General features: G+C 34.7%; 111 protein-coding genes and 1 tRNA gene (1 of these 112 running past the window's edge). 60 read left to right on the forward strand and 52 right to left on the reverse strand.

Annotated elements, in window-relative coordinates:
- Positions 1-199 (forward strand): integrase core domain-containing protein (locus GTR01_RS08720; protein ID WP_160137461.1); only part of this gene is annotated, 199 nt, incomplete at its 5' end.
- Between the two features lie 149 nt (positions 200-348).
- Here GTR01_RS08720 and GTR01_RS08725 read toward each other — a convergent pair.
- From GTR01_RS08725 to GTR01_RS08775, 11 genes are all read right to left on the reverse strand, one after another.
- Complete coding sequence (locus GTR01_RS08725) at positions 349-834, reverse strand: hypothetical protein (RefSeq protein ID WP_160137462.1); 486 nt, start codon at positions 832-834, stop codon at positions 349-351.
- 428 nt (positions 835-1262) lie between these two features.
- The gene (locus tag GTR01_RS08730) at positions 1263-2237 is read right to left on the reverse strand and encodes a hypothetical protein (protein ID WP_160137463.1); all 975 of its coding nucleotides are present in this window, start codon (positions 2235-2237) and stop codon (positions 1263-1265) included.
- Positions 2230-3822, reverse strand: a complete 1593-nt coding sequence (locus GTR01_RS08735; protein ID WP_160137464.1) for a hypothetical protein — start codon at positions 3820-3822, stop codon at positions 2230-2232. The genes GTR01_RS08730 and GTR01_RS08735 overlap by 8 nt, the downstream gene beginning before the upstream one ends.
- 1 nt (position 3823) lies before the next feature.
- Positions 3824-3961 carry a hypothetical protein gene (locus tag GTR01_RS08740; protein WP_160137465.1) on the reverse strand — a complete coding sequence of 46 codons (138 nt, stop codon included), beginning with the start codon at positions 3959-3961 and terminating at the stop codon, positions 3824-3826.
- Complete coding sequence (locus GTR01_RS08745; protein WP_160137466.1) at positions 3948-4817, reverse strand: hypothetical protein; 870 nt, start codon at positions 4815-4817, stop codon at positions 3948-3950. Before GTR01_RS08745 ends, GTR01_RS08740 begins: the two co-directional genes overlap by 14 nt.
- Positions 4818-4832: 15 nt before the next feature.
- Positions 4833-5447, reverse strand: coding sequence for a hypothetical protein (locus GTR01_RS08750; protein ID WP_160137467.1), 615 nt, complete (start codon positions 5445-5447; stop codon positions 4833-4835).
- Positions 5432-6934 (reverse strand): hypothetical protein, encoded by a 1503-nt coding sequence (locus tag GTR01_RS08755; protein WP_160137468.1) that lies wholly within the window; start codon positions 6932-6934, stop codon positions 5432-5434. The genes GTR01_RS08750 and GTR01_RS08755 overlap by 16 nt, the downstream gene beginning before the upstream one ends.
- A gap of 21 nt (positions 6935-6955) precedes the next feature.
- On the reverse strand, positions 6956-7531 hold the full coding sequence (locus GTR01_RS08760) for a hypothetical protein (RefSeq protein WP_160137469.1): 576 nt from the start codon (positions 7529-7531) through the stop codon (positions 6956-6958).
- Complete coding sequence (locus tag GTR01_RS08765; RefSeq protein ID WP_160137470.1) at positions 7512-9191, reverse strand: PAAR-like protein; 1680 nt, start codon at positions 9189-9191, stop codon at positions 7512-7514. The genes GTR01_RS08760 and GTR01_RS08765 overlap by 20 nt, the downstream gene beginning before the upstream one ends.
- A 92-nt stretch (positions 9192-9283) precedes the next feature.
- Positions 9284-11167, reverse strand: a complete 1884-nt coding sequence (locus tag GTR01_RS08770) for a type VI secretion system Vgr family protein (RefSeq protein ID WP_160137471.1) — start codon at positions 11165-11167, stop codon at positions 9284-9286.
- A 289-nt stretch (positions 11168-11456) separates the two neighbouring features.
- Positions 11457-12269: an FRG domain-containing protein gene (locus GTR01_RS08775; RefSeq protein ID WP_160137472.1), complete on the reverse strand. Its 813-nt coding sequence runs from the start codon at positions 12267-12269 to the stop codon at positions 11457-11459.
- 467 nt (positions 12270-12736) lie between these two features.
- Between GTR01_RS08775 and GTR01_RS08780 the strand changes: the two genes are divergently transcribed.
- Complete coding sequence (locus GTR01_RS08780) at positions 12737-13984, forward strand: hypothetical protein (protein WP_160137473.1); 1248 nt, start codon at positions 12737-12739, stop codon at positions 13982-13984.
- Positions 13985-14204: 220 nt separating this feature from the next.
- On the opposite strand, the gene GTR01_RS08785 is transcribed toward GTR01_RS08780, so the two are convergent.
- Together GTR01_RS08785 and GTR01_RS08790 are read right to left on the reverse strand one after the other, a co-directional pair.
- Positions 14205-14660: a hypothetical protein gene (locus GTR01_RS08785; protein ID WP_160137474.1), complete on the reverse strand. Its 456-nt coding sequence runs from the start codon at positions 14658-14660 to the stop codon at positions 14205-14207.
- Between the two features lie 108 nt (positions 14661-14768).
- Positions 14769-15833 carry a serine hydrolase domain-containing protein gene (locus tag GTR01_RS08790; protein WP_160137475.1) on the reverse strand — a complete coding sequence of 355 codons (1065 nt, stop codon included), beginning with the start codon at positions 15831-15833 and terminating at the stop codon, positions 14769-14771.
- 377 nt (positions 15834-16210) lie between these two features.
- On the opposite strand from GTR01_RS08790, the gene GTR01_RS08795 reads away from it, so the two are divergent.
- Positions 16211-17458: a phospholipase D-like domain-containing protein gene (locus tag GTR01_RS08795; RefSeq protein WP_160137476.1), complete on the forward strand. Its 1248-nt coding sequence runs from the start codon at positions 16211-16213 to the stop codon at positions 17456-17458.
- Between the two features lie 150 nt (positions 17459-17608).
- On the opposite strand, the gene GTR01_RS08800 is transcribed toward GTR01_RS08795, so the two are convergent.
- On the reverse strand, positions 17609-20005 hold the full coding sequence (locus GTR01_RS08800) for a hypothetical protein (RefSeq protein ID WP_160137477.1): 2397 nt from the start codon (positions 20003-20005) through the stop codon (positions 17609-17611).
- A 217-nt stretch (positions 20006-20222) separates the two neighbouring features.
- Between GTR01_RS08800 and GTR01_RS08805 the strand changes: the two genes are divergently transcribed.
- Entirely contained in the window at positions 20223-20639 is a 417-nt protein-coding gene (locus GTR01_RS08805) for a bleomycin resistance protein (protein ID WP_160137478.1), read from the forward strand.
- 95 nt (positions 20640-20734) lie between these two features.
- On the opposite strand, the gene GTR01_RS08810 is transcribed toward GTR01_RS08805, so the two are convergent.
- The 6 genes from GTR01_RS08810 to GTR01_RS08835 all read right to left on the reverse strand — a co-directional run bounded on the left by GTR01_RS08810 (position 20735) and on the right by GTR01_RS08835 (position 27758).
- Positions 20735-21523 carry a PhzF family phenazine biosynthesis protein gene (locus GTR01_RS08810; protein WP_160137479.1) on the reverse strand — a complete coding sequence of 263 codons (789 nt, stop codon included), beginning with the start codon at positions 21521-21523 and terminating at the stop codon, positions 20735-20737.
- Between the two features lie 65 nt (positions 21524-21588).
- Positions 21589-22098 carry a hypothetical protein gene (locus GTR01_RS08815; RefSeq protein ID WP_160137480.1) on the reverse strand — a complete coding sequence of 170 codons (510 nt, stop codon included), beginning with the start codon at positions 22096-22098 and terminating at the stop codon, positions 21589-21591.
- 279 nt (positions 22099-22377) lie between these two features.
- The gene (pgl, locus tag GTR01_RS08820; protein ID WP_160137481.1) at positions 22378-23088 is read right to left on the reverse strand and encodes a 6-phosphogluconolactonase; all 711 of its coding nucleotides are present in this window, start codon (positions 23086-23088) and stop codon (positions 22378-22380) included.
- 20 nt (positions 23089-23108) lie between these two features.
- On the reverse strand, positions 23109-24590 hold the full coding sequence (gene zwf, locus GTR01_RS08825; protein ID WP_160137482.1) for a glucose-6-phosphate dehydrogenase: 1482 nt from the start codon (positions 24588-24590) through the stop codon (positions 23109-23111).
- A 9-nt stretch (positions 24591-24599) separates the two neighbouring features.
- Complete coding sequence (gndA, locus tag GTR01_RS08830; RefSeq protein WP_160137483.1) at positions 24600-26018, reverse strand: NADP-dependent phosphogluconate dehydrogenase; 1419 nt, start codon at positions 26016-26018, stop codon at positions 24600-24602.
- 342 nt (positions 26019-26360) lie between these two features.
- The gene (locus GTR01_RS08835) at positions 26361-27758 is read right to left on the reverse strand and encodes a hypothetical protein (protein WP_160137484.1); all 1398 of its coding nucleotides are present in this window, start codon (positions 27756-27758) and stop codon (positions 26361-26363) included.
- A gap of 439 nt (positions 27759-28197) precedes the next feature.
- Here GTR01_RS08835 and GTR01_RS08840 point away from each other — a divergent pair, with 439 nt between their 5' ends.
- The 6 genes from GTR01_RS08840 to GTR01_RS08865 all read left to right on the forward strand — a co-directional run bounded on the left by GTR01_RS08840 (position 28198) and on the right by GTR01_RS08865 (position 34769).
- Positions 28198-29022, forward strand: coding sequence for a helix-turn-helix domain-containing protein (locus GTR01_RS08840; RefSeq protein ID WP_160137485.1), 825 nt, complete (start codon positions 28198-28200; stop codon positions 29020-29022).
- 74 nt (positions 29023-29096) lie between these two features.
- The gene (locus tag GTR01_RS08845) at positions 29097-30392 is read left to right on the forward strand and encodes a serine hydrolase domain-containing protein (RefSeq protein WP_160137486.1); all 1296 of its coding nucleotides are present in this window, start codon (positions 29097-29099) and stop codon (positions 30390-30392) included.
- A 145-nt stretch (positions 30393-30537) separates the two neighbouring features.
- Positions 30538-30756, forward strand: coding sequence for a DUF4287 domain-containing protein (locus tag GTR01_RS08850; protein ID WP_160137487.1), 219 nt, complete (start codon positions 30538-30540; stop codon positions 30754-30756).
- A 132-nt stretch (positions 30757-30888) separates the two neighbouring features.
- Positions 30889-31983 carry an alpha/beta fold hydrolase gene (locus GTR01_RS08855; protein WP_160137488.1) on the forward strand — a complete coding sequence of 365 codons (1095 nt, stop codon included), beginning with the start codon at positions 30889-30891 and terminating at the stop codon, positions 31981-31983.
- Positions 31980-33476 carry a S41 family peptidase gene (locus GTR01_RS08860; protein ID WP_228452191.1) on the forward strand — a complete coding sequence of 499 codons (1497 nt, stop codon included), beginning with the start codon at positions 31980-31982 and terminating at the stop codon, positions 33474-33476. Before GTR01_RS08855 ends, GTR01_RS08860 begins: the two co-directional genes overlap by 4 nt.
- 285 nt (positions 33477-33761) lie before the next feature.
- Complete coding sequence (locus GTR01_RS08865) at positions 33762-34769, forward strand: OmpA family protein (RefSeq protein WP_160137489.1); 1008 nt, start codon at positions 33762-33764, stop codon at positions 34767-34769.
- Positions 34770-34870: 101 nt separating this feature from the next.
- Here the strand turns inward: GTR01_RS08865 and GTR01_RS08870 are convergent, their stop codons facing one another.
- Positions 34871-35047: a DUF3606 domain-containing protein gene (locus GTR01_RS08870; RefSeq protein WP_160137490.1), complete on the reverse strand. Its 177-nt coding sequence runs from the start codon at positions 35045-35047 to the stop codon at positions 34871-34873.
- Between the two features lie 93 nt (positions 35048-35140).
- Positions 35141-35407: a helix-turn-helix domain-containing protein gene (locus tag GTR01_RS08875; RefSeq protein WP_160137491.1), complete on the reverse strand. Its 267-nt coding sequence runs from the start codon at positions 35405-35407 to the stop codon at positions 35141-35143.
- 177 nt (positions 35408-35584) lie between these two features.
- On the opposite strand from GTR01_RS08875, the gene GTR01_RS08880 reads away from it, so the two are divergent.
- Positions 35585-35965 carry a hypothetical protein gene (locus GTR01_RS08880; protein ID WP_160137492.1) on the forward strand — a complete coding sequence of 127 codons (381 nt, stop codon included), beginning with the start codon at positions 35585-35587 and terminating at the stop codon, positions 35963-35965.
- A 316-nt stretch (positions 35966-36281) separates the two neighbouring features.
- On the opposite strand, the gene GTR01_RS08885 is transcribed toward GTR01_RS08880, so the two are convergent.
- A complete protein-coding gene (locus GTR01_RS08885) occupies positions 36282-37499 on the reverse strand; it encodes a hypothetical protein (protein WP_160137493.1) in 1218 nt (405 codons plus the stop codon).
- Between the two features lie 806 nt (positions 37500-38305).
- On the opposite strand from GTR01_RS08885, the gene GTR01_RS24840 reads away from it, so the two are divergent.
- Positions 38306-39271 (forward strand): GNAT family N-acetyltransferase, encoded by a 966-nt coding sequence (locus tag GTR01_RS24840; protein WP_317167591.1) that lies wholly within the window; start codon positions 38306-38308, stop codon positions 39269-39271.
- Here GTR01_RS24840 and GTR01_RS08895 read toward each other — a convergent pair.
- On the reverse strand, positions 39263-40120 hold the full coding sequence (locus GTR01_RS08895; protein WP_160137495.1) for a LysR family transcriptional regulator: 858 nt from the start codon (positions 40118-40120) through the stop codon (positions 39263-39265). The genes GTR01_RS24840 and GTR01_RS08895 overlap by 9 nt on opposite strands.
- A gap of 499 nt (positions 40121-40619) precedes the next feature.
- On the opposite strand from GTR01_RS08895, the gene GTR01_RS08900 reads away from it, so the two are divergent.
- The 4 genes from GTR01_RS08900 to GTR01_RS08915 all read left to right on the forward strand — a co-directional run bounded on the left by GTR01_RS08900 (position 40620) and on the right by GTR01_RS08915 (position 46311).
- Positions 40620-41294, forward strand: a complete 675-nt coding sequence (locus GTR01_RS08900; protein WP_160137496.1) for a hypothetical protein — start codon at positions 40620-40622, stop codon at positions 41292-41294.
- Positions 41295-41460: 166 nt separating this feature from the next.
- Complete coding sequence (locus tag GTR01_RS08905; RefSeq protein WP_160137497.1) at positions 41461-43965, forward strand: PIG-L family deacetylase; 2505 nt, start codon at positions 41461-41463, stop codon at positions 43963-43965.
- A 100-nt stretch (positions 43966-44065) separates the two neighbouring features.
- Complete coding sequence (locus GTR01_RS08910; RefSeq protein WP_160137498.1) at positions 44066-45757, forward strand: sodium:solute symporter; 1692 nt, start codon at positions 44066-44068, stop codon at positions 45755-45757.
- Positions 45758-45792: 35 nt separating this feature from the next.
- Positions 45793-46311 carry a DUF2911 domain-containing protein gene (locus tag GTR01_RS08915; protein WP_160137499.1) on the forward strand — a complete coding sequence of 173 codons (519 nt, stop codon included), beginning with the start codon at positions 45793-45795 and terminating at the stop codon, positions 46309-46311.
- Between the two features lie 453 nt (positions 46312-46764).
- Here the strand turns inward: GTR01_RS08915 and GTR01_RS08920 are convergent, their stop codons facing one another.
- Positions 46765-47037 carry a helix-turn-helix transcriptional regulator gene (locus GTR01_RS08920; protein WP_160137500.1) on the reverse strand — a complete coding sequence of 91 codons (273 nt, stop codon included), beginning with the start codon at positions 47035-47037 and terminating at the stop codon, positions 46765-46767.
- A 240-nt stretch (positions 47038-47277) separates the two neighbouring features.
- On the opposite strand from GTR01_RS08920, the gene GTR01_RS08925 reads away from it, so the two are divergent.
- The 4 genes from GTR01_RS08925 to gwsS all read left to right on the forward strand — a co-directional run bounded on the left by GTR01_RS08925 (position 47278) and on the right by gwsS (position 49927).
- Positions 47278-47448, forward strand: a complete 171-nt coding sequence (locus tag GTR01_RS08925; protein ID WP_160137501.1) for a hypothetical protein — start codon at positions 47278-47280, stop codon at positions 47446-47448.
- A gap of 58 nt (positions 47449-47506) precedes the next feature.
- On the forward strand, positions 47507-48499 hold the full coding sequence (gwsG, locus tag GTR01_RS08930) for a grasp-with-spasm system ATP-grasp peptide maturase (protein WP_160137502.1): 993 nt from the start codon (positions 47507-47509) through the stop codon (positions 48497-48499).
- Positions 48468-48656, forward strand: a complete 189-nt coding sequence (locus GTR01_RS08935) for a hypothetical protein (RefSeq protein WP_160137503.1) — start codon at positions 48468-48470, stop codon at positions 48654-48656. The genes gwsG and GTR01_RS08935 overlap by 32 nt, the downstream gene beginning before the upstream one ends.
- A gap of 170 nt (positions 48657-48826) precedes the next feature.
- Positions 48827-49927, forward strand: coding sequence for a grasp-with-spasm system SPASM domain peptide maturase (gene gwsS / locus GTR01_RS08940; RefSeq protein ID WP_160137504.1), 1101 nt, complete (start codon positions 48827-48829; stop codon positions 49925-49927).
- Between the two features lie 73 nt (positions 49928-50000).
- Here gwsS and GTR01_RS08945 read toward each other — a convergent pair whose 3' ends face one another.
- On the reverse strand, positions 50001-51386 hold the full coding sequence (locus GTR01_RS08945) for an FAD/NAD(P)-binding protein (RefSeq protein WP_160137505.1): 1386 nt from the start codon (positions 51384-51386) through the stop codon (positions 50001-50003).
- Between the two features lie 85 nt (positions 51387-51471).
- On the opposite strand from GTR01_RS08945, the gene GTR01_RS08950 reads away from it, so the two are divergent.
- Entirely contained in the window at positions 51472-51762 is a 291-nt protein-coding gene (locus GTR01_RS08950; RefSeq protein ID WP_160137506.1) for a hypothetical protein, read from the forward strand.
- A 404-nt stretch (positions 51763-52166) separates the two neighbouring features.
- On the opposite strand, the gene GTR01_RS08955 is transcribed toward GTR01_RS08950, so the two are convergent.
- The 4 genes from GTR01_RS08955 to GTR01_RS08970 all read right to left on the reverse strand — a co-directional run bounded on the left by GTR01_RS08955 (position 52167) and on the right by GTR01_RS08970 (position 55325).
- Positions 52167-52982, reverse strand: a complete 816-nt coding sequence (locus GTR01_RS08955; RefSeq protein WP_160137507.1) for an SDR family NAD(P)-dependent oxidoreductase — start codon at positions 52980-52982, stop codon at positions 52167-52169.
- A gap of 67 nt (positions 52983-53049) precedes the next feature.
- On the reverse strand, positions 53050-53637 hold the full coding sequence (locus GTR01_RS08960) for a TetR/AcrR family transcriptional regulator (RefSeq protein ID WP_160137508.1): 588 nt from the start codon (positions 53635-53637) through the stop codon (positions 53050-53052).
- A gap of 151 nt (positions 53638-53788) precedes the next feature.
- On the reverse strand, positions 53789-54370 hold the full coding sequence (locus GTR01_RS08965; protein WP_160137509.1) for a YdeI/OmpD-associated family protein: 582 nt from the start codon (positions 54368-54370) through the stop codon (positions 53789-53791).
- On the reverse strand, positions 54360-55325 hold the full coding sequence (locus GTR01_RS08970) for an alpha/beta fold hydrolase (protein ID WP_160137510.1): 966 nt from the start codon (positions 55323-55325) through the stop codon (positions 54360-54362). Before GTR01_RS08970 ends, GTR01_RS08965 begins: the two co-directional genes overlap by 11 nt.
- A gap of 158 nt (positions 55326-55483) precedes the next feature.
- Between GTR01_RS08970 and GTR01_RS08975 the strand changes: the two genes are divergently transcribed.
- Both GTR01_RS08975 and GTR01_RS24885 read left to right on the forward strand, forming a co-directional pair.
- Complete coding sequence (locus tag GTR01_RS08975) at positions 55484-55642, forward strand: hypothetical protein (RefSeq protein ID WP_160137511.1); 159 nt, start codon at positions 55484-55486, stop codon at positions 55640-55642.
- Positions 55638-55997 carry a flavodoxin family protein gene (locus tag GTR01_RS24885; RefSeq protein ID WP_410492574.1) on the forward strand — a complete coding sequence of 120 codons (360 nt, stop codon included), beginning with the start codon at positions 55638-55640 and terminating at the stop codon, positions 55995-55997. Before GTR01_RS08975 ends, GTR01_RS24885 begins: the two co-directional genes overlap by 5 nt.
- 15 nt (positions 55998-56012) lie before the next feature.
- Here GTR01_RS24885 and GTR01_RS08985 read toward each other — a convergent pair whose 3' ends face one another.
- The gene (locus GTR01_RS08985; protein WP_160137513.1) at positions 56013-56603 is read right to left on the reverse strand and encodes a DUF6624 domain-containing protein; all 591 of its coding nucleotides are present in this window, start codon (positions 56601-56603) and stop codon (positions 56013-56015) included.
- 143 nt (positions 56604-56746) lie between these two features.
- On the opposite strand from GTR01_RS08985, the gene GTR01_RS08990 reads away from it, so the two are divergent.
- Positions 56747-56977, forward strand: coding sequence for a hypothetical protein (locus tag GTR01_RS08990; protein WP_160137514.1), 231 nt, complete (start codon positions 56747-56749; stop codon positions 56975-56977).
- A 393-nt stretch (positions 56978-57370) separates the two neighbouring features.
- Here GTR01_RS08990 and GTR01_RS08995 read toward each other — a convergent pair whose 3' ends face one another.
- From GTR01_RS08995 to GTR01_RS09010, 5 genes are all read right to left on the reverse strand, one after another.
- Positions 57371-58906: a hypothetical protein gene (locus GTR01_RS08995; RefSeq protein ID WP_160137515.1), complete on the reverse strand. Its 1536-nt coding sequence runs from the start codon at positions 58904-58906 to the stop codon at positions 57371-57373.
- A gap of 100 nt (positions 58907-59006) precedes the next feature.
- Positions 59007-59891 carry a hypothetical protein gene (locus GTR01_RS09000; protein WP_160137516.1) on the reverse strand — a complete coding sequence of 295 codons (885 nt, stop codon included), beginning with the start codon at positions 59889-59891 and terminating at the stop codon, positions 59007-59009.
- A 160-nt stretch (positions 59892-60051) separates the two neighbouring features.
- On the reverse strand, positions 60052-60183 hold the full coding sequence (locus tag GTR01_RS24765; protein WP_262885748.1) for a hypothetical protein: 132 nt from the start codon (positions 60181-60183) through the stop codon (positions 60052-60054).
- A gap of 207 nt (positions 60184-60390) precedes the next feature.
- Positions 60391-60792: a hypothetical protein gene (locus tag GTR01_RS09005; RefSeq protein ID WP_160137517.1), complete on the reverse strand. Its 402-nt coding sequence runs from the start codon at positions 60790-60792 to the stop codon at positions 60391-60393.
- Positions 60793-60942: 150 nt separating this feature from the next.
- Positions 60943-61233, reverse strand: coding sequence for a transcriptional regulator (locus GTR01_RS09010; protein ID WP_228452193.1), 291 nt, complete (start codon positions 61231-61233; stop codon positions 60943-60945).
- A gap of 23 nt (positions 61234-61256) precedes the next feature.
- Here GTR01_RS09010 and GTR01_RS09015 point away from each other — a divergent pair, with 23 nt between their 5' ends.
- The gene (locus tag GTR01_RS09015) at positions 61257-61802 is read left to right on the forward strand and encodes a hypothetical protein (RefSeq protein ID WP_160137518.1); all 546 of its coding nucleotides are present in this window, start codon (positions 61257-61259) and stop codon (positions 61800-61802) included.
- A 92-nt stretch (positions 61803-61894) separates the two neighbouring features.
- Here the strand turns inward: GTR01_RS09015 and dapB are convergent, their stop codons facing one another.
- The gene (dapB, locus tag GTR01_RS09020) at positions 61895-62698 is read right to left on the reverse strand and encodes a 4-hydroxy-tetrahydrodipicolinate reductase (protein WP_160137519.1); all 804 of its coding nucleotides are present in this window, start codon (positions 62696-62698) and stop codon (positions 61895-61897) included.
- Positions 62699-62961: 263 nt separating this feature from the next.
- On the opposite strand from dapB, the gene GTR01_RS09025 reads away from it, so the two are divergent.
- The 5 genes from GTR01_RS09025 (at position 62962) to GTR01_RS09045 (ending at position 67117) form a co-directional block, all read left to right on the forward strand.
- Entirely contained in the window at positions 62962-63753 is a 792-nt protein-coding gene (locus GTR01_RS09025) for a helix-turn-helix domain-containing protein (protein ID WP_160137520.1), read from the forward strand.
- A gap of 194 nt (positions 63754-63947) precedes the next feature.
- The gene (locus GTR01_RS09030; RefSeq protein WP_160137521.1) at positions 63948-64826 is read left to right on the forward strand and encodes a helix-turn-helix domain-containing protein; all 879 of its coding nucleotides are present in this window, start codon (positions 63948-63950) and stop codon (positions 64824-64826) included.
- An 89-nt stretch (positions 64827-64915) separates the two neighbouring features.
- The gene (locus GTR01_RS09035; protein WP_160137522.1) at positions 64916-65971 is read left to right on the forward strand and encodes an alpha/beta hydrolase; all 1056 of its coding nucleotides are present in this window, start codon (positions 64916-64918) and stop codon (positions 65969-65971) included.
- 73 nt (positions 65972-66044) lie between these two features.
- Positions 66045-66608: a sugar O-acetyltransferase gene (locus GTR01_RS09040; protein ID WP_228452195.1), complete on the forward strand. Its 564-nt coding sequence runs from the start codon at positions 66045-66047 to the stop codon at positions 66606-66608.
- On the forward strand, positions 66605-67117 hold the full coding sequence (locus GTR01_RS09045; protein WP_160137524.1) for a cupin domain-containing protein: 513 nt from the start codon (positions 66605-66607) through the stop codon (positions 67115-67117). Before GTR01_RS09040 ends, GTR01_RS09045 begins: the two co-directional genes overlap by 4 nt.
- A gap of 221 nt (positions 67118-67338) precedes the next feature.
- Here GTR01_RS09045 and GTR01_RS09050 read toward each other — a convergent pair.
- A tRNA-Arg gene (locus tag GTR01_RS09050) sits at positions 67339-67412 on the reverse strand.
- 58 nt (positions 67413-67470) lie between these two features.
- Between GTR01_RS09050 and GTR01_RS09055 the strand changes: the two genes are divergently transcribed.
- From GTR01_RS09055 to GTR01_RS09065, 3 genes are read left to right on the forward strand one after another with little or no spacing between them, the layout of a single operon-like run.
- On the forward strand, positions 67471-68517 hold the full coding sequence (locus GTR01_RS09055) for an ABC transporter substrate-binding protein (protein WP_185155110.1): 1047 nt from the start codon (positions 67471-67473) through the stop codon (positions 68515-68517).
- Between the two features lie 43 nt (positions 68518-68560).
- Positions 68561-69205 (forward strand): monofunctional biosynthetic peptidoglycan transglycosylase, encoded by a 645-nt coding sequence (gene mtgA, locus GTR01_RS09060; RefSeq protein ID WP_160137525.1) that lies wholly within the window; start codon positions 68561-68563, stop codon positions 69203-69205.
- A gap of 13 nt (positions 69206-69218) precedes the next feature.
- Complete coding sequence (locus tag GTR01_RS09065) at positions 69219-71249, forward strand: recombinase (protein WP_160137526.1); 2031 nt, start codon at positions 69219-69221, stop codon at positions 71247-71249.
- 359 nt (positions 71250-71608) lie between these two features.
- On the opposite strand, the gene GTR01_RS09070 is transcribed toward GTR01_RS09065, so the two are convergent.
- The 10 genes from GTR01_RS09070 to GTR01_RS09115 form a co-directional block, all read right to left on the reverse strand.
- Positions 71609-72226 (reverse strand): DsbA family protein, encoded by a 618-nt coding sequence (locus tag GTR01_RS09070; protein WP_228452196.1) that lies wholly within the window; start codon positions 72224-72226, stop codon positions 71609-71611.
- A 90-nt stretch (positions 72227-72316) separates the two neighbouring features.
- The gene (locus GTR01_RS09075) at positions 72317-72706 is read right to left on the reverse strand and encodes a nuclear transport factor 2 family protein (RefSeq protein WP_160137527.1); all 390 of its coding nucleotides are present in this window, start codon (positions 72704-72706) and stop codon (positions 72317-72319) included.
- Between the two features lie 82 nt (positions 72707-72788).
- Positions 72789-73676, reverse strand: a complete 888-nt coding sequence (locus GTR01_RS09080; protein ID WP_160137528.1) for an MBL fold metallo-hydrolase — start codon at positions 73674-73676, stop codon at positions 72789-72791.
- Between the two features lie 245 nt (positions 73677-73921).
- The gene (locus GTR01_RS09085; protein ID WP_160137529.1) at positions 73922-74503 is read right to left on the reverse strand and encodes a Crp/Fnr family transcriptional regulator; all 582 of its coding nucleotides are present in this window, start codon (positions 74501-74503) and stop codon (positions 73922-73924) included.
- A 75-nt stretch (positions 74504-74578) separates the two neighbouring features.
- Positions 74579-75055, reverse strand: a complete 477-nt coding sequence (locus GTR01_RS09090) for a hypothetical protein (RefSeq protein ID WP_160137530.1) — start codon at positions 75053-75055, stop codon at positions 74579-74581.
- A gap of 11 nt (positions 75056-75066) precedes the next feature.
- Positions 75067-75498 (reverse strand): type VI secretion system amidase effector protein Tae4, encoded by a 432-nt coding sequence (locus tag GTR01_RS09095; protein ID WP_160137531.1) that lies wholly within the window; start codon positions 75496-75498, stop codon positions 75067-75069.
- 116 nt (positions 75499-75614) lie between these two features.
- The gene (locus tag GTR01_RS09100; protein WP_160137532.1) at positions 75615-75908 is read right to left on the reverse strand and encodes a hypothetical protein; all 294 of its coding nucleotides are present in this window, start codon (positions 75906-75908) and stop codon (positions 75615-75617) included.
- A gap of 88 nt (positions 75909-75996) precedes the next feature.
- Complete coding sequence (locus tag GTR01_RS09105; protein WP_160137533.1) at positions 75997-76371, reverse strand: four helix bundle protein; 375 nt, start codon at positions 76369-76371, stop codon at positions 75997-75999.
- A 163-nt stretch (positions 76372-76534) separates the two neighbouring features.
- Positions 76535-77614 carry a DNA replication/repair protein RecF gene (recF, locus tag GTR01_RS09110; RefSeq protein ID WP_160137534.1) on the reverse strand — a complete coding sequence of 360 codons (1080 nt, stop codon included), beginning with the start codon at positions 77612-77614 and terminating at the stop codon, positions 76535-76537.
- A 3-nt stretch (positions 77615-77617) separates the two neighbouring features.
- A complete protein-coding gene (locus GTR01_RS09115) occupies positions 77618-78373 on the reverse strand; it encodes a hypothetical protein (RefSeq protein ID WP_160137535.1) in 756 nt (251 codons plus the stop codon).
- 18 nt (positions 78374-78391) lie between these two features.
- Here GTR01_RS09115 and GTR01_RS09120 point away from each other — a divergent pair, with 18 nt between their 5' ends.
- Together GTR01_RS09120 and eco are read left to right on the forward strand one after the other, a co-directional pair.
- Positions 78392-84307, forward strand: a complete 5916-nt coding sequence (locus GTR01_RS09120; RefSeq protein ID WP_160137536.1) for an alpha-2-macroglobulin family protein — start codon at positions 78392-78394, stop codon at positions 84305-84307.
- Between the two features lie 43 nt (positions 84308-84350).
- The gene (gene eco, locus GTR01_RS09125; protein ID WP_160137537.1) at positions 84351-84839 is read left to right on the forward strand and encodes a serine protease inhibitor ecotin; all 489 of its coding nucleotides are present in this window, start codon (positions 84351-84353) and stop codon (positions 84837-84839) included.
- 77 nt (positions 84840-84916) lie between these two features.
- On the opposite strand, the gene GTR01_RS09130 is transcribed toward eco, so the two are convergent.
- Entirely contained in the window at positions 84917-86146 is a 1230-nt protein-coding gene (locus GTR01_RS09130) for a hypothetical protein (RefSeq protein WP_160137538.1), read from the reverse strand.
- A 164-nt stretch (positions 86147-86310) separates the two neighbouring features.
- Between GTR01_RS09130 and GTR01_RS09135 the strand changes: the two genes are divergently transcribed.
- From GTR01_RS09135 to GTR01_RS09225, 19 genes are all read left to right on the forward strand, one after another.
- Entirely contained in the window at positions 86311-87729 is a 1419-nt protein-coding gene (locus tag GTR01_RS09135) for a TolC family protein (RefSeq protein ID WP_160137539.1), read from the forward strand.
- 11 nt (positions 87730-87740) lie between these two features.
- Positions 87741-88697 carry an HlyD family secretion protein gene (locus GTR01_RS09140; RefSeq protein ID WP_160137540.1) on the forward strand — a complete coding sequence of 319 codons (957 nt, stop codon included), beginning with the start codon at positions 87741-87743 and terminating at the stop codon, positions 88695-88697.
- 65 nt (positions 88698-88762) lie between these two features.
- Entirely contained in the window at positions 88763-89968 is a 1206-nt protein-coding gene (locus GTR01_RS09145; protein ID WP_160137541.1) for an ABC transporter permease, read from the forward strand.
- A 296-nt stretch (positions 89969-90264) separates the two neighbouring features.
- Positions 90265-90720: a DUF1569 domain-containing protein gene (locus GTR01_RS09150; protein ID WP_160137542.1), complete on the forward strand. Its 456-nt coding sequence runs from the start codon at positions 90265-90267 to the stop codon at positions 90718-90720.
- 12 nt (positions 90721-90732) lie between these two features.
- Positions 90733-91203, forward strand: a complete 471-nt coding sequence (locus tag GTR01_RS09155; protein ID WP_160137543.1) for a hypothetical protein — start codon at positions 90733-90735, stop codon at positions 91201-91203.
- 87 nt (positions 91204-91290) lie between these two features.
- Positions 91291-91662, forward strand: coding sequence for a VOC family protein (locus GTR01_RS09160; RefSeq protein WP_160137544.1), 372 nt, complete (start codon positions 91291-91293; stop codon positions 91660-91662).
- 44 nt (positions 91663-91706) lie between these two features.
- Complete coding sequence (locus GTR01_RS09165) at positions 91707-92156, forward strand: VOC family protein (protein WP_160137545.1); 450 nt, start codon at positions 91707-91709, stop codon at positions 92154-92156.
- Between the two features lie 133 nt (positions 92157-92289).
- Complete coding sequence (locus GTR01_RS09170; RefSeq protein ID WP_228452197.1) at positions 92290-92685, forward strand: DUF1398 domain-containing protein; 396 nt, start codon at positions 92290-92292, stop codon at positions 92683-92685.
- A 146-nt stretch (positions 92686-92831) separates the two neighbouring features.
- Complete coding sequence (locus tag GTR01_RS09175; protein ID WP_185155111.1) at positions 92832-93509, forward strand: DUF2490 domain-containing protein; 678 nt, start codon at positions 92832-92834, stop codon at positions 93507-93509.
- 80 nt (positions 93510-93589) lie between these two features.
- On the forward strand, positions 93590-94594 hold the full coding sequence (locus tag GTR01_RS09180) for a bestrophin family protein (protein WP_160137546.1): 1005 nt from the start codon (positions 93590-93592) through the stop codon (positions 94592-94594).
- Positions 94595-94695: 101 nt separating this feature from the next.
- A complete protein-coding gene (locus tag GTR01_RS09185; protein WP_160137547.1) occupies positions 94696-96309 on the forward strand; it encodes a Na+/H+ antiporter in 1614 nt (537 codons plus the stop codon).
- 229 nt (positions 96310-96538) lie between these two features.
- Positions 96539-96964: an SRPBCC family protein gene (locus tag GTR01_RS09190; RefSeq protein WP_160137548.1), complete on the forward strand. Its 426-nt coding sequence runs from the start codon at positions 96539-96541 to the stop codon at positions 96962-96964.
- Positions 96965-96967: 3 nt separating this feature from the next.
- Complete coding sequence (locus GTR01_RS09195) at positions 96968-97468, forward strand: GNAT family N-acetyltransferase (RefSeq protein WP_160137549.1); 501 nt, start codon at positions 96968-96970, stop codon at positions 97466-97468.
- 5 nt (positions 97469-97473) lie between these two features.
- The gene (locus tag GTR01_RS09200; protein WP_160137550.1) at positions 97474-97857 is read left to right on the forward strand and encodes a VOC family protein; all 384 of its coding nucleotides are present in this window, start codon (positions 97474-97476) and stop codon (positions 97855-97857) included.
- A gap of 35 nt (positions 97858-97892) precedes the next feature.
- Positions 97893-98915, forward strand: a complete 1023-nt coding sequence (locus GTR01_RS09205) for a glutaminyl-peptide cyclotransferase (RefSeq protein ID WP_160137551.1) — start codon at positions 97893-97895, stop codon at positions 98913-98915.
- A gap of 97 nt (positions 98916-99012) precedes the next feature.
- Positions 99013-100038 (forward strand): glutaminyl-peptide cyclotransferase, encoded by a 1026-nt coding sequence (locus GTR01_RS09210; RefSeq protein WP_160137673.1) that lies wholly within the window; start codon positions 99013-99015, stop codon positions 100036-100038.
- Positions 100039-100098: 60 nt separating this feature from the next.
- Complete coding sequence (locus GTR01_RS09215; RefSeq protein WP_160137552.1) at positions 100099-101064, forward strand: hypothetical protein; 966 nt, start codon at positions 100099-100101, stop codon at positions 101062-101064.
- A 25-nt stretch (positions 101065-101089) separates the two neighbouring features.
- Positions 101090-101704 carry a deoxynucleoside kinase gene (locus GTR01_RS09220; protein WP_068943809.1) on the forward strand — a complete coding sequence of 205 codons (615 nt, stop codon included), beginning with the start codon at positions 101090-101092 and terminating at the stop codon, positions 101702-101704.
- Positions 101705-101793: 89 nt separating this feature from the next.
- Complete coding sequence (locus GTR01_RS09225; RefSeq protein ID WP_160137553.1) at positions 101794-102144, forward strand: ArsC/Spx/MgsR family protein; 351 nt, start codon at positions 101794-101796, stop codon at positions 102142-102144.
- Positions 102145-102239: 95 nt separating this feature from the next.
- Here the strand turns inward: GTR01_RS09225 and GTR01_RS09230 are convergent, their stop codons facing one another.
- Positions 102240-102725: a hypothetical protein gene (locus GTR01_RS09230; RefSeq protein WP_160137554.1), complete on the reverse strand. Its 486-nt coding sequence runs from the start codon at positions 102723-102725 to the stop codon at positions 102240-102242.
- Between the two features lie 95 nt (positions 102726-102820).
- Between GTR01_RS09230 and GTR01_RS09235 the strand changes: the two genes are divergently transcribed.
- On the forward strand, positions 102821-104881 hold the full coding sequence (locus GTR01_RS09235) for a M43 family zinc metalloprotease (protein ID WP_160137555.1): 2061 nt from the start codon (positions 102821-102823) through the stop codon (positions 104879-104881).
- Positions 104882-105032: 151 nt separating this feature from the next.
- Here the strand turns inward: GTR01_RS09235 and GTR01_RS09240 are convergent, their stop codons facing one another.
- Entirely contained in the window at positions 105033-105338 is a 306-nt protein-coding gene (locus GTR01_RS09240; RefSeq protein WP_160137556.1) for a DUF493 family protein, read from the reverse strand.
- A gap of 40 nt (positions 105339-105378) precedes the next feature.
- Positions 105379-106050, reverse strand: a complete 672-nt coding sequence (locus GTR01_RS09245; protein ID WP_160137557.1) for a DUF4197 family protein — start codon at positions 106048-106050, stop codon at positions 105379-105381.
- A gap of 348 nt (positions 106051-106398) precedes the next feature.
- On the opposite strand from GTR01_RS09245, the gene GTR01_RS09250 reads away from it, so the two are divergent.
- From GTR01_RS09250 to bglX, 5 genes are all read left to right on the forward strand, one after another.
- A complete protein-coding gene (locus tag GTR01_RS09250) occupies positions 106399-109212 on the forward strand; it encodes a SusC/RagA family TonB-linked outer membrane protein (RefSeq protein WP_160137558.1) in 2814 nt (937 codons plus the stop codon).
- Positions 109213-109224: 12 nt separating this feature from the next.
- On the forward strand, positions 109225-110640 hold the full coding sequence (locus tag GTR01_RS09255) for a RagB/SusD family nutrient uptake outer membrane protein (protein ID WP_160137559.1): 1416 nt from the start codon (positions 109225-109227) through the stop codon (positions 110638-110640).
- Positions 110641-110707: 67 nt separating this feature from the next.
- The gene (locus GTR01_RS09260) at positions 110708-112099 is read left to right on the forward strand and encodes a glucoamylase family protein (protein ID WP_160137560.1); all 1392 of its coding nucleotides are present in this window, start codon (positions 110708-110710) and stop codon (positions 112097-112099) included.
- A 188-nt stretch (positions 112100-112287) separates the two neighbouring features.
- The gene (locus GTR01_RS09265) at positions 112288-112989 is read left to right on the forward strand and encodes a prolyl oligopeptidase family serine peptidase (RefSeq protein WP_160137561.1); all 702 of its coding nucleotides are present in this window, start codon (positions 112288-112290) and stop codon (positions 112987-112989) included.
- Between the two features lie 69 nt (positions 112990-113058).
- Positions 113059-115343, forward strand: the 5' portion of a protein-coding gene (gene bglX / locus GTR01_RS09270; protein ID WP_160137562.1) for a beta-glucosidase BglX. Its footprint extends 43 nt past the window's final position; the window shows 2285 of its 2328 coding nt (coding positions 1-2285); the start codon lies at positions 113059-113061; the stop codon falls past the right edge of the window.

Here is a 115343-nt window from a genome sequence, read left to right on the forward strand (position 1 = left end):
ACCTGCCCAAAATGCATATATTGAACGCTTAAACCGTACATTCAGAGAAGACGTTTTGGATGCATACCTATTCGGGTCTATAATGGAGGTAAATGCAATGGCTTATGAGTGGCAAATCGATTACAACAGTAATCATCCGCACACATCTTTAAATGGACTTAGTCCTTGGCTATATGCTAAAGAATCTTTAGTCAATTAGAAGGGATTTTATATTTATTAACTGTTTGAAAAAAGGTAAGTCTTCAAATAAAATCTCCAAAGTCGTTTGACTTCGGAGAATGGACAAAATTGATATGAATATCTTTTAAAAGATGTGTGTACAGGTTTACCGGATCTGTAAATGATCTATTATTTTTGTTTCAATGAAAAATTATCCATATAAACTGCCTGATGAACGCCATTTAGCAAAACCTTCAGTCCTAAATGAGTATCTTTTTTTATGGCAATATTGAATGTTTTTTTATCACCTGTTATCTTGGAAGGTTTAGCGATTGAAATATATGATTTTGAATCAGAAGCATTGCCTACTGAGAAAATTTCCAATGTGGTTTCTCCTCCGTTGTCTGAGATGTCAAGGGTAAGAGTATAGTTTCCTGCTTTAATTTCTGGAGTCACCAAATACATATTTTCTCCCGGGTTGTTCATAGAATAAAATATAATTTTTTTATCACTCGCATACAGCATTGTCTTTCCGCCCGGCTGAGCAGTCCAGCATTTATCAATATCTTTCCAGGTATCAAAATTTTCTACAAGGGTAGATACGGTTTTACATTGCGCTTTTACAGTTAAGAGCCCGCCCATAGTTATTAGCCCTGCTAAAACGATTCTTCTCATGTCTTATTTTTATTTATTTTATGTAAAAATAAGCAAAAAAAGATTACGTCAGAAACATTCGGATCAATGAGAGATAGGAGAATTTTAAAAAATAAAGAAGAAGGGTAGGGATGATTTTTTGCTATAGAATTACAGGGAGCTCATTTTCAGGTTTTTGAATTCAGGGTGAAGTCTGAAAATAAACTTCTCCATTCAATCTAATAGAAAGTTATCCAATATTGTTTTGACTTTACGTAAAGGTATTTTGCCAGGCATCCTTGTCAAGGTTTTAAATCCTGACAAGGGTATAATTGCAGCATTGCAAAAAAAGTAGAAATGTATTCAAAAAGAGGGTAGTAAAGCACAAAGATTTACTCGCAATTGAATGGTATTATATTGGTTTGAATGCACTAAAAAAAAGCGATTTTTTAATAGTACCATTGAAATGCCTATTTTTTCAACTCTCCATTTTGATAGACTTCAGTATAGATCAATTTTCCTTTTTTCCTTGTGTTGATGATCGGTAAACCTGTTTCCTCATTATACTTTTGCAATAATTTATAAAATTTCCATGTTCCGACAGGAATTCCATCTTTATATTGTGCTTCCAGATAGGTATAGGGGTCTGTAAATTCAGGATATTTTTGTAACTCTAGAGAGCTATTCGATTTGAATTCAATCCATTTTCCTTCTCGTTTGTGATTCTTTACCATGCCTTGTTCTTCGTTATTTTTATAAAGGCCATCATGTTCATAGTATCTCGCCAATTTTCCGGAAGGTAGAATCTGGTATTGCTGTAGAGGTTTTAACGTAAAAGGACTTTCAGAAAATTCATAATCTTGTAGAGAAATGATATAATTCTTATCTATATTAAATAAAGTATAGTTGGCAAGCCCCATTTCTCCCTCGTGACGAAGATAGATTCTCTTCATGTCGAGAGGTTTGTTGTCCTTTGTTGAAATTAAATATATCTTTTCAATAAATGGATCTGCATAACGAGTCGTATTATAGACTGCCATAAAATACAATGAATATTTTCCATCACATAGAATGCGGGAGGCTATCTTAATCTGATCATATTTTTCATTGAGATTGTTGCTAAACGGCAGAAAAGTATCATATTCTTCAGGAAGTGAGACAAAATCTTTTTTAATTACTTTTTCAAATTGTAATGTGTTGATTTCTTTTAATTTATTTTCATCCTGTATGACAGGCAGAAGGGCATCAGCTGTTGTTCTTTTTGAAAGATCAGAATAGCCAAATGGCAGCTTTATACAATCGGCTTTATTGGGACTGAATAAAACAGCTCCTTTCTCTGTTGAATGTGCTTCTGTGTTGAGTGTTGTATTTCCTGTTTGAGCCTTAGCATAACCGAAATTAAGAAACAACAAAACCGTAAAACAAGTGATATTAACTTTAGGCATAGATATCTAATATTTGTGCGAAACCATGAATATGTAAGTGATTATTATGTCTAGGGGTAGCAGTATGAGTGGTATGAGGTAACCGTGTCGTAGCATTGTCTGCAGTACTGGCATTGGAGGTGTTGGAAAAATTCTCTGATCGGCCCAAAATAAAACCAAAGTCAAAAAGAATATTTCGAAGAATAACCTCATTATCATAATCAAAATTCCCGGCACTAAGGATGGTATTCACACCATCTTGCTGAGTCGTTAATAAATTCAGATCTCCTGCCTCTCCATTCACGTGCTCTGCACTGGGATAACATGATGCATCAGCAAAAGAAAAACCTTGGGATACAATATAATGATTGTGACCCTCTTGTCTGAATTGTGCTAATGAACCCAAGAAACCGGCAAATAAATCTGGCTGAATACTTCTCCTTCTGGTATGCTGGAATCCGTATCGAATAATAACTCCATTTTGATTATAATTGAATGCTTCAAAAATCTGTGGCCCTACTCCTGCATTCCCAATAATATCCATATTAATTAAATCTACACTTCCTGTCTGATTGGCATACCATTTATCGGTAGCACCATCACCAAGAGTTCCGTTGGTATACACCAATAACTGATGAGCATCTATTTGCTCTCCGGCAGCTCTGTTGGCCGTGTAGTCTATTGTTTGCAAAAGAGTTCCCCTTTGGGCTACCGGTGGAATGGTATTCACTCTTCTTTTTCTTGTTATACTTTCTTTAGTTCTGGAGCAGATTCTGTGTTCAGTATCATGCTGATCATAGTAGAAATAAATAACATCCGTAGAATGATGATTCAGAACCTTTTGTATTCTTCTTCTTTTTTCAGGATTTGTACTAATCACTTGTAGAATATTGTACATATTACTGCCATGATGAATATTATAGATGTTCTTATTTACCACTCGGAATCTTGCGTTGTCTTCATTGAGGAAAATGCCGGCTCCATTTACTTCTTGCGGTTCGTTTTTATAGGCACAGGGATTATTATCCGTTCGTTCTACTGCTACCTCTAAATTGATTGTTCCATCCGCAAGTCTTCTTGTCCATTCATCAAAAGTGGCTCTTCCATCCGGTCTAAGCTGCAGCTTAATGATCGCTTTATTGATATGATCAGCTTGTAAATTGGTGTAATGAGCGTGGCTGCCATCTTTATTATTCAAAGCATCAAAATTTCCTACTCGTACTGTAAACAACCTCTGTGCCTCATATCGGTTAGGAGATACGAAACGCATTAGTTGTAATGTATCTGTGCTTTCCGTCATCGTATTGGCTGAAGGTCTTATCACAGCATCTATACTCAAATCTGTCATATTGCTGGTCTCAATGATCAGATATACTGTCTTTCCTAATATAGAATCATATGGAATTTCCTGATTCTGATAATCCCGTTGTACATGAGCAGAATCAATTTTTGTAAAACTGACTCTTGTCCCATTGTCTGTGGTCACTTTTTTGGCAAAATAAACATCACTGATGCGCTGTAAAGAGTCATCAGGAGTATCCGGAGCCGATGGCCCATTTAAGACTTGTGTCTGTCCGGAATCTGTTATAGTAATACGTGTTGCCATTTTAAAATTTTTCTTTTTTTAATAGGGGAGTTTCTGATAATAAAAGTGTACAGCCAAAATAGGAAAATCCTTTGCTGAATTTTTCATCCGGTTGGTTGGGAATTTCTTTAATCCATGTTGTTTTTTTATAATTCTTCATGGCTTATTTCTTTTATATGATAAATAATCCTCTTTTGGTAATTGTCTCCCAGGGAAAATTCTATGGTAAGTTTATGCTCCAACACTTCTTTGGTCATAAAATCCAATAAGATCTGCCCTTTATATTTGTCCAGTTTCGGGAAATCTGTCTCCGTATGATAAGCGATTTCCTTTCGCTGCATTTCTCCATAAAACATCTCCCAATTTTTATTTGATGGAATATTGCCGGTATACTGTATCAGTAATAATTCATCATCATAACGAATAGCTTCCGTTTGTATATTTTCATCAATATCGATGATGGTATTGGTCATAAAATTACGATAGCGTACACTATGCCTTACCTGATCATTCTCGTCAAGTCTTCCATAAAATTGATGGAGGATCAATCCGAAATGGATATTCTTTAAAAAATCCTTAGCCACCAGCTGCTCACTTCGGTACAATGTTTTTAAAAACTGATAAAAATCGTCTGCCTGTTTACCAACATAGGATCGGGAAAGCTTTTCTATTATTTTTTCCACTTTACCCTGAAGAACAGACAGGTCTTGTATGCTTTTCAGTCTGCCATATTCATCTGTAATGAGCTTTACATTGTTATTGATCTCCGCAATCCTGTCTAAAAAATTCTTTTCTGATGATGATAGTTCTTTATCCCGGTGAACTCTGTCAAAAATTTCAATATGATATTCAAATCTTTCTGTTTCTAAACGTTTCAGTGCAACATGAAAAACTTTGTTGAGCTCACTTCTATGAGTTTCTCCATAGGTGGTCGTATATTCATTATAGGTATATCGGTAAAATTTCTTTCCTTCCTGAAGGTTTAATTTAACATGTAGGGGAAACACTGGTTCCATGATTTTTCACTCTTGCTATTGCCAATTGAACTTGGTATTCGTTTTTTTCTTTTCTAAACATTCCTGTACACTGTATTTTGAGGGACACAAAAAGCAATTCTTATCAGAGTTTATAAAATAAGAATTCAGATTAATTTCCTTGCTTTGCAGCAATACATGGTTTGTATCTTTTTCACATATTGAAGTGGCTGGATAATCCGCATAATCATCTTTGGCTATTTTATGGTGATTAACTGCGGAACTCACTTTGCTTACCCCAGTAATCACAACATTATTTTTAATTTTTTTAATCTTAAAAACATGCGCATCAGAAGTGATAAGACTATTGTATCTGAGCAACAGGTCTTTGGCAGACTGATCCAGTATAAGCTCATAATCTTCCTGAAAAATGTTCTTACTATCAATATTATTTAAAGAAACAGGTACTTTGAAAGTAAAATTCCTGCCATCTATTTTCACAGTTCTCAAAGCATAGCAGCTGTCACACTTCACATCGCCTGCCTGGTTTATAAATCCTACTTTTTTCTTATTCTGTAGAACAGTAATATTATCATTACTTACCGAAGTACTCTGGCAGCTGTTCAGTGAATAAAAAAGGAGGAAAAATAGGTATATTATTTGTTTACGCATTCTGTATCATATTTAAATAATTCTTTAGTCCACTTGGTGTAATTTTTTCTTTCTGCTATATTGGTTTGACCTCCATTAATAGCTTGGGTTACCTTCTCAACATCAGAGTCTGTCAATCCATTATCCATCGCTGCAATAGTATCGGTTTTATGAATGGTGGAAAACCAGCCTGCCGAATTAAAAGCATGGAATAAGTTTTCGGAAATGTTTTTAGCATAGGTTTTTAATTCTTCATAAAAGGCCGCATTGAGTCCTTTTTCCTGAGCTTTTGGCCTGCTTGCTACACATTCACCAACGCTTTCAAAACCGGATCTGAACTTGATATAAGTATCATAATGTTTAGTACCATTTACATAATCATAATAGGCCAGATAATTATAATCATGAGTGATCTGTTTCATTCCTCTTCCCTGGAAAGGGACACCGCCTTTATAATTGGCAGGAACAGAGTCTCTGCTTTCATAAGTATAGGTAAAACTGATGGTTTCCAGATACATTTGCCCCAGAAAATGAATTTTTCTTCTGCAGGTTTTAATGCTGAATTTTTTAAACATAGCATTCATTTCATCGGTAAACAGCTTTATCTTGTCTCTATTGTCAGTGATTTTTCCGCTGGTAATACCGATAGCTGTTATTTTTTCTTTGCCTTCATTAAAAAACGCATCTCTTTTCGATTTGTAATTCTGCTTGTCTCTTAAATGATAAATTAATTCAATCATTTCATCCACTGTGATATCTCTGTTGCAGTAGCAAGGGGTTCCTGCAATCTCAAATCTTTCCCCATCTTTATTTAAAAACTCATGGGTATCATCCGGAAATATAATTTTATCCTGGGTATCTTTTACATCAGCTTTAAAATATAAAAAAGCGTTTACATCCGTTCTTTTCACAAACTTTTCTACCAGTTTCTTTACATCCTGATCGCTTTTAGGGCGTAAGGTTATTTCTTTAGAATACTCCAGGGTTCCGTTGATCGCAAATTCAATCGTGGTTTTTTCCGTATCACCATCCAAAAATTTTACAGGATTATCATATACATTTTCCGGGTTGGTTAATTTATTTTCATGAATTTCCACAGAGAGTTTTCCCGTGAATCCCTGACATTCTGCCACCACCCAGACTTTCTTTTTAATAACGCTTTTATCAAGTTTTTCGAAATTAAAAACAGGCTTGCCATCCTTCATTTCCTGTACTTCCTCTTCCCAGGTAATTTTTACCGATTCTTTGGCTTTTAATTTTACAGAATCTTCTTTATCAGCCTTGATGTTTCTTCTTCCTTTTTGCTCATATTTCTTTTTGACATCAGATACCAACCCGCCACTTTGTACAGGATACGTTTCTTCTTTAGGTTCCCAGATCATTTTAGGAACCCTTTTAGCAAAATATATTTTCACCACATGTACCTCATGATCTTTCTGACTTTCTTGATCATAAGCTATTTGACGAGGATTTGCTGTATAGCTGTCTTTTTCTTGTTCGTCACTCATATCATTACATTTTTGAGCTGATTAGTAAAAATCCTTTGAGTTCTTATATTTTGTTTGCAGGTCTTTGATCACTTTCGATTTTAATGGAGAGGGCAGATCTTTTAAGGTTACATTCAGATCATCTTTGATTTTGCAGGTATTGTCTTCTCCACAATAATATTTGATATGATGCAGGTATTTTTTATGCTTATAAAATAGTATGTATGAAACCTGTGTGTCATTATCCATATTTCCGCAATAGGTAAAAGGAATTAATACCGCCTGATGTTTATCTATTGTAAAATTGGATATATTTCCGGTTTTTAAATTGATTAAACCGGATTGAGCATACGGATAATTGTAAGTTACATTATCAGTGTAATGTTTATTTTGAACAGTAGCATTGATAAGGGTTACCGCACCATCAAATCTGTTTTTTTCAGCATTGCAAGGGTTTATGACTTTTATAGTCAGTTTATTGGACACTGTTCCGTCTTTAAAATTTTTACTGACCATTAATGAATCCTGATAATATACTTTCAAACTGTCATGCACAAGCTTTTGCCCGCACACAGGAATAAAGAAAAATAATATCAGACTAGTAACTAAGCTTTTCATTTTTTGTATAATAAATAGGTAATTCATCATCTTCAGTCTTTTTAGTATATTCTATCGGATACATGGCAGAAGTTCTGCTGGCAAAGGTTCCTACACAAACTTTGTTCCCCTGATTTCCGCCAAGATAATATATGACTTTACCGTCGCTGCTCTTTCCAACAGCCATACTTACGTGATGCTTGTTAGATAAAACGCATATTGAACCCAGCAAAGGTTGATTTCCTGCAATCAGTTTTCCCCATACCGGATCATCAAATTCTTCTTTTTCCAGTCCCTTTTTATCGGTAGGATTTTTCTTAAATCCTTGTCTGTATCTGGTCTTTTCTTCACCATAGGAATAAGCACCCGGATCTAATTGAGCCGAATATCCACTTTTGTTTAGACACCAGCCCACAAATGAGGCACACCAGGAACTGTTACCGGTATCAGCACAGGCTTTAGGTTTATTTTGTCGGTTGATAGCGTGATATTCGTCCACGATCTTTGAACAGTGGGTGGCTTCAGATACACCAAGTTCTTGTTCTTCACGAGCTTTCACAATCCATGGTTGTTCAAAGTATTTGATTTTAAAATACTGACCGCCTTCATTTAAAAAGGTGTTTTTTAAACTGCCGCTTCCTTGTTTCCCAAGATACTCAACTTTGGGTTCATCAGAAGTTACTTCAATATAAACAGAAGCTTCTTTGTCAGGACTTGCAGCGATGAGTTTGGCTAAATTAAATGACAAATCATCCGCACGCTGATTGAGCATCAGCTTAACCACTGCTTTGTTTTTAAATTGACTTGCATTTTCTATCGTGGAATCATTGGCCAGATTATCAACTTCTACTTCAAATTCAGTTTTTGCTTTTACACCTGCATATTTTGAAGCGTCTGTAATTTTTTCTACCTCTTTTAAGTCAATTAGACCAACTTCGGTATTGACATCTGATAAGACTTTATTCTTACCACTTTTCACCTTAATTTTTATTTTCTTTCCAGCGAGTCCTTCAGTCTCCACGACTAAAGCCACCTGGTAGCTTAATCCGCGTTCAGATATTTTTTCTGCAGTTATTTTTGCAGTATCTACTTTCTTTTTAACCTTAACATTCTTACCCAGTTTTTTGTTGAATACTTCCTCTTCTTTTTCCACAGCAGCTCCTTTCTCGGAAGTCCATTTTACAAAATAAGCATCAAGGATTTTAGGAGCATTGCTATTTTGAATCTCACTTTTTATACTTTCCGCTTTCGGAATTGGTGATGGAGAAGCAGAATTAAATTCAGGGTCACAATTGATATAGGACTCCTTTACCAAAACGGTCTGTTCCTGTATCTTTGTGGTTCCCGGGTTTTCCCATGGAGTTAATTTAATAACACTCATGCAGGGTGGGGGAGACATGTTTCTTGCCGGCCATTTGGGATGTCCGCAGGTTCCTTTAAACTGAAGATTGACCATATTATTTCCATCACCTATTGTTGCAAATGGCTGATCCTGAAGGTTGATTTCGTTGGAGGTCACTATCAGATCTCCTGGCCCCTGAGCGTAAGGGCATTTCAGCTTAGCTCCATTCATTACCATTTCTCTTTTTTCGATAGGAGAAGGTTCGCTGGATTTTTTCTCTTGTTCTGCTCTTTTTTCAGAAAGCTTTTGATCGTGCGTTGAAGTTTTCTGATCTTCCATGTGTTACTATTTTGGATTGGATTCAATGGTTGAGGTAGTCATCATATTCGTGGGTGGCCAATGAAAAATTGACTTTCATCCCTCGTACAGATTTAGCCTTTGCTTACTTTAACGTCTTTTCCACCCTGGAATACAGCCAGTGAGGTTCCTCGCAGTTTTAAATCACCTTTTGAAGTTTGTATGTCGGCTTCTCCGGAAATGCTTTTAAATTTACTTCCTGTACTTTCTGTCTGATCCTGTTTTACAGTAACGATTTTATTTTCAGAGGTCTGAGTATATCTTTTGGTAATCGATTCTGTATGATCATTTCCTATATGCAGCGTGCTGTCTTGTCCAATTTTGGTGGTCATATTCCTTCCCACTGAAATATGCATATCTTCTCCTGCGGTGAAAGTCATATTCTTCGGTGCAGTAACATTGATATTTCCCTGGCCATCCATAAAATAAGTGTTTCCACTCGGATCTTTAATGGTGACACTTCTTTCTGCATCATTCATTAATACCTTAATACCACTTCTGGTCTGTATAGATTTCAGATGATTATCAAGGCCTCCGCCCAGACCTACCTGCCCGTGGAACATTCCTCCCATAGCAAACGGAAAATCGGGGTTGTGGTATTCGAAACCTACCATGACCTGATCGCCAATTTCAGGAACGGCTACAAAACCTCTGTTTTGGGTAATCGCATCTGTTCCTCCCGCATCAGGACTCATCATTCTGATAAAGTGGGTGGTATCATTAAGCTGCCAGTCGAATCTTACCTGTATTCTTCCCTGATTCAAAGGATCTACATTGGAAATCACGGTGGCTACCTGTGGTTCTGCTTTAGGCATTTCGAAATCAGGTTTTGGCATAAAGCCGGTTCCTTCAGCAATGGCTTCAAAGCTTCCCTTATAATATCCTCTTGCATCTACTTCATGGCTTACCTCTGTAATCATTAATGTTGTAAAATGCGAAGTTTCATTGCTATCGGTTTTTCTCATTGCCAAATCTGCCACACATCCTATATAAAGGAATGGAACGGTGGTTTTTCCCGAAACGGTAAAAACCTCTACGGCTTTACTTCCTCTTGCACTTTTCTGAGAATCATCCACATCAAGGAATACGTTGGGATTGATAGGAGTAGGGGTCAATGAACGGGTGGTGAAAATAGAGTCATTCAGTTCATACGCTTTGGAAGAGAGTTCTCCCAAATGGTTGATTCTGTCATCAGCACCTACCATTTTGGTATGTCTGCTGCTGTTATAGCCGAAATATTCAGGTTTGGTATGAACCGCTCTCAGTTCAACGTTTACATCAATGACGTTGCTTCCATAGACCAATAGGATAGGTTTCTCAGAAGGAGGAAGCTTGCCAAAATGAAGGATTTCCCCATCATAGTAAAACTGCTCACCATAGGCTTCTGCAATCCTTGTCAGATAATTATAATGCGTTTCGTTGTATTGGGCACTGTAGCTGATATAACTTTTATTCTGGGTGTCTACCCTGAAATCGTATTTACTTGTTCCTAAAGTCTCCTTGATAATCCGATTCGCAATAATATTGGTATTCACAGACTGGCCACCACCAAAACTTTGAGTATGAGGAGCTGCATCCATCAGAATTGTAGGACTCATTCCTTTTAAGATAATATTTCCCAGACTCATTTTTTCCTGACTGAAGGCTACTTTGGTAATGATACCCACAAATGTTCTTTCCGGAGTTTCATTTTCGTAATCTTTATATCTAAAAACAATGGTGATTCTTTTTCCTAAAAACTTTTGGGCCTGCTGAAGGTTGTGGTTTTGTACCTCCCCTAAAGAGTCATGAGCCAATACCAGTTCAAAATCATGGTGCTTTCTTGCACTCTGCTGCAAACGAAAGTGTTTATAGTGATTGATAGTCTTGCCCTCAACCACAATTTCCAGCTTTACCACACGGTTGATCCCCGAAATGTGGTTTTCTGAAACTTTCTCAGAATTTGAGGTGTTTTTCATAATATTTGGTGCGTTTTTTTAGCGGTCTTATGTCACCGAAGTTAGATAAAAAAAATATTACAAAATGTAAATTTTCGTTAAATCTGAAAAATTGTAGTAAAACTACGATTGATTTATTTAAATGACTTTAAATTAAACGCTTGCAGAAGGTCTTGGGAATTGAGGAACTCTGGTTGGGAAAGTATGTTTTAAAGTGTTGTTTAAAGTTTGCTTGAAATAAAATCTCCGAAGTCGGGAGACTTCGGAGAGCAACGGTAATAAGTGGTACCTTTAAATTTTTATAAAAAAATCACAGTTTTCTAAAGTTGTCCTTTGTTTTCAGATTAATGAATTTTCTTAAGCCTTCATAATCAGGGTAAACTGTTGAATAGTTAATACCAAATTTTAAATCTAATTCTTTTAGAATATTAGACCTTTCTTCATCAGGAATTAATATTTTTAGGATATTTTTTCTTGCTTCTGTATACCAGTCTAATTCTTTTACTTCGGAACCAAAAAGAACAAATTTCCCTTTTTGAATTTCTAAGCGTTTATCAATTTTGATATTTGTAGGCTCAATACACACAGGTGTTAGTAAATTTCTTAATTCATTCAAAGATTTTTCTTTGAAATTAATAACTTCTTCTTTATCAAATGAAATAAGATTTATTTTTAGTGGGTTTATGCAGAAGACAGCAGAACAATTAGGTTGAAATTCATCCTCATCCTCCTTGTGAATTAAGTTTAAATTATCGGGTTTGGCTTTAACTACACTAAAAAATAAAGCGATTAACGGACTAGATGTAAAATCTAGAAGTCGAGTATTTATTCCATTATGCTGCATTAAATACAGATAATCTAAATCATTATATTGATAATTATCAATTTTTGATTGTAATTTGTTTTTAAACTCTTCAATTGCGATTTCTTCATTCTCAACTTCATAATGACGAAATTTAATGTTACCCTCACCAGTTATAACCTCTTTTTTATTCCTATAAAGAGTGGGCTCTAGTCTATAATCGGTGTATGTATGCCCTCTAAACCAATTAAAATCAATATTTTCTAACTGGTTAATTAGGTATAGATATTCTTTGATAGATCTTACTGTTTTTACTTTCATTTTTATTGCGTTGTTTTTACGCAAATATAGTTAAAAAATATTTTCTTAACAAAAAATATTTTTCCTATCTCCCCTCGCTGCCACAAGATTGTATCGTGTGGTTTTATCTCACTCTTTTTTTCCAAAGTTCTTTATATTTATGAAAACATAATTGTTGAGTCAAAATTACAAATTTCATAATCCTGAAGGATTATATTTCACAAGTTTTGCTGTAATTTGGGACGATATGGAAGTTGAGGTAAAGGAGGCTGGATGCAACAAACAGGATAATGGTAGTTACATTTAGTGAAGATAATGACTAGCCTAAATTCAATAATCTTCTTAGCTTTTTCTTCCATCTTTTAGCTTTCTACTTCATAATCTTAATACATATTTAATACAGAGATTACTCCAATGAAAGTAGAATCCATTAGTTTCGCAGGCAATTGATCAACTATTGGTAAGACGTAATTTCTAAAAACTAAATCATGATTCAAAAACAAATCCTTGGATGGATGCTTTTGCTTGCAGTGGCGGGTGTGGGATGTCAGAATAATCAGCTGACTTCAGCAGCAATGGAAGAGGAGCTTCCTTCAAAATCAGGTAAAATGCTTGCGGATGCGAGTGTAAGTGTCAATCCTTATGTAGATACCAGCACTTATATCGGTTCAGGATTTACTTTTTTAAATCCGGCTCAGGTTAATAAAAACCGACAGGCTATTGGGGGAAATGCTTATACTGAAGTTTATGGATTCAATATTCCGGAAGAAAACAGAGTAAGAGGAATCCGTTGGAATACAGATGATGAAACGACATCAATATGGCGGCCACAGGGAATTGCGGGATTTACAAAAGATGGTGTTCGTTATCTGTTGGTGAGTTGGTATGCAAAAGATGATGCTGAATATAAAGGTTCACGTATCACCTTAATCGATATCAGCCCAAGTTCAAGCACTTATCTTACGTATCGACATATCTTATTGGTACAACCTGAGATCCCGACTAATACCACAACTTACACTCAATATGGTTCTTACGCGCCATTGAAAGTCCATGCTGGAGGAATTGCTTATTTTAAAGGGAAAGTATACCTTAGCAGTACCAGTCTGGGAGTTCGCATATTTGATTTGGATAAAATTATTGAAGTAAGTACCGGTGATACCACCAATGATAAATGTGGTAAAGATGCCAACGGTAATTTATTTGCCTTCAACTATCGGTATATATTGCCACAAACAGGATATCAAAAGATCAATAATGCTAATCCTTTCTCTACGATTCAGGTGAATGATGAAGGAACTCAGCTTTGGACGGGACAATATTATGCTGGAAGTGCCGACGCTTCCATTGTTCCTAAAGTATTTGGTTTTCCTATTGATGCCAACGGAACCATTCAAAATTCAGGGATTGTGACTGTAGCACCAAAGAATAGTCTTTTTACTGATAATCATGCCCATGGTATCCAGGGGGTATTTCGAAAAGGGAACAGAACCTGGCTTTCCTGTACCGGATCTCCAAGCAATTCTTATGGTTCTAATGCAAGACTGGCAAGATATACCGATGGTGGCGATGATACTGTACGTTACCGATGGCCCTATGGAGCAGAATCTCTTTATTACGAATCTCAATATGGATATCTGTGGAGTCTGACAGAATATGAGCCTAACGCCGGAGCTCAGAATGGTAGCCAGGTCAACCGATGTATTTTTGCTGTTGATTTTTCAAAATATGAATAGCGGAAAATATAGATCTTAAATTCAAAAATAAAAGCATCATGGTTATAATGATGCTTTTTGTAATATATTGAATATTAATTAAATTGAAAGGTGTTGGAGCTAAACATAACCGTTTGTTTTTTTAACTGCATAGATACATGGGAAAAGTTTTACAGATTTGATAAATACATGTGCCTATGTAGTTGATATTTAGCGGTTGTAAGTTGCATGAGTTTGATAATTAGCGTACAAGATATAAGATCCCCGCAGCAATTCCGACATAAATAGCACCCGTAAGAAGATTAGATAAAGGTTCTGAAAAACGTTTTTCTGCAATTTTTTCACCATTGATCTGATTCTTATGGAATTTCAGAGTCTTTTTAGGGCTATTAACCGGATGTACGACCAAACTATCACTTTCCCATCGATCAACAATCACTTTATAGCTTCTGCCATCAACATCAATTTTAACATTTTTATTAGCGGCAAGTTTCTCTTGAATATTGATTGGAGCAGGAGGCTGTTGTGAATCCTGATTCTGAAATTCAGAGGTTGCACTTTTCATTGGCATAGAAGCTGAATTCTTTTTTAAAGCTTGCTTATTATCGGTTGGAGGAGCCGCTGGCTTTTTGACCTGATACGTATAACAGCTGGTAAGAGAAAATAATATAATGATGAGATAAAGATTCTTTTGCATTGCCTAAATTTAAGAATTAAACGGAATATTTAGCATTTTCTTTTGAAAAATCCTTTTAAAAATTTTTGTAGTGCTTAAATCTCCGTTTATTGTTTTGCTTACTACTTGTTATGGTTTGTCTTTTATTTCCGGAAGTTTAATTTCTTTATTATAAAGCAGATCAACGACATTTTGCATGAAGTCTTCTTTTTTGATGCGTTCTCCATTAGTAACATAAGCAATGGAGAGATCAGCTTCTTTGTTATAAATAAGAATGGCATGTGATCCTAATGTATCTCCACCATGTCCATAAAATATAAGATTATTAAAATCCCAGATCGCGATACCTCTTCCCCAATCTTCTTTTCCTGATACAGGCAGCATGATGGCTAGAGATTCTTTTTTTAAGATCTTATTGTGGAATAAACTATTGATGAAAATATTCAGATCATAAGGAGTGGCAGAAACATCCCCCACACCAATTACATTGAGTAAATTGATTTCCTTTTTCAGAATCGCCCATGAATTATTCTCATATTGATAAGGCAGAAATACATTTTTTTGATCAGGTTTGAAAGATGCTAGATTTTTTAGCCCCAGAGGTTGTATAATTTCTGAATAAAGTATTTGGTAAAATGGTTTATGATGCTTGCTTTCAAGAATTTTAGTGAGGAGATAATAAGCAGAGTTTGAATAGGCAACTTTCTCACCCGGTTCAAAGCTTTTTCCTTGTTTGATGATGAGATCCATAATTTCCTTGTCACTGGTCTTTTCTGTTACCCAAACTTCTCCGTCTTTTACAACATAACTTCCTAAACCACTGGTGTGTTCCAATAAGTTTTTGATGGTTATAACATCTGAATTCGGAATTTCCGGATAAAACATTGAAAGTTTATCATTTAAATCTAATTTTTTAGCTTCAATTAATTTAAAAATTAAAATAGCAGTCATCATTTTGGTAACAGAACCTACCTGATATCGGGTATTTTTATCAAATGTTAATTCAGGGATGTTTTTTTGACCGAAACTTTTAGCATAGACTTCTTTTCCTTTTTTAAACACCGACAAACGACCTACTCCCAAATTGTTGTTTTCAATATAATTGAAATAATTATTTAATTTTTCAAAATGAATGGTTTGGGAAAAAAAGTAATGTGAAGCAAGAAGAGCTAAGAATGCAATTGAGGTTTTCATGATGAATAGGTTTATTAGTTGGAGTTATAAAATTTGAAGTCTCAAATATATTACATCTGCTGATAACTGAGTTTGTTTGTGCAATAATTTTGAGATGTTTTTCAGAGTTTATATCGTTGAATGTTTTCTGGCAACTGTTTAATAAATAAAGGGATATGTTTTCAAAGTTGGAAAAGACAATCGATTTTGGAACTTTATAAAATATTCATGTTTGCTGATTTTTGAAATAATATTTTTATTGTATTGATAGATATGCCGATAATAGAAATGTTAATATTATATTTGATTAACAAGAATAATTATGAATAAACATGAGTCGTTGTTAGTTAAGGTAGTTTGCTGTGGGAGAATAGAATATTAATTTTAGCAGAAAAACGATGATAATCCATACAGATATAAAACAAAAACTTAGAGATGAGTTAGTAGAAGCAAAATCAATTTATATTGCTACTGCAATGATTAGCGTTCAAGGTTGGAATTTTATTCAGCAAAATATTTCGAAAGATACGGAGCAATATTTTTTAATAGGTATCGATTTAGCTACAGAACCTGAAGTATTTAAAGAAATATTAGACAATCTTCATATTAATGCTCGTGTCTATCAATCCAATTATACATTTCATCCTAAAGTATATCTTCTTCAAAAGAATGATAATTCATTTACTGCATTTGTGGGATCATCAAATACGACAAATTGGGGATTAGAAAAGAATATTGAAATGAATTTTCAAATCAATAATCAAGACGAATGCAAAAAACTTTTACAATGGTTTAAAGAGTATTATAGAAAAGGCTATTTAGTTACTGATGACTTTCTTTTAAGTTATAAGAATAAGTATACTAAAATTAAAGTTAAAGATAATGAGATCGCATTTGAGAAACAAAATATTAATGACGAGGTTTCTAAAGATCAGGGACAGTTTTTTTTATATAACCATCATAAAATATTTGAAAAAAAATATCATTATATGAACACTTCTGATCTAAAAGAAATTAGGAAAGAGGTACATAAGAAATTTAAAGAGTTAGATAATATAATTTATCCTCAATTTGCAACCTATGGATTTCATGAGTTACATAAACATCATAATCCTAGAGAGATTGTTAGCCGACACTTTTTTAATCGATTTAGTGGAAAATATATAGATGCTATTTGGTTGCATTATGGGAAATCAAAAGCAGAATTATCCAAATATTCAAGCGCTGATAAATCAATAAATAAGCCGGAATCATTTATTAATAACATCCGTTTACAAGTGATAATTCATGAAAATAGTTTGGGTGTTTGGCTTGTGTTAGGAAAAAATAATGGGGGTAGATATGATAGAGATCATTTCAAAAATTTGCTACAAGACAAGCATGTACTTAAAGATTATTTCTCAACTATAAAATTATTAACGGATTATTGGATTGAATTTGATGGTAGACGAACTTTGGTAAATTCTTTAAATGATGAAAATGATTTATTTAATAGAGTTCAGGCTTCAAAAATTGAAAATTATTTTATAATAGGAAAAGAAATTGATTATTTAGATCCAAGTATTTCAGCACAAAATATATCAAATACCATTTTAGAAGAGTTTAAGAAGCTATATCCATTATATCTCACGATGAGGCATTATTAAAAAAAATGGTAGCGAAATATTTGTCAATTATTTTACTGAAATAAAACTTTTTAAGCAGGTGCATATCCACATGATCTTATTGTCCTCTTAGTATTTAAAGCTAAAAAGCCTTCCAGAAAACTGAAAGGCTTTTTAATATAGAGAAATATTCTATTTAAAAATTTGCTGATCGTAAAGGATATTGTCGTCTTCGTCAAAACTTATGATCAATACTTTATATTGCTTGGCACTGTCGTTATTGAAAAACTTAATTCTTGGTGGCACATAATCGCTGTCAAATAAATTAGGGTTCCAATATAGGGTTTCGCGGGTATCATTTTCAACTTTTGCATTCTCATCAATCATTTCAACAAGGAATTCAGAAGGTTTATCATAGCCTTTTATAATGGATGAGTTATTCGTCTGCTTGGTTTCTTTTTCTTTGACCTTAGATTGCATATTGCCTCTCATGGTATAGATGGCAACGGCATCACCTACTAATCCTGCTCCTTTAAGAATTTTGACCATAGCAATATTATTGATGGAAAGGTTGGCAACCATTGTAGGATCTGTAGGCACTTCATCCAAATATAATTTGGCTTGCTGACCACGAATATAGGGTACATTGGCTCCTGAGCTGTTTCTTTGAAAGGTTAAACCAGCAGCTTTTCCTTGCAGCCAGTCTAGTATATTAGTAAATCCGGCAGCGTATTGATTTTCGTTAACAAAGTCGAAGATCGTAGAATTTACAGAACTGAACATTCCGCTGGAAAGCTCTTTGTCTAATTCTTCTTTCGGATCTTTCTTTTTTCCTACTAATTTTACCTGTTCGATTTCTACCTCTGCATTTTCTATTTTCTGGGTGTTTTTTTGAGTGTTGATAGCTCTTGAAATGGTTGGAGGAAGTGTTTTATTTCCACTGGCTTTTACTAATTTATATTTTGTGCTCGGGAAATTTCCTGTAAACGTTATAGGAGTCACTAATGGTTCTGCTGTGACAAATAAGTTATCAGCATTTGCCTCTTTATTATTATCTGAATTGGCAAATACGGAAACCTCCAAAGGATCATCAAAGCTAAGATTATTTAAATAAACATATCCGTTTTGATCTGTTTTAAATGGATTAATAGTGGGGCTTTCTTTCCCTAATCTCAATACCAAAGTGACATTAGAGTTGATGATCAGAGCATTGTTTTTAATAGGTTTTATCCTGTAAGAAAGAAACTTTTGGGAATTATTTTTAATGGCTGGCACCGTTCCGTTAAGCACAGAATTCCAGTCGAATCTTTTCCAGTTTTCAGAAATAAGGAGAGCGTCCAATGCTTCACTATTGGCATTTTTAGAGAAATATTGGGCTGGGCTGTCTATTTTTGAAGTAAAATCTCCTGTTAACCAAAGTGCACTCAATATATTGTCTTCTTCAGGCTTATTGCTTCCGTCGTCTTCATTCACTAAAACGGTGTAGTTTTTAAAATAAGACTCTGGGGAAAGGTCAATGCTATTGAAAGATCTTGGAGTCTGCTTTATACTCTGACCTATAATTTCTGCTTTCTCAATCTTTAAATTATTGGGTTTTATAAAGCAAAGCCTTTGTGCTACCAGGTTATCCTGGTCATCAAAAATGGTTAATTGTAAAACACCGTTTGCACCATTGCTGATTTTTGTAGGAATGAGGCTGGAGGCTTCATTATTTATCTGCTTAATATTTGCTTTGTAGGCAAGGTGATTATTAATTGTTCCTATGACTTTATAGTTTTGAAGCTGCTGTTTTAGATTAACACCTTTTAAAGTATATTTAATTCCATCTTTAGAACTGTTAACCTCTAAATGAAGGCCGCTGTCTGCAACTTGTGGAAGATCTGCGGTTTTAGTTTTTCCGGCATTATCCTGAATAACAACCTGATATTTTTTTCCTAAAGTAGGTGTTATGGTAAAGGCTGCGACATTTTTATCAAAAGATTTAAAGGTAGTGATTGGGGTATTTGGATTTTGAGTATCGATTACTTTTCCTGTCCAGTTTTCCGGCAAAGTAGTATCACTTGATAATCTTACTGCAAATTTTGTAGGCATACCGCTTATAAAAGTTCCTCCTTCCGGAAAAGCTTTTGCAGACCAATCTGTACTTTTAGAAATCACTAATGATTCAGGAGAGTTTGGATTGTAAACCGGAATGGTCTTTACCATCTGAAAATCCTCATTAAAATTGGTCATGTAAGGAGTATATGCTCTTACAAAATAAACTTGTTCAGGAAGATCCTCTTTGAGTTGAAAATCTCCGCTGCCTTCACCATTGGTGAGAAGTATGGTTTTCCAGTCTATTAATTTTTTATCAGCACTGTAAAGTTCAACAAATAGAGTTGTAGATAGAGGAGAACGGTTGTAGCCATCAAATACAAAGCTTTTAAACCAGATTTTGTCTCCAGCGGCATATTGGGCTTTATCGGTAAGCAAGTATACTTTTTCCTGGTCGTAATTATTTTCAAGATTGGTAATTGCTTTTTCTAATTTCGTTTGTGCCAGTATAGGCTGTACCATAGAAAGGAGTAATACACCGAATATATTTTTCATAGAAATCTTAACGCATTTTAATTCAGTGCTAATTTAATGATTTAAAGATTCGAAAGTTTATATTTAAACTGTTATTTCAAAAGAAAGGTATCAGATTGATTATATCCGTTCAAGAGTAACTCTATATTTTATTGTAATACGCCTATCTTTGATTGATTTTAATTTTTTCATGCTAAACTAAATCAAAATTCCTGAAATTATAATGAAAGAAGATCCTATGAAATTTAACAGGTTAATTCCTGAGTTATTAGTGAAAAATATTGATGATTCTAAGCTGTTTTATATTGAATATTTAGGATTCACTCTGGAATATGAAAGAGAAGAAGATCATTTTGCATTCATTTCCTATGAGGGAGCTCAGCTAATGCTTGAACAAGACTGTTCTGAATCTTGGATTACCGGTGAGATGATTCTTCCCAGAGGAAGAGGGATTAATTTTCAAATTGAGACAGACAATTTAGAATCTATTATCGATAGAATTAAGATCAATAAGATACCCTATTTTAGAGAGGCGAAAGAAATATGGTACAAAATAAACTCTATTGAAGAAGGCGTTAAAGAACTCCTTATTCAGGATCTGGATGGATATCTTTTAAGATTCCAACAATATCTTGGCGAGCGGGAGATAAGTTAACCCACTTTTTTTTTCTAAATATTACATAAGAGAATCGGCAAATATCTACGATATTTGCCGATTCTCTATACCAGGAACGCTTAGTCAGAATAAGATTATTCAATCCAAAGATGCCCTATAGAATAAGTTCTGGCTTTACCTGCCACAATTACTCTTTCACCTTTGTTTTCGCAATAAAGCTGGCCTCCTCTTTCTGATAGCTGGCGGGCGAAAAGCTGATCTTTTCCTAATCTTGAAGCCCAGAAAGGGATAAGCGAGCAGTGTGCAGAACCAGTAACAGGATCTTCAAGAATGGAAGACTGTGGTGTGAAATATCTTGAAACAAAATCACTATCAGTACCTGCTGCCGTCACCACAACACCTCCCGGATCCAAATTGATGAGATCCAGGATAGATCTTTCAACGATGATTTTTTTGATATCTTCCTCAGATTCATATACCAAAACATAGTCTCTTGATTTGAAAACTTCTGTAGGCTGTATATTGAGAGACTTTACTATAGTGTCCGGAAGAGTAGACGGCTCAGGCATTCTTGACGGGAAATCCATATAATAAAATCCATCTTTTACCTCCACAGTTAATTCGCCACTTTTGGTTTCAAAAACGATTCTATTGTTCGGGTAATCTAAGATGGAAGCCAGGCAATGAGCTGTAGCAAGGGTCGCATGTCCGCATAGATCCATCTCTATCTCGGGAGTAAACCATCTGAGATGAATAGTTTCACCATTATCAATAAAAAAAGCGGTTTCTGCTACAGCATTCTCGCGGGCTATCTTTAAAAGAACCTCATCAGGCAACCAGTTTTTCAGTGGGATAACACATGCAGGATTTCCATGAAAAATTTCTTCTGTAAAGGCATCTATTTGATATAATTCTAACTTCATGATTGGTAATATTTAAGGTTTGTAATAATTATAAAATAATATTTGTTGGGTGTTGAGCGTTACGATTATTTCAGCTTTTTAAACACCGAAAAGCCATCCGATGATTCCTCTCTTTCTGTTGTTTTTGAAGAGAATAGGGGGTGTTTGTTTAGTAATTTCAGGGTAGGCGATTCAAATTTCCAGTTCATACTTTTATCCAGAAAATAAAAGAAAGCGCCATCATTGGTTTTAATTTCGAAAAAATAATTCGGAAATTTATTCAGTGTATTTCTTACAGGCATATAGGTGATTTCTTCTATTTGCTCAGCAGGATAAGGGGTTTCATTGATGATAAGGCCGTTATCCGTTAGAAAGACATTGGCAGGAGGAAGATTTTTTTTCAGCATCCGATATTCTGATAAACACACAAGCGGGAAAAAGATGAAACAGAGAATGGTAGGAAAAACTAAGGTGATAGGATCTTCTTCTTTTGTACTTAAAAAATAACATCCTATTGTGACTATATGAACAAAAATAATAATCGTTCCATACCTGTAAAAGAAGAACTCGAAATAACTTGGGTTTAATTTTTTCACGAATAATAGTGTTTGGTTTTCATAGCCATACAGGCAGAAAATGTATTTTCTTTTATAAAAATACAAAAGTTTGTCCAAATGTTTATATTGAAGTTTTTCAGTATTTTAAGTTGTTTAAGCTCTTTTTTACATTATTTTGAATGAATGATAGGAAATTTATTTTGAAAATTCATCATTATGAGTTGATATACAAAAAATCGCCACTTTAAATAAGTGGCGATATTTTATTTTTTGACGAAGATAGTAATACCTTAATCAGTTTTTAATATATCCGTTGAATTAAGCTCCTGCTTCTTTGTCTGTAAAGATCTGAACGCTGTCTTTCTTTTCAATCAACTGAAGTGGGTACAGTTTCGGATTGTACTCACCGTTTAAAACTTCATTTAATGCATGTTTTTTCGAGCTGCCGAATGTGACAATCAGAATATTGTCAGCTTTATTGATGATAGGCTCCGTTAAAGTAATTCTGAACATTTCCTGAGGTTTCAGATAATAAGCCGCCACCCATTTTTCTTTTTCATCCAGAACTGCTTCTCCAGGAAATAAAGAGGCTGTATGACCATCATCACCCATCCCCAAAAGAATGAAATCGAAAATACCTTCTTCTCCTAATACGTTTCTGATTTGCGCTTCATATTCTTTAGCATAATTTTCAGGATCGATTCCTTCTTTATACATTGGGAAAATCTGATCTTTATTCACAGGAACTTTATTCAAAAGTGTTTCCAAGGTCATTTTAAAATTACTCTTTTCATCATCAAGAGCAACCCATCTTTCATCTACCCAGAAAATATAAACTTTGCTCCAATCTATTGTATCCGCATATTCCGGAGTAGCCAATAAGCTGAAAATAGCTTTTGGAGAAGAGCCACCACTCACCGCAACAGCAAATTTTCCATTTTTTTGAATAGATTTTTCGGAAAGCTCAACAAACGTATCTGCGGCTTTTTTATATAAAGTATCGAGCGTATTAAATATTGTAATATCCATTTTTATTTCTTAGTTAAATTCTACACCCATTCATCTCCTTGTCTCTCAACCAAAGCATTGCTGTCATCCGGGCCCCAGCTTCCTGCATCGTAATTAGGGAAAGAGGGATCTTTGGTTGTTTCCCAAGTCTCTTGAATCGTTTTTACAACATCCCAGGCTTCTTCTACCTGATCAGAACGCATAAACAATGTAAGGTCACCCACAAGTGCTTCTAATAAAAGAGTTTCATAGGCTTCTGGAGTATCAGTCTGACAGGCAAAATTATCAAAAATCATTTCTACCGGTTTCAATTCTAATGAAAGCCCCGGTTTTTTTGACATAAACTGTAACCTTATATCCATTTGCGGCTGAATGTTAATAATCAGTCGATTAGCCGATAAAGGAGATGAGCTTTCTGAAAATGTAGAGTGGGGAAGCGGTTTAAACTGAATGGTAATATAAGAATGCTTTTCTTTCATTTTCTTTCCGGTACGAACGTAGAAAGGAACATTTTCCCATCTTTCGTTATCCAGATAAAACTTAATAGCAACAAATGTTTCGGTATTAGAATCCGCAGCAATACCTTCTTCCTGGCGATAGCCGTTTACCTTAATTCCATTTACTTTTCCTCTTCCATACTGACCTCGAACGGCATAATGATCTACTTTATCCGATGAAATTCTACGAATTGATTTTAAAACATCTACTTTACGATCCCTGATTTCACCAGACTCTAATGAAACCGGTGGTTCCATAGCAACCATACAAAGAATTTGTAAAAGGTGGTTCTGAATCATATCACGTAAAGCTCCCGTTTGCTCATAAAAACTGGCTCTCGTTTCTACTCCTACTTCTTCTGCAACGGTAATCTGAACCGAATCTATATGCCTGTGATTCCATAAAGGCTCAAAAATTGAATTTCCGAATCTGAATGCTAAAATATTCTGAACCGTTTCTTTTCCTAAGTAATGGTCAATACGATAAATCTGTTCTTCCTGAAAGGTTTGTGAAAGAAGGTTATTCAGTTCTATAGCAGACTCCTTATTGTGACCAAAAGGCTTTTCAATAATAATTCTATCTTTTGCAGGATCGGAAGCGATAGAAGTATTCTTAATATGATTTGAAATAACGGATACAAAGTTCGGCGCTATGGAAAGGTAAAATAGCCTGTTTCCTCTCATTCCGTAGACTTTGTCGAAATTCTCTAATGTATGATATAGATTTTGATAAGAATCTTCTTCATCCAATTGATGCTGAAAGTAGGTGATGTGAGCCTGAAAACCCGCCCAATCTTCTTTGGTTACAGTCTTTCTAGAAAAACTTTCCAGGTTTTCTTTAATATAAGCTCTGAATTTTTCATCTGTATTTTCGGCTCTTCCCAAGGCTAAAATATTAAAGCCTTTAGGCATTCTGCCATCAATATATAAATTGTAAAATGCAGGAAAAAGCTTTCTTTTTGCCAAATCTCCCGTTGCACCAAAAATAACAATTGTTGTTGGACGCAGGATTGTATTGTCGCTCATTTTCCGAATTTAGTTATTAAGGTTTTGCCATGAAGTGTGAAAAATTCCTTCTCTGTCAGTTCTTTGGTAAGTATGCGCCCCAAAATAGTCACGCTGAGCCTGAAGTAAATTGATGGGTAAAGATTCTGTTGTATAAGCTTCGAAATACCCTAAAGCTGACTGAATTCCTAAGCTTGGAATTCCGTTTGATGGAGCAAAAGCAGCTATTTTTCTTAATGATGAAATTTTATCTTTTACGATTTCTGAAATTCCCTGATCCAGTAGAATATTAGATAAATTCTGATCTTTAGAGTATGCTGTATAGAATTTTTCTAATAAAACAGAGCGGATAATACATCCTCCTCTCCATATTTTGACAACATCTTTTAATGGAATTTCAAATTGATATTCTTCAGAAGCTTTTACCAGTAATGCTAATCCTTGAGCGTAGCTGATTAAAGTAGCCAAATACAATGCATCACCCACTTCTTTAATGAACAGTTCTTTATTTTCAGGAACTGTTATTTCCCCTTTAGGATATAATTGAGAAGCTTTTACCCTCTCATCTTTATAAGCAGATAAAATTCTTGATGTTACGGCAATATCAATTGTTGGAATAGAAACACCGATTTCCATGGCTTGTTCGGATGTCCATTTTCCGGTTCCTTTGGCTCCGGCTTTATCTAAGATCTGATCAACAAGGAAACCGTCTGTTAAATCATCTTTTTGTTGGAAAATATCTCTTGTGATTTCAATAAGGAAAGAATTCATTTCTCCTTCATTCCATGTTTTGAATACTTCATAAAGCTGATCATTGTTTAGTTGAGCTCCTTTTCTTAGCAAATCGTAAGCCTCACTGATCAACTGCATGATGGCATATTCGATCCCATTGTGAACCATCTTTACATAGTTTCCTGCAGACCCTTTGCCCATATAAGCAGTACAAGCTTCTCCGTTAACTTTTGCTGAAATTAATTCTAACATGGGTTGTAACAGGTTGAATGCTTCCAAATCACCACCAGGCATAATACTTGGCCCTCTTCTTGCGCCTTGTTCTCCTCCTGAAACCCCCATTCCCATAAAATGCAGGCTTTTAGAAGCTAAATCGGCAATGCGTCTTTCAGTATCTTTGAAATAAGAATTCCCCGCATCAATTACAATATCTTTCGGGCTGAGAAGTGGTGTAAGGCTTTCCAGAACAGCATCTACAGGTTTTCCTGCTGGTACCATTAAAATAATTTTTCTCGGACTATCCAAAACGGATACAAATTCTTCAAGAGAAGCCGTTCCCTTTACTGAAGTTCCCGGAGTTGCTCCATTATGAAGCTCTCTTACTTTTTCCTCATCCAAATCGAATCCCGCTGTAGAAAAACCGTTGTCGGCAATGTTATAAAGCAGATTTCTTCCCATTACTCCGAGACCAATAATCCCGTAATTGTACTTTTCCATTCCTATCTTATTTAAGATTTATTTTATTTTTACAAGTCAAATTTACGGAAATGCATAGCAGTAAAAAAAATATCCTGAACTTTCTTTCAATGATTATGGTAGTTATCATCAACTGAAAAATCAATAAAAACTGAAAATCCATTTATATATTATTCATTCTAGTTACTCATTTATGTGAGCATTAGCCAGAAAAAGCCTATTTCTGTGACGTATATAACCCCTTATGGATAGTATTAATCTTTTGGAATAATAAAAAAATCATCACTTTAAGCAAATGATGATTTTTTGTGTTAATAGAATTTTGCCTGATAAAGATAAATGGGAATTTTTATCTGTGTATTTTTATTCTAATCGAGCTACACTAATGATGAAAGGAGCTACAATATTTGTTGAATTTGGAGTTGATCCAAAAGTAAGTGCCTGAAATGATAGAATCTGGCCTGCATTCATCTTGAGTAGAGCCGAATTTGTACAGGTAATAAATGAAGGAGCTCCAGTTTGTTCCGGTAGAGCAACTTTAGTGCTTGTAAAAGACTGTTGGATTCCGTTTAAACTGATTTGAGTAAATCCTGTATACCCATCTCCATCGTCTTCACTCGCATTTCTTTGAGGATAGTTAACCATAAAATCTACTTTATATAAACCGGTTGCACTTGCCGTAAAAGTATTTCCTGACATTTCGTTAAGATTATCAAATGTCTTTGCAGAGGTTGTTGTATTAGTGAATACATTATTTAACGTTATGATCACTGTACCTGTTCCTCTTGCTGCACTAACATTAGATGAATTTCGTAATTGTACAACGCCTGTATTGTTTACACTTAAACTTCCAACGGTGCCTGAAGCTCCCTGCAGACCTTCCAGCCTTATAGGATTTGTAGCATTAATATGGAGTTTATTCGTTGCAGAGGAGGTACCTATACCTACATTTCCTGTGATCGCATTAATTCTCATTCTTTCAATCGAACTCCCTCCAATGGAGTTTCCAATATAGAAGTCTTCTTCTGAACCATTGATTAATGTTGATCCTGTACGGATAGATCCTAATACCCAATTGGCACCTCCCGAAGATGGGCCACTATTTGTAAAACCAAGTAATGAATAATTTCCTGTGGCCAAAGCTGAAGTGTTTCTTAAAGCTACAATTCCGTATGGATTGGTTCCAGCAGTAGCATCCATCAAATTGTACCTGTTTAAAGATGGAATGCTAGAGACTACATGAAATCTTGTTTCAGGAGAAGCAGTTCCTAATCCGGTTCTGTGATTGGCTGCATCTATGGAAAAAGTAGATCCATCAATAGAGAAGCCGTTAACAGAACTGGCCGTAAATGCTAGTGTATTAGCATCTTGTGTTACGACTCTGTTTCCTGAAAGATTTCCATCTGAATTATAAATGTTTGTTGAAATGGCTACCCATTGCAACCCTGTGAAATAGTGATAGCCAGTATTATGAATACTGCCTACTTGTGCTACACTAGGTATGAGTCCTGTAGGAGTAATAATGTCTGTAATATAAACAATGGCACCTATCTGATCACTACTATAAGTCCCATACTCTTTTTCTGCTAATTGCTGTTTAGAAACTCTTGGAGGCAGAAGACCATCTTTCATATATGGGCTTGTACTTCCTGTAACATCTAATGTTGCATGTGGAGTGTTGGTATTAATCCCTATCTGTGCAAATGTGGTTGCAAAAGTTGTACAAAAAGCGATCAGGGAATAGATTTGCTTAATTTTCATGGTTCCGGTTATTTGAGTTTAGTTTTTGATATGTAGTTTTAATAAATTATCATCATATTTCATTGTTTTGTGATAAACTGAATCATTAAGATATCAAGAATTGGATGCACAAACTTATTTTAAATTTCCTTTTTACGATTACGTATAAATACTGCATTTTATAAAAATGTTTTCATGAACCGGAGTATGGGTGATGGATATTTTATAAAAATTTGGCGGTTATAGGTTGTCGCCAAAATTTTAAATAATACAATGTTTTATTATCAAATTCATAAACCTAAATTGAGTGTTATGTTCAGAATATTGTCTTGAGAAAGCATGAGTCTATATCTGGTTTGAATACTATTGAGGATTTAGTTTGTATCTTTCCTGATGTAAGGAAAAGGATAATGTTTAATTGAACCGGATGGGATTCACATAAACATAAAAGCTAAAAAGAATGACAATAAAAATCTATAAACCTGAAAATCCCATATTAAAAAAGTATATTGAATGCTTTTATATCCTCGAACAGACCGCTGAAGAGTCCTCTGCGACTTATTTTACCTTTCCAAGCATTTATACAATCGTCACAATTAGTGAAAATACAGAAACTCTTATCATCCAAGATAAAATGACGATAAGATACTGTAAGACCAATCCCATTGAAACTAATCTGGTATGTAATTTTAATGAACCGGTATTGATTAGTTATGAAGGTGTAATCAATGAAATTACTACTTATTTTAAACCATTAGGGATCAATTCTTTTATACCCCATAATTTAAGAGATTACTCAGAAGGAAGTTTTCCTGATTTTAATCCCTATGAGGATTATAAAGAAACCATGGCATCTATTCTTTCCATGAAAGATCCGAACGAAAAAATCCGGGCAATAGAATTATATTGGCTTTCAAAACTACGTCCATTTGAGAATGTTTTGTTAGCGGAAGTACTAAACGAAATGCTTCATACTGATAATGTCAATCAATCGATGACCCATTTATCTTATACAACAGGTAGGTCACGAACAACCATAAACAAGCATTTTGATCAACATATTTGTAAAACACCCTCTCAGCTCAAAAAAATCATCAGATTTAGGGCAGCTATTCAAAGTCAGCTTGACGACAAAAATAGAGTAGGATTGTCTTATGGTTTAGATTATTTTGACCAGTCACACATGATCAGGGATTTTAAAAAATTAACAGGTTTTACGCCAAAAGTTTTTTTCTCAAAAATAACAACCCTTGAGAAAGATCTCATAAAATGGATGTTTATTTAGAAGGTTTACAAAAATACAATGATAGGTATTGATTAAGTTGTAACATTACAGCCTAATAAATCATTACATAATTTATGAAGCTAATCCTACTCATACTGGTATTCCCAATTCTTATCTTTGGGCAGAAAGATATATCAGCTAATCTTGCAAAATATATGCAGGCTCAGGTGGATGTCAATAATTTTAGTGGGGCAGTCCTTGTGAAGAAAGACGGCCACGTTTTACTACAAAAAGCGTATGGTTTGGCAGATTACGAATGGAATATTAAAAACACCATTGATACTAAATTTCAGCTGGCTTCGGTAACGAAGCAATTTACCGCCACAGCTATACTTCTTCTGGTTGAAAAAGGGAAACTATCCCTTGATGATAAGCTGAGTACATTTTTTCCTGATTACCCCAAAGCCGATAGTGTTACAATTCATATGTTGTTATCCCATACTTCAGGGCTTGCTATGGGTTTTAAAGATATCGCTTTAAGTTCTATGAATAAAGATTCTGCTTATGCCGAAATTAAGAAAATGCCTTATGAGTTTTCTCCCGGAATGAAAAGCAGCTACAGTAATATTGGCTATTATTTACTGGCTAAGATTATTGAAAAAGTGTCAGGTGAGAAATACGCTGTTTTTTTAAAGAAGAATATATTTGAAAAGGCAGGGATGAATAACACCGGAGTCAGTAATAATGAATCGATTGTTGAAAAAAAGGCAAGGGTTTACTGCCATTCAGAAAACGGACTTATGCTCAATCCTTACATCAATTGGGAAATTAATGTAGGTCATGATGGTGTTTATTCTACTGTTGAAGATCTTGGCTTATGGGATAAAGCTTTATATGGAACTGATATTCTCTCCACACAGATGAAAAAACTGATGTTTACGCCTTATGGCACTGAAAATTGGGGATATGGCTTTATCATCAATCCGTTTTATAATCAAGGACATCAATTAATTGCTCATGATGGTGGTTTTTTTGGTACCATAACTTCTTTTAACCGATTTACAGATGATAAGCTCTTTGTAACTGTACTTTCTAATAACGAATCATTTTCCCATATCATAAGTTACGGACTTTCCGCCATCGTATTGGGAAAAGAGGTTGAACTTCCTTACAAACACCATCAAATTGTAATTGATACAAGTTTATACGATAAATATATCGGTCAGTATGATAAAATGACCATATTGAAAATGGACGGTAAACTTTATTTTAACAATACAGAGATGGAACTTATCCCAGAGTCTAAGACCAAATTTTTTAGAGCAGATAATAATGATCGAACAGTGGAATTTATTCCGGATAGTAAAGGTCTTTACAATTCTATAATTCTGACAAAAGGCGGAGTAAAAGAAGTTATAAAAAGGAATTAATAAGCAGAATGGTCTTTAGGTTTTCTAAAATTATTAGATTATAGAGCTTTTAGAAGTCTTAATTGTCTGATTTTGATATTAATTAATTTGCTTGAGTACCTATTTTAAAAGTGTATATTTGAAATTAACCAAAAAATAAAATAGTATGTCATTTCAAACTTACATTAAAAATATTGAAGAGAAAACCGGAAAATCCCGTTCTGATTTTGAGAATTTAGCTGTTGAAAAAGGATTTACAGAAGAAGGTAAAATTAAAAAGGGAATAAAAGCAACAGAAATAATCAATTGGTTAAAGGAAGACTTTGAATTGGGGCATGGCCATGCTACAGCAATGTATGCTTATATTAATGGAAAGCGTGAGTAAAGAATAATCTTGTTAAGAATTTTAGATTTAATAAAAGGAGCATAATAAAGTTAAATGCAATAATTATATTTCTCTGTAAAGTGAGTGTTTTTATTTATATTTAACTCCTTGAAATACTAAAAAACCAAAACCATGCGAATTATAAAAAAAGAAATCATTCTCTTGCTTTCTTTCATTGTATATGTCTCAACAAATGCTCAAACAAAAACTTCCGCAGATTCTATTACACAACGGAATTTGTTCCGGAATTTGAAACCAGAATTTGAAAAATACGAAAAACAACATGGAAATTATATTCAGACCAATAATGTAAGGATGCATTATCTGGAGTGGGGGAATAAGAATAATCCAACCCTTGTCTGGATTCCCGGAACGTATAGCAATGGGTATGAGCTATACGAAATAATAGACCAATTGGTGAAAATGAATTTGCATGTCATTGCCATTGATTACTACGGACATGGTTTTACTCCCATTTCTCCAAAAAATCTCTCTATTTATCACGTTGCAGATGATATCAAATTTCTTTTAGATACAATGAAGATCAAAAAGGCAATTATCGGAGGCTGGTCGAGAGGAGGTACTATAAGCTCTGCATTTTATGATACTTATCCGGACATGGTTCAGGCTCTTATTTTAGAAGACGGAGGCTCTGTAGCCTGGGATTTCCAGACAAAAGCAAATGACATTGATAAAGATATTGCAGAAACAAAACAATATTATACCAACAAAAAGGCAATGGTTTTTGATAATGAGTTCGATGCTTACTGGTTTATGTATAACAATTGGGGGATAAAAGGGAAAGAGAATGAAAAACTGAAAAAAGAAATTTTTACTTCTTATGCCCGAATCAAGAAAAATGCCAACGGGAAATATGAAATAAATCCCGGAGCAGAAGAACTTACCGGAGAAAATTCGGCAGAAGAAAATATTGCAATTATTTATACTCCTTTTACTTCCAAAACGGCTTTCGGAGCTTCAACTCACCAGTTAAATCCTTCAATTATCTATCGAAATCTGAGTAAACCTATGCTCATTTTCGATCCTGTTAGTAAAAATGACTGGTTCGATTTTAAAGAAGAAAATATTAAGCTTACACAGGAACACCAGCCTTTTATTGTTCATAAAGTGTATGAAAATACCTGGCATGGCGTAAAAGACGAACGTCCAAATGAAGTTGCTAACGATATTAAAACCTTCTTGCTCAATAATAAGCTGATCAAATGAAATTTCCCATCAATATACTGATCATTCATGGTTGTAGAGTAAAGAAAATAGGTAAGATGAATGTAAAGATATTATTACCAATTTTGCTTTTCACAATCAATTTTGCTTTTGGGCAAAATACAGCATTACAAAAGACAATGTTGCTTAGCAAATCACTGAAAAAAGACAGTATTGTTGCTGAGTTTACAGAACTCTATCATTTAGCAAATACCATTCATCCCGGACAATTTATGTTTTGTTCAAAAAGTGAATTTGATCAAACGTATTCCTCTTTAAAAAACTCTATAAAAACAGATCTTTCACCTGTTCAATATTATAAATTAACGGCCACCTTAATGGCCAAGATTAAAGACGGACATACAGCAGTTGATAGAGGACAGATTATAGGTTTACTCAATGATAGGTTAGTTTTTCCTTTCAGCATCTATAAAATAAAGGATAACTATTATCTGGATCAATCATCTCAGGAGAATAAGGAATACGCCGGATTGAGAATTTTAAAAATAAATGGAAAAAATATCCATTCTGTGGTAAATGAGATAAAACAATATATTCATCTTGAAGGCAGAAATGAAACAGGATTAAATGCAAGATTCAGTAATTTCCCCTTTTATTATTTTATATATGATCAAACAGAAAAATTTGAAATTGAATATGTAAATCATAATAAACGGAAACAGAAAAGTCTCTTTAAGGGAATGCCCTTTAAAACCTACACCAGTATTATTTCAAAAAAGACAGAACCCTTAACAACAGAGTTCAAAACAAAAGACTTAGCTGTTTTAAAATTTCGTTCATTTGAAAATGGATATAATGTAACGGACAGAAAAGTTGCCGAGAAACAATTAGACCGCTTTTTTGCACAACTTGACAGTTTAAAAACTGAAAATTTAATTATCGATTTACGAGATAATGGCGGTGGTTCTGCAGATATTGCCAACTATTTATTTTCCTATTTAGCCAGTACTCCTTATTACTATTTGGATTATGTAGGAGCAAAATATAAAAGTGTAAAAGATTGGAAACATTATACCCAATACCCCGACAATATCGAAGAAATAAACCTGAATGAGACAAAACTCAAAAACGGGTTACATTGCACCATGGAAACTGACGGTACAGATGATTGGTGGTTTGAAATCCAACAAAACAAACCCAATTTTTACAAAGGGAAGATCAGTGTTTTAATCAATGGCGGATGTTTTTCAACTACCGGGCATCTATTAGCATTGATGAAGGAATATAAAATTGGGAAATTTTACGGAGAATATTCACAAGGAAGTAATTACAGCAATGCGGGCGGCCAGGCTTTTATTTTGCCTTATTCCAAAACGTTGGTTTGGATTCCTACTTTTCAATACAGGATGAGAACACCTCACTTCATCAATGATCCAAAAGGAATTAAACCGGACGTTGAAATACAGATACAGCCTAATGATCTAAGAACAGGATTTGACAGACCAATGGATTTTGTGATGAAGCAATATCAGTGATTGGTGAACTCAGCTGTTTTTTATATCCTTCAATAGGTCATGCTTGAAATTATTTTTTGGTGAAAAATAAAATCTTTATGTCAGAAAAAATCATCCGCACATTACCTTTTTAATCACTAAAATCCTTAAATCTAGGTACTTCCTCATTCGTATTTTATTTGTAAGTTAGTGCCGCAAAAAATAGTACAGTAAAATATACCGAACGATTTAATGAAAAAGGATTCGTGTTGTTTGATCTCCCACTATTTTTAAAAAATTATATACCAAAAACCTAAAATTATTACAATGAAGAAGACGCTGATTATTCTATCAATAGGCACTTTACTTGTTGCCTGTAACAAAAAAGCTGAACAAAAAACAGATACTGCGAAGGATACTATCGCCATAGGAAATACCACTGATGCAGAAAAATCTTCGGGAGGAACCAATAGTTTTGATATCAACTCTATACCGGTTTCCACAGCTGAGGTGGGTGAAATTCCTTTTTTCAGTTTTCCCAAAGGACTGGAATCCCAGAACAAACCGATACAAAGAAGTTATGACATGCTGTTTTTTCCACTTAAAGGCGTAATGACCCCAATAGAAGGAAAAGTATGGAAAACGTATATCGTCAATGAGAAAAGCAATACAGAAGAATGGTCATTGCCGTATTTTTTGAAAAGCTATGATGATGCGATTACAAAAGTGGGCGGCGTAAAAATATTTGATGGTAAAGTTTCTCAACAGGAGCTTGACAGAATAAAAGATGATGCCAAATACTTTGGCGAGGAAGGTTCTATAGACTATTGGAACGAACCTGTAAAAGTGTATGTCATCAGAAGAACCAATGGTGATGATATTTATATTCAGCTTTATGGAAATACTTCTACAGGAGGAATACAAATTCTACAGAAAGCACCATTTAAACAAACAATTTCGATCCTAAAATCTGATGAAATTAAAAAAGAATTAGATGCAAAAGGCAAGGCAGTATTGCATATTAATTTTGATACCGACAAAGCGAGCTTACAATCCGATGGCAAAACAGCCGTAGATGAAATCACAAAAGTTCTGAAAAACGATAGCAATTTGAAACTTGCCATTAACGGCTATACAGATAACAGTGGAAATGATGCCCACAATCTCCAACTCTCAAAAGACCGTGCTACTGCCGTATTGAACGCTATCGCTGCTTCAGGTATTGATAAAACAAGACTTTCAGCAGACGGATTCGGAAGCAAAAATCCAATGGCGGATAATAATTCTGAAGAAGGGAAGGCTCAAAACCGTAGAGTAGAGCTGGTGAAAAAATAAGATAATGCCTATAAGAATATAGAATTAGATATTGTTTTGCAAAAAAATCCCAACGAAAGTTGGGATTTTTTAAGCAAAAATTTTTTTATTGAAAACTTGAATTATTTTCCAAGGTACTTTTGAACTGCGGCAGCAGAAACTCCAACAGCTTTAACTGCATTTTTCAATTGTTCTTTGGTAACACCAAATTTTTTTGACCAATATTCTAGTTCCCAACTCTCGTTCACATTCACTTTTGTTGCATCTTGTGGTCTTTTTTTACTTAAATCATCGCTCATAATAAATAATTTTGGGATTAATAAAACCAAAGGTAAATTGGCTTTAAATCATATCCTTACGGATTTCCGTAAAAGAAAAAATCCCAACTTTCGTCAGGATTTTCTCTTATTTTGATTTTTAAATTCTTTTTGCAGTTGATCGATTTCACTTTCAATCTTCTTTAATTCCTTTTCATTCAGTTTTGTAAATAAATACAATAGATCAATTTCAAGAAAATTACAGAATACAACAAGACTTTCAATGGTTGGGTTAGTTTCAGCTCTTTCAATTCTCCCAACATGGTTACTGGAGATATTAAGCTCCAAGCTGAAACTGAGAAAGTCCCCTTTTAAGCCTATATAATTGAATAAGCTTTCCAATTTGAAATTTTAATTCTTCTATTTCCCATTTATACATTTAGTAAATGTTGGACTTTCTAAAATTTTTCATCAACACATATATGTGTTTTAATTGTTTTTTTCTTACATTTATAAAAAAATAAAAACAGATTTAGTTCCCGATTTCGGGTAAATAAGAAGCACTCCGGCTTGCAGCTGATGGAAAACTTCTTCCATTTCAATGAGCTTGATTTTTCCAAAGAAATGCTCAGCAACTTGATGAATTATGCGGTAAAGAGAAATAGTTGGATCCATGAAGATCCGGCGGTGATCTTCCAGTTTCAGCAGTCGATGAGGTCGTTGATCCGGGCAGGCTATCTCATGATGCTGAAAGAAAGGAAATGGGTTGTTGACACACAACCGGAAAAGATTTCCCCGTGGGTTCTTGGCCTGCTTTCGGAGAAGGAATACCGGAATCCGCTGTTGGTTTTCAAAAAAGCATTCAGAGCATATACCCTCAAAGAATTTGATTATTTTATGTCCGGAATCGTCTATTTCTCAATGGGCATCTATGAAAATCTACCGGAAGGAATATCGTGATGCCTTACATTCATACAGTTAAAATGCTGGATGCCGCACACCTTATTATTCAAAGAAAGAGAGAAAAGAAAATGGCTGACATCAATTCAGGATAAGAGGATCGTCTATAAATTATTGATTCAGATGATTAATGTATTGATGATGTGTTTTTAAGGAAAGTTAAAGTTCATCAAAGATGGATAAAGCATTTCACTGAATCAATAGCTTTAGCTATGTTCTTAATAATTCTTCAACCCTTAACAATTATGTAATCAATAAAAATGCCCCTAAAAAGGGCCTAACTTTTTTTGGGGCATTCTATTTTTAGTGCTTTATATTATTGTGCTTTTACTTGCTCTATCTTTATGAATAGTTTCGTAAGATTGGGTTGGGCATTACCTGAAGTAGGAGCTCCCGCCATAATGGTTGCTGTATAAGCTGTTTTTGAAGAAGGACTACTGTCTATCCAGGTGTATCTTCTATGCTCAGGGCCGCCACTAGCTCCATCTATAATTCCTATATTCCCCCAGTAAGCGGTTCCCATTGGCCCTGTACCTTGAGGGTACCAGGTATTTGATGAATCATACATACCGCCCCATACTCCTGAGGTAATACCGGATGTTGTTACCGCTGCACCAATATAACCACCATATTCGGTATTATAATTCCAATATAGATTAACGGTAGTACCTGTGTTATTAAACAATTGTACATTAGGGTTGGCAAGCGTTGTCCCACTTGTGGTATCAAATATTACCCTAATTGAATAATTACCATCTGGAGTTGTAAGAGGGAAAGTATAAGCTTGTTTCCCATTAGGATCAGTTGTCAGAGTGGCATATCCCATGACAGCAACAGATGAAATGTCAGCACGGCTGGTATTTCCCACTGTAGCAGAACAGTTTTGTGCAGCTGTTAAGAAAGGAACTGTAGTGCTGTTCATAGGAATAGTCATATTATTACCCGTGGTAGGAGTTCCGGTCACTGAGAATACCAATTCGCCATCACCAAACTCTAACGTTCCTGGTCTTAGCTGGAAGGTTAATCCGTTCACTGTAAAAGGAGCACCTGAATTATACGACCCTCCGTTCCCTTGGTTATAGGTAACTCTCAGGTTTCCATTGAAAGGAGTACCGGCAGTATACGTAGAAGGATTTAAGTACGCTGTAGTACATTGTAATGCAGAAATCACTGGTGCGATGGCATTTGTGGCTTGGGTAAGTCTCTGCCATACTGATCCGTCAAAATAGTAATAGCCTATAGCATTAACAAGGATGCGTTGTCCTGTAGCGTTTCCACCGGTGACATCCGTAATATAAATTAATGCTCCTACCTGATTGCTGCCATAGGTGCCTGTATTGGCTGTAAGCTCAGCTCTTGTAAGTCTGGGAGCCTGTAATCCGTATGTTTGGGTGTTGTCGGTAATCAGCCCCGAAGTATCTCTTTTAGCAGAGACATCCATTGTTGTTTTGGGTACACTGGTGTTAAGACCTACTTGGGCAAATGAGAATCCAGCGATAAAAAGCGCACTGAATTGCGTAAATTTTGTTTTCATATTAAGGTGTTGATTTGGGTTAATATCTACTGAAACCTACTTAGGAAGAAAAGAATCCAGCAATAAGAAGCATTCCGAATTGCGTAAATTCTGCTTTCATATTAAGGTACTGTTTTGGGTAATTTTGTATTGAAACTTACTTGGGCAGAAGAGAGGCCAACAATAAAGCTAGCACTGAATTGTGTAAATTTTGTTTTCATATTAAGGTGTGATTTTGGGTATGTCAAATATAACCTTTTTTTTTATAAAAAAATAAAATAATACCTTTATAATTAAATAAAATTAATTAATTTGTAATATTTTATTAAAATATATGGATTTTAAACAGGCTTGTAATGTTTTTAATCTCAGTGTTTTATATTTGGTTAAAGCTGTTTATGTCAAATTCTGACTAATTCTATTTTTCTCTATAATAAGATGATTTTTTTTAGATATACAGATATTTGTATTCATTATTTTATTTCAATCGGGTTTAATGTATTGAAGATTATAACATAATGTATTATACTTAAATATAAATGGTTATAAGTGAGTTTGATAAATTGTTTTAGGTCTAAAATATCCAGTTGAATTTTCTTGACATGCATGAGACTAAAATGTTTGCTTCATCGAATCAGTTTTGTTGATTCTCTTCTTTGCCTCCTTACCATAAAGCGAAATTATAAATAAACTTTGCGTTCATTCTTTTAATGCAAAAAACAGATCAAATAATTAAAAAATAGCATTTTTCTGCATTATTCTATGGGCTAATTTTGCTGCCATAAAGAGATTGGTTAAACTAGGAATAGATCGTATAGAAAATGGAAATGATGATAACAAAAATTACAGAAAATGATATAACAGAATTACAGGAGATCAGTAAAAAAACGTTCTCTGAAACCTTCTCTAAGGATAACGCAGAAGAAAGTATGGCGCAATATCTGGAAACAAGTTTTACCACAGAAAAGCTTCTTGCCGAACTCAACGACAGAAACTCCGAATTCTACTTTGCCAGGCTGAATCATAAAGTCATAGGATATTTAAAACTCAACATGGGCTCATCGCAAACTGAAATGAAAAAAGATAATGCGCTTGAAATTGAAAGGATATATGTTTCTAAAGATTTTCACGGAAAGAAAGTAGGGCAGGCTCTTTATGACAAAGCGATGGCCATAGCCACAGAAAAAAATGCAGATTATATTTGGCTGGGTGTTTGGGAAAACAATTTAAAGGCTATTAGCTTTTATAAGAAAAATGGATTTAGAGAGTTTGATAGGCATATTTTCAGACTCGGAAATGAAGAACAGACCGATATTATGATGAAAATGAATTTAAAAAGCAACAAAATGAAAATTGAATTTTTTATAAAATCATTCGAAGAATTATCCACTATCGAACTCTACAACATATTAAAATTAAGAAGCGAAATATTTATTATAGAACAAAATTGTGTATATCAGGATATAGATGATAAAGATTTAAAATGCCACCACCTGATGTGTTTAGTCGATGGAAATCTGGCAGGGTATACCAGAATTGTTCCGCATGGTTTAACCTATGAAGATGCTTCAATTGGCCGTGTTGTGATTGGTACAGCGTATAGAGGACTGGGATTAGGAAAACAGCTGATGGAACATTCTATCAAAGGCTGTCAGGATATCCTTAAGGAATCAAAAATCCGGATCAGCGCCCAGTTGTACCTGCTGAAATTTTACAATGCTCTAGGCTTTAAAGAAGTAGGAGATCCTTACGATGAAGATGGAATTCCGCATATAGAAATGGTTTTAAACTAGTTCCAGAATATTTTTGAGAATCGGGTTAGGGTCGTCTTTTCGCCATTGGATGTACAAATCAGTAACAAAAGGAAGAGGTATAAAACGGATTCCGGTATTTTGATGAAGATGATAAGAATGTGGCAGAATCGAAATGCCCAATCCGTTTTTAATTAATGAAATAATGGTAGATCCAAACTCACAACGAATATAAGAATCAAGATTGATGTTGTAAAAATTGAGAACTTCCTGAATCAGCAAATTGTAACTGCTGCCATCATCTCCTGTTGTCAGAAGAAATTTTTGTTCTTTCAATGTTTCTTCAGATATATCAGATAACGTTATAAAATGATGATTTTCAGGAACCACTAAAGACAGATTTTCCTGATTTAATTTCTTTTCATTAATTCCAGAATACGTATTGATATCACGGGAAAATGCCAGATCTATCTTGTAATTTTTAAGATACTCCTCCTGAATTTCATTAGTCAGTTGAAACAATTCCAGATTAAGAGTGGGAAAAGCCGCTGAAACCTTTTTTACAAAATCAGGTAAAACTGAAGAGGAAATAGAGTCGGGATGCGCAATTCTTATCGTTCCATATTCACCTAAATGAATTTGTCTGGCCAACTGATGAAAAGCCTCCATTTGACTAAGTTCATCGTTCCATTTTTCCTGCAAAAATTTTCCTGCCGGGGTAAGTTTCACATTTCGCTTATCACGGTAAAACAGCTGAACACCCAGTTCACTTTCTAAAGACTGAATGTTTCGGCTCAATGCAGACTGTGTAATATTCATTTTCGCAGATGTATTCCAGAAATGAAGTTCTTTTGCCAATGCCAGAAAATATTTGAGCTGTTGTAGATCCATTGATGCAAATTAATCATTAGTTAGACAAATTTAATAAGTAAATTGAATTAAACGGACATCAATAAAAGAAACTGTAAATTTTAAAAAAATCGAAATCAGGTATCAATACTGAGAAAGCATCACTTTTTAAAGTCGTGCTTTTTAATTGTTTATGAACTTACATAAAAATTTGTGGCTCATGGAAAAAACTCGCATCTTTAGCCCATAACGTCATGCAGCGACAAGATGTTTACGGCTATTAAAGGAATAAGTTTTTGTTAATCCGAAAACTAAATATCTATGAATTTTCAATCATCTCAAAGCATTGAAACAATGGATGTCATTTTCAAACAACAGAAATAACCGAAGTTGCTGGAATTAACAATTTTATAAAATATAATCAAGCATATTCAGGTGTAGAGCGTTATAATTTTCTCTATATTTAGACGAGTGTATAAAAATGTGCTGTGTCTGCAATTTGCGGTCTACAGTATGCGGATAAACAAATATAAAAAGGACAATGCCAATAAATCAATTACCTCCGGATGGAGGTATGTTATACAAAGAAACAGATATGGCTCATTTTTTTCCAGAGCCGTTAAATGCAATCACTGCTATATTATTTTTAGCCATAGCTATTTTTTGGACTCTTAAAATGAAGAGGAATTTTAAAAAATATCCTTTTTTAACCTACTGCCTGGTTTTATTATATATTGGTGCCATAGGGGGAACCATTTATCATGCATTCAGACAATGGCCGGTATTTATCATGATGGATTGGATGCCGATTATGGTATTGTGCTTTTCCGCCGGATTTTATTTTTTAGCGCAGAGTCTCAAATGGTACTATGCCGTTGTAATGGTTCTTGTATATGGGGTACTTACGTTAGGGCTGAGAAATTGGATTTTGGTAGATAATCCTTCTCTTTTTATCAATGTAAACTATGCCATCATGGCTTCATTTGTACTTTTTTCGGTATTAAGTTATTTGATTTATACCCAATGGAAAGCTGGCAAATGGGTAGGCTTTGCTTTATTGTCGTTTGTTCTTGCACTCACTTTCTGCATCGTTGATAAATTGGACTGGTTGAGCTTTGGAACACACTTTTTATGGCATACCTTTGGAGCGATAGCCACATTCTGTATGTTTAATTATATTTATCTTACAAGGGATGTAATTAGAAAAAATAAGTAGTTTTTATTTTCTTTAAAAAAAATGCATACATAAGTATCAATCCTTTTGTGTCTTTTGTGGTTTAATAAAAAAGTTTAAACAGTTTTTTTATGAAATTCACAGCTTAATTCTTTTAATATTGAAAGAAAGATGATTTACTTATATTTGCCGTGCAAAGCAAATCTAAATGTTCAAAAAAGTAATTACTATATTTATCCTTAGCTTGTATACGGGTTTTTGTTCGGCCCAACAGGTTCGGCCTTCCAAATCATCTGAAATTTATCGCGAACTTAAAACCCTTAAAAAGCTCCCTAAAGTTTTATATCTTGCAGCTCATCCTGATGATGAAAACACAGGGTTACTCTCCTGGTTAATCAACGATCAAAATGTAGAAACGGGCTATTTGTCTTTAACAAGAGGGGATGGCGGTCAGAATTTATTAGGTACAGAACAGGGGGCTGCATTGGGATTAATTAGAACACATGAACTTTTAGAAGCAAGAAAGTTAGATGGAGCTCAACAGTTTTTTACCCGTGCAATTGATTTCGGGTTCTCTAAAAATACGACCGATACCTTTAAACAATGGGATGCAGACAGCATTACAGCGGATGTAGTTTGGGTCATTCGTAAATTTCGTCCTGATGTAATCATTTGTCGTTTTCCTCCTAATGCGGCAGCAGGCCACGGACAACATGCAGCTTCGGCCGTGGTTGCAGAAAAGGCTTTTAAGTTAGCAGGTGATAAAAATGCTTTTCCAGATCAATTAAAATATGTGAATGTATGGCAGCCAAAACGCGTATTGTGGAATACTTTCCGATTTGGAGGAGTGAATACTACGGCTGAAAATCAACTGAAAGTTACCGTTGGGCAATATGATGCACAACTGGGAATGGGCTATGGTGAATTGGCGGGATTAAGCAGAAGTTTACATAAAAGTCAAGGTGCGGGAACGCAATCGGTAGCCGGCATCAGAACTGAATATTTTGCCCATGTTATTGGCGAGCCGGCAAAAGAAACACTTTTCGATGGAGTCACAAAAACCTGGACTTCCCAAGGAAATACTGATATTGACCAGTCATTAGATACAATTATTTCTACTTTCAATTTTAATAATCCGGATCTTGGCCTGCCTGCTTTGCTGGCTTTAAGAAAAAAGGTTGTAGCGTTAAAGGATGGGGACCTGAAAAGGGATAAACTTAAATCTCTTGACCAAATCATTTTAAGCTGTGCCGGATTTATGGGTGAAGTGGTTACCAATCAGGCTGAAGCTGTTGCCGGAGAGCATTACAATTTCAGATTAAATTTGGTTTCAAGAGCAACAAATCCTATCGTTTTAGACCATGTAAAATGGTTAGACCAGTCAGAAAGCTTCAATAGAAAGCTAGCCAAAGATTCTTTAATTACCATTGAACATAAAATTCAGATTCCTGCAGAGGCAGCACTCACAGAACCTTACTGGTTAGCAAAACCAGCCAAGAATGCAGCCACTTTCTCAGTTCCGGATGAGACTTTAGTTGGTTTGCCTGAGGCAGAATCACCACTGAATGTTTGGGTTGGTTTAAAAATAGATTCCGAAAATTTTGAGGTTAAACTTCCTTTATCTTTCAAGAAATTAGATCCGGTGCGTGGGGATGTCGTAGAAGCTTTGCGTATTGTTCCGGCAATAGAACTGAAATTTACACAGCCCTTGTATGTGGTCAAAGAAAATGAAGATCTACATTTGAGTTTAAATGTTAAGGTTAATTCTAACAAACAATTCAATAAAGGTATTCTAAACCTGATGTATCATGGAGAAAGATTAGGCAGTGCTGATATAAATTCGATCAATGGAAAAGATACGACCATCGATTATGTTATTCCAAAAACTAAGCTGAGCACAATAAATTCATCTCGTTTGCAATTGGATGCCAATTTTGTTGCAGACGGAGTTACTTATAATAAAAAACAAATATTAATTCAGTACCCGCATTTACCTTCCTTACAATATTTTACACCTGCAACAGTAACCATTATGAAAGGCGATATTCAGTCGAAGGTTAAAAAAGTGGGCTATATAGAAGGTGCAGGTGATTTTATTCCCGAGTTCCTACGCATTGCAGGTATTCAGGTTGATATTCTGAAAGACGAAGATTTTTATGGCAACATAGATCAATCCGGCGGAAACGGTAATCAAAATAAACTCTCTCAATATGATGCCATCGTATTGGGTGTTCGTGCCAATAATACAGAGAAAAAGCTGGGTCGCTGGATGCCTTTCTTATGGTCTTATGCAAAAACCGGAGGAAATCTTGTGATGCAGTACAACACCAATCAGGATACAACCGTTGATCAATTGGGAATGTATAATTTCAGCATTGCCAATAAGCGGGTTACAGAAGAAAATGCTGCGGTTACATTTTTAAATCCAAATCATAAATTACTGAACTTTCCGAATAAAATTACTGCGGATGACTTTAAAGGCTGGGTGCAGGAGCGTGGTGCTTATTTCCCTGCTCAATGGGATGCCGGGTATGAACCGCTTTTTGAAATGCACGATACGGATGAAGAACCTTTAAAAGGATCAACTTTATATGCCAAATACGGGAAGGGTAATTTTATTTATACTCCATTGGCATTTTTCAGACAGCTGCCTGCAGGAAATGTGGGGGCAGCGCGTTTATTTTTAAACTTTTTATCCGCACAAAAAAACTGATGAACAAGCAACTTAAAAATTGGAATATCTGGTACATACTATTAGCCGTTGCGTTAGTATTGCAGATCGCATTTTATTATTGGTTTACTAAATTCTGGGCATGAGTACTATAGATTGGACAGTTTTAATTTTTACACTTGTTGCAGTGGTGGTTTACGGCGTATTGATCGGACGTGGCCAAAAAAGCAACGAATCCTACCTGAAAGCAGATAATAAAATGCCTTGGTATATTGTGCTTTTAGGGATTATGGCTACCCAGGCGAGTGCCATTACATTTCTTTCAGCACCAGGCCAGGCGTATACAGATGGGATGCGTTTCGTTCAATATTATTTTGGTTTGCCTTTGGCAATGATTGTGATCTGTATTACTTTCATCCCGATTTTTCAGCGCTTAAATGTTTATACTGCCTATGAATATCTAGAAAACCGTTTTGATAAGAAAACAAGAGTTCTTACTTCACTGCTCTTTCTTTTTTCCAGAGGATTATCAACGGGAATCAGTATTTATGCTCCGAGTATCATCCTGTCAAGTGTTTTAGACTGGAATATTTATTTAACGAATGTCTTAACAGGAGGTATTCTGTTGATTTATACCTATGTTGGTGGTGCAAAAGCGATCGCCCACACTCAAAAATTACAGTTTCTCATTATTCTGGGAACCATGGCGTTTACAGGATATCTGCTTATTCAGAATATGCCGAATGGAATTGGTTTTAACGATGCGCTTTATCTGGCCGGAAAATCCGGAAAGCTTAATGTTATCACTACAGAATTCAATTGGAAAGACAAATACAATATCTGGAGTGGATTAATTGGTGGTTTTTTTCTGGCATTATCTTACTTTGGTACTGACCAGAGTCAGGTTGGGAGGTATATTACAGCGAAGGACAATACCAATGCAAAAATGGGCTTACTGCTGAACGGATTGGTTAAAATTCCGATGCAGTTTGCGATTCTCCTTATTGGGGCTTTACTTTTTGCTTTCTTTTCTCTAAAACCTGCTCCAATTTACTTTAATGAACGCTCTTATCAATATTTAAAGGAAACAAAACCTGAACAGGCTGCGGTTTTTGAAAAAGAACATCAGGATCTGCAACTCAAATTCAATGCAGAATCGAAAGAAATTTTAAAGCTGAAAGAGACTCATTCGCCCGAGCTCAATAAAACGATTCAGGATTTTAAGAATACACAAACTGAGGTAAAAGCACTTCACGGCAGGGTAGAGGAAGCGATTAATCAATCCAACTACAATGCTGAGAAGACGGATACCAATTATATTTTCTTGTATTTCGTAAAAAATACATTACCTGTAGGAATGATTGGGCTACTGTTTGCTGTCATTTTTCTGGCCAGCTGGGGTTCTATTTCCGCAGCGTTGAATTCCCTTGCCGCCTGCTCTTTAAAAGATGTTCATTTGATATTTAAAAAAGAAATTCCGGATGATGCCACTGAATTGAAGTATAGCCGCCTGCACACTTTAGCCTGGGGCATTTTCTCAATCGGTGTTGCAATGTTTGCTACGCAGATGGGTTCTCTTATTGAAGCGGTTAATGTATTAGGATCTCTTTTTTACGGCCCGATATTGGGGATTTTTCTTGTCGCCTTTTACTATAAAAAGATCACCGGTTCAAACGTATTTATTGCTGCCATTTTATCAGAAATTACAGTAATTGCCGTTTATCAGTTTGATATCGTTTCTTTCCTTTGGCTTAATGTAATAGGGGCGGCGGCAGTCATCATTTTTTCTGCAATGGGTGTATTGTTTTATAAGCCGAAAGAAGTAAATTCGTAAACAAAAAATAATAAAAACAAATAAATAAAAATAGTATGAAAACAATGATTAAATCCGTTACCGTAGTTATGGCTGCCATGACGATTTCAGTAAATGCTTTTGCTCAGGAAGCTAAAAAACCAGCTAGCCCTCCAGCTACTGCAACGGGAAAAATTAAAGATGCAACCATTACCATTGCTTATAGCAGCCCTTCTGTTAAAGGACGTACAATTTGGGGCGGATTAGAAGCTTATGATAAAGTTTGGCGTGCGGGTGCCAATGAAGCCACTACTTTCGAAACAGATAAAGACATTACCGTTCAGGGTAAAAAACTGGCTAAAGGTAAATATAGCTTTTTCTTAATCCCTAAAGAGAGCGGAACATGGACTGCGATTTTTAATAAAGAGCCAAAACAATGGGGCGCTTATAAATACGAAGAAGCTAAAGATGCTTTACGTGTGGATGTAAAAACAAAAGCTTTACCAGCAACACAGGAAGCTTTAGTGTATAAAATAAATAATAATGGATTTACAATGGATTGGGATAAGATCTCAGTTCCTGTAGAGATCAAATAAATGTAAATAGAAGAATTTAAAATCCCGCATTAGCGGGATTTTTTTCTTTAATATTACTAAAAAGTCTTTCCAAGATATGTTTCTACTTCCTTGTTAAGCATTATGTTGTTTCTAACCATTTTAAAATTGCTTGGGTAGTTTCTTCTGGCTTTTCTTGTTGAATCCAATGGCTACAATCCAGACTCATAATATCCAAATTAGGAATGGTATTTTTTTAGATGTTCACCATTATCATAAGAGTCGGTTGGTGAATGATTGGAAATATATCCGCCACTAAGTGCCAGTTTCTATCAAGGTTTTTGTACCAATCTATATTTTGGTATTTTAAGAACTGGAAATGGATTAAAAGTATCCTTAAAAAAAGCGCCACTTGTTTTAAAGTGGCGCTTTCTAGCTTTTTATAAAAATTAAATTTCTGTCAATAACAGCTTAAAAAAAAATCTATGCAAAATTCTAAATACTCTCCTGCAAACTGAGCGCTTTTAGTTGTAGTTTTAAGATTTCTATTTTTTTTTGTATGACAAGATATTGATTAGTAGATTCTTCAAAAATTTCTTCTACAGAAACATCTAGTAACCTAGCAATATCTTTCCATTCTTGATCTGAAATTTTAATTTTTCCTGTTTCTCTTTTTTGATACTGAGTCTGACTTATTTTAAGGTAAGTTGCAATATCTGCCTGCGTCATTTTTTTTGCTTTTCTTACAGCAATTAGCTTTCTATTCATGGTTTCGTGAAAAGTTTAGTAAAACGAAAGTATACAATTTTTTTTAAACACAAAATAATAGGCTATAAAAAGCTATAATTTTTACTTTCTTGTGTGAATTATGTGTGATACATTTGAAAAATCTGATACAGGGAAATATCTTTTTGTATGTGTACAGTGCAGAAATATAAACGTTGATCAGTAAAACCCATGTCAGGGTTTGTATGACAAAATTATTATTAAAATCTTAAAAATTAATTTATGAAAAAGAAGTTAGAAAGCTTAAAGCTTAAAAAATTTAAAATGCAAACTGTAAAAGGAGGAGCAATTGCAGATGATCCATACACTGAGGATTCTTATTCTGCTGACAGAACCTATAATGGAACCTATTATGTTACTGATACTGTTAAAACAGATATTGGTTTAGGATAAAAACTAAAATAGGCTATTTGTATTTTATTACAAATAGCCTAATTTTAAGATTGACATTATGATAATTATTTTTAGTAAAAATTACGGTGAGAATACAACAGATAATGTTTTAAATTGGTTGTATCATCATAAAAAAGACAATGAAGTAATCGTTAGAATAAATGGTGATGATTTACTAAATAAAGACTTTTATATTGATATTTCCAATTCTGAATTTAATTTTAATAATCAAAAAATAGATAATCAAATTGTAAATACTATTTGGTTTAGACGCACTTTTGATGAAGATTTTATAAGAATTGAGCCTAAAATTTTTAATGAATTTCATAATAACAAAACCATGGAAAATCACCTATTATCCGAATTAGGAACTATATATAGGTTTTTGGAGTCGTTTCTAGACAATTCAGTCTGGATCAATAAATACAGTGAAAGTTTAAATAAACTGAAAACGCTTAAACTTGCTGAAAAACATGGTCTCAATATTCCAGAAACATATATAACCAACAAAATAGAGATTATCAACAAATTAGCAACAGATAAAAATCTAATTACAAAGCCGATAAGTGATGCTGTAACGCTTTTTGATGCTGATTCTCATTATATGATGTATACAAGTGAAGTAAGTGAAATTAAAAATGAAGGCCACATTTTTCCTACCAAAGTTCAAAATAAAATAGATAAAAAATTTGAACTTAGAATATTCTATATAGACGATGTTTTTTATTCTATGGCGATATTTTCTCAAAATGATAATAAGACCAAGGTGGATTTTAGAAATTATAACTATAAGAAAAGTAACAGAAGTGTACCGTATAAACTCCCAATAAAAATAGAATCAAGTTTAAAAGGATTAGTTAAAGAATTAGATCTGAAAACTTGCTCAATAGATATGATCGTTTCAAAAGATGATGAGTACTATTTTCTTGAAATAAATCCTGTAGGGCAGTTTGGAATGGTTTCCCACCCATGTAATTATCATTTAGAAGAACAAATGTCATTGTATATATTAAAAAATCATGAAAAAAATAACAACGAAATTAAAAAATAAAAGACTTCCTCTTTGTTATTGGAATATACAAAAAGAATTATCAGAAAAAAAATTGGGTGATATTCCGGCAATGATGTATTCTAATTCAGATTTTTATCAAACAAGAGGGTATACTGTGGAAAACTCCAGAATAGTTATCTCTAAAATTATCAGTTAATTTTGAAACATACTATTATTTGTTTTATTTCTAACTTCTTGTTTAAAAACGAGTAATACAAAATTAATTTTAGAAAAGAAATATTGGAATATGTTTCAAAATCCTATCCTAATCTAGACTCTAGAAGATACGAATATCATTTGCCAAATAAAATATGTTAATACAATAAGATGACTTATTTCAATAGATTTGCTTGTTGCTTGGTGAGCTATGGGCATACAAGAAGTATAATTTGCGATACACAAAGAAATAATTATTACCTGATTCCAAATTCTCTTTATACTTTACTTATTGAAGAGTTTCCAAATTTTTCCATTGAAGAGATTTATGATAGCTATGGAAAAGAAAATGAAAAATACTTAAAAGACTATATAAATTTTTTATTAGTCAATGAAATAGGGTTTATAGATAGCAAAATTATAGAAGAACTCATTCCTCTAAACTTAAATTATAAGGTTGCTGAACCCATTTCCAATATAATAATTGATGTAAGTAAAGAATCTTTTTTTCTTGAAGATTCAGTTCACATTGCACAATTTATCGATACCAATAGAGTAAAACATTTACAAATTAGATGTTATGATGCAATTGATTTAAATGTGTTTTTAAAATTTTTGAATAATCTTTCCAGAACGACTCTTAAAGGTATTGAAATCATCCTGCCTTATGAGATAAAATTAGGAAATAGATTGCTAAATAAAAGCATGATTAAGTCAAATGATAAAATTAATAAATTGATCTATTTTGGATGTGATAAATACAAACAAGAAAAGTATATGAATAGAATCATAACTTATGTTGAAGATAAAATTATCAATCAAAAAAGTTGTGGGTTGATTTCTTCAAAATATTTTAATTCTAATCTTGAAACATATACTTTATCCAATAGCCACAACTCCTGTCTCTACAAAAAAATCTCCATAGATTCTGAAGGCAACATTAGAAACTGTCCTTCCATGCCTCAAAGCTTCGGGAATATTAAAGATATTACCTTAGATGAAGCAGTATCCCATCCTGATTTCAAAAAATACTGGAACTTAACCAAAGACAGCATAGAAGTTTGCAAAGATTGTGAATTTCGGTATATCTGTACAGATTGTAGAGCTTATACAGAAAGAACTCATACCAATTCTGAAGGTTTAGATACTTCAAAACCTTTAAAATGCGGATATAACCCATACACCAGTGAATGGGAAGAATGGAGTACCAATCCGCTTAAAGAAAAAGCAATCAATTATTACGGAATGCAAGAATTGGTAAAAGAAAAATAATACAATCATTGAGGGAAAATTTCCCATTTTACAACTATCCGATGCCAAAGACTGCGGTTCTATGTGGTAACAATCAGTGTTCCATTATTGTATTTTTAAAAATCTTCTCTATGTCTATGGCTATTTTTCTTGCCCCATAACTTGTTGAATAAATAGAGTTTGCTGTAAACACATCTCCCTGAACAATTGAACCGTTTGCATATATTGGAATATCATTTCTCAGGCGATGGGTACATTCATCAATCTGCACACCACCATTACCATTGAAGGTAAGTAAGTTCTTCTTTGAAAGACTCGATAAAAGTACATCGTTCTCTGCGGATTGAAGACCTGTTGCATTGACTACAACATCATATTTATTCATATCAGCTGTTAAAAGCTCACCTGAACTTAGCATCATTAATTGGTTATTGTGAAATAATTTCAAAACAGTATGAGCATTACACAACGGCATCGAGTGAGCTATCCGGCCAAACCAGGGATTGACCTCTTTATTAAATCTTGTTTTATCTTCTGATGGTAATGATGGCCAGACATAATTGAGTCCATCAATGAGATCCATCAATATGTTTTCCCAGATGTTACGGTTTTCCTGGCAATTCCGGATATCCTGCTCCAGTTGTGTACCACCACTATTCCCATAAACAGCAATTATATCTCTTAATACCATTCCTTTCTTTAAGAGATAATCTTTAAACATATCTAAAAAACAAGTTATTCGGGAGTAATTATTTGGAAGGTTTTCAACAGCCTGTTGATATTGTTCTAAAAAAAGACGTTCACTTGGTTTTATCACATGATGTCGAACGGAAGGAAACAATTGGCTCTGGGAATACACATCTATAGGCCCTTTGTGTCCATTTTTTTCCAGATGAACCAATGTGTCGACAGCAGATAACCGGCTGCCAAGTATCAGAACTGAAGACATTTTGTTGATTTCGGTTAAGTTCGTGGCGGGGTAAGGTGAAATAATATTTTTGTGACGCACTATTGCTGGAGGAGGAGAAAACTGCAAACCAGTAGTGATGATCACACTATCATAACAGATGGTCTGTTTATTGTGAATAACAGATAATTGTCCTGAATGATGTAAACTAATATCATTAACTGTCTCTTTATAAAAATTAGCGTTTGCACCATTCTTTTTTGCGAGTGTAAATTCGGATTCTAAAAAACAAACAGCCAGGTCACGGGAAACCACATCACCCGGCTGAATTTGTAATTTCTTATTTTTATTTATATAATCAATAAATCCATCGGGGTTGTCCGGATCAATAAAACTCACCCCTACACTGGTATTTAATAACATGTTCGCTGAGTGAGTGTTAAAAGATCTTCCACGAAATGGAGTTCCGAAGTCATAAAGATCGATAGATAAATGTTTATCCTTTACTTTATTGTAAATAGCAGTAGCAGTGATGATTCCGGCAGGGCCGGCACCAATTATTGCGATATTCATATTCATAATTTTATTTTTAATTTGGTATATTAAAGATATAGCTATATTTTTCAATTACAAGTTGTTTTATTGCGTATTTAGTGGGATGATGGAATACACACATTACACTGCACCTACTGTTTTTTTGCCGCCTCCAAAGCTGTTTACATTTGATCAGTCTTGGCTTTCTGCTGTTAATGATTTCTTTTTTCATTCACGAAGGGAAGAGTCACTAGGGAATCACAAGTATAGCTGTAATCCTCTATATGGAATGACAGTATTATATATCGGAATCTGGTTCTATATGATGGATAAAATGGATATGGGTGAAATGATGGTGGCTATAGGACAGGCATTGGAAAAAGCAATTCCTTTCTTTAAAGAAAACCTGGTATAGAAATAAAATAAATTTTTAATCATTGTTCTTGTATGTTTTGTACAAGAACAGTTTTTAAAATGGCGAGTGAAATTGTAAAAAGAATGGAAGCAGAAAAAGTTCAAAGCTTAATCTTCATTACCTTTCCAGATACGGACTGAAGACTATTAAGAGATTCTTTCAATTACTCTAAAACTAAGTTTTGAATTCGCAGATTAGTTGATTTTTATTTTAGTTTTAAAAACAATTTCTTATCAATAAAAAGTAACGAGCAACTTTGGAAAAGTTGCTCGTTTTCATTTAAAAAGAAAAATCAGCTGAATAAAGCTTACCGCAGTATACGGTAAAGGAATTTCTGCAAGTTTTTATTCATGCTCTGAACTATAAAACGGGATGTTCAAGAGTTTCAATTTTGGAACTGAATATTATCCATGGGCCTGTTCAGAAACTTCTTTCCATTCTTCAAAACTGGCTAAGCGCTGCTCATAAGTATTCTTGACCGATGGGTAGGCAATTTTTCCCAGCAACAGTCGTAACGGTGGATTTGGAGAATCAATCAGCTTCTCTATTGCTGTTACAGTAGCTTCCGGCTTTCCGTAAATATCAGGTGTTGCTCCTTTCAGGAAGGCTTCTTTCACAGGATTGTAGACTTCCATCGGTTCTGTTTGAAAAGCTGATGCCCCTGACCAGTCGGTGGAATAGCCATTGGGTTCAATTAAAGAAATATTGATTCCCAGATGCTTTACTTCACTTGCCAGTGTTTCGCTAAATCCTTCTACTGCAAATTTAGAGGCATTGTATAGTCCTAATATTGGTAAGGTAACCAGCCCAAGAAAACTGGAAACCTGTATAATATGACCGCTTTGCTGAGCTCTCATTATAGGAAGTACAGCCTGAGTCATCCAAAGTGTTCCGAAAAAATTCGTTTCCATCTGATCCCGGGCTTCTTTCTCAGAAGTCTCCTCAATAGCACCGAATAGTCCATATCCGGCATTATTAATCAGTACATCGATCTTTCCAAAATGGGCATGTGCTTTTTTCACCGCATCAAAGGAAGCTTCACGGCTGTTTACATCCAGTTGAAGAGTTAATACATTCTCGCCATATTTCTCAACAAGATCCTGTAATGTTTCTTTCTTGCGCGCTGTTGCAACTACTTTATCACCACGTTTTAAAAATGCTTCTGCCCAAAGTCTCCCAAATCCACGGGATGCCCCGGTAATAAAAATTGTTTTTGACATGTTTTCTATTTTTTAGAATGTTATTATTATATTTATGACCTTTCGGTCATTTTTATTGTAAAAAAAATTAGCACAATTGTGCTTCAATCATTTTTTTAAGACTTTTATTGATCATACTCATCTTATCGATTTTCTTAGTTGTATTGCTTATAAAAACACCTCCTTCAAGCATGGCAAACATGATTGTAGAAAATTCTTTGTGATCCCAATCTGCTTTAAAAATCCCTTTTTCAATCCCTTCTACAATAATTTCACTGATCAAAAACTGACTCTTATTAACCAGCTCGGCTACTTTTCCAAGTATTACGGGATTTTGGTCATCAGCTTCCATTCCAAAGTTCAACATAGGGCAGCCTCCAGCTACCGGAGGGTTTAAAGGATTCTTAAATACATCAATATAGGCAAATAACTTATCTTTCGGATCCTGAAATTTATTTATGGCGGCTATGACTTTCCTTTGTAGCTGATCCATATTATAATCCACAGCAGCCTCTACCAATACATCTTTATTTTCAAAATGAACATATAGGCTGCCTTTAGATAGCTTGGTAACATCCATGATGTCGCTCATTGCTGTTGCAGCCATCCCTTTTTTGTTAAAAAGCGGAGCTGATTGTTCAATGATCATCTGTCTTGTACGTTCACCCTTATTCATTTTATTTCTATTTTATTCAGCAAATATAAATGACCTTTCGGTCATTTACAAGTTTTAGGATAACTTTTTTATAATATTGCTTTCAAAACTGGATGGAATTATTGTAAAACTGCCTTACGAAAGGCGGTTGGTGTAAATCCGGTATGTTTTTCTATCGTAAATGTTTTGGTTTAAGATTCAGTGCTGCACTTTCTACGACTTCCTCTATACGCTTTTGTCTGGTTTCCTGTTTTCCGACGAGGATAATCCAGCTCAATATTATTTTTCTTGTTGATTTGCTCAAACTTAGGAAATAATCTTTTGAGCCATTATGTTTTTCGAATGCAAGCTCTAAGTCGTTCGGAACGATCACTTCTTCTATTTCATCTAAGATTGTCCAATATCCGTTTTGTTTCGCAATCTCAACACTTTCGTAACCCGCTTTTGTCATCCTTTTGTTGCCAATGAGTTTCTGAACTTTTTCCTTGTTGATTTTTGACCAGTTGCTTTTAGGTTTACGTTTGGTAAAAAACTGCATAAACGAAATGTCGTTAATCTTTTTCCTTGTGCTGTCAATCCAACCGAAGCAAAGAGCTTCATCAACGGCTTCACTCCAGCTTAATGAAGGGATATTCGACTTTTTTGTATAAAAGACAAGCCAAACAGATTGTTTGGACTGATGGTTTTTTTTCAACCATTGTCTCCAATCTGCTTGGCTTTGCGGACAATATGTTTCAATTTCCTTATGATGCATTCTCTTGTGTTAACCATTTTAAAATTGAACGGTTCACTTCCTCCGGTTTTTCCTGCTGAATCCAATGACCACAGTCTAAACTGACGATATCCAGATTGGGAACGATATTTTTCAGGTTTTCAGACTTTGGAATCGTATCCTGTTCTCCATATATCATCAGAGTAGGTTGATGAATGATTGGCTTTACATCTGCCATCAGATGCCAGTTTCTATCAAGGTTTCTGTACCAGTTTATAGCTCCGGTAAACCCGGATAATTCAAAGGCAGAAACAAATACAGACAGTTCATTGTCTTCCATTAGAGGTTTCCCAAAAGGTTTTTCTGCTCTTGCAAGATTGATCATCAGCATTCCAGGAGCAGGTGGAGTAGGAGGTATATCTTTGCGAAATATGTTACCCAGGAATCGAAGTGTGTTTTCATTCATTATAGCATCTGCAACTCCCACTTTCTTATTGAAATGAACAAAATAAAAATCTTCTCCAAACAGGGATTCCATAAATTCAAGCCATGGTTGTTCTCCGCGTTCTTGATAGGGTAGAGCCAAGTTTATGATCTTATTGACCCGTTCAGGATATAATAATGCTAGATTCCAGACAACATTTGCACCCCAGTCATGGCCGACAAAGGTGGCATTCTTGTATCCGTAATAATCGAGTAGAGCAATAAGATCACCAGTCAGGTGTTTTATATCATAATCGGTTACTTCGGTTGGGCAAGATGAGTTACCATAGCCACGTTGATTGGGGACAATGACATGATAACCTGCGGCAACAAGAGCTGGTATCTGATAACGCCAGGAAAATGCATGTTCTGGAAAGCCGTGACAGAGAACGATTGGGTTTTCTGCATTTTGTTTTCCTGCTTCAAATACTTCTAATATCACATTATTCACTGAAATCATAGTAGGTTTTGGAAATTCGGTTTGATAGGATGCTGTACTGGATGTGTCTCTCATGTTTTTATTGTTTAATAAATACTGATGAGACAAATGTAAGGCTCGTTTATGACAGCATGTTGTCAGTAGCCAAAAGTACTTTGGTGATAAACGTTCAAAATATTTCTGTGAACTCATGTTGCGGCTAAAGTTTTATGGATAGAAAGAAAATATTTTACTTGAGTGATGAGAGCGGAGATCACTATAAGAATCTGGTTGTCTTCTTTTCACGTTCAGGAAACACGGAATTAATGGCGAGAAAGATTGCTGAAATGAAGCATGCAGCAGTAATACCTATCCAACCAGACAGAGATCGTCGGATTCACAGGATGGATTGAAGCATTACAGGACGCAAGGAATACAACCTCTGAGATTACTCCTGATAAAATTGACATCTCGAAGTACGATACCATCTACATCGGTTCTCCAATCTGGCTGTACAGCCCGGCTCCACAAATCTATGAGTTTGCCCGTAACAACAACTTTACAGGCAAGAAAGTCATTCTCTTCAACTCCATGAACAGTAAGTTTGAACAGAAATATATTGATGATTTTAAAGAAATTATTGAAAAGAACGGCGGCACCTTTGTAGAACATCTCTACATCATCCGTGGGAGAATGACTCAGCAGATGAATATGGAGGAGTTTTTGAAGAAAACTGAGACATTGGTGACAGCTGGGTCGTCTACGTGATTATATGTTGTGTTGTTAATTCGGATTGAACTGAATATTGAAATTCTTTAAATAATCCTCTATTGGTTCCAATCCCATTTCTTTTCTTCTTTTGTTCACAGTTTCAGGATTTTCTAATTTATACAATTTACCATTTTCTATTTGTGAACCATATATTTGGGGGTTTCCTTCATCCATTAACATCCTATCTTTCATCAATGCGTATTGTTGTTTAGATAAGTCTCCATTTTTTACCGCTTTCTCTATTTGTGGAAAATACTTTTTTCTGATTTCTTTAGTAGTATGTTGCAGTCCCAACCAGATTGCATCCATTTGTTTTTGATCCACCTCCTTTAATGTTGGCATACCACACTTTTCAATAATGCTAATCACTAATTCTTGATTCCTATGGTCTTCTTTAGCGTATTTGATGAGTTCATTTGATTTTCTAATCCTTTGGTCACTTTCTAAAACTTCGCTCAAGATTTGACGTTTTTTGCTGCAATCGACTTCAATAATATCTACTGAACCTACATAGACAAATTTATCCCTATTCATATAAAGGAATATTGATATCATTAAAACAAGAGCGGCTAATATGCTAAATAATATTTTTTTTATTTTCATTTTTATTTCATATTCTAAAATAGATTGACCATTTTGGTTAAAAATTAATTGTAAAAATAGAAATTATTTTTAAGTGTCGGAATAAAATAGGTAAAGATGAAAAGTATTGTTATCCAGGCAGAGGTTTTTGCGCATCACAGCAAATGTCTTTTTATGGCTACAAAATTCATGTGGTTTGTTCTGTGAACGGTGTTTTTCAAAGTATAGCCCTAAGTCCGGCATCTATTCATGATATTCCCTGCTGCGCAAAGTCACCTGACTTTGAGCTGAAGCACCTTTGTACTACATCTCTACATCATCCGTGGGAGAATGACCCAGCAGATGAACACGGAGGAGTTTTTGAAGAAAATAGAGGAGTTGGTGACGGCTGGTAAATAAGATTATTTGCCTTAAAGTTGCTCCGAAGTTGGGAGACTTTGGAGAGCAGAGGAATTGTAGGTTATTTTGCTAAAATATATATGAAAAAAGCAAGGTTAAAAACCTTGCTTAAAATAGTGCTGACCAGGTCTTGACCTGCAGTGCTGGATAACATTTTCCAAACGGCCTAAGCGCATTCTTGTATAGGCTCTCACAAACACTGGTTTCCAACCAGCGCAACGTAAACAATGTGTCATAATAGTGGATTTAATTATTAATGTTAATAACTCTTAAATCACCATGACTTGTTTACGCTTACAAATGTATTTTATTTTATGAAAAGAACAAAATAAAAAATCTTTACCTTAAGTTTGACCTCTTAAATAAGTTAAGATTATAGATAGAGGCATCTATTTATTCCAAACTATAAGACAATTCTTATTTTCTTCTTTTATCCCCCATGCAGGAACGATGTTCTTAATTCGTTTTGTTTCATTAATATGGAGAGTTGCTATTAAGTTCTTATTTTGTCTACCATAATGAAATGATCTTTTTCTTAAATCACCTTGATATATATGTATTTGTAAATATTTGTCAGGAAAAAAATATTCTTTAAAATTGTTTGAATATTTTTTTCTTTTTTCCGATTTTACAAGAGATACAATTTCCCGTGTTTTATTTCGAATAAAATTTTCAATCTGGTCATCTGTAATATTTAAAAATACTCCGGCATTTTCAATTACATTATAATATTTTTTACTGTGATGTTTAATGTATCTTACGTCAATTACCTTATTCCTATCTATATTTTTGTGAAATAGAACTGTCTTATAAATTTTTATAGAATCTTTTTTTTCTGCTAAATATTTTTCTTCAAAAAAATATGTTCCATCAGTAATTATTACTTTTTTTCCAGTAAAATGTTCTCTTAGTTTTTCTAAATCAATAACTTGCCAACATGATAGTTGATATTTAGTTTTAATTTGAATAAAAAAATTATCATACTTTTTGGGGAGTAAATTTTCTAGCGTGATTGCTGTATATACTGCAGAAAAATTCATGAATTTTCTGCTATTTAAATTTGTTTCAACTAATACATTGTATTGTTTACCTTTAGGTATTTCGCTGTCATAGCTATGAATTATATTCCAATCTTGATGATTTGCTTTATGTCTTAGTTCAATTTCCATAATGGATGCTGGTATAGCTATATTATGATTTAGTAAAACATCTAAATATTGGAAAAGGATTTTTTTATATGCTAAAATCAATGCATTTGTACAATTAATAAGATCATCGAATTCTTTAATAAATCGCGAAGCATAGAATGATTTAGTATCTTTCTTATCCTTAAATTTGATTGTAGAAGATTCAAAAGTAACTCCCCCATGAGCAATTGCATTACGAATCGTATTGTTGTATTTATTTGTTAGGTCATTGAATATGTTATGTTTTTTTAGAGTATCAATGCAATTATATATATCAAGATTATCAATTCCTTTATTATTTTTTATTCTAAGATAATAAGCTATAGGTTTTAAAAAACCTAATAAGACAACATCAGTTATTTTTAAATATTCATAAACGATTTTTTCGCTGAAAAAATACATTAATTCTGCATCATTATCTGGTAATAAATTTTCATGAATATCTTTTAAATTTAATTCATTCATTGTCTTTACTGCATGATTAAATTCAAAAGCAAGATCATTTAATATTTTTAAAAAGGCTAAAAAATTATTTGGATCATCAATTAAGTTCTCTAAGAAAAAATTTAATTCTCTATAAATTTTTTTATCGTAAAATTTACTTGGAGATTCATAAATATATTCGCTTAATGAATAAAAATTATCATGTTTACATACCTTTAATTCAGGGAAATTATCCAATATTGCCTTTTTCTTTTTTTCCAGAATTTTATGTGTGAATAAATTTTTATCAATCATTTTTAATTTGTAGAGTTTTAATTATATAATAGGTTGTTATTTTGACAGGAGACTTTGAATTAGTAAATTTTTGACTTGTCTCAAGTTTAGTTGTCTGTTGCTAATTTTTTTTAATAAGTCTATTGTAATCCTTTGCAAAGACATTGATATAATTTCTTGTTTCTCTCTTTTTTAAAAGAGTTTTATTCTTTTTTATACATGCAAAGTCATTAATTTCGTCATAGAATATGTGCTCAAAGACACATGCATATAAGTCAAGCATAATTAAAGCTAGATGGCATATTGAAAATGTTTTTTTTCTAGATCTTAGAATAACTCCAGAGTCTTCTTTATTTTTGAGATTTACATAGAAATGATTTGGGAATTGTGAAGAGTCAATGTGTGTTTTTGAACTAAGTTCTCCGTAAACAATACCAATACTTGGATAAAATTCTTTTAGCTTAGAAATTGACTTGGTTGGTGATTGGAAATCTTCAATTTCATTTCTGAACTGTGTATCGTATGCAAATGCGATTTGTTCTACTATTTGCCGGATTATCGCATAGCATTCGTAAATATAATCATATTTTATCAACATTCTTAATGCACTAAAATTACTATCCAGTTTTTTATAAATTATACCACAATGAGAATAAGCAATGCTTTTTCCTTCAAAATTTATTTTATCTAAGACTTGTTTATATTTAAGATAAATTTCTTCTTGAAATTGAAAGAATGTATTTCTCAAATCATCATATTCTTTGAGTTCACTATTTTCATAGTCTTTTTCATGCTCTAATAAAAGTTCAACGTGATCTTTAAAATAAGTGCTTTTTAAAATATTATCAACAGAGGTATTCCCAAAAAATAGAGTCCTTAATGCTGCTTTTACATATTTTTCTTGCTCGAAAGTGAAAGTGTCAGGAACAATTAATGGGATATCTGCGAACCAAATAACTTTGGTTTTAGCAAAATCAATTGAGTAAATGTCTTGTTTTATATCCATTATTAAGTTATTTTATTATTTATATTATAAAGATTAGTTGCAAAGTAAATAAAAGCCTGCGCATTCTTTTTGCGTAATATATATGTTTAAAAAATTAGAAGAATAAATTCTTATAATAAAAGAATCCCAACAAAAGTTGGGATTTGGTTCAAGATATAGTTTATTTACCTTGCTGTTTCTTAGGTGGTTTTAAAGAAGGTGTATTTCCTTGTGTCTCCTTATTGTCACGCTGGCGTTTATCTGGTTTGCCAGTTGATTCTGCTATCCTTTTTGGTCCTGGTTTAAGTGCCATAATATTAAAGTTTTATTGTTAGCTAAACCAAATTTATAAATGAATATTTATATTATCTTACGGCTTTCCGTAAACCAAAAATAAAAAGCCTCTTAAAATTTTCAATCAGTATTTTTACTGAATTTCTTAAAGAGTTCAAAAGTTTTTTCACAAAAAAATCTCAGCTTTTGTCAGGATTTTCAATTCTATTTTGTTAAACATGATTCATTATCTTCTTCTCGGTGTACTTCTGGTATGCGGACTTACATAAGTTCCATCTTTTCTTGTGTAGCCTTTTACATACACTGTTCCACCGCTGCTTGTGCTAGGAGTGTAATTGTTGGAAGGAGTTGATATATTGTAGCCTTTAGCCGAAGTATAGGCGCTATAAGAAGTATAACTAGGATTATAAGCCAAACCGTAATAATTTCCCCATTTTATTTTTTTGTAATTCTTCTTGTTTGCTTTATTGGAGATAAAGACTTGAGTATCTTTGGGTATTGTGGTTATAATATTTTCATTACTGCTAGTCGCATATACATTAGTATCTTCAGTTAATAATACCGTATAGTAATTTGTACATGACACCATTGATAATAGAATTATCAAAAAGAAAGTGATTTTTTTCATGGATTTATTATTTAGTTATAATTAAAATTCTTTGCTGCTTTTATCGTACAAACTTATTTCATTATTTCTTTTGAATATTACGGTTTTCCATAAAGCAAACAAAAAATCCCAACTCTCGTCAGGATTTATCAATTATATTGTTTTCGTAATCTATATTCCAACCATCTTAAAAAAGCTGGCAAGAGTTAAATTCTTAGCATGGCAAATTCGCATTATTGTAAGAAGAGCAATTTGATAGTTTTCATCGTCTTTTATTCTTCGAACTGTCTTCTCATCTATATTATGATCTACTGCAAATTTGCTGTTATTGTTCATTGGGATAACCCATTCATCCCTTATAAATTCAACAATTTTTCTATTTGCTTCTGTCATAGAAACAAATAAATTACATATTCTTATAAAAATCTCGGATTCAAATCCGAATGTTTGCAATTTTTTCATACATTTATAAAAAAATACAAACAATGAAAAAGATAAAAACAAATTTCAATCCCCGGTTTCGGGCAGGGAAGAAGCACTCCGGTTTACAGCTGATAGAAACTTTCTTTCAGTTCAATGAGCTGGATGTTTCCAAAGAAAGACTCAGCAATATGATGAATTATGCAGTAAAAAGAAATAACTGGATCAATGAAGATCCGGCGGTGATCTTAGAGTTTTACCAGTCGATGCGGTCGTTCATCCGGGCAGGCTATCTCATCATGCTGAAGGAAAGAAAATGGACGATTGATACCAAGACTGAAAAGATTTCTCCGTGGGTTCTTGGTCTGCTTTCGGAGAAGGAATACCGGAATCCACTGCTGGTTTTCAAAAAAGCATTCAGGGAATACACCCTCAAAGAATTTGATTATTTTATGTCCGGAATCGTCTATTTCTCAATGGGTGTCTATGAAAATTTACCAGAAAGGAATATCGTGATGCCTTACATCCATACGGTTAAAATGCTGGATGCCGCTCACCTTATACTTCAAAGAAGGAGAGAAAAGAAAATGACCGGCACCCATTCAGGGTAAGAAGATTAATAATATACAAAAAATCGTTACTTTTTTAAGCAACGATTTTTTGTTATTGGTGGCGAAACAAGCGTATCTTCAAACACGTATTGTTAAAATTCCATGATTGAGTCTAATCCTCTTCGTAAACCTTTGAAAGTATCAATATTTTTAATGGCAAGAAGCACTCCTTTTACATAGGGCTCCGCACTTTCTCCGGAATCATGTCTTAGTATTAATTTTTCTCCTTTGAGTCCAAAGATCGTTTCAACGCCGAGCGTGTGACCTGGCAGACGAACAGAATGAACCTGTATACCGTTTATTGTTGCGCCTCTTGTTTCTTTATTTCCTATGGTATCCTCTATGGCTACAGATAGTTCAGGCTTTTGAACTTTAGAAAGACGATAAGCCAGTTCTGCCACTGTTCCGCTTGGTGCATCAATTTTTTTAGCATCCGCATAGTCAATGATCTCGTAGTGAGGGATGTATTTTGCGGCCATTTCAGCAAACTTTTGCAATAAAACAACAGTGAGTGCAAAGTTCCCGGCAGCAAGAACAGAGGTATTATTTTCATTGGCAATACGTTCTATTTCTTCGTAATCTTTATCCGTAAGCCCTGAAGTTCCAATGATGACTTTTTTGCCTTTTTGCAAAGCAGTGAGGATATTATGCTTCGCGATCACCGGTTTGGTAAAATCTACAAGAATATCAAATTCTACATTTTCTATTGCATCTTCTATCGATTTAAACAGGGGTATATTGTTGTCTGATTTTAATGATAGAATCTCTGACAGATTTTTCCCATCTTGAGATAAAGAAAGTCCGCCTGTTAATATCATTTCGTTATTATTAAATATTGCTCTGCTAATTTCAGAACCCGCCCATCCGGTGGCTCCTGCAACAAAAACTTTTTTCATAATATTATTTTTTATGTATTGAATTTTACTTTTACTATTAATCTATCTCAAAGATAGTTTGAATTTCAACAGATTAGTTTACAGGTATTAAATATATAACCTTCCTATGCCTTTCCCATTGATAAATTTTTATCTTTTAACAGTAAATGCTTACTATAAATTCATTTAATTATAGAAAAGCAGGAGGTGTATCTATTTTGTAATACAAATTTACAATTGGTATTTTTATTAAATTTGCCAGAATTATTATATAAAACGCCAAAATGAAATGTGGATTATCAGAAAAAAGAAAAGGGGAGTTTGATGATGAAATTAATATCGATGCTTATGTCTGGTATGAGAAAGACTGGACACATGATGACTATGATCATGCTCACCAAAGATATCAGCTGACTTATGTTGAAGAAGGGTATCAGTATTTTCACATTGAAAATAAAATCTATCTGGTTCCACAAAATCACTTAATCTGGATCCCTTCAGGCAAAAAACATCATACTCAGTCGGAAGCCAGTACAGTTAATCTTATGGTGATCTTATTCAAAACGGTTTTCGACAATGATTTTTATAATAAAGTGCATGTTTTTGCAGCGCCTCCGGTTTTGAGAGAAATGTTGCAATATGCCTCAAAGTGGAATAAATTATTGGAAGAAGATGAAGAGCAGGGATATTTCCTGACCGCTTTACTGAATAGCCTTCCTCATTTCTGCACAGAGAAAGTAGGTTTACAAATCCCGATTCCGGTAGATCCAAGATTACTGCCTGTATGCAATTATATTAATAAGAATTACATGGAACAGGTGAATATAGATGATTTAGCTGATCTATCCTTAATGTCTGTAAGAAGTCTTCAGCGTATATTTAAACGAGAAACAGGGATTACGATCCAAAAATATATGCAGCTGATTCGTATCTTAAAAAGTATTGAACTCATTAATACAGGAGAATATACTTTAAGTCAGATCGCTTTTATGATTGGTTATAAAAGTCTATCAGCTTTTACCAATTCCTACTCTGGGATTATGAAAGAAAAAGCAAAAATTATTGGAAAATCTTAAAATTCTGATTTAAAGATTAATGATGAAAAAATCCTTAGTTATATATGAGAAAGGCAGATCCAATTTTCCGTTTTTTTTCTAACTGTTGAATCAAATAATCAATTCAAAAATAGAAAGAAACGAATACAATAAAGTTATAGTAACCTATATTTTTAGTGCTTATACTTATGGTTTGATTTTCTTAACTTTGAAAAATGAAAGAAAAGGTAAAAAGAGTTGTTTCGGAGTTTAATAGTGAATTAAAACTAAAAGGTTTCCGTGCCTTCCAGATTGAGCAGGACGGCAGTGAAACCCGTGTGTACAGCAGAAAAGAATTCTATAAAATTTGCCTTACAACCGGGAAAAGTAAAATTCATTATTCTGATAAAAGTTTCGAGCAGGAAGGAACGGTGCTTTTTTTCGGAAACCCACATATTCCTTATTCCTGGGAAACGATTTCAACAACTTATAAAGGGTATACCATTCTTTTTTCTGAAGAATTTTTCAAGAATTCTGAACGTTCTGAAAGTTTACAGCAGTCTTCTTTCTTTAAAATCGGTGGAACTCCCGTTCTGAAAATTACCGAAGAACAAAGACAATTTCTTAACACGATTTTCCAAAAGATGATTGCAGAGCAGGAAAGTGATTATATTTATAAGGATGAACTGATACGTAACTACATAAGTCTTATCATTCACGAATCTCTGAAGCTGGAACCTGCAGAAGATTTTGACCAGAATAAAAATGCGGTATCAAGACTATCATCCGTTTTTCTGGAACTGTTGGAAAGACAATTTCCCATTGAAACTACAGACCAATCTCTGCAACTGAAATCAGCTCAGGATTTTGCGAAAAACCTGAATGTTCATGTTAATTATCTCAATCGTGCCGTAAAAGAAGTTACCGGGAAATCTACAACGGCTCATATCACAGAACGCATTCTCACAGAAGCAAAAGCATTGCTGCAACACACCGATTGGAATATCTCAGAAATTGCTTTTGCACTCGGATTCGATTATCCGACGTATTTTAATAATTTCTTTAAAAAACAAACAGGCACCAATCCAAAAGCATTTCGTTTGACAGAAGTTTGAATTTCTTAATTTTTGGTTTGATTATCATTAACTGTTAGCACTCCGCTGTTTCTAATTTTGTATCAGTAATTTTTAAACAAAATTCAGATATGAAAATAATAACAACAGTGATGGCTTTGTCCTTTCTTTTCATCGGACAGGCATTTGCGCAGAATAAAAAATCAAATCAAAAAACAATGAATACAACCGAACAAAACGAACATTATACATTTAAACTAAGCGATAAAGTAACCCGAAAAGCAGTTACCTTCAAAAACCGTTACGGGATAACGCTTTCCGGAGATTTATACCTTCCCAAAAATTCAGGAAACGAAAAATTAGCAGCGTTGGCAATCAGCGGGCCTTTTGGTGCGGTAAAAGAACAGTCTTCAGGTTTATATGCCAACCAAATGGCGGAAAGAGGTTTTGCCGTTGTCGCTTTTGACCCTTCTTATACCGGCGAAAGTGGAGGTGAGCCGAGAGATATTGCTTCACCCGACATCAATACCGAAGATTTCAGTGCGGCAGTTGATTTCTTAGGCCTTCAACACAATGTAGACCGAAACAAAATCGGAATCATCGGAATCTGTGGCTTTGCAACTTTTGCGTTGAATGCAACCATTGCCGACAAACGAGTGAAAGCAGTAGCGACAACAAGTGCTTATGATATTTCAAGAGTGAGCGCCAAAGGATATTATGATAAAATGACTCCCGAAGAACGTACGAAAGCTTTCGAAACAATGAGTCTGCAACGTTGGGTTGATGCTGAAAACGGAAAGCCTGAATACCCGACAACCCATTTACCTGAAAAATTGAACGGTGATGAACCTCAGTTTGTAAAGGATTATTTTGATTATTACAAAACGCCAAGAGGGTATCACAAACGTTCTTTAAACTCCAATAAAGGCTGGACGAAAACCAATTCGATGTCTTTTGCCAACTCGGTAATGTTGAGTTATATCAAAGAAATTTCCCCAAGGCCAATGCTTCTGATTGCCGGAGAAAATGCACATTCTAAATATATGAGTGAAGATATTTACAAAATGGCTGCAGAACCGAAAGAATTGATGATTATTCCGAATGCTGTTCACGTAGATTTATATGACAAAGTGGATGTGATTCCTTTTGAAAAACTGGATCATTTCTTTAGAACGAATTTGAAATAATTGAACATTGCAATAGCTAAATCTGCTTTTTAAGATGGCGGATTTAGCGTTTTTATTTTCTAAATATTTAAAAATGAGCTTTAACAAAGATATTTTCACCAGACTTCGGAATGGTGAAACAATAATGCCTGATGATCCTGAAATTCATAAATTGCTGCAAGCTTCTTATGAAGTTAAGAAACAGTTGATTCTATTAAATACTTCCACAGAACCGAATGAGATTTTAAAAATATTAAGTGAGATTGTTGGTGAGAAATTGGAGAATGTAGCGGTATTTACACCGCTTTATATCAACTACGGGAAGAATCTTACTATTGGAAAGAATGTATTCATCAATTTTGATTGTACTTTTCTGACTTTGGGCGGAATTACGATTGAAGACGACGTTTTAATCGGCCCGAAAGTTAGTCTGATAACTGAAAATCACCCTTTAAAACCTCAGCACAGGAAAGGATTGATAGGAAAATCTATTCATATTAAAAAAAATGCGTGGATTGGAGCCGGTGCAACCATTCTTCCTGGAGTGACGATTGGCGAAAATGCTGTGGTTGCAGCTGGAGCCTTGGTTTCCAAAGATGTTCCGGATAATGTTGTGGTGGGAGGGATTCCTGCAAAAATCATAAAAACAATTGAATGATAAAATATTTAATCATCATTCTTTTAGTGTTCAGTGCAACTGTAATCGCACAAAATAAAGTAAATTCAAACAAAATAAAATCTAACAAAATGAATACAAATATTCCTACAATAAGTGATTTTCCAACAGGTGAAGAAAACACTGCTTTTGCACAATATTTTGTTGGTAAATCATATTTGGCACCTCTTACAAGCAATAAAGATTTAAATGTTCCCATTTCCAACGTTACATTTGAACCAGGTTGTCGTAATAATTGGCACAGTCATACGGGAGGACAACTTTTGATTGTTGTTGGTGGTGAAGGCTTATATCAGGAAAGAGGAAAATCTGCTCGTCGTTTAAAATCTGGTGATATTGTAGAAATTGCTCCGAATGTTGAGCATTGGCATGGTGCAACTTCCGAAAGCTGGTTTTCACATTTAGCAACAAATGGTAATCCGCAAACCAATCAAAATACATGGCTGGAAGCTGTCTCAGATGAAGAATACGCGGAAGCCAACAAAAAATAATTTTCTATTCTTAGCTTCCTAAAATAAAACATTTGAATCATCTTTCTTTGCGATTAAAAAAAGACCTGTTGGTTTAATAAAAAGTATAGATTTTGTACTAGTCCCAACTTTTGCGCCTGATCCGAAAAAATTTACAGAACCATATAGTGTAGCAGGAATTAATCCTATCATGCTTAATAATAAAAAAATCGCTACTTAAAAAGTAACGATTTTTTATTGTGTGAGCTCGACAGGATTCAAACCTGTAACCTTCTGAGCCGTAATCAGATGCGCTATTCAGTTGCGCCACGAGCCCGTTTGTTTGTTATTGTTTAACGGTTGCAAATATACCACTTTTTTCCGTTCTTTGAAACATGAAAAAGAAAATTTTACTTTTATTTACGGTATTTTCGCTAATTGCCTGTAAAAGAGAAACAAAAATTTCGTCCTCAGATTGGACAAATATCTCAAATCGCACCCAATACAAGGAACAAGATGGAAGTTTAGAGCTGAAATCGGGAAATTTCACCTACAATTTCAAGCAAAATCAGACTCCTTTCAAGAAAATCATCCTGCTTAATGCAAGTATGGCTGGGTATATTTCAGAGCTTGGAGCTGAAAATTTAATCATTGGAGTGTCAAGTCCCGAGTATATTTATTCAGAAAAAATCCAGAATCTGATTAAAGAAGGAAAAATTCAGAATGTAGGAAGTGATCAGAAGTATGATGTAGAGAAAATTATTTCCATGAAACCGGATGCCATTTTCACCAATTATATTGCCAGTTTTGACAATGCTTATCAGTTATTGAAGAACAATGGTATTCAGGTGATATTTCTGGATGAATATATGGAGCAGCAGCCATTACAGAAAACAGCTTATGTAAAGCTTTTCGGAGAATTTTTCGGAAAAGAAAAAGAAGCTGAAGCCAAATATCAGGAAGTAGAGAAAAACTATAATGATCTGAAGAAACTGGCCTTAACAGCAAAAGAAAAACCTCTTGTACTGGCTAATGAAATGTATGGTGATGTTTGGTATCTTCCTGGAGGAAATACTTCTGTAGCTCACTATATTGCTGATGCCAACGCAAATTATATCATGAAAGATAATAAGGATGAAAAAGCATTAACGATGAGCTTCGAAGAAGTATATGCCAAGGCAAGCGGAGTTCAGTATTGGGTAAATGCAGGAAACCACACTTCAAAAAAGGAAATGTTGGGAATGAATCCTTTCTACGGAAAACTGGATGTATTCAATAAAGGAAAGCTGTATACAATGGCCGGAAAAGAGAGACAAAAAGCCAATGACTTCTTTGAAAGTGGGGTGGTAAGAGCAGATTTGATCCTTAAAGACTATATTAAAATCTTTCATCCTGAACTTTTACCGGATTATCAGTTTACTTATATGAAAGAATTGCAGTAAATCGGAGTATTTGCTTATTTTTGCCTTTCCTTTTTATAAAGTTATGTGGAAAAGAATTAAACAATTTATTTTCATCGTTCTTGTATTGAACGTAGTTTTCATCATTTGGGGCAGATTTTTTAATCCACCCATTACTCTTACTCAGATAGGAGGTCTTTTTGAGTATGGAAAATTACACAGAGACTATATTTCCTATGATGAAATGGGAAGTAATGTGAAAAAGGCAGTGATCGCTTCTGAAGATCAGAAATTTTTCGATCATAACGGCTTCGATTATACAGCTATCGAAAAGGCGATGAAGCACAATGAACAAGGGAAAAAAATAAGAGGGGGAAGTACCATTTCCCAGCAGACCGCAAAGAATGTTTTTCTTTGGCAAGGCAGAAGCTGGGTAAGAAAAGGACTGGAAGCCATTTATACTTTTATTATTGAGAAAGTATGGAGTAAAGATATTATCCTTGAAAGATACCTGAATTCCATTGAAATGGGGCAGGGTGTATTTGGAGTAGAGGCAGCAGCACAATATTATTTCGGAAAGTCATCCAAGGATCTAAGTGCTTCAGATGCAGCCTGGATTGCTGCTGTACTGCCGAATCCAAAGAAATATGATCCAAAGAATCCATCCCCTTATTTAAGAAAGAAACACAATTGGATCATGAGACAGATGAGGAATGTGAGTTTGAAATAGTATCTTTGTACTAATGAAATTCTTTAATTCCAGCACAAATTTTGAGTCAGTTCTTAAAAAATACTTTTCTTTTAAGAACGAAACCCTTTCTTTGGAGCCTTTCGCAGAGCTTTTAGAGAGTGTGAAAAGGGCTGACTTTACTGATGTGCTCAATTTTCTTAGAAGTAATCCCAATTTTGCGGAAAACTTCAAGTATTATATTCATAATATTTTTAAAGGAAGACCATTCAACCTCTCTCTGACAGAAGCCAATATTCTTTCTGAAAATGCCTTCTTCCCGGAACTTAAAAAAAGAATCCTGAATAAGGTTTTACCACCTGTAGAGAATGAAAAAACGGTGTGGTACATGATTGATAATGTCAGTCTTAGACCTAAAAAGGATCTGAAATACCTTCACAACCTTCCGGAAAATGAGATTGATGAATTTTTAACCCTTATTGGTGCTTCAGATTTTATCATTAAACCTAATGTAAAAAAGGAACTGATCTTCTCAATGAACATCCTTTCTTGGAGGGTGACGGGAATGGCAATGGAAGTAGAAGTGGTAAGGATGGCTCCTCAATACAGAAATCTTTCCAATCCGTTTCTTGCCTTGCAGAACGAATTGGAGGCATTGGCAGATGACCTTGTTAAAGATCCCGGATTACAGCTTCATTCTAAAGATAGCCGATATAAACAGATTAAGATTTATTCTGAACAATGTTTGGAATTTGTTAATATAGCCTTTAAAAATTCTGCCAAATATGGGATTTCAGGGAAGATTAACCAATCGTTGTTGAAAATTCGCCAGCAGACCGACCGAATTTATGAAATCGTACAGTTGTTGATTATTGATAACGAGGGTGATGTTTTGATAAAGTCAAAACAGTTGGTCTTTAATATATTAAATTATAAATCCCATAAAAATAATATTGCTGATCTCATCAACGACAGTACGAGATTGATCTCACACCTTATCACCAACCACACTGCTGAAACGGGAACTCACTATATTACTTCTACTAGGAAAGAATATATGACCATGTTCTACAAAGCGAGTGGTGGGGGAATCATTGTAGGAGCGCTCTGCGTTCTGAAAATGCTCTACGGATATATTCCGGGAAGTGATTTCTCACATGCCTTTTTGTATTCAATGAACTATGCAATGGGATTTGTCATGATCTATCTGATGGGTTTTACACTGGCAACAAAACAGCCGGCAATGACTGCGGCTACCATGACCAAAGTATTATCTGAGGAAGGAAACAGCCAAAGAAATAATACTGAATTTGCCCACCTTGTATCGAAGCTTTTCCGAAGCCAGTTTATTGCCTTTGTAGGGAACGTTTTACTGGCATTTCCGATAGCACTGGCCATTATTTATGGATTAGATGTGTTCTTCTCGCAAAACCTCGCTGTTGAAAGGTCTGATAAATTATTAAAAGATCTTGATCCTTTTAAATCCAAAGCGATTCTTCATGCAAGTATTGCAGGGTTCTACCTTTTCATTTCAGGAATTATTTCAGGAAATATCGGGAACAATTCCGTATTCTATCAGATCCCGGAGAGGATTGCTAAAAACCTTTCTATCAGAAGCTTTTTTGGTAAGAAGTTTGCAAAAGGATTGTCAAAATATTATGCTAAGAACTGGCCGGGAATCGTGTCCAATTTCTGGTTCGGGGTGTTCCTTGGAGCTACGGCACCCGTAGGGATGTTTTTTGGGCTGGATCTTGATATCAGACACATTACTTTTGCTGCCGGAAACTTTGCTTTAGGACTTTACGGAAAAGATTTCTCTGTAGATTCTTATACATTCTGGATATCCTTTTTTACAGTATTTCTAATAGGATTCTTTAACTTCCTGGTGAGTTTCAGTTTATCTATGTTTTTGGCTTTCAGGTCAAGAAAGATGAACTTTGGACAGGTAAGCGAAATCTATAAAGAAATTTTCAGGTATTTTATCAAACATCCGTTAAAATTCTTCCTGCCACTAAGTTCAGGATTGGATAAAAAAGCAGATGACCTGATGAGCAGTACGATTTCTAATAAATCGGAAGAACATTAACCAGATTTTAAGGGATATAAATACAAAGAGTACCATCGTGAGATGATACTCTTTTTCTTTTCAGAATGATAATTCTGTTTAAACAATTATTTTTTACGGCTATAACTATGGTTTATCAATACATTCATCTGGCTCAAATTCCGGGCAAAGCTTTATATTGGTAGTCCAGCTTGCACACTCTCTAAAGCCATAGAACCATAGACGGCAATATCTGATGTTATCTGCCGATTCTTGAATTTCTTTAAGCTGTCATCGAACTTATTATCAGAGACATTACTTTTGCTGCCAAAAACTTTACATTGGGCTTTAAGGAAAAGCATTAAGACAATCTCCTGATAGATAACCTGGGGCTACCAATTCTAATTTTTTAGGAGTTCAATACGTTTTTCCAATTCAGTAAAAGAAGCATAACCTTGCTCAATAATGACATATTTTCCATCTTTTTCAACCAGCATCGTTGGAAAAGACTGGGCATATTGTGTTGCTTTATTAAAATTTTGTAAAGTAACCTGTTTCATTTCTTCAGAGTGGAAAGCTGCTAAAAATTGTTCTGGATCAATACCCAAGTTTTTGCAAATCTCAAGGTAGGTAGCGTCCAGATTGAGATCTTTTCCCCAATAATATCTTGCTTTCTGAATGGCAATCATGAAAGGAACAGCCTTTTCAGGAGCAATTGTTTTCACTGAAACCATTGCTCTGGATGGGACTTCACTATCCAATACAATTTCATGTTTCAACAATTCAAAATACCTTTCACCAAATGTTATTCCTGTGCGCTCTGCTACAGCTTCATCATGTTTAAGAAAGAAATTAACCATCTGAGGTGATTGTTTTCTAACATTGGAGCCAGTCCACATTCCGCCGGAAAGAATTTCAAAATCCAAATCGTTTTTGTATTGGTCGTATAGTTTTAACATATTGTCGGAATTCCCATAGCACCATCCGCATAAGGGATCCATGATATATATAATTTTCATTTTTTGTTTTTTAATGTGTTTTGAACTCAATAATGCACAAGAAAAGGGGTTAGTAAGTTCAAAACACATAATATTAAGATTGGAAGTACCTTATTTCATTGCATCCGTTACCGTTTTGCTGTCTACGAATTGTTCAAACTTTACAATTTTACCATCTTTCAGGTGCCAGATATGCGCAACGCGGGCAGAAAATGGCTTCATAGTTACTTTATAGGTTCCTGTATATGTTCCAAAAGCAACCACTTTATCACCCTCGGCAACATAATTTTCAGGAGTGAACTTATAATCAATCCATTCGCTTCCCAAACGACTGAAAACGTTTTTGGTAATTTCTTCTAAACCAACATAGGTTCCTGCATAAGGAAAACCTTTGGCTTCTGTCCATTGAACATCCTCTGCAACGTGACTAGCCAATGCTTTTCCGTTTTCTTCAGATGTTTTTCCTTCGTATGTACTTTTTACAATTTCTAAATTGTTCATTGCTGTGTTGTTTTTTATTGAACAGCCTGATAGCAGAAGTAGGGCCATCAGACTGTAAAAGATTGATTTCATAGGGTTCAGATTACCACTTCATTTCCCCGGTATTCACCTTCGCACCAAGCTGAAGAGCTGTTTCAAAAGTCAGATTAGGATATTTAGCTTTAATGGCTTTTACCAAAGCTTCAGAAGTTGTATTGGTTTTCAAAGCTTCTTCATAAAACTGAATATATTCTTTAGTGTGTTTCACAGAGGTTAAATCTGAAGCATCAGTTGATTTTCCGTGAGCAGGAATAACGATGGAAGGATGTAATGATTCCATTTTATCCAATACTTTAATCCACTGAGCACGGGATTCTGCGGTTTGTGCATCAGCCATCCAAAGGTTGAAGGTATTTCCGAATACGTTGATCCCACCTACCACAGCTTTTGCTGAAGGAATATAGACAAATGTTCTTGCAGGGAAGTCCTCTAAACCTATCACTTCAAGTTTTTCACCTTCCAATTCAAGGCTGCTTCCTTTTAATACCTGTGGTAGTACAACATTGCTGGTTACTGCTGATCCTAACTGACCGCCCCAAACATCAAGTTTCTTCTGTGCTGTTTTTGCGATTGCTTCTACCACTTTTGGCGTTGCATAAGCAGTTACTCCCGGAAAATGTTTTTTGAAAACTTCCAACCCGAAATAAAAATCAGGGTCATTGTGAGAAACATAGATCGCTTTTAAGTTTTTCCCGGAATCTTTAATTTTCTGTGCTACAGTTTCTGCATCTGCTAAAGTAAACTGTGCATCTACCAAAACGGCATCGGTTTGTCCGGAAACAATAACTGAAGCTACCCCGAAACTGTTTTCTGAAGCGTTGTAAACATCTAATGTAAATTTTCCTGCTTCTAATTTTTTGAAATTTTGTGCTTGTGACATATTAAATAATGTTATGAATGTTAATACTGTTGTTTTTAATAATGATTTCATTTTTTCGTTCATTTTATGGATACAAAATTATGGCCATTGATTTTGCTAAACATTGAACAAGTTCAATAAATATCCTTCTGATTGATAGGACAAAGTTCTCAATACTTATCGGTCTAAGTATTGAACAAGTTCAATAAATGAAAATAGAAGGATTTGAGTTTGAAGTAGGGGAATAGATTAAAACCTGGAGAAAGAGGTTATTAATATTTAGTTGTCTTTGAAAAACATGCAAAATAGAAGAGATATTATTTCCCTTTGGTCGTTTTTCTTCTGATTTTACTTAAAAATTCATGACTGATTCCAAGATAGGCAGCTACCTGTAAATTGGTAAGTCTTTGGTTAAGAGATGGATATTTTTCAATGAAATCCAGATAACGCTGGTCAGCAGTTTTGCTGAGATTATCAATCATTCTGCGCTGCAAGGCACTGTGGGTCTTTTGGGTCATGATTCGGAAGAGCTTTTCTACAAAAGGGAAGTTTTCATAAGCAAAATCTTTATCCTTTTTTGAAATTAGAAGTACCTCGCTATCCTCAATAGCTTCGATAAAAAGCTGTGATGGGCTTTGGCTGGCAAAACTGTCAATATCAGTAAGCCACCAGTCTTCCATTCCGAAATAGAGAATCTGTTCTGTTCCTTTGGCATCAATATGATAGACTTTGAAAAGCCCTTTGGTAACGAAGGCTTCAAACCTGCATACTTCACCTTCCCGTAGTAAAAATTCCTTCTTTTTGATGGTTTTTGAAGTAAATAAATGACAGAACTCCGTAATATCCGTTTGAGAACTTGAAATATGACGGGAAATATTAAGATGAAGGGCTTCGATCATTGGGAAGGGGTTTGGTGAACAGGAGAATGTGATTATTATATTAAAGGTATCAAAATTTTGGAATATATTCAGCTTCTATTTTTTATAAGTTCCGGAAGCAAATCCCCAATAATCTTTTTCATCAACTCCGGTTTCTATATAAATTGGACTATAATTTTTTAAAGTTCCTGCAATTTTTATACTGTTATTTTTAAATAGGATACCTTGAATTTCAGTCCCGGAAATTTTATTTAAACTGTCTTTTTTAGTATTTCCTAATATTATTAATGTATTTTGAGTATTGAATTGAGGATAAGCATACGAAACTACCTTCCCATTGTGTCTTAAAAAATAGCAGGGGGATTTAATTTTTATATTTCCTGAAAGTTTGTATGTGTCAGGAGTAATTTTTAGCTTACCAATTCCGTTGTGATCTGTTAATTCAAGTAAGACTCCATTAATTCTCGCAGTATCAGTGGTTACTGTTTTATCAGATACTTTTGAAGATGTTTTGTTGTCTTTGCAGGCTTGTAAACAGAAGGTTATGATGAAAATGTAAATTGTTGTTCTCATACCAAAAGAATTTAAATTAATGGCCAAAACCAAATTTCAATACCCAAAGATAAGTAATCAACTGAACCTGCTCTTAAAGAATTTTTATCCCATAAATCAATATGATCTGTGGCTCCCCATCCATCCTTAATGAAAATTAATCCTTTATGTTTGAAACTTTTACTACTCATTGTAGGATATTTCTTTCTCGGAAGTTTCAACGTATTTCCAAAAATTTCAGGATGTTTATCTACCCAATTAGCTAATTCTTGGGCCCTCAAGATATGCCTAAACTTATCTTCATGTTTTTCCCAACATTTTGCCCCAGAAAAAGAGGTTAGGTCCACGCCTGATTTATTAAAAGCCTCACTCATACGTATTGCACATTGGTTAGGGAATTCTATAACATTGCATGGTTTGAGGGTTCCTGGATGGTTTTTCCATAAAATATCAAATCTTACCATATCGAAATAATTATTAATCCAAATTAATAAAAAAATAGTAATTCAAATTAAAGAGATATATTGTTTCCTGAAAAGATTTAAGTTTTTCTTGAATTGTAATAATATGATATTCTATTTTAAAGAATCTGTAGATCATCAAACTTATCTTCACCAAATTTATCCTGAAACTTCTTCAGATAAAAACTTTTACGCATTTTAAAATCATTCTTTAATAATGGAGAATCTATTTTAATAATGATACATTTTTTTTCAATATTCACACTTCTGATTTCATTGAAAAGACTCTGGTCAAGATACTCTTCAAGAAAATCCTTAATATCAAAAGCTACAAGTTTATCTTCAAAACCATAGATTCTTGCAAAAGATTTTACAAGTTCAGAGGATTGGTATTCACGTTTTTTCTTTTTCATAGCTGAGTTGCGTGGTTCGAGATGCGTGGTTTGCGTTTATGGGTGGAATATACAATTTAGAGTAGTTTTAAAAAATTGTTTTAATATTCTATTGTTTATTTTCATTCCAGTTTTCTTTTACCCATTTTTTATATACATTGATTTTTCCACCTAATATATTGTATTCATTTCTTAAGGTTTCAAATTCATTAGAAATATCCGGATATAGGATGATGAGCTTTTCGAGATGATTAATTGTTTCGTCATTACTGGCGTGGCAGTATACGAGAAAGCGAATGTAATCATTTTTATAAATTGACCTGCCATATCCCTCAACAATATTAGTAATGATAGAGTCAGATGATCTTCTCAATTGACTTCCTAGTTTAAATAATTCGTATTTGGGAAGAAGAAAGGATGCTTTATGTGTTTTTAAAAACAGCTCAAAAGCTATTTTGTAAATATCTAAATTTCTATAACTCATATCATTTGTGTATTTATGAAATGTAAGTGTTGAAAAATAATTACTTACAAGTTATTTATGGATTTATCATCCCTCTTTACATAATTTAAATTTAATAATCTAAAAGTATTTTTACACACTATAATTCGTATTTCGAAACCCATAACACGCATCTCGAAACCCGCTAAATATCAAAAATGACACTTTCTTCATTGATTTTCTTTACCACACTTTCTGTACGTTCTCTGTGAGTATCAGTAATAAAAATCTGCCCGAAACTTTCACGGTTAACCAATTCAATCAATTGTGAAACTCTTGTATCGTCAAGCTTATCAAAAATATCATCCAACAAAAGAATAGGAGTCTTTTTGGTCAGTTCCTTTACTAAACTCATTTGGGCAAGCTTCAAAGAGATTAGGAAAGACTTTTGTTGCCCTTGAGAACCTATTTTTTTGATTAAAACATGATCCATTTCAAAAAGAAGATCATCTTTATGAATTCCTTTTGAAGTGTAGGTGAGCATACGGTCTTTTTCAATACTTTCCTTTAAAAGCTCTTCAAAAGTATTTTCTAACAGGTGAGATTCATAGATGACAGAAACGGTTTCCTTTCCACCTGAAATAATCTGGTAAAAATTTTGAACAATAGGATTTAATTGCTCTACAAATACCTTTCTTTTATTGAAAATCTTGGTTCCGAATCGGGTAATCGGGTCATCATAAATTTCCAGCGAATCCTTATCCCAGGTTCTGTTTTTAGCAAAATACTTCAGCAAAGCATTTCTCTGCTGAACGGTTTTTTGATATTGGATCAGATCAAAAAGATACTCAGAATCTGTTTGGGAAATCATCGCATCCAGAAACTTTCTTCTGCTTTCCCCGGAATCGGAAATAAGGTTTGAATCGTATGGGGAGATCATCACACTAGGAAGATATCCAATATGATCGGCGAGTCTGTCGTAGCTTTTATCATTCTTTTTAATCACCTTTTTAGCTTCTTTAGGCTGGGTGATTCTGATATTATCTTCACCGTCTTCATTCTGAATCTCCGCATCAATCGTGAAGAAGTCTTCTTCCGTTTTGATATTGTTCAGATCTGTATTCCCCAAAAAGCTTTTACCTACTGATAAATAATGCAGTGCATCCAGAATATTGGTCTTGCCTGCACCATTATTGCCCACAAAACAGTTGATCTGCGGGGAAAATTCAAATTTTTTCTCAGAATGGTTTTTGAAATTATATAGGGAAAGCTTCTTGATAATCATTCGTCAAAAATACTCCATTATTAGTAAAAATAAAAAAGGAAGTGCTGAACAAGTTTCCACTCCGAATGAAAAATAGGAGTCATCTCTTTTGTTTTCAGAGAAATAAATCAAAATATAGGTGATGATACAAGATAGAAAAAATGCAGCAGCATACAGAGGTTTCAGATAAAAAATACCAATTAGGCTGCTGATGAAAACTAGAGCATAGGCAATATATTTTGTATTCTGAACCCCAATCATCATAGGAAAGGTCTTTACGGTATCACTATTCATGTCCCGGATGTCAAACGGAAGAACCAAAGCCGTAATATAAAAGAAACTGATCAGGAAAATAGGGATGCTGAATTCCGGAAGGGTAAGCCAACAATTAACGAGTGCCCATACCAATCCTACATAAAATACTTTTAATAAGGGAATTTTTCGGATATAAACATCCAAAAAAAAGCTATTATACAACAGTCCCAGCACCACAATAATAAACCACTTCAGAAGTCTTATTTCGTTGTGATTATGAATAATTAGGAAGGCACAAGCAATTCCTGCAGCAGCATTTAAAACCAGGATTTTAAAAAAATGTTTGGTATACTGATATTTTGTATAAAGATAGCCACTGAAATATGTAATAAAAATAAGCAGAACAGTAGGGAAACGGAATGTGTTTTGCTCTTTCATGAAAAATACTGCAAAAAGAGTTCCCATTAAGGAGACATAAATTTGACTGTCTATGATGGTTTTTTTCAGTATTTTTATAATGTTCATTTATCAAAATTAATACATATGAAAAGATTTTCCAAGATATTTATGCTTTCGCTGCTATCATTGGGCTTTTCGCCGGTTTTCGCACAGAAATATTATGACGACCAGTGGAAAAAAATAGCAGAGAACAGTCAGAAAGGAGCTTATAAATCTAATCTTCCCATCATTTTAGACCTGGAAAACCAAGCTATGAAAGAAAATAATACCATTCAACTGATCCGTTCCTTAAAAGCAGAATTCAGTATTGTCAACCAAACAGTAGATGATGATCAGAATGATGCTGCTTCAAAATTCTTTAAAAAACTTCAGGAGGCAGAAGGAAAACTGAAAGGAGAGGAGAAACTTGTGTATAAAGTTCTTCTCAATGGTTTTTTCCTGGACTATTACAACCAAAATTCCTGGAAGATCAATGGTCGAACCAATATTAATACGCAGGATGTTGCACAGATTGAGACCTGGACAAAGCTTGATTTTAAAAATTATTTAATCAAAAGCTATCAGGAGCTGGATCAGCAAAAGCAGGAAATAAAAAAGATTTCTCTGGAAAAGTATAAGTCTCTATTTTCAGAAACTAAGGATATTGCTTATTTCCCAAGTCTGTACGATTGGTATTCCCTGAAAAAGATTGCCTTTTTATCTGAGAGTGCTATTTTTACAAAAAATGAACTTGCGGAAAACAGGAAATCCATCAATGCAATTTTTGATGAATTGATTGCACAGAATACTGGAAATTCCAAGTTGTTTTTCATGAAGAATAAATTGGTAGATAACTGTAATGTCAACGCATGCAAAGATAAGCTTGAACAACTTCAGTCACTTGTGAAGTCTGATGTACAAGGAGATTACAAAGTGGAAATCATGGGTGATATTATGGATGAGCTTGTCATGAAAAAGAAAGCAAAAGAAGCAATTGCTATTGCTGCACAAGCTAAAAGTGAATATCCGAAATCACCTTTTATCGAAAACATTAAGAGCAAAGAAGCTCAGATCACCAATCCGATATTGAGTATCAAATATGAAAAGCAGACCCAAAATAATCTGCCAATTCATTTTAGCGCAGAATATCAAAATGTTTCAGAATTTTCTTTAAACATTTATGAGGTAAAAGAAGACTTTACATCATTGATGAAATATGTGCAGAATTCTTATGCGAATAACTATTTCAGCAAAGTAAAAAAGAGCCTGGTGAGAAAAGAAACTTATCAGCTTTCAGATCCTAAAGATTATCAGCTTCATAAAACATCCCTGGAAATTAAACCGCTTCCTTCGGGAGTTTATGTGGTAGAATATTCGGTAGCAGGAGTAGAGGTGAAGGATAATGATCCAGAGAAAAATTTCTATTTTCTGGTTTCCGGAAACAAGATCATTTATCAATCCAGATCTTCCCGAAATTCGCTTTCAGATGATTTGAAATTAGTGAATAGTGAAAATGGAAAACCTGTTGCCAATGAAAATCTTAACTTTTATGAATTCGTAAATAGTAATTCTGTTAATAAAGTAGAAGGAAAAACCAATGAAAAAGGAGTTTTTAAATTTCCTGTTACGGGTAATAAAGAGTACTACAGAACTTATCTGATTCAGCAGCCCAAAACCAATGATTTCCAGATCATGCAGGTATACGGTAATAATGGACGTGAAGATTACAACCCTAATAAAGAAGCCCGATCCAAAGCACAGATTTTTACGGATAGAGCGATCTACAGACCTGGCCAGACTGTTTACTTTAAAGTCATCAATACCCGTTTGAATAATGAAGTAGAGTCTGTACTTTCAGGAGTAAATCAAAAGATTACTTTGATGGATGCTAACAATCAGGAGGTTTCTTCTCAAAGTTTTACCACCAATGAATTTGGCTCCTATCATGGTAGTTTCATTTTACCAAAAGGAAAGCTGAATGGTGTGTTCTATCTGAATACTGATGGAAATACTCAAGGATATAAGGATATCAGAGTAGAAGAATATAAAAGGCCAAAGTTCGAAGTGAGTTTTGAACCTGTAAAAGACGAGTATAAATATGGTCAGACGATAGAGTTAAAAGGGAAAGCAATGATGTTTTCCGGAGTTGCTCTAAGCAATACTACAGTAAACTACGAGATCAAAAAGCACAATATCCGATGGAAATATTTCTGGTGGTATCCAAGAGATAATGATAATGAAAACTCCATTTTGGGTGAAGCCAAAACCAACGAGAAAGGGGAGTTTGTGATTCGTTTGGATCTTAAAAAAGATGAAAAATTAGAAGGAATACAGATTGATAATTACGAGATTAATGCTTCTGTTACCGATATCAATGGAGAAACACAATCAGCCAATACAAATTTGAAAGTGGCTTCAGTTTCTCACTATATCAAAGCTGATGAAATTAAGAATATATTCAGCGATGAAAATACAAAGCTAAAGGTAGAAACTAAGAACTACAATGAGCAGAATCTTAAAAAATCATATCAGGTTAAGCTATCAAAACTAGCTGCTCCGGATCGAATTTTTAGAGATAACTTTAAATCAGAAGTTCAGAATCTTCCACAATATTCAAAAGCAGAATTTATCAGTAAGTTCCCACACGATTTATTCGATAAAAATGATGAGATCAAAAACTGGAAGACAGAAAAAGTAGTGGTAGAAAGACAACAGCAGCCAGCTTCAGAGACTCAATCTTCGGATCTTGATTTAGGAAAACTGGAGGCTGGAGATTATCAGTTAGAACTGTTTAATATTGAAGGAAAAGACACAATTAAATCAGCTCAATATTTTAGCGTTTGGGATAAAAATTCTCTAAAACCGACGCAGAAAACATTCTTAACGGTAATTGCACCAAAAGATGAAATAGCAAGAGGAGAGAAAGCAAGAGTATATGTATATTCTGCAATCCCTGATGCATTAGTCAATGTTTTTGTTCAGGATGGATCCGGTAAAACGATCGCAGAAACTCATCAGCTGAAAAAAGGAATTTTAGAGTATACTGCAGATATTCCAAAAGATAAAAGTGTATCTGCTCTTAATCTTCAATTCCAGATTGTAGCATTTAACGATGTACAAACAGAAACTGCGGCATTAAAAATAAAGGATACTGAAAAACCTTTAAAAATTGAAACGGTTACTTTCAGAGATAAACTAGAACCGAATTCAAAAGAAAAATGGACGGTAAAAGTGACCGGAAATGATAAAGAAAAAGTAAATGCTGAAGTGCTGGCCAATATGTACGATATGTCTTTAGACCAGTTTGCTGCAAATAATTATGGTTGGGATAAGTTGTATACACCACTCAATATCATTACTTCTTACGATATCAGAGAATATTTGCTGCAAAAAAGATATCAAAACAGACTAAGATATTATAACGGAAATTATGTAACAGTTCCTGAGTTTAACTGGTTTGATGGTGGATTATCTTATGATCTGGAAGGAGCTGGAGTGAGATCACCTAGAACTAGAAAATTTAAGAATGCACTTCCTGCACCTTCAGCAGTAGCTAGAAATTCAGCATCTATTGAAGAAGTGGTAGTGAATGCCGCTTATGGAATTAAAAAAGAATCGGCTATAGCAGGCTATGTGGCTGCAGGTCAGGCAGCAGATGCAGATGGTGTTGTAGAACAGGCTGAATCCAAAGAAGCACTGGAAAAAGTTCCTGTACGCCAGAATTTAAATGAAACCGCATTCTTCTATCCGGATCTGAAAACAGATGCAGAAGGAAATGTCAATTTTGAATTTACTTCTCCGGAAGCATTAACCAAGTGGAAACTAATGTTCCTTGCGCATACAAAAGATGCAAGAGCAGCAACCTTAGAAAAAGAGGTGGTAACGCAGAAAGAATTCTCTGTCACTCCAAACTATCCGAGATTTTTAAGAGAAGGGGACGAATTGAACTTACAATCAAAACTATCCAATCTTACCAATAAGAAAATGAATGGTTCTGCTGAATTACAGATTTTAGATGCCTTCACCAATGAAAACATCTCTTCAAAATTCGGTATTACTTCAGGAACACAGAACTTTGATCTTAATGAAAACGGAAACGGAGCATTAACCTGGAAGGTAAAAGTTCCAAACAATGTTTCTTCTATCATTTTAAAAATTGTAGCAAAAGCAGGAGCTTATTCCGATGGAGAACAACAGGCTGTTGCCATATTACCAAACAGAATGTTGGTTACCGATGCTGTACCTGTTTTTGTGAAGGAAGGTGAGACAAAGACTTTCGTACTGGAGAACCTTAAAAATAATACTTCTACAACAGCTTCTAATGTTTCCAATACCTTGGAGTTGACGACCAATCCGATCTGGGAGATCATGTTTGCGCTTCCAAGCCTGAAAAATGACCAAAACAGCTCAGCGGATGTTGTTTTCAATAAATGGTTTGCAGATGTATTGGCTTCTGAAATCTTCAAAGCTAATCCTAAAATGAAAACGGTATTTGATGAATATCAGAATAAAGGGATATTAAATTCAAATCTTGAAAAAAATCAGGAGTTGAAACAACTGTTGCTAGAAGAAACCCCTTGGGTACTGAATAGTAAAAATGAAAATGAACAGATGCAAAAACTGGCGCTTCTGTTTGATACGAATACGATGAGAAATTCAATAAACCAGGATTGGACGGATTTCAGTAAACTACAAAATCCTGACGGTGGATTCTCATGGTATGCAGGATATCCAAGTTCTTACAGTACATCATTATATATTCTTAAGAATCTTGGAAAAATCAATCTATGGTTAAAAGATAACGTAAAAGATTATCAAAGTGCAGAACAGAATACTTTGGTTGCTAAACTGATTCAGTATGTAGACAATGAGATCAGCAAATATGCAGATGTTAAAAAAGGAAGTGTTTGGAACAATTGGGTGCTTGATTATCTGGATACCAGAAACTATTGGGAAAAACAATATCCTTTAAAAGGAAAAGGAGCCAATTTAAAAACATTGGTAAAAGAAAAAGCTAGAACAGCGAAGATTAGCGACTTTACATTTTTTGGACTTCACCGTGCAGCTTTATTAATGAATAATTATGGTGTGAAGGATGTATCTGATAAACTGATGAATTATCTTAAAGAAACTTCTACAGATACCAAGACACAAGGAGTATACTGGAAACAGAACCTGAATGACTGGGGCTGGTTTAGTTCTAAAGTCGTGAATCATGCAGGAGCATTAGAGGCTTTCAATACGTTGAAATCTAATGATCAGCAATTCATTGAAGATATGAAGATCTGGTTGGTTACGCAGAAAGAAGTAAACTCATGGGGAAGCTCAAGAGGAACTGCGGAAGTGATCTTTACAATCCTAAATTCAGGAAAATCATGGACGGGTGCAGAAAGTGATAAAGCAACCATTGTTTGGGGCGGAAAAGAAATTGTTCCTCAGACTCAGGCAACAGGATATGTGAAATCCACAGTGAAAACAGAGGCCATAGATAAGAACTTAGGAACCGTTACGGTCACTAAACCAGGGCCTGGAATTGTTCAGGGAGGATTATTCTGGCAGTATTATGAAGATCTGGATAAAATTAAATCATCCGAAAACTATATTTCCATAACCAAAGATCTGTATAAGAAAGTGAAAACGGTAAACGGGGAAGAACTTCAGAAAATTTCCCCGGAGACACCATTAAAAGTAGGAGATAAAGTAACTGTAAGAATGATCCTGAATACAGACAGAGCGATGGAGTTTATTCATATTAAAGATATGCGTGCCGCAGGATTTGAACCTCTTGATGCCTTATCGGGATATCAGTGGAAAAATAATTTAGGATATTATCAATCTACTAAAGATGCGTCCACAAATTTCTATATTCAATATATGCCAAAAGGTAAATATGTATTTGAATATGATGTAATTGCTAACGCGTCCGGAAAGTTCTCAAACGGCATTACTACAATGCAAAATTACTATGCTCCTCAGATGAATTCACACACAAAAGGAACGGGAATTCAAATTTTGGAATGATTTTTGGCTATTAGCAAATACGTAAAATTTAAAACCAAATAAAATGAAATTTTCAAAAACTTTAATTACTGGATTGGTATTGATGGCTGGGGTAAGTGCTTTCGCTCAAAAGAAAGCTGAAAAGTTTGAAAAACTACAGATTGAAATGTTCCCAAAAGCTAAAGAAGGATACAAACAAGTATATATTCAGCTTCCCGTTGCAAAAAATGAAAACGATTTAAAAGTGGAAGTTTTTGTAGGAGCTGAAAAAATGTTAGACTGCAACAACTACTCTTTAATGGGAGAAATGAAAACTCAGGATCTTCAGGGATGGGGATACAACTATTATGAAGTAGAATCAAAAGGAGAAACAGCGGGTACATTAATGGGATGCCTGGATAAAAAGCTGACTAAAAAGTTTGTTACACTTCAACCTCAAATCGTAAGATACAACAGTAAACTGCCATTGGTATTCTATGTACCGAAAGACATCGAAGTTCGTTACAGAGTTCTAAGACCTGATAACGGAATGAAAAAAGCAGTTCAAAAGTAAAATTTGCAAGCTTATTATAAACAGAAAACTCCTCACAGCAATGTGGGGAGTTTTCGCTTTATATCGTTTTCTGATGATTATGCAATCCATTCGCTGATAATTTCCACGTTCCAGCCTTTAGATGTTTTTTTAATAAGATAAGTAATTCCTGTTGTAATCCCTTCGATCATAAAAATGTATGTGTCTTTCTCTTGATCACATGGGAATATTTTGCTGTAGTAAGGATTCATGCTATTCATGTAGCTGAAGTTTCGGTATTCAGCAAATTCTTTTGAAGTCAGGAAGATGATTTTTTCATCAATAGGTTCTATTCCTTTCAGATTTTCATCATCCGTTACAATGATTTTATAATCTAAAGAGTATACAAAATCTTTTTTTCTTTGGGGGAGTTCGTCTCTTTGGGCTTTCAGATCCTCTTTAAATGTTGCCAGTGGAATGAAAAATTCTTCATGATAAGGATCATCATCCTTTAAAAAATCATAGTTGCCATATAAAATTCCCTGCAGAAGTTTGGTGAAATCATTTTCATGAGTTTTATATTTAGGATTGCTGTCTTCTGCGTCATCGATGCCATCACCGTCAGTATCTTTTAAATAAGGATTAGTGAAAAGTTTTCTGGTTTCTTCAATATCATTGATACCGTCTCCATCAGAATCTTTTAAGATCTCCGAAAGGTCAAGAGTCAGCAATGCATTATTCTTTACGAGAATATAATCAGGTGTAATTCCATACACAGGAAGTTTGGTTATTCGGGTAATGTCTGCTTCAACCTGAATATGGTTTTGGTCTTTCCACAAAGGATACCTTGAATTGGATTTAAAAAAATAAGGATCATTAGCAACCAATCCTGTAAAATAATTTTGCCAGCTTTTTCCGTTGTCTTTGGAAACTCTTAAATAATAATCCTTTGATAGAAAAGAATCTGTGGTATATAGTATAGCGGTTGTCCCATTAAATTTTTCCTTCTTAATAATAAGTGGGATAGGAATATCATTTATCTTTTTAGAAAACTCTTCCTTCCTGATGGCATACAAGGTATCAATATCACCCAATGGCTGACCCTTTGTTCGCTGGTAAACAGGATCAATAATGTTTTTCGATTGAGCGGCTTTCTTTATATATTTTACGGAAGTATATTTAAAAGGAGGAAGAAGAGCTTGTGCTTCTGTAACCGTCCGAAAAAATGTTGACGATTGTGCAAGGCTATCTTTTAGTTTTTCAAATGGTGTACACTTACATGCCTTTGTTTTCTGAGAAAATAGCAGGTGAAAAGGGACTAATAAAAGTGGAGTTAAAAATTTTTTCAAGGTTTTTAGTTTTTAATTAACATTTAAACGGGTTGGGCAAGACTTTATTTTAAAGTACTTTAAAACTTAAACAGATTTTAAACTTATTTTAAATTCATGGTTTTGTTAAATATTCTTTGAGTATTTTAACAATTTTTGCATTATATTTGTTATAAACATAAACCATGAAAAACAATTTATTGATTTTTACGTTTAGTTTTTTTGCTTTTCCTGCTTTTGGCTGGGCACAGTCTGCGCCGGATTTTAAAGAACTTCTGGATAGTGCAATGGTTCGGGACTCGAACCTGAAAATGCAGATTACCCAAAACAAACTTACCGATCTTGATGAACATAAATTAAAAGATATCTTTCTTCCTACTCTGGAATTAAGCGGTAAAGCAGGTTACCTTAACGGAACAGCAAGACTTACGTCCCCAGAAATTAATCTCGCTCCTTTTATCAATATTGCTGAAGGCGCTTTCAATAACAACTTCAATGTATCCGGATTTTCAGGAGTTGCTAAGGCAGAAGCTAAAATGCTTGTGTATTCCGGTGGAAAGGTAAAATACCTGAAAAAAGCCGTTGAAGAAAAGAAAAAATCTGAAGATGTCCTGCTGGAAAAATCCAGAGATGAGGTGGTAGCAAGTATTTCCAGAGCTTATGACCAACTGGCACTTATTCATCAATCTAAAAAGGTTTTGGATGAAAGCAAAAGAAGGCTGGATATCAATAAAAAAACAGCGGATAAAGCCTTAGGATACGGTCTGATTACTCCTTACGATCACAAAAAAATTGAACTGGCTCAGGCTACTTTAAATGCAAAAGTGGTAGAATATGAAGGGAAAAAAGAATTACTGCTTACCCAGCTTTATATTTTAACGGGAATTAATAAGGAACGTCTGAGAATGATAGATCCAACCTTAACTCCTGTAGAACTTCTTGCAGCAGAAAGAGGAATAGAACAGAGAGCGGAAGTTCGAGCACTTGAACATGGAATTGCAGCAGCAGATTATAAAATAAAAGCAGAAAGAACATGGATGATTCCAAAAGTGCAGCTGATGGCCTCTGCATATTATATCGGGCTCTATGGAAACCATATCAAAAGTTCTGAAAATATAGTACCTGCTGTTCCCATTCTTGGATATGAAGGCAAGAAACTGGATTGGAGTCCTAATAACATCAATATTTTTCCTTTAATCACTGCCGGAGTTGGATTTAAATGGGAGATTTTTGATGGTAAAGAAGGAAAACATGCCGAAGAAACCGCTAAAGTAGGGAAAGAAGTACTGCAAAATCAAAAAGAAGATGCATTAAAGAAATTATCGCTGAATTTGGCTAATAATCAAACCAATTATGATATTGCAACAGCTCAGATCACTTTAAAAGCTAAAGAAAAAGAATTGGCTAAAAGTGCATTGGTACAAGCTGAAAAAGAATTCAGATACGGAATGAGCAAATCATCCCAACTTATTGATGCGGAAAACGATCTTGAAGCCTCAGAGCTGGAATACCAGAATGCGATCTTCAATCAGAGAAGAGCAGGAATAGAGCTTATGAGAGCTACTCAGGAACTGGATATTACTAAATTTTATTTAATCCCATAAAAATTAAAATGATGCATAAAAATATAGCTATAGTCTTTGCTTCTCTGTTTTTACTGGGAAGTTGTGACAAGAAAAATGAAAAAATTAAAGAACCTGAAGGTAAAACGAAAAAAGATGTCATCTCTTTTGCTCCTAAAGTAACCGGAAGGATTTTAAAAATATATGTCTCCGAAGGACAGACGGTAAAAAAGGGAGATACCCTGGCACAGCTTGATGTTCCGGAAGTATCAGCAAAAATAGCCCAGGCTCAAGGGGCTGTTAGTGCTGCTACAGCTCAGGAACAAATGGCTAAAAATGGAGCAACACCGGATCAGTTGAAGCAACTTCAGGCCAAATATAAAGGACTGAAAGAACAATATGAATTTGCTCAGAAATCGTATAAAAGAGCCAACAATATGTTCCGTGATAGTCTGATGTCTCCACAAGCACATGATGAAATCTATGCGAAACTTCAGGGAGCAAAAGCTCAATACGATGCTGTCGTTGCAGAATTAGATGATGTGAACAGAGGTACCCGTTTCGAAAAAGTAGAAATGGCCGCTGGACAGGCTTCTCAGGCAAAAGGAGCATTACAGGAAGCTAATGTAGCGTACTCAGAAAGATATATCATTGCGACCAATGATATGGAAATTGAAACCATCAGTTTAAATCCGGGAGAATTGGCAACTGCAGGTTTTGCTTTGTTCAACGGATATATTCCTGAAAGTACTTATTTCAGATTTACAGTTCCTGAAAGTGCTATTTCAAAATACAAAAAGGGACAGAATGTAAATATGCAGGTAGTTTACAACAAAGAAAATCTGGAAGGATCTGTTGTATACATCAAGCAGCTTACAAGATATGCAGATATTACTACCGCTTATCCTGATTATCAGTTGCAGGATGCTGTTTACGAGATTAAAGTAAAACCTACGGATATGAATAAGGCAAAGAGTCTTTTGGTGAATGCCAATGTTATCCTGAAATAATTTGAAACGAAACAGAAGGCACCTTTAGATGTGCGGCTGATCATTTAAAACATTAAAATATACAGATGAAAGAATTTTTCCGTCTTTTAAAACGTGAGTTCAAACTTTTTATCGGCAATTCTACCTTAAGAACGGTGTTCTTTTTGGCACCAGTCTTTTATGCTACCTTGCTGGGGTTTGTCTACCAAAGCGGAAAAGTTGAAAATACACCTGTATTGGTAATTGACAGAGATAATACACCATTGTCCAGTCAATTAACTGAGATGCTGGATGATAATAAGAGCATCAAAGTGATAAGATATTTACAGGAGCCTTTGAGCATCAAAGATGAGGTAATCCGTCATGAGGCAGCGGCAGTTGTTATTATTCCGTCTCGTTTTGAAGGAGATATGCTTCAGAAAAAATATCCAGAGCTCAATGTTTATGTGAATACAGGAAACGTTTTGACAGCCAATTTTGCATCCAAAGCACTCCAGCTGACGATAGGAACTTTCTCTGCCGGAGCATCCATCAAAGCGCTACAGAAAGCAGGAATGCCTGCAGCAAAAGCTGTTACACAATATGAGCCATTTAAAACCAATTATATTACCCTTTTCAATACGACCAGTAATTATCTTATTTTTATGTGGCCTGCTATGTTGGCCGTAGTATTACAACAGGTGATTTTATTGGCAATGGCAGTCAGTTTCGCGGCAGAGTTCCAAAGAGGTTCTTTCGTAAAAGAATATGTGAAAATGAAAAAATGGGCATTTCCTACCATGTTGATTAAGGTAATTCCTATTTGGGTATTTTCCATTCTTATTGTGAGTATCTATTATTTGATGCACATGATTTTCAAAGTGCCAATGCCGGAAGGAATACTCAATTTTATTCTTTTAACTTCTGTTTTTGTAGGTTCAGTTTCTTTCCTTGGAGTGTTTATCAGTATTCTGATCCCAGATGCGCTGAAAGCTACACAGATTCTTATGGTTATTGCTTCACCGGCGTTTATCATCAGTGGTTTTACGTGGCCTTTAAATGCGATGCCTGCATTTGTACAGTTTATCGCAAATATCATCCCACTAACCCCTTTTTTACAAGCCTTTAAAATTCTATTGATTCAAAAAGGATCTGTAGAGCTTACTTTTCCTTATCTGGAGCATTTAAGTATTCTTTTAGTCGTTTATGCTATTATAGGATGGATTGCTTTAAAGATTAAGCTTTGGTTTATTTTCAAAAAAGCAGCTCCACAGGAAATTGAAAGGGAAGGAATTTCAGAAGAAGAGGAATAAGCAGTACAATTTCGATTGTATATGATTTTTATAAAAGTACACGGGCAAAAATTCTTTGAATTTTTGCCCGTGTACTTTTTTCATTGAAAGAATGATGAAAATAACAAAAGCAAATAAATAGTAAATCAATATAACTTATATTCTCAAGATTCAAATACTCTTCAATACTTACACCCGTAAACTCATCAACCCGAATCTCGAATCCCGAACTCTCAATCCTGAAACAAAAAAATCTCTCCGCATAAAAATCAAACAAAAAAACTGATATATTTGTCTGTAGTAAAAACAGATCGTATATGGAAAATGTATTTGACGCAAAAGACGCTCAAAACTATATTGATAGGATAAACAAGCTGGTGGAAGATACTCATGGATTATGGGGAAAAATGACGGTAGATCAAATGTTGGCGCATTGTAGTGTAACGTATGAAATGGTGTACGAACCGGAAAAACATAAAAAACCTGGAGCTATTGCCAAGTTTATTTTAAAGACTTTTGTAAAACCTAAAGTAGTAGGTGAAAAAGCATATCCGAGGGACTCCCCAACAGCTCCTCAATTCTTGGTAACAGGCAGAAAAAACTTTGACGAAGAGAAGATAAGATTAATTGGTTTTATTCAAAAAACACAACAATTAGGAGCAGATGCATTTGATGGTAAAGAATCTTTTTCCTTTGGAAAGTTAACTTCACAAGAGTGGAATAATATGTTTGCAAAACACCTGAACCACCACCTCTCTCAATTTGGAGTTTAAAAAAATCACTATATGAAAAAACTTTTATTGCTCTTCATGCTGGCGGCCAATTTTGTATTGGGGCAAATGCCGGATATTTCAAACACTTGGCTGAATAACAGTAAACCTTATATCGGAACGATTGGAAATAAGGGACAGGAACTGAAGCTTAAAATCAATATTTCTGAGCAGAATAAAAAGAATGATCAGGAATATTTCGTTTCAGGATATTCTCTTGTAGATACCAACTATGCAAAATTTGAAGGTAAAATTTCTATTCTAAAATATAAAGATGCCAAAAAGCAAGGAACTATATTTGGTGAATATGAAATGGCAGAAGAGAATAAAGGAAAACATTCAGGAGTCTTCAAAGGACGTTTCGTTTATAATTTTAAATGGAATAGAAAAACTGAAAAAATAGAAGGACAATATATAGAGTTAATTGGTGACTGGAAAAGCTATGATGGAACTCTTGAGCTGAAAACCCGTTTGAAAAATCAGTAATTCTTTAAAAATATTTCATCTTAAATGATCGACTGATTATTAAAGACAATAATTTCTAAAAAAGGCTTTGCCATCAATTTTAAAAATATGAAACTAGGAGCATTTTCAATCAGCCTCAGTGTAAAAGATCTTCAGAAATCCAAAGACTTTTACGAGAAACTGGGATTTACAATCATGGCTGGAAGCACAGAACAAAACTATCTGATCATGAAGAACGGATCTACTTTAATAGGTTTGTTTCAGGCAATGTTTGATGGGAATATGTTGACATTCAATCCGGGTTGGGATCAGAATGCTCAGAATCTTGAGTCTTTTGATGATGTACGTGAAATCCAACAGAGTTTAAAAGAGGGTGGGATAGAAATTGATAAAGAAGCTGATGGAAATACTTCAGGCCCGGAGCATATCTATCTGAAAGATCCGGATGGAAATATGATTCTGATCGATCAGCATAGGTAGACAAAATTCAAAACAAATTAAAACTTAACTCATAAAAAACAATCATGGCATCAGTAAACGTTTATTTAACATTTAATGGGAACTGCAGAGAAGCGTTCGACTTCTATAAATCAGTTTTTGGAGGAGAATATCCTTATATCGGAACTTTTGGAGAAATGCCTCCAATGGAAGGAAAAGAACTTCCTGAAGAAGATAAGAATAAGATCATGCACGTTACCCTTCCTATTTCTAAAGAAACAATGTTAATGGGAAGTGATACAGGCGGAGAATGGGCTTCCAACTTCAAAGAAGGAAACAATTATTCGATTTCCATTAATGCAGAATCTAAAGACGAAGCAGAGAAATTATTCAATGGTCTTTCTGCAGGGGGACAAGTGACCATGCCATTAGCAGATACATTCTGGGGTGCTTATTTTGGAATGTTTACCGATAAGTTCGGGATCAATTGGATGGTTAATTATGATGACCCTGCCAAAATGCAGCAACATCCATAAGATTACTATTTTGTATCTTAAATATAGTTATAAGTTACCGGCAGTCATACTGCCGGTTTTTTATTTGATATTATATTTGCATCCCGAAAATTTTTAAATTTGGATAAAGACAATAACATTAATTAAAAATAGAATGATGAAATTTACCGTTGAAGATATTAAAACTGAACATCAAAAAGTGAAAAGCGGAGCAGATTTTCCACAATATATAAAAGCCATAAAAAATCTTGGAGTTTCTCATTATACCTCTTTTGTAGCAGATGGAAATACAGAATATTTTGACGGAAATAATGAATCTGCCCATACAGGAAGTAAGTATGATAAGCTTATCATAGCTGAAACAGTAAATCTTGAAAATTTTAAAACAAGATTAAAGCTTCATCAGCAGGGAGGTACAGATTACATCACATTCTGTAAAGACTGTGCAGAAAATGGAGTAGAGGGCTGGGTAATGGATTTGACGGCAATGACTTGTAGCTATTTTGATAATGACCGAAGAAATGTATTGGTAGAACAGATTCCGGGTTAAAATAGCAGGAACTGGAACAAAGTATCAGGTTTAAAGTTATTTACTATAATAACCTTGATGTAAATCTCTCATAAAAATATAGTTTGCTATTATTGATTTAAAATATTAATTTTGTTAAAAACGATAGATAATAGTAATTGATAAGCATGAGAAAGGTTTTTACGAAGTTGGCATTCACCGTATTGAGTTTAGGATCTGTTTTGACAATGGCACAAAAAAGTGATCTGGGTGCCTGGTATATGTATTTTGGAAATAATAAGATCAGTAAAAAACTGAATTGGCATAATGAAGTACAGTATCGAAATTTTGATGCTATTGGAGATTTGGAACAGCTCCTGATCCGTACCGGAATTGGATATGATCTGACCGAAAACAACAATAACGTCTTATTGGGATACGGATTTATCCTGAGCCAGCCTTATGTGAAAGGAGATAAAAAAGAAAATATAGAACACCGAATCTTCCAGCAATATATTACCAAACAGAAGTTCGGACGTTTTAACCTTCAGCATCGCTATCGTTTGGAAGAACGCTTTCTGGAAGATGATTTTAGAATGAGATTCCGTTATATGATAGGATTTAATATTCCGATCACTCAAAAAGAAATGTTGCCGAAAACACTGTATGCATCGGTATACAATGAAATTTTCCTGCATTTCAACAGTCCTGTTTTTGATAGAAACAGAGTCTATGGAGCCCTGGGATATGTGATTAATAAAAACATGCGGATTGAAGCCGGATATATGAATCAGATTCAGGAAAACAGAAACCGAGGACAAATTCAGATTGGTTTTTATAATAATATACCATTTACCAAAAACTGATTTTGACCATTTCTGAATGCGTTGATGAAAACTATTATCGAAAGAGATTAATTGAAATTTAATACAAAAAAATAACACATATGCATTCAGGAAAAAGATTTGGCGCACGGGAATTTATCAACTGGACACGCCGCAGTATTTATGCCTTAATTGTATTGGCAGCCATTCCTACAGTACTGTACTTTTTAGGATGGAAATTTCTTTCTGTGCCCTGGCAGCCTATTGCGATCATGGGAACTGCTGTTGCTTTTATCGTAGGATTTAAAAATAATGCCAGCTACAGCAGACTTTGGGAAGCGAGGCAGATCTATGGTGCGATTATTAATGACAGCCGTAGTTTTGGATATATCCTGAGAGACTCTCTTAGAAGCAAAGATCCAAATAAAGTAAAGGAGATGTTCCTTCGTCATTATGCATGGCTTACTGCACTTAGGTTTCAGCTTAGAGAACCAAGGGTATGGGAAAATACAGGAACAGCACAGTTTGATGAGTATGCTAAAAAATATGAAATTCCGGAGAGGCTTTCTAAGCTGGATGATGAATTGAAAAAATACCTTTCAGAACAAGAACTTCAATATATTCTGGGTAAAAAGAACAGAGCAACACAATTGATGGCTAACCAAAGTAAAGAGCTGTCTGAAGCTTATGAAAAAGGAGAAATCAATGACTTTCAATGGACGCAGATTAATCAACAGCTGGTAAAATTTACCGATAGTCAGGGAAAAGCAGAAAGAATTAAGAATTTTCCTTATCCAAGAAATTTTTCCTCCATCACAACATACCTTTTGTTGCTTTTCATTGTCTTTGTTCCTTTTGGATTATTAAAGGAGTTTGATAAACTCGGTGAAGGTTCTATGGTTGAAGGATGGACTATCTGGTTCAATATTCCTTTCTCGTTATTGGTAACATGGTGTTTCCATACCTTGGATAGTGTAGGAGAAGCATCGGTGAACCCATTTGAAGGAAGTGCTAACGATGTTCCCATTACTCAGATCAGCCGTACCATTGAAATTGATATGAGAGATATGCTGGATGAAACTGATCTTCCGCCAGCCATCACTCCAAAAAACAATATTGTGCTTTAAATTAAAAAAGATTAAGAAATCTGCTCTACCTGCGTGAGATAAAACAAACTCAGTTCAGACCATTAATCTTAACAAAAAAATACTTAAAAAACTAAATCAAAATGATTCACAGTTATGTTATAATATCCATTGTAGTCTTATTGTCTGTAATGATATTGGTAATGATTGGGCAAAAACTGAAGGTAGCTTATCCTATTTTTCTTGTGATTGCAGGATTGCTGATAAGCTTTGTTCCAGGGATGCCCCGCGTAGAAATAGAACCTGATCTTGTATTTCTGATTTTTCTTCCTCCTATTTTATTTGAAGCCGCATGGTTTACGTCATGGCAGGACTTTCACAAATGGAGAAAACAAATCTTTTCTATGGCATTTGGATTGGTGTTTTTAACATCAATCGTGGTTGCTTATCTTTCATCTTCCATTATTCCGGGACTTACCGTAGCGATGGGATTCCTATTGGGCGGGGTAAATTCTCCACCAGATGCCGTAGCAGCAACTTCGGTACTGAAACACATGAAAATTCCTAAAAAAATCACCAATATTTTGGAAGGAGAAAGTTTGATTAATGATGCATCCAGTTTAATTGTATTCAAATTTGCACTTGCAGCAGTTATTTCAGGACAGTTTATCTGGAGAGACGCTATTCAGGATTTCTTTACCATGGCTATTGGTGGAATTGCAATGGGAGTTGCCGTAGGATTCTTGTTTGGTGCATTGTTGAGAATTATTCCTACAAACTCTAATATAGATACGGTTATCACCCTGATTGTTCCTTACATTATGTATGTGGGAGCAGAACATTTCCATTTTTCAGGAGTATTAGCTGTAGTGGCGGGAGGTTTATTGATGTCTTATAACTCTCATTGCTATCTCAGTCATACCTCTAGGATACAGTCCGGGAACGTTTGGAGTGTGTTAATATTTCTGATGAACACCATTATTTTCATCCTTATCGGTCTTGAATTGCCAATCGTGGTGGAAGGGTTGACGGATTATACGGTTTCAGAAGGGATTTTCTATAGTGTAGTAATTGGTGGTGCGATTATCGGAACAAGAATCGTATACAGTTATGCATTAATGTATTTTCCAAGAATTTGCTCTAAAGAATTAAGGTTAAAAGTTCCGAAACCAGATTGGCGCGAACCCTTTATTATCAGCTTTGCCGCGATGAGGGGAGTGGTTTCATTGGCAGCAGCATTATCAATACCTGCATTTTTACCCAATGGAGATGCATTTCCGCACCGAAATATCATTTTATTTGTAACTTTCGTTATCATCTTAATTACGTTAGTTGGGCAAGGATTACTGCTTTCTCCAATCCTGAAAGTATTAAATATACAGGATGCCGGAAGCGAATTACCGGAAGAAAAACAAGAAGTAATTCTAATGCGTAAGCTTAAAGAAACAGCTTTACATAAGCTGGATAATGACTTTTCTGAACTGGCGGTCTCTAACAGTCTTGTACGCCACCAAAAACATAAACTGGAAAATGAAATGATGCTGATGGCTGATAAAGCCCAGTGTATGGCTTCTACCGGAGATTATGTGACAGCAATTAATGAGAATAAAGATGTTCTTCGTCAGATCATTCAAGCACAGAGAAATGAATTGCATAGAATGAAAAGAGAAAAAATATTTGATGACCATGTGATGAGAACCATAGAAATGCAGCTGGATTTTGATGAAGCAAAAATTACCGGATTCTCACATGGGTAATAAGAAAACTTTACGATAAAGTAAAGATATAACGACAAAAGTCACAAAAGGATTTAAGCTAAGTTTAAAATTAAGGTTAACTTGCGTAAGCTCACAAAGGGAAGATCTGGAGATTTTCAAAATAAAAGAGCTCTTTTCAATAGCAAGAATATTACCTTTGAAATAACTAAAGTATCAAGATTCTTTTGTGACTTTTGTAGTTAAAATAGTTTGTTAAAACTTTAAAAATATGAATACACCAATCATTGTTCAGTACAAAATCAATGCTCCAGTCGAAAAAGTTTGGAAAGCATTAACGGATAAAAATGAAATGAAGTCCTGGTATTTTGATATTCAGGATTTTGAACCGGAAGTAGGAAAGATATTTAATTTCTACGAACCGGGAGGTGAAAATAAATACCATCATCAAGGAGAAGTCTTGGAAATTATTCCCCATCAGAAATTAAAACATACCTGGTCTTATCCTGATTTTTCAGAGCAAAAAACAACGGTAACCTGGGACTTGCAATCTGATAATGATGGAACGCTGGTGAAGTTAATTCATGAAGATATTGAAAATTTCAAAGACTTAGGAGAAGGATTTTCGAGAGAGAATTTTATAGGAGGCTGGAATGCTATTTTAGGAACAAGTTTAAAGGAATATTTAGAAAAGTAAAACATGATAGAATTACAATTGTTCAACATCAATGATGCTCCGGCATTGATTTCAAATATTAAAGATAAAAAAGAACTTCTTCAATTTGCAGGCCCAATGTATCATTTTCCTTTAACTGAAGATCAACTTAAAATGGATTTGTCTGATGAAAACAGAACCCTGTTTAAAATAGTGGATGTTGAGCATCAGAGTACAATCGGACATGCTCAGATATTTTTAAAAGATAACACTTTTTTGTTGGGAAGAATTTTAATTTGGGATGAAAACAATAGAGGAAAAGGCTATGGCAAAAAAGTTATGCAGGAACTTCTGAAATATGGATTCAGGAACTTTAACAGGAAAGTTGCTGAATTGAATGTCTACGACTGGAATACCGGAGCTATTGAATGTTATAAAAAAGTAGGCTTTATCATTGATCCGGAAATTAAGAATGAAGTGAAGATTGATAATGAAACCTGGGTTTCAGTCAATATGAAAATTCACAGGAATACTTTTGTACAATAGAAGCGATGAGCAGATTTACCGGGTTTCGTCCCATGTTATGGACGGCAAATCTAGATGAAACCATTGGGTTTTATATCCAAACTCTTGGTTTTGAGCTGCTGGGAAGAAACGATGAATGGCATTGGGCTTCCCTTCGAAAAGATGATGTATATATTATGATTGCGTTGCCTAATAAAGATGAAAACCCTGATACCATAGGCTTTACCGGATCATTTTATTTTAATGTAGATAAAGTGGATGAATTATGGGAAGATCTTAAAATAAAGGCTAAAATTTGTTATGAAATTGAAACTTTTGAATGGGGAATGAGGGAATTTGCAGTATATGATAACAATGGATATATACTACAATTTGGTGAACCCGTGGATAATATTGGTAATACGGAATAAAATTTGCTATTTTTGGGGAAATATTTAGAAAGTCAATGAAAAAAAATATAATAGCGGGTTTCGCAGCAATCTTATTACTGGCATCTTGTAACAAGGATAAAGAGATTCTTGATACATTAAATACTTATAATAACTCTATGGTAGAGAAAGGATATCATTTCGGTGATAAACTTCAACTTCCAAAAGAAGTGACAGAAAATGCAGAAAGCGTAACCATTAGTTTTGGAGATAAAGAAACATCAGATTTAACGATTGATCCAAAGTTTTTTACTTTAGGAGACAATGCGGTTACTTTTAATATCAAAACAAAAGGTGGAGAAACCTTGAACCAGGATGCAACGATCAACGTATTTGCGAAAAATCCTGAAAAAAATATTGCTTACCAGATTGTAGCAGAATATCCTCACGATCCTAAAAACTTTGTACAGGGATTTCAGGTGGAAGGAAATACAATCTATGAAAGTGATGGGCAAAACGGATCTTCACAAATCTTAAAATATACGCTGGGAACAACAACTCCGCTCGCTTCTACCAAACAGGCTCCTGAAGATTTTTCAGAAGGAAGTACTATTGTAGGAGATAAAGTATACCAACTGACTTGGCAAAGTAAAAAAGGGTACATCTATGATAAAAGTTCCCTAAAACTTCTTTCAGAATTTGCTTATCCAAACGTATTGGGTGAAGGTTGGGGATTAACGTATGATGGGAAAAACCTGATCGCATCAGACGGAAGTAAACTTTTATATTTCCTGGATCCAAACAATCCTTCAAAGCTTATTAAGTACATTGCAGTAGCAGGAAGCTCACAGGCTTACGATCAACTGAATGAGTTGGAATATCACAATGGATTTGTGTATGCAAATGTATGGCAGAAGCCTATTATCCTGAAAATTAATCCCACAACAGGAGAAGTTGTAGGTACATTTGATTTCACAGAAATTGCGAAACAAAATACCAAAGGAACAGATGATGTTCTGAACGGAATTGCTTTCAAAGGAGAAAATATGTTGGTAACAGGAAAGAACTGGCCGAAAATTTATGAAGTTCAATTGAAATAATTATTGATAATCATCTTATAAAAATAGCGTTCCTTTGGGTTGCGCTATTTTTATTATTAGAGCTTATAAAATAGATATTAAAACAATGAAAAACTTTATCAGATTAAATCTTATAGTTAGTTTTGCTGCAATACTTTTGTTGACATCCTGTAATAAAAATAAAGAAATGATGAATGCTCTTGCAGACTATAATACTGCAAAAGAGAGCACGGGATATCACTTTGGGGATAAGCTTCAGCTTCCAAAAGAAGTTACTGATAATGTAGAAAGTATTACTATTAGTTTCATGCAGGGAGAAAGTTCAAACTTAATTATAGATCCTCAATTTTTTAGTTTGGGAGATAATAAAGTTGTTTTTGTTATTAAAGCTAAAAATGGAGAAACTTTTAATCAGGATGCAACAATCAATGTATTTACAAAAGCTAAAGAGAAAAATGTTGCCTATCAGATTGTAGCAGAGTATCCTCATAATCCTGCTCATTTTATAGAAGGTTTTGTACTTGAAGGAAATACGGTTTATGAAAGTGATGGGTTGGAAAAAGAATCTCAACTGATAAAATATACTTTAGGAGCTACAGCTCCTTCTATTATAAGAAAGCAGCCCGCTGATATCTTTTCGGAAGGCTGTACAATAGTTGGTAATAAGGTATATCAACTTACTTACCTTAATAAAATTGGTTTTGTCTACGATAAAAATACATTAGAAAAACTGTCGGATTTTCCTTTACCTAATGTAATTGGAGAAGGTTGGGGGTTGACTTATGATGGGAAGGATCTTGTTGCAACAGACGGTTCAAAATATCTTTATTTTCTTGATGTAAATACTCCTTCTAAAGTTATTAAAACAGTTGGGGTAGCTGGAAATACAGAAATATATGAGCATCTTAATGAACTTGAATATCATAAAGGCTTTATTTATGCCAATATTTGGCATAAACCTGTCATTGTAAAAATTGATCCTAAAACCGGAGAAGTCGTAGAAAGATATGACTTTACAAAACTGACGAGTGAAAATGATCAAGGAGATAGTGAGCATGTTCTGAACGGAATAGCTTTTAAAGGCGATAACATGTTAGTAACAGGGAAAAACTGGGCGAAAATTTATGAAGTTGCCTTTAAGTAATTAAAAGTGTAAATTGCTGGCATTCTATTTTGAAAGAATATTTTAATATAAGATAAAACATTGAAAGTAATCTATCTGATATCCCTTTTCATCTTCTGTACCTCTGCGGCGCAGAACATTTTGCCTTTAGATACCTTGAAGCTAAAAGAAGCTAAAGATATGCTCGCGGATGATTACGGAAATCTATATATCTATAAAAATAAAGACTTTAGCTTTACAAAGTATGACTCTTTAGGGAAACAGATCGGGAAAATGATGCTTACAGTTCCTTATAAAGTACAGACGGTACAAAACCCTTTGAATGTACCTTTGTTCTCGGAAAATGCCCAGGAAATGAAATTTGTAGACCAAAATATGAATGAAATCCAGCGTATAGATTTTAAGCAAAAATTTGGTTTTATCAGAATGGCTTATGCCGAAGATTTGCAGCAGCTATGGTTGCTGGATGATAGTACAAAACGCCTTATACAATATAATTTCAGAAACGATACCACGATCAATTCATTTCCTTTTGATATCAGTTTTGAAGACCTGATGGATTTGTTGGTATATGAAACGAAAGTATATATTCTTACCAAAAAACATATCAGAATTTATAATCTGAAATTTGAAAAGCTTTTTGAAGCCCCTGTGGATAACGGAAAGCGATTCAGAAGAGAAAATGATAATATTTTGGTGGTGGGCAATAATTCAATTTTAAAATATGTTCCGGAGAAAGGGATGAGTGTTATTTTTGATGCCCCCGATGCACAAATTGTGGATAAAAACATCCTTTCTTATTTTGAAATCAAGGGAAACAAGCTTTATCTTTACAGCCTTGAAAAAGTAAAGAAAGCCAGGCAGCAAAAACAACAGGAAGCTGAACTTCAGTCCATAGAGCAATCTGCTGGAAAACCTGCAGAAAATACCGAAGCAAAATCCAATGGAGGAGGGACAGAAAAGAAAACTCCTGAGAATACATTGGAAAAGTTGGTTGAAGAAACTTCCGAAGTTCAGGCAGCAGGCTTAGAAAAGCTTATCAATTAATCAGTAAATACAAGGAAAAAGAATTATGCATATTGCAGTTACAGGAAACATTGGAGCAGGAAAAACAACTTTAACTACGATGCTTTCTAAGCATTACGGATGGGATGCACAGTTTGAAGACGTAGATCACAATCCTTATCTGGAAGATTTTTATTCAGATATGAGCAAGTGGAGCTTTGCACTGCAGGTGTATTTTCTGGGAAGCAGATTTCGCCAGGTAAAAGAAATCAGAGAAAGTGGTAAAAATATTATTCAGGATCGTACTATTTATGAAGATGCTCACATCTTTGCAGAGAACCTTAATGATATGAACCTTCTTTCAGACAGAGATTTCAATAATTATTCATCTGTTTTTGACCTGATGAAGTCGTTTGTTTCAGCACCGGATCTTTTGATTTATCTGAAATCAGATGTGCCTAATCTGGTAAAGAAAATCTACAAAAGAGGACGTGAATACGAAGCGTCTATCAGCATTGAATATCTTTCAAAACTGAATCAGAAGTATGAAAAATGGATTTCCAACTATACAGAAGGAAAACTTCTGATAATTGAAGTAGATGATCTTGATTTCGTAGAAAAACCGGAAGATTTTGGATTGATTCTGGAGAAAATTGAAACAGAATTACACGGTTTGTTTTAACAAACTTTTATCAGAGTATTAAGACAACATCCATTGAATTCTTGTTAAATTTGTAATCAACAAGTTTAATTTTTTTAAAATAATTAGAAATGTTAGTTAAGGTTTTACATAACGGAAACTGTTCAAAATCAAATGCAGTATTAGAATACCTGGATGAAAACGGAGTATCTTTTGAGATCATCAATATCATAGAAGATCCTTTAAGTATTCTGGAGATTAAAACCGTGTTGAAAAAACTTAACCAAAGTGTTTTTCATATCATTCGTAAAACAGATAAACTATATATCGAAAACTACGCAGACAAAAATTATTCTGAAGAAGAATGGATCAAAATTCTGTCTGAAAATCCATCACTGATCCAGAGGCCAATCTTGGTAAAAGGTTCAGTAGCGATGCTGGGAAGACCTATTGAAAATGTGAAGTTCTTTATTGAGAAATAATCATTATACATATAAAATAAAAAAAGTCCGTTTTAACTTGTAAAACGGACTTTTTTATGTTCCCAGAAATACGATGCTGTTGGAAATTGAAAGCTTTAATGACCTTTTGGTGTTTTCTTTTTGTTTCCTTTGGGTTGTTGGATAGTATAGTACAGTGCCTCCAGTTCTTTTGGAGGATAACCGGCATCAAATATAGCAGAAGTGTAGGTGGTACCTCCTGAAGTAATGATTAAAGTAGCAGATAATGCCTGGTCGGAATACCTCCCTGTCGTAGGAGCTTTAAAGCTTGATATTTTGGAAAGATCAAGAGCTCCTGCTTGTCTTGCAATTTGTTCCCACTCAGAAGGATTCATTGCATATTTTGTAGAATCATCATTGGATATGCTGATTTTATAAGTTGGTGTAAAAATAGAATTATGGTTAATTCCTCTTGTTCTTTCTGTTAATTGTATTTTTTCTATTTTTTGTTGTTGAGATGTATTAGTTGATTTTGCTATATTACTTTCGTTTTTGTTTTGATTTGCACAGCATATTGCTGATATTATTAAAATAATGCTTCCTAATGTTGAAAATATTCTCATTGTATTTTTTTTTATGTTATTTGAATTTTTGTTAAATAGTTGCTTTTTTAATGTATTTAATTATATATATTTGCTAAATTATAAAAAATATACTAATGAAAAACTCTATTATTTTTAAATCCTCCTTAGCTGTATTATTTTTTATGGGGGTAGGATTTTCAAATGCACAGAAGAGAGACGAAGGAAGACCTTCAAAAAAAGTGTGGGAGAAAAGAGAACTTGACTCTAAAGGAACAGAAAAATGCGGAACGGTTGAAAACGAAGAAAACTTACAGAAGAAGTTTCCGAAAAGATTATCTACAGAACAGTTTGAAGCATGGATTGCTCCTTTAATTGAAAAAGCGAAAGCAGACAAGTCTCAGATTGGGAATGTGATTACCATTCCAGTGGTAGTGCACGTTATTCACAGTGGTCAGAATGTAGGGGTTGCTCCTAATATTTCTGATACTCAGGTAATGTCTCAGCTTACTGTAATGACTAATGACTACAGAAGAAAAATTAATACTCCGGGGTATAATACCAATCCTGTAGGTGCTGATACTGAAATAGAATTTGTACTTGCAAAAGTAGACCCTAACGGAAACCCTACCAATGGAATCGACAGAGTAAACCTTTGTAGAGACTACTGGGGAAGAGGTGATGAAAGCCAGGGGTATACCAATTATCTTGACAGTATTGTAAAGACTAAAACCATTTGGGATCCAACCCAATATATGAATATGTGGAGCGTGGATTTTGCTGATAATGGTTTATTAGGATACGCTCAGTTTCCTTCTAATTCCGGGCTAGATGGCCTGAATGCCAATATGGGGCCTGCTATTACAGATGGAGTAGTTGCAGGATATTCTACATTTGGTAGTATGGATTATAATGATGGTACATTCATCATGCAGCCTGGCTATGACAGGGGAAGAACAATGACTCACGAAGTTGGTCATTTCCTGGGACTAAGACATATTTGGGGTGATGCCGATTGTGGTACTGATTTTTGTGATGATACGCCTACGGCACATACTGCAAACTATGAGTGTACCGATCCTATACCGAGTTGTGATAGTCCGAACATTTTTGAAATGGTTGAGAATTATATGGACTATACCAATGACACCTGTATGAATATCTATACTAACGACCAGAAAACAAGAATCAGAACGGTAATGAACAATTCTCCAAGAAGAATGGAGCTGAAAGCATCTACTAAAGATCAGCCAATTGCTTTATTCCCAAATGATGCTGAAATAAAATATGATGGTGGATGTTCAGTAGGTGTTGTGAATTGCGGGCAAGGATCATTACGCCTGCTTATCACAAACAGAGGAACCAGTAATTTGACATCAGCTGTAATCTCTTATAGCATGAATGGAGGTGCTGCTCAGACATATAACTGGACAGGAAATCTTACTCAGGATAAATCAAGTGTGATCAATATTCCTGTTGGTGCATCTATAGCATCTTCACCGGTTTCTTTCTCAATTACTTCTGTAAATGGAACTACGGATCAGAGAAGTACTAACAATACTACGACTGGTAACTATGTAAAACCTGTTGCTCCTCAGTATTTTGCAACAACTACAGTTACCTTTAAGTTGCAAAGAGACAGATGGGGACAGGAGACAAGATGGAATCTTAAAAACAGCGCAGGACAGATTGTAAAATCAGGAAGATATGGTAATACCAATACCGGTGCTGCGGATCCACAACTTATTACTCAGGTGTGGGATTTACCTGAGGATTGCTATGTGTTTACAATATCTGATGATTTTGGTGACGGTTTAACCGGACAACTGGCAGGCGGAGTAACTGGATATGCAAAACTTACTACTGGTTCTAATGGTACAGGACAGACTATCTTTGAAGTGAATGGTGAATTCTCTTATGAAACCAAAGCGTTTACTACAAAAGAAAGTTTATCAACTTCAGAAACAGCTAAGAAAAACACTTTTGGAGTATATCCTAACCCGGTTAATGATATCCTGAATGTTACAGGTCTTTCTGGAGAATCCCAATTTGAAATTCATAATGCTGTAGGACAGATTGTGAAAAAAGGAAAGATTAATGATAGTAAGATTCATGTAGCTGATCTTGTAAAAGGAGTGTATGTGATTACAATTAATAATGCTAAAGTTTCAGAGAGCATTAAATTCGTTAAAAAATAAATACAACAATATTTAAGCTGATAAAACCGCCTCTCAATAGGGGCGGTTTTTATTATTTAAAAACGACTATATTTTTTGAAGGATTAAATTTATTAAAAGAATAAAAAGCATAAAAAAACCGTTTCATTTTGATCATGAAACGGTTTCTTTTTTACAATAGAATAACGCCTTCTATTTTTGCTACTTCTTTATAAATTTTCACTACCTGGTTTGCATCTAGCACAAATGCATTAATGTTGCAGGCTGTGTATTTTCCATTTTTGCTTTCGCGGTTTCCTAATGTAAATTTAATACCATCAAAAACTTTATAAATTTCAGTTAATTTTGATTGGTCTGTAGGGATGATAAATTTAAATAAATAATCCTCAGGAAAATCATGATGACCTTCCAGTTTCTCCTTTAAAGATTTGTAAAACTCTTCAGGATTTGCGTGTTGATTTCCTTGTAATATATCCATCTGCAATTGTTAATATAATATAAATATAACGAATTTTTTCCTATTTTCCAAACGGCCCTAATAGTGATTTAGAGTTCTGATGTTCGTAATCTTCGATGATATTGAAGAGTCCGCTTACCAGCTGCTCCGATGCAAGTTGGCTCAGTCCACCTGCGTTCACTGTATTTTTATTTCCTCCTAAAAGGTTACCAAGAAAATTACTTCCGGCAAGAGCTGTATTGATTGTTTTTACAATCCCATATTCATTCAGCTTCTCATCTACTTTGGGAGCAATAGCTGCAATAAGCTGTTGAGATGTTTTTTCCCTTAGGATCTGTGTTGCAGTAGTTCCGTCAATGATGCGGGTTACATCCTGAGCATTTAAACTGTTTACAGCTCCTTGTAAGATAGGTTTAGAGGTATTTACAGTATAGGCCGCTGCCTGGGCAATAAAATCTCTTTCTTTGGCAACTAATGAGGGGGCTACTTTTTCCAGCATAGAGTTGATTTCTCTTAGCTCTTTCGGAAGAGCCTTATCTACCATATTGTTTTGTAGGAAGGCTTCTTTATTGGTATAAACACCCATTCCTTTATCAATACCATTGAGTAGCATTCTTTTAATAATAGAGAGTCCCATATCGGAAGTGGCCAGTGTTGTACAAGATTGTACGGTGGTCGTAATAACAGCACCGGTTCCTATGATAAGAGCCGCTGCAATGATATATTTTTTCATTGATCTTTTTATTGCTTTTTTCAAAAACTGCACCAAAGGTAAATACTATTTTGTATTTAACAAAATATTAATGATTAGTGAATTATTTGGTGATCTTTTTTGTGAAAATCCTGATTTTGCCTTTGAAGATATGGTGGTGAAATGATAATTATTTTGGTTTTTAATTTGCAAAATATAATATTGTTGAGTTTTTTATTTAAAAAAATATAATATTTTTTGAATTTTTAAGATATGTTAACATGTTTCGGTTTTTTTTCTATTTTTGGCTAATGTCTTCATTTGAGAAATTGAATGCTTCAAAATGAGACAATGTTGAAAATCTGATTGTACGAATAAAATTGAAACTATATGAAACAAAGTAATGTAAAATATTCATGTCTCATTGCTGTTCTTTACTTCGGTATGAATGTCAATGCTCAGACTAAACCTAAAGATACTACTGCCAAAGAGCAGAAGATCGAAGAGGTGGTTCTGATTGGATATGGATCTCAGAAAAAAGAAAACGTGACCGGTAGTATCGGGGTCGTTTCTGCTAAAGATCTGGCTAATAAACCTAATGCCAATCCTCTTAGTTCTATACAAGGAAAAGTAGCTGGGGTTCAGATATTAAATTCCGGAGCACCGGGAGGCTCGCCAAGAGTGGATATCAGAGGTATTGGATCATTGACAGGTAAGACCGTTTTTATTGTAGATGGAATGATTACCGATGATATTTCTTTCTTAGGCCCTCAGGATATTGAATCTATGAGTATTTTGAAAGACCCTTCGAGTTTGGCCATTTATGGAGCAAGAGCATCCAATGGTGCTGTGATCATTAAAACCAAAACAGGAAGAGGAAAAAAACCGGTTTTCAATTTTAACTCCTATTTAGGAATTAAAACGGTAACGAATGTTCCTAAAATGGTTAATTCGGATCAGTATATACAGTTGTATAATGAGAAACTGATTAACGATAGTGCAATAGATCCTGTGTTTTTAGACAGATCGTCATATCCTGCTGATACCGATTGGTTTAAGCAAATTTTTAGAACAAGTATTATCAACTCTAACGATATTTCTGCTGCAGGATCGCTTGGAAAACTGAATTATTATGTAAGTGCAGGAAACCTACAGGATGAAGGAAACCTGGCTGCAGGACAAGGAATTAACTCAGGAAGCGGATTTAACAGATTTACTACCAAAGTGAATCTTAGTTATAAAATCACGGATAATATTACGATCGGAAACAATTTCACTTTTTCAAAAATGCGTACCGATAATGCGCTGAACCCTTTATTGGATGCTTATACAGCACCACCTATTAATCCGATCATCAATCCTTCTACAGGGGATTACCAATATTTTAAAATTCCTAACTCCAGAGCAAAATTAGATTTATACAGATCCCAAACCAGAGATGAAAGATTGTTGAATAATATCTGGGGAGAATATAAATTTTTGAAAGATTTTACTTTACGAATCAGTTATAGTACAGACAATATAAATTCGAATAAGTACGAATTTACTCCAACATTCTTGTATGCTCCTATTTCTGTGCAAACACCCAATAAATTGGTGACAAGAGATTCCAGAACGAGAAATTATATCTGGGATAATACATTAAGCTGGAAAAAAGGGTTTGGCAATCATAATCTAGAAGTATTAGCAGGTTTTTCCAGAACAAGAAACTCTTACTCTCAAGCCTATGCAGAAGCATTAAATGTAAACTACAACGGAAACAATTCTTCTCTGGATATTTCTAAGGGAACAGACATTTATCGAACAAATTTTGAATATAAAGGAAGAGATGTTATTCCGTATCATGATAGAATTCAATCTTTTTTTGGAAGAGTTAATTATGATTATGATGGAAAATACTTAGTGAATGCTTCGATTCGTAGAGATGGTACGTCTAAATATTCTGCGAATGACAGATCCCGTGTATTTCCGGCAGTAAGTGCTGGATGGGTGATTTCCAGAGAAAACTTTATGAGCCAGCAGAATGTTGTTAACCTTTTAAAATTAAGAGGAAGCTGGGGTAAACTTGGAAACCCGGATGTGCAGAGAGAATATACATTGAATACTACTATTCTTGATGCTGGAGCCTATTTCGGAAATTCCGGATATCCTGCACAAACAATAGACAGGGTGATAGATCCGAATATTGGCTGGGAAACCACAACAGGTAAAGATTTTGGATTGGAAATGGCCATGTTCAATAATAAACTTAAAATTGATGCTACTTACTTTGATAAAGATACCAAAGACGTAGTATATGGAATTGTTCAGGGAGCCGTTTCTGGTGCTTCTAACTGGAGTAACTATGTTACCAATGCTTATTCTTTTAATAACAAAGGATTTGAATTATCAGTCAGCTATGATGCTAAGATCAATGATCATATAAAGTTTGGGATCTATGGAAACATGACGACCCTTAAAAATAGAATTACTTCTGTAGCTAATAATTCTTATTTCAATGCAGGAGCAAGTCTATTTGGTAATTCGATCATTAGACTAGAAGAAGGACAGGCGGTAGGTTCTTATTATGGATATCAGGTAGTAGGTGTTTTCCAGAGTAAGGAAGAAGTAAATGCCTCTGCTGTTCAGAACGGAGCACAAGCCGGAGGATTTAAATTTGCAGATCTTGACGGAAATGGTGTAATAGACGTAAGAGATAAAACATTTTTAGGAAGTCCTATTCCAAAAGGAACGTATGGATTTGGATTGAATATGAATGTATACGACTTTGACTTCGCTATTGATTTCCAAGGTGTTTTTGGGAACAAAATTTACAATTACAACAGAGAGCAGCGTTATGGAAACGAAAGCTGGGATCTGGATTTCTATAATAACAGATGGCATGGTGCAGGAACATCCAATATGTATCCGATGGCAACCAATAACCAGGCTATTATTTTACCCAATAGCTTCTATGTAGAAGACGGAAGTTACATAAGAATCAGAAATATCCAAGTGGGGTATAACTTACCTACATCATTTGCAAAATCAATGGCTATTACCAAATTGAGATTATATGTAAGCGCTCAAAACCCTTGGACTAGCTTCAAATATAACGGATTCTCACCTGAAATCTTAAATACCGACAGAGTACAGATGGGTGTGGATAATAACATCTATCCAATTTCAGCAATTTATACTGTTGGGCTTAATTTAACATTTTAACAAGAAAGAATTATGAAAAAGATATTTTTATCAATCGCATTATTATCACTTGCAGCAAGCTGTAATGATTATTTAGATATAAAACAGGAAGGATATACGGAGGCTGCATCATTCTTCAAAACGCAGGATGATGCCATACAGGCAACAAGTGCTATTTATAGCTTTCTGAGAAGTTGGGAAAATTCGGCTTTTCCATATCAGTTTGTATTTGGAGTACCGGCAGATGATGTGGTTAAAGGATCTAACCCCGGAGATGCTTCTTTTATCAATGTATATGATAATTTTACTTATACTGTTAGTGATGAAGGGATCAGAGGATATTGGATCGGTCAGTGGCAAGGACTAAACAGTTGTAATCAGGTGATTACCAATGTTCCGAAAATTGATATGGATTCAGCCCTAAAAACAAGGTTGGTTGCTGAAGCAAAGATGTTGAGAGCATATATGTATTTTAACTTAGTAAGAATATATGGTGGTGTTCCTATTTTTGATGGACTTCAATCCAATTATAAAATTCCTAGAAACTCAGTAGAAGAAGTATATAACTTTATTATCTCTGATCTTACCAGCGCGGCAGCAATTCTTCCTCAGACCTATCCTGCTTCTGATTTGGGAAGAGTAACAAAAGGTGCAGCATTAGGCTTGCTTGCCAAGGTATATCTTTATAAAAAAGACTGGCAAAAAGCATATGATACCTCTAATCAGGTAATGGCGATGGGGTATGATTTAGATCCTGATTTCAACCATGTATTCAGACCATCAGGTGAATTTGGAAAAGAATCTGTTTTTGAAGTAAACTGTGATTGTATCCCTCCATTGAAAGGAAGTCAGTATGCAGAAGTACAGGGGGTAAGAGACCAGTTTGGCTGGGGCTTCTTTACTCCTTCAAGCGCTCTTGAAAATGCATTTGAACCTGGAGATATCCGAAAAGAACTGACTATACTTAGAAACGGAGAAACGACTCCGGAAGGAGATTTAATTGCGATGGGTGATCCTCAGTCCGTGACTACTTATAACCAAAAAGTATACGTACCAAAAGCATTGAATAAGAGTGCTTGTGGATACGGATCTATTCAGAATATCAGAATTTTAAGATTTGCAGAAATTCTTCTGATCAATGCAGAGGCCGCCAATGAACTTGGGAACACTGCTGCAGCGACTACGAATCTTAATAGAGTAAGAGCTAGAGCAAAATTAGCAGGAACTACTGCTGCAACACAAGTAGCTCTTAGAACCGCTATCTGGAATGAACGTAGAGTAGAATTAGCTATGGAAGGAGATCGTTTTGTAGATCTTGTAAGAACAGGACAAGCGGCTACAGTACTTGCTCCTTATGGATTCAAGACGGGGAAAAATGAATTATTCCCAATTCCATTTGATGCGATCACTGAAAGTGCTGGTGTATTTACACAGAACCCAGGATATTAACCAATAACCAAAAACTAGAGGAGAGTGAAAATTCTCCTCTAATTTTATAACCCATAACCCGATACCAATGAAAAGGACTCTATTATCAATTGCCGTAACTTCTTTATTCTTTACTTATTCTTGCAAAAATGCCCAGATTTTAAAACCGGAAACGGGTAAGAATAATGTAGTTAAAAGTACAGTCACAGACGAACAGCTAATGGATAAGGTGCAGAAGGATGCATTAAAATACTTTTGGGACTATGCAGAGCCCAATTCTATGCTGGGAAGAGAGCGTTACCATGAAGATGATATTTATCCGGATCATGATAAGCATGTGATTACCACTGGAGGATCAGGCTTTGGATTAGCAACCTTATTGGTAGGAGTGGAAAGAGGGTTTGTCCCAAGAAAAGAAGCCGTAAAAAGACTTACTCATATCATGGATTTTCTGGCTAAAGCAGATCGTCATAAAGGAGCGTGGTCGCATTGGATCAATGGGGAAACAGGTAAAACAGTTCCTTTCGGAAAGAAAGATAATGGCGGAGATCTTGTAGAAACAGCATTTCTTACTTCAGGGATATTAATGGTTCGTGAATACTTCAAAAATGGAAACGCAGAAGAAAAAGCATTAGCCGCAAAATGTGATGAACTTTGGAAAGGAATTCAATGGAACTGGTATACCAAAGGAGGAGAAAAAGTACTGTATTGGCACTGGTCACCGGAATACCAATGGGAAATGAATTTCCCACTTGAAGGCTATAATGAATGTCTGATTACTTATATCCTGGCTGCATCTTCACCTACTTATTCCATAGATGCCGAAACTTATTATAAAGGCTGGACCAGAAATGGAACCTACCTTACAGACAAAACAAAATACGGATTACCTCTGTATGTAAAACATAACTATGCCGAAGAATACGGCGGGCCACTTTTCTGGGCTCAATATTCATATATCGGACTTGACCCGACAGGATTATCCGATAAACTAGTGAAAAACTACTTTGATATTAATAAAAATCAAACCCTTATCGATTATAAATACTGCGTCGAAAACCCTAAACAATGGAAAGGCTATGGGCCAAATTATTGGGGACTAACAGCAGGATATACAAGAAACGAAGATGGAAGTACAGGCTATACCGCTCATATGCCAGGTAATGATAATGGAGTAATAACTCCTACAGCAGCTTTGAGTAGTTTTCCATACACCCCAAAAGAATCTATGGATTTTCTGAGATTTATTTATACTCAGAAACCTGAATTTATAGGTTCAGCAGGGCCTTATGATGCAACATCTATCAATTACAACAATTGGTTTACCCCAAGATATCTGGCAATTGATCAGGGAACAATAGCACCCATGATCGAAAATTACAGAACAGGATTTCTCTGGAAGCTATTTATGAATGCTCCGGAAATTCAAAAAGGATTGAAGAAGCTAAGCTTTCAATCTACAAAATATGGAATCAAATAATAAAGATATATCTCATTGATTTAGCAGGTGGCAAAGGTTTTATATGATCATTTAATCCCAGTAATTTGCTCAATCCGCACAATCTGCAATACAAATAAAAATAGGCAGCAGTCATATAAATGGGCTTTAGCCCATTTAAAATAAACAAAAACCAAATCCAATGGCTTTAGCCAAAACCAAATAACACTATGAAATTAAAACATATTCCCTTTTTATTGCTTCCGTTTTCCCTACAGCTGAATGCTCAGGAAATCAAAGCTGAATTGAACAAAGAGGTAAAACGTCAGGAGAAAATGTCCTATATACTGGATTATCCTCAAAATGTCAAAGGAAATGTCCCCTTGATCGTTTTTCTTCATGGCTCAGGAGAAAGAGGAAATAACCTTGAGTTGGTAAAAGCGCACAGCCCATTCACCTATAAAAATTTGATCAAAGAACCCGTAGCCATTTTAGCACCGCAATGTCCGGCAGATAGCTGGTGGGATACTGTCACAATATATAATCTGATTAAAGAAATTCAGAAAAAATATAAAATTGATGCCTCCAGAATTTACCTTACAGGACTTTCTATGGGCGGATGGGGAACTTTAAAGCTGGCGATGGAACATCCTGAGATGTTTGCCGCTGTAGTTTCAGTTTGTGCCCCTACAGATCAGGTGATGACCGCCAATATTCAACAATTTAAAGATTTGAATATGAAAATATTCCACGGAGGAATGGATGATATTGTATTGCCGGAAAATGCTTTTAAATTTTATCAAAAGCTTCACCCCGTGAATCCAACAGCAGAATTAGTGATTTTCTCGAATGATAATCATAATTCTTGGGATTCTACGTATTCAAATCCACAGTTGTACGAATGGATGCTGTCTAAAAAGAAAAATAAATAAAAAGACAAGTTCTCCATAACAAAAGAAAACGAGACAAAAATCAAAACAATAATATAAGAAGATAGATTTATGAAAAAGTTAATTGTACTTGCAACCCTGGCGCTTTCGCCGGTGTTTTCCGCTCAGGAAATGGTGGATAAGCCTGTACAGTCTTATCAGACTGCACAATATCAGGCCAAGAAGAAAGCCTTTGTAGACAATCTTTTATCTAAAATGACATTAGATGAAAAAATAGGGCAGATGAACCTTCCTACTTCCGGTGACTTTACGACCGGGATGGCTCGAAGTTCAGACATCGGTAAAAAAGTAGAGCAGGGATTAGTAGGCGGATTATTCAATATAAAAGGAGCTGATAAAATTAAAGCAGTTCAGAAAGTAGCTGTTGAAAAAAGCCGATTGAAAATTCCGATGATCTTCGGAATGGATGTGATTCACGGCTATGAAACTACATTTCCCATTCCATTAGGTTTAGCCGCTTCATGGGATATGAATCTGGTACAGCAATCTGCGAAAGTGGCGGCAAGAGAAGCTGCTTCTGATGGAATCAACTGGACGTTTTCGCCCATGGTGGATATTTCCCGTGAACCTAGATGGGGAAGAGTTTCTGAAGGTTCAGGAGAAGATCCATATTTAGGAAGCGAGATCTCAAAAAATATGGTATACGGTTATCAAGGGAAGGATTTAGCTAATGGAACCAATATATTAGCTTGTGTGAAGCACTTTGCACTCTATGGAGCAGGAGAATCCGGAAGAGATTACAATACCGTTGATATGAGCCATGTAAGAATGTTCAATGAATATTTTCCACCTTATAAAGCCGCAGTAGACGCTGGAGTAGCTTCCGTAATGGCTTCTTTCAATGAAGTAGATGGAGTTCCTGCAACAGGAAGCAGATGGCTTCAGACCGAAGTATTGAGAAATCAATGGAAATTTAAAGGGTTTGTTGTGACTGATTATACCGGGATCAATGAAATGGTAGATCACGGAATGGGAGATCTTCAGCAGGTTTCAGCATTAGCTTTAAAAGCAGGTGTTGATATGGATATGGTAGGAGAGGGCTTCTTAACAACCTTGAAAAAATCTTTAGCAGAAGGAAAGGTTACCCAGGCTGAAATTGATATGGCAGCCAGAAGAATTCTTGAAGCCAAATACGACTTAGGTCTTTTTGATAATCCATACAAACATGGAGATGCAAAATTAGCCGCTAAAGAAGTATACAACCTGGAAAACCGTAATATCGCAAGAAACGTGGCTGCCCAGTCAATGGTGTTGCTGAAAAATGAAAATCAGGTTTTACCTTTAAAGAAATCAGGAACTGTTGCTGTGATTGGGCCATTGGTTAATAATTCAATGAATATGGCTGGAACCTGGAGCGTTGCTACAAAACATAGCGTTTCAGTTAATTTAATGCAGGGGCTTCAGGCGAACTATGGAAAAGAAGTAAAATTCCTTTCTGCAAAAGGTGCCAACATAGATTATGATGCAAAACTGGAAGAGATCTACGCAGCACACGGAAAGAAAACCGACAGAGATAACCGTTCAAAAGAAGAATTGCTAAAAGAAGCCGTAGATGTGGCCAACAAAGCCGACGTAATTGTTCTGGCTATCGGAGAATCGGCAGAAATGAGCGGTGAATCATCATCAAGATCAGAAATCACAATCCCTCAATCGCAGGTAGACTTGCTTAATGAGTTAAAAAAGACCGGAAAACCCATTGCAATGATCCTTTTCACAGGTCGTCCGCTAGCTTTAACGAATGTGAAAGATGCTCCTAGTGCCATATTAAATGCATGGTTCCCTGGTTCAGAAGCAGGAAACGCAATGGCTGACGTTCTTTTCGGAAAAGTAAACCCATCAGGGAAACTTCCAATGACCTTCCCAAGAAGTTTAGGACAGATCCCTATTTATTATAATGCTAAAAATACAGGCCGCCCATTAGATCAGAAACTAGTGGATAAATGCGAATACCAAAGATTCCGTTCCAATTATATGGACGAGTGCAATACCCCATTGTATGCATTTGGCTATGGATTAAGCTACACGAAGTTTAACTACTCGGATATCAGTGTTTCCAATACCAATCCTAAGGGAGATCAGACCATTCAGGCATCGGTTACAGTAGCCAATACAGGAAACTACGATGGAGCTGAGGTGGTTCAGTTGTATATCAGAGACAAAGTGGGAAGTATTACAAGACCGGTAAAAGAATTGAAAGGATTCCAAAAAATATTTTTGAAAAAAGGAGAGGCGAAAAAAGTAACCTTCGATATCACTCCGGAAAGCCTTAAATTCTATAATGGAGATTTAAAATATGATTGGGAATCAGGCGAGTTCGATATAATGATCGGTACAAG

This window comes from Chryseobacterium sp. c4a, from assembly GCF_009900745.1.
Classification (GTDB): domain Bacteria; phylum Bacteroidota; class Bacteroidia; order Flavobacteriales; family Weeksellaceae; genus Chryseobacterium.

Coding starts and splice junctions, on each gene's coding strand:
- GTR01_RS08905 (WP_160137497.1), top strand. CDS start 41,461: ATGTTCAAAAAAGTAATTACTATATTTATCCTTAGCTTGTATACGGGT.
- GTR01_RS08765 (WP_160137470.1), bottom strand. CDS start 9,191: ATGGAAGATCAGAAAACTTCAACGCACGATCAAAAGCTTTCTGAAAAA.
- GTR01_RS08910 (WP_160137498.1), top strand. CDS start 44,066: ATGAGTACTATAGATTGGACAGTTTTAATTTTTACACTTGTTGCAGTG.
- GTR01_RS08920 (WP_160137500.1), bottom strand. CDS start 47,037: ATGAATAGAAAGCTAATTGCTGTAAGAAAAGCAAAAAAAATGACGCAG.
- GTR01_RS09040 (WP_228452195.1), top strand. CDS start 66,045: ATGAGCTTTAACAAAGATATTTTCACCAGACTTCGGAATGGTGAAACA.
- GTR01_RS08985 (WP_160137513.1), bottom strand. CDS start 56,603: ATGAAAATAAAAAAAATATTATTTAGCATATTAGCCGCTCTTGTTTTA.
- GTR01_RS09015 (WP_160137518.1), top strand. CDS start 61,257: ATGAAAAAGATAAAAACAAATTTCAATCCCCGGTTTCGGGCAGGGAAG.
- GTR01_RS09075 (WP_160137527.1), bottom strand. CDS start 72,706: ATGAACAATTTAGAAATTGTAAAAAGTACATACGAAGGAAAAACATCT.
- eco (WP_160137537.1), top strand. CDS start 84,351: ATGAAATTTTCAAAAACTTTAATTACTGGATTGGTATTGATGGCTGGG.
- GTR01_RS09170 (WP_228452197.1), top strand. CDS start 92,290: ATGATGAAATTTACCGTTGAAGATATTAAAACTGAACATCAAAAAGTG.
- GTR01_RS08880 (WP_160137492.1), top strand. CDS start 35,585: ATGGAAAACTTCTTCCATTTCAATGAGCTTGATTTTTCCAAAGAAATG.
- GTR01_RS08750 (WP_160137467.1), bottom strand. CDS start 5,447: ATGCGTAAACAAATAATATACCTATTTTTCCTCCTTTTTTATTCACTG.
- zwf (WP_160137482.1), bottom strand. CDS start 24,590: ATGAGCGACAATACAATCCTGCGTCCAACAACAATTGTTATTTTTGGT.
- GTR01_RS09005 (WP_160137517.1), bottom strand. CDS start 60,792: ATGAAAAAAATCACTTTCTTTTTGATAATTCTATTATCAATGGTGTCA.
- GTR01_RS09140 (WP_160137540.1), top strand. CDS start 87,741: ATGCATAAAAATATAGCTATAGTCTTTGCTTCTCTGTTTTTACTGGGA.
- GTR01_RS08735 (WP_160137464.1), bottom strand. CDS start 3,822: ATGGCAACACGTATTACTATAACAGATTCCGGACAGACACAAGTCTTA.
- GTR01_RS09225 (WP_160137553.1), top strand. CDS start 101,794: ATGTTAGTTAAGGTTTTACATAACGGAAACTGTTCAAAATCAAATGCA.
- GTR01_RS09190 (WP_160137548.1), top strand. CDS start 96,539: ATGAATACACCAATCATTGTTCAGTACAAAATCAATGCTCCAGTCGAA.
- GTR01_RS08965 (WP_160137509.1), bottom strand. CDS start 54,370: ATGCATCATAAGGAAATTGAAACATATTGTCCGCAAAGCCAAGCAGAT.
- GTR01_RS08935 (WP_160137503.1), top strand. CDS start 48,468: ATGAAAAAAATAACAACGAAATTAAAAAATAAAAGACTTCCTCTTTGT.
- recF (WP_160137534.1), bottom strand. CDS start 77,614: ATGATTATCAAGAAGCTTTCCCTATATAATTTCAAAAACCATTCTGAG.
- GTR01_RS09085 (WP_160137529.1), bottom strand. CDS start 74,503: ATGATCGAAGCCCTTCATCTTAATATTTCCCGTCATATTTCAAGTTCT.
- GTR01_RS08860 (WP_228452191.1), top strand. CDS start 31,980: ATGAAATTTCCCATCAATATACTGATCATTCATGGTTGTAGAGTAAAG.
- GTR01_RS08835 (WP_160137484.1), bottom strand. CDS start 27,758: ATGAAAATTAAGCAAATCTATTCCCTGATCGCTTTTTGTACAACTTTT.
- GTR01_RS09230 (WP_160137554.1), bottom strand. CDS start 102,725: ATGAGAATATTTTCAACATTAGGAAGCATTATTTTAATAATATCAGCA.
- GTR01_RS24840 (WP_317167591.1), top strand. CDS start 38,306: ATGATGATAACAAAAATTACAGAAAATGATATAACAGAATTACAGGAG.
- GTR01_RS08870 (WP_160137490.1), bottom strand. CDS start 35,047: ATGAGCGATGATTTAAGTAAAAAAAGACCACAAGATGCAACAAAAGTG.
- GTR01_RS09250 (WP_160137558.1), top strand. CDS start 106,399: ATGAAACAAAGTAATGTAAAATATTCATGTCTCATTGCTGTTCTTTAC.
- gwsS (WP_160137504.1), top strand. CDS start 48,827: ATGACTTATTTCAATAGATTTGCTTGTTGCTTGGTGAGCTATGGGCAT.
- GTR01_RS09145 (WP_160137541.1), top strand. CDS start 88,763: ATGAAAGAATTTTTCCGTCTTTTAAAACGTGAGTTCAAACTTTTTATC.
- GTR01_RS08895 (WP_160137495.1), bottom strand. CDS start 40,120: ATGGATCTACAACAGCTCAAATATTTTCTGGCATTGGCAAAAGAACTT.
- GTR01_RS09255 (WP_160137559.1), top strand. CDS start 109,225: ATGAAAAAGATATTTTTATCAATCGCATTATTATCACTTGCAGCAAGC.
- GTR01_RS09070 (WP_228452196.1), bottom strand. CDS start 72,226: ATGAAAATTATATATATCATGGATCCCTTATGCGGATGGTGCTATGGG.
- GTR01_RS09200 (WP_160137550.1), top strand. CDS start 97,474: ATGAGCAGATTTACCGGGTTTCGTCCCATGTTATGGACGGCAAATCTA.
- GTR01_RS09045 (WP_160137524.1), top strand. CDS start 66,605: ATGATAAAATATTTAATCATCATTCTTTTAGTGTTCAGTGCAACTGTA.
- GTR01_RS09025 (WP_160137520.1), top strand. CDS start 62,962: ATGAAATGTGGATTATCAGAAAAAAGAAAAGGGGAGTTTGATGATGAA.
- GTR01_RS09000 (WP_160137516.1), bottom strand. CDS start 59,891: ATGGATATAAAACAAGACATTTACTCAATTGATTTTGCTAAAACCAAA.
- GTR01_RS09150 (WP_160137542.1), top strand. CDS start 90,265: ATGGAAAATGTATTTGACGCAAAAGACGCTCAAAACTATATTGATAGG.
- gndA (WP_160137483.1), bottom strand. CDS start 26,018: ATGGAAAAGTACAATTACGGGATTATTGGTCTCGGAGTAATGGGAAGA.
- GTR01_RS09055 (WP_185155110.1), top strand. CDS start 67,471: ATGAAAAAGAAAATTTTACTTTTATTTACGGTATTTTCGCTAATTGCC.
- GTR01_RS09265 (WP_160137561.1), top strand. CDS start 112,288: ATGAAATTAAAACATATTCCCTTTTTATTGCTTCCGTTTTCCCTACAG.
- GTR01_RS08775 (WP_160137472.1), bottom strand. CDS start 12,269: ATGAAAGTAAAAACAGTAAGATCTATCAAAGAATATCTATACCTAATT.
- mtgA (WP_160137525.1), top strand. CDS start 68,561: ATGTGGAAAAGAATTAAACAATTTATTTTCATCGTTCTTGTATTGAAC.
- GTR01_RS08915 (WP_160137499.1), top strand. CDS start 45,793: ATGAAAACAATGATTAAATCCGTTACCGTAGTTATGGCTGCCATGACG.
- GTR01_RS09105 (WP_160137533.1), bottom strand. CDS start 76,371: ATGAGTTATAGAAATTTAGATATTTACAAAATAGCTTTTGAGCTGTTT.
- GTR01_RS09120 (WP_160137536.1), top strand. CDS start 78,392: ATGAAAAGATTTTCCAAGATATTTATGCTTTCGCTGCTATCATTGGGC.
- GTR01_RS09165 (WP_160137545.1), top strand. CDS start 91,707: ATGGCATCAGTAAACGTTTATTTAACATTTAATGGGAACTGCAGAGAA.
- GTR01_RS08900 (WP_160137496.1), top strand. CDS start 40,620: ATGCCAATAAATCAATTACCTCCGGATGGAGGTATGTTATACAAAGAA.
- GTR01_RS08780 (WP_160137473.1), top strand. CDS start 12,737: ATGATTCAAAAACAAATCCTTGGATGGATGCTTTTGCTTGCAGTGGCG.
- GTR01_RS08800 (WP_160137477.1), bottom strand. CDS start 20,005: ATGAAAAATATATTCGGTGTATTACTCCTTTCTATGGTACAGCCTATA.
- GTR01_RS09135 (WP_160137539.1), top strand. CDS start 86,311: ATGAAAAACAATTTATTGATTTTTACGTTTAGTTTTTTTGCTTTTCCT.
- GTR01_RS09010 (WP_228452193.1), bottom strand. CDS start 61,233: ATGAAAAAATTGCAAACATTCGGATTTGAATCCGAGATTTTTATAAGA.
- GTR01_RS09245 (WP_160137557.1), bottom strand. CDS start 106,050: ATGAAAAAATATATCATTGCAGCGGCTCTTATCATAGGAACCGGTGCT.
- GTR01_RS09180 (WP_160137546.1), top strand. CDS start 93,590: ATGCATTCAGGAAAAAGATTTGGCGCACGGGAATTTATCAACTGGACA.
- GTR01_RS09195 (WP_160137549.1), top strand. CDS start 96,968: ATGATAGAATTACAATTGTTCAACATCAATGATGCTCCGGCATTGATT.
- GTR01_RS08995 (WP_160137515.1), bottom strand. CDS start 58,906: ATGATTGATAAAAATTTATTCACACATAAAATTCTGGAAAAAAAGAAA.
- GTR01_RS09030 (WP_160137521.1), top strand. CDS start 63,948: ATGAAAGAAAAGGTAAAAAGAGTTGTTTCGGAGTTTAATAGTGAATTA.
- GTR01_RS09115 (WP_160137535.1), bottom strand. CDS start 78,373: ATGAACATTATAAAAATACTGAAAAAAACCATCATAGACAGTCAAATT.
- GTR01_RS09080 (WP_160137528.1), bottom strand. CDS start 73,676: ATGAAATCATTATTAAAAACAACAGTATTAACATTCATAACATTATTT.
- GTR01_RS08790 (WP_160137475.1), bottom strand. CDS start 15,833: ATGAAAACCTCAATTGCATTCTTAGCTCTTCTTGCTTCACATTACTTT.
- GTR01_RS08840 (WP_160137485.1), top strand. CDS start 28,198: ATGACAATAAAAATCTATAAACCTGAAAATCCCATATTAAAAAAGTAT.
- GTR01_RS09260 (WP_160137560.1), top strand. CDS start 110,708: ATGAAAAGGACTCTATTATCAATTGCCGTAACTTCTTTATTCTTTACT.
- GTR01_RS08730 (WP_160137463.1), bottom strand. CDS start 2,237: ATGCCTAAAGTTAATATCACTTGTTTTACGGTTTTGTTGTTTCTTAAT.
- GTR01_RS24765 (WP_262885748.1), bottom strand. CDS start 60,183: ATGGCACTTAAACCAGGACCAAAAAGGATAGCAGAATCAACTGGCAAA.
- gwsG (WP_160137502.1), top strand. CDS start 47,507: ATGATAATTATTTTTAGTAAAAATTACGGTGAGAATACAACAGATAAT.
- GTR01_RS09035 (WP_160137522.1), top strand. CDS start 64,916: ATGAAAATAATAACAACAGTGATGGCTTTGTCCTTTCTTTTCATCGGA.
- pgl (WP_160137481.1), bottom strand. CDS start 23,088: ATGGATATTACAATATTTAATACGCTCGATACTTTATATAAAAAAGCC.
- GTR01_RS08970 (WP_160137510.1), bottom strand. CDS start 55,325: ATGAGAGACACATCCAGTACAGCATCCTATCAAACCGAATTTCCAAAA.
- GTR01_RS09160 (WP_160137544.1), top strand. CDS start 91,291: ATGAAACTAGGAGCATTTTCAATCAGCCTCAGTGTAAAAGATCTTCAG.
- GTR01_RS08760 (WP_160137469.1), bottom strand. CDS start 7,531: ATGAAAAGCTTAGTTACTAGTCTGATATTATTTTTCTTTATTCCTGTG.
- GTR01_RS08990 (WP_160137514.1), top strand. CDS start 56,747: ATGTCTTTTTATGGCTACAAAATTCATGTGGTTTGTTCTGTGAACGGT.
- GTR01_RS09065 (WP_160137526.1), top strand. CDS start 69,219: ATGAAATTCTTTAATTCCAGCACAAATTTTGAGTCAGTTCTTAAAAAA.
- GTR01_RS08945 (WP_160137505.1), bottom strand. CDS start 51,386: ATGAATATCGCAATAATTGGTGCCGGCCCTGCCGGAATCATCACTGCT.
- GTR01_RS09175 (WP_185155111.1), top strand. CDS start 92,832: ATGAGAAAGGTTTTTACGAAGTTGGCATTCACCGTATTGAGTTTAGGA.
- GTR01_RS08810 (WP_160137479.1), bottom strand. CDS start 21,523: ATGAAGTTAGAATTATATCAAATAGATGCCTTTACAGAAGAAATTTTT.
- GTR01_RS08725 (WP_160137462.1), bottom strand. CDS start 834: ATGAGAAGAATCGTTTTAGCAGGGCTAATAACTATGGGCGGGCTCTTA.
- GTR01_RS08885 (WP_160137493.1), bottom strand. CDS start 37,499: ATGAAAACAAAATTTACGCAATTCAGTGCGCTTTTTATCGCTGGATTC.
- GTR01_RS09100 (WP_160137532.1), bottom strand. CDS start 75,908: ATGAAAAAGAAAAAACGTGAATACCAATCCTCTGAACTTGTAAAATCT.
- GTR01_RS09155 (WP_160137543.1), top strand. CDS start 90,733: ATGAAAAAACTTTTATTGCTCTTCATGCTGGCGGCCAATTTTGTATTG.
- GTR01_RS08785 (WP_160137474.1), bottom strand. CDS start 14,660: ATGCAAAAGAATCTTTATCTCATCATTATATTATTTTCTCTTACCAGC.
- GTR01_RS09185 (WP_160137547.1), top strand. CDS start 94,696: ATGATTCACAGTTATGTTATAATATCCATTGTAGTCTTATTGTCTGTA.
- GTR01_RS08865 (WP_160137489.1), top strand. CDS start 33,762: ATGAAGAAGACGCTGATTATTCTATCAATAGGCACTTTACTTGTTGCC.
- GTR01_RS08855 (WP_160137488.1), top strand. CDS start 30,889: ATGCGAATTATAAAAAAAGAAATCATTCTCTTGCTTTCTTTCATTGTA.
- GTR01_RS09220 (WP_068943809.1), top strand. CDS start 101,090: ATGCATATTGCAGTTACAGGAAACATTGGAGCAGGAAAAACAACTTTA.
- GTR01_RS08925 (WP_160137501.1), top strand. CDS start 47,278: ATGAAAAAGAAGTTAGAAAGCTTAAAGCTTAAAAAATTTAAAATGCAA.
- GTR01_RS09235 (WP_160137555.1), top strand. CDS start 102,821: ATGAAAAACTCTATTATTTTTAAATCCTCCTTAGCTGTATTATTTTTT.
- GTR01_RS08740 (WP_160137465.1), bottom strand. CDS start 3,961: ATGAAGAATTATAAAAAAACAACATGGATTAAAGAAATTCCCAACCAA.
- GTR01_RS08950 (WP_160137506.1), top strand. CDS start 51,472: ATGATGGAATACACACATTACACTGCACCTACTGTTTTTTTGCCGCCT.
- GTR01_RS09205 (WP_160137551.1), top strand. CDS start 97,893: ATGAAAAAAAATATAATAGCGGGTTTCGCAGCAATCTTATTACTGGCA.
- GTR01_RS09090 (WP_160137530.1), bottom strand. CDS start 75,055: ATGAGAACAACAATTTACATTTTCATCATAACCTTCTGTTTACAAGCC.
- GTR01_RS08845 (WP_160137486.1), top strand. CDS start 29,097: ATGAAGCTAATCCTACTCATACTGGTATTCCCAATTCTTATCTTTGGG.
- GTR01_RS08850 (WP_160137487.1), top strand. CDS start 30,538: ATGTCATTTCAAACTTACATTAAAAATATTGAAGAGAAAACCGGAAAA.
- GTR01_RS08770 (WP_160137471.1), bottom strand. CDS start 11,167: ATGAAAAACACCTCAAATTCTGAGAAAGTTTCAGAAAACCACATTTCG.
- dapB (WP_160137519.1), bottom strand. CDS start 62,698: ATGAAAAAAGTTTTTGTTGCAGGAGCCACCGGATGGGCGGGTTCTGAA.
- GTR01_RS08805 (WP_160137478.1), top strand. CDS start 20,223: ATGAAATTTAACAGGTTAATTCCTGAGTTATTAGTGAAAAATATTGAT.
- GTR01_RS08755 (WP_160137468.1), bottom strand. CDS start 6,934: ATGAGTGACGAACAAGAAAAAGACAGCTATACAGCAAATCCTCGTCAA.
- GTR01_RS08960 (WP_160137508.1), bottom strand. CDS start 53,637: ATGAATAAGGGTGAACGTACAAGACAGATGATCATTGAACAATCAGCT.
- GTR01_RS08795 (WP_160137476.1), top strand. CDS start 16,211: ATGATAATCCATACAGATATAAAACAAAAACTTAGAGATGAGTTAGTA.
- GTR01_RS08955 (WP_160137507.1), bottom strand. CDS start 52,982: ATGTCAAAAACAATTTTTATTACCGGGGCATCCCGTGGATTTGGGAGA.
- GTR01_RS09095 (WP_160137531.1), bottom strand. CDS start 75,498: ATGGTAAGATTTGATATTTTATGGAAAAACCATCCAGGAACCCTCAAA.
- GTR01_RS08745 (WP_160137466.1), bottom strand. CDS start 4,817: ATGGAACCAGTGTTTCCCCTACATGTTAAATTAAACCTTCAGGAAGGA.
- GTR01_RS09240 (WP_160137556.1), bottom strand. CDS start 105,338: ATGGATATATTACAAGGAAATCAACACGCAAATCCTGAAGAGTTTTAC.